Source organism: Vibrio echinoideorum (genome assembly GCF_024347455.1).
In the GTDB taxonomy this organism is placed as follows: domain Bacteria; phylum Pseudomonadota; class Gammaproteobacteria; order Enterobacterales; family Vibrionaceae; genus Vibrio; species Vibrio echinoideorum.
This window is the reverse complement of sequence record NZ_AP025483.1, coordinates 3,457,677-3,573,019: the sequence shown is the minus strand read 5'-3', so window position 1 is coordinate 3,573,019 and position 115,343 is coordinate 3,457,677. Positions and strand designations below refer to the sequence as shown.

The 115,343-nt window shown below is 44.3% G+C and carries 92 protein-coding genes, 10 tRNA genes and 3 rRNA genes (2 of these 105 cut by a window edge); 59 read left to right on the top strand and 46 right to left on the bottom strand.

The genetic code is table 11. From position 1 onward, the window contains the following. The 4 genes in view from ilvD to ilvG are tightly spaced (at most 33 nt apart) and all read right to left on the bottom strand, a layout consistent with a single transcriptional unit that may run on beyond the window. A protein-coding gene (gene ilvD, locus OCV36_RS16220; protein ID WP_017073839.1) for a dihydroxy-acid dehydratase crosses the window boundary here: on the bottom strand, nt 1–310 show its beginning. Its footprint begins 1,532 nt before the window's first position; the window shows 310 of its 1,842 coding nt (coding positions 1–310); it begins with the start codon at nt 308–310; its stop codon lies beyond the left edge, outside the window. Between the two features lie 33 nt (nt 311–343). Next, nucleotides 344–1,312 carry a branched-chain amino acid transaminase gene (locus OCV36_RS16215; RefSeq protein ID WP_102554511.1) on the bottom strand — a complete coding sequence of 323 codons (969 nt, stop codon included), beginning with the start codon at nt 1,310–1,312 and terminating at the stop codon, nt 344–346. Between the two features lie 12 nt (nt 1,313–1,324). Then, nucleotides 1,325–1,609, bottom strand: coding sequence for an acetolactate synthase 2 small subunit (gene ilvM, locus OCV36_RS16210; RefSeq protein ID WP_017073841.1), 285 nt, complete (start codon nt 1,607–1,609; stop codon nt 1,325–1,327). A gap of 1 nt (nt 1,610) precedes the next feature. After that, a complete protein-coding gene (ilvG, locus tag OCV36_RS16205; RefSeq protein WP_135458797.1) occupies nt 1,611–3,257 on the bottom strand; it encodes an acetolactate synthase 2 catalytic subunit in 1,647 nt (548 codons plus the stop codon). A 471-nt stretch (nt 3,258–3,728) separates the two neighbouring features. Here ilvG and OCV36_RS16200 point away from each other — a divergent pair, with 471 nt between their 5' ends. After that, nucleotides 3,729–5,252, top strand: a complete 1,524-nt coding sequence (locus OCV36_RS16200) for a YifB family Mg chelatase-like AAA ATPase (protein WP_135458795.1) — start codon at nt 3,729–3,731, stop codon at nt 5,250–5,252. 127 nt (nt 5,253–5,379) lie between these two features. On the opposite strand, the gene OCV36_RS16195 is transcribed toward OCV36_RS16200, so the two are convergent. The 6 genes from OCV36_RS16195 to OCV36_RS16170 all read right to left on the bottom strand — a co-directional run bounded on the left by OCV36_RS16195 (nt 5,380) and on the right by OCV36_RS16170 (nt 10,497). Next, a complete protein-coding gene (locus tag OCV36_RS16195) occupies nt 5,380–6,333 on the bottom strand; it encodes a DUF2860 domain-containing protein (RefSeq protein WP_135458794.1) in 954 nt (317 codons plus the stop codon). Between the two features lie 139 nt (nt 6,334–6,472). Further along, entirely contained in the window at nt 6,473–7,072 is a 600-nt protein-coding gene (locus OCV36_RS16190; RefSeq protein WP_004735755.1) for a thiol:disulfide interchange protein DsbA/DsbL, read from the bottom strand. Between the two features lie 55 nt (nt 7,073–7,127). Then, the gene (locus OCV36_RS16185; protein WP_135458824.1) at nt 7,128–8,114 is read right to left on the bottom strand and encodes a serine/threonine protein kinase; all 987 of its coding nucleotides are present in this window, start codon (nt 8,112–8,114) and stop codon (nt 7,128–7,130) included. Between the two features lie 74 nt (nt 8,115–8,188). Further along, entirely contained in the window at nt 8,189–9,607 is a 1,419-nt protein-coding gene (gene ccoG / locus OCV36_RS16180; protein ID WP_017073846.1) for a cytochrome c oxidase accessory protein CcoG, read from the bottom strand. A gap of 327 nt (nt 9,608–9,934) precedes the next feature. Next, on the bottom strand, nt 9,935–10,198 hold the full coding sequence (locus tag OCV36_RS16175; RefSeq protein ID WP_017073848.1) for a YihD family protein: 264 nt from the start codon (nt 10,196–10,198) through the stop codon (nt 9,935–9,937). A gap of 131 nt (nt 10,199–10,329) precedes the next feature. Further along, nucleotides 10,330–10,497: a hypothetical protein gene (locus OCV36_RS16170; protein WP_017073849.1), complete on the bottom strand. Its 168-nt coding sequence runs from the start codon at nt 10,495–10,497 to the stop codon at nt 10,330–10,332. 283 nt (nt 10,498–10,780) lie between these two features. Between OCV36_RS16170 and OCV36_RS16165 the strand changes: the two genes are divergently transcribed. Both OCV36_RS16165 and trhA read left to right on the top strand, forming a co-directional pair. Further along, nucleotides 10,781–11,572 carry a sporulation protein gene (locus tag OCV36_RS16165; protein ID WP_029224899.1) on the top strand — a complete coding sequence of 264 codons (792 nt, stop codon included), beginning with the start codon at nt 10,781–10,783 and terminating at the stop codon, nt 11,570–11,572. 143 nt (nt 11,573–11,715) lie between these two features. Beyond that, entirely contained in the window at nt 11,716–12,369 is a 654-nt protein-coding gene (trhA, locus tag OCV36_RS16160; protein WP_017073851.1) for a PAQR family membrane homeostasis protein TrhA, read from the top strand. On the opposite strand, the gene OCV36_RS16155 is transcribed toward trhA, so the two are convergent. The 6 genes from OCV36_RS16155 to def form a co-directional block, all read right to left on the bottom strand. Beyond that, nucleotides 12,366–12,944 carry a DUF3157 family protein gene (locus OCV36_RS16155; protein ID WP_135458792.1) on the bottom strand — a complete coding sequence of 193 codons (579 nt, stop codon included), beginning with the start codon at nt 12,942–12,944 and terminating at the stop codon, nt 12,366–12,368. The two genes, trhA and OCV36_RS16155, sit on opposite strands and share 4 nt — an antisense overlap. 26 nt (nt 12,945–12,970) lie before the next feature. Beyond that, the gene (locus OCV36_RS16150) at nt 12,971–14,416 is read right to left on the bottom strand and encodes a TrkH family potassium uptake protein (RefSeq protein WP_135458790.1); all 1,446 of its coding nucleotides are present in this window, start codon (nt 14,414–14,416) and stop codon (nt 12,971–12,973) included. Between the two features lie 97 nt (nt 14,417–14,513). Next, nucleotides 14,514–15,890, bottom strand: coding sequence for a Trk system potassium transporter TrkA (gene trkA / locus OCV36_RS16145; protein WP_017073854.1), 1,377 nt, complete (start codon nt 15,888–15,890; stop codon nt 14,514–14,516). A gap of 110 nt (nt 15,891–16,000) precedes the next feature. Continuing rightward, nucleotides 16,001–17,281, bottom strand: a complete 1,281-nt coding sequence (gene rsmB, locus OCV36_RS16140; protein WP_017073855.1) for a 16S rRNA (cytosine(967)-C(5))-methyltransferase RsmB — start codon at nt 17,279–17,281, stop codon at nt 16,001–16,003. A gap of 119 nt (nt 17,282–17,400) precedes the next feature. Continuing rightward, the gene (fmt, locus tag OCV36_RS16135) at nt 17,401–18,366 is read right to left on the bottom strand and encodes a methionyl-tRNA formyltransferase (protein ID WP_135458788.1); all 966 of its coding nucleotides are present in this window, start codon (nt 18,364–18,366) and stop codon (nt 17,401–17,403) included. Between the two features lie 38 nt (nt 18,367–18,404). Then, on the bottom strand, nt 18,405–18,917 hold the full coding sequence (def, locus tag OCV36_RS16130) for a peptide deformylase (RefSeq protein WP_029224900.1): 513 nt from the start codon (nt 18,915–18,917) through the stop codon (nt 18,405–18,407). A gap of 140 nt (nt 18,918–19,057) precedes the next feature. Between def and OCV36_RS16125 the strand changes: the two genes are divergently transcribed. From OCV36_RS16125 to OCV36_RS16110, 4 genes are read left to right on the top strand one after another with little or no spacing between them, the layout of a single operon-like run. Then, the gene (locus tag OCV36_RS16125) at nt 19,058–20,149 is read left to right on the top strand and encodes a LysM peptidoglycan-binding domain-containing protein (protein WP_135458786.1); all 1,092 of its coding nucleotides are present in this window, start codon (nt 19,058–19,060) and stop codon (nt 20,147–20,149) included. Then, nucleotides 20,146–21,258 carry a DNA-processing protein DprA gene (gene dprA / locus OCV36_RS16120; RefSeq protein WP_135458784.1) on the top strand — a complete coding sequence of 371 codons (1,113 nt, stop codon included), beginning with the start codon at nt 20,146–20,148 and terminating at the stop codon, nt 21,256–21,258. The genes OCV36_RS16125 and dprA overlap by 4 nt, the downstream gene beginning before the upstream one ends. Before the next feature lie 3 nt (nt 21,259–21,261). Continuing rightward, entirely contained in the window at nt 21,262–21,738 is a 477-nt protein-coding gene (locus OCV36_RS16115; RefSeq protein WP_017073860.1) for a DUF494 family protein, read from the top strand. Between the two features lie 12 nt (nt 21,739–21,750). Beyond that, nucleotides 21,751–22,320, top strand: a complete 570-nt coding sequence (locus OCV36_RS16110) for a DNA topoisomerase family protein (RefSeq protein ID WP_135458782.1) — start codon at nt 21,751–21,753, stop codon at nt 22,318–22,320. Between the two features lie 86 nt (nt 22,321–22,406). Here the strand turns inward: OCV36_RS16110 and OCV36_RS16105 are convergent, their stop codons facing one another. Together OCV36_RS16105 and purE are read right to left on the bottom strand one after the other, a co-directional pair. Beyond that, the gene (locus OCV36_RS16105; protein ID WP_135458780.1) at nt 22,407–23,537 is read right to left on the bottom strand and encodes a 5-(carboxyamino)imidazole ribonucleotide synthase; all 1,131 of its coding nucleotides are present in this window, start codon (nt 23,535–23,537) and stop codon (nt 22,407–22,409) included. Nucleotides 23,538–23,542: 5 nt separating this feature from the next. Continuing rightward, a complete protein-coding gene (gene purE, locus OCV36_RS16100; protein WP_017073863.1) occupies nt 23,543–24,028 on the bottom strand; it encodes a 5-(carboxyamino)imidazole ribonucleotide mutase in 486 nt (161 codons plus the stop codon). A 195-nt stretch (nt 24,029–24,223) separates the two neighbouring features. On the opposite strand from purE, the gene OCV36_RS16095 reads away from it, so the two are divergent. The 4 genes from OCV36_RS16095 to OCV36_RS16080 all read left to right on the top strand — a co-directional run bounded on the left by OCV36_RS16095 (nt 24,224) and on the right by OCV36_RS16080 (nt 26,910). Next, a complete protein-coding gene (locus OCV36_RS16095; RefSeq protein WP_029224901.1) occupies nt 24,224–24,781 on the top strand; it encodes an L-threonylcarbamoyladenylate synthase in 558 nt (185 codons plus the stop codon). Between the two features lie 19 nt (nt 24,782–24,800). After that, nucleotides 24,801–25,718 (top strand): oxygen-dependent coproporphyrinogen oxidase, encoded by a 918-nt coding sequence (gene hemF / locus OCV36_RS16090; protein ID WP_135458778.1) that lies wholly within the window; start codon nt 24,801–24,803, stop codon nt 25,716–25,718. Between the two features lie 74 nt (nt 25,719–25,792). Further along, nucleotides 25,793–26,623 carry a shikimate dehydrogenase gene (gene aroE / locus OCV36_RS16085; RefSeq protein WP_135458776.1) on the top strand — a complete coding sequence of 277 codons (831 nt, stop codon included), beginning with the start codon at nt 25,793–25,795 and terminating at the stop codon, nt 26,621–26,623. 17 nt (nt 26,624–26,640) lie between these two features. After that, on the top strand, nt 26,641–26,910 hold the full coding sequence (locus OCV36_RS16080; RefSeq protein WP_135458774.1) for a DUF1488 family protein: 270 nt from the start codon (nt 26,641–26,643) through the stop codon (nt 26,908–26,910). Here OCV36_RS16080 and OCV36_RS16075 read toward each other — a convergent pair. Then, entirely contained in the window at nt 26,907–27,452 is a 546-nt protein-coding gene (locus tag OCV36_RS16075; RefSeq protein ID WP_017073868.1) for a gamma carbonic anhydrase family protein, read from the bottom strand. The two genes, OCV36_RS16080 and OCV36_RS16075, sit on opposite strands and share 4 nt — an antisense overlap. Nucleotides 27,453–28,036: 584 nt before the next feature. On the opposite strand from OCV36_RS16075, the gene OCV36_RS16070 reads away from it, so the two are divergent. From OCV36_RS16070 to OCV36_RS16035, 8 genes are all read left to right on the top strand, one after another. Continuing rightward, nucleotides 28,037–29,591: ribosomal RNA gene (locus OCV36_RS16070) — 16S ribosomal RNA — on the top strand. Between the two features lie 123 nt (nt 29,592–29,714). Further along, nucleotides 29,715–29,790: transfer RNA gene (locus OCV36_RS16065), tRNA-Glu, on the top strand. A gap of 2 nt (nt 29,791–29,792) precedes the next feature. After that, nucleotides 29,793–29,868, top strand: a tRNA-Lys gene (locus OCV36_RS16060). Nucleotides 29,869–29,893: 25 nt separating this feature from the next. Continuing rightward, nucleotides 29,894–29,969: transfer RNA gene (locus OCV36_RS16055), tRNA-Ala, on the top strand. 32 nt (nt 29,970–30,001) lie between these two features. Next, a tRNA-Val gene (locus OCV36_RS16050) sits at nt 30,002–30,077 on the top strand. 328 nt (nt 30,078–30,405) lie between these two features. Beyond that, nucleotides 30,406–33,299: ribosomal RNA gene (locus OCV36_RS16045) — 23S ribosomal RNA — on the top strand. 97 nt (nt 33,300–33,396) lie between these two features. Next, nucleotides 33,397–33,512, top strand: a 5S ribosomal RNA gene (gene rrf / locus OCV36_RS16040). Together the 16S, 23S and 5S rRNA genes with 5 tRNA genes alongside form the textbook arrangement of a ribosomal RNA operon. Nucleotides 33,513–33,583: 71 nt before the next feature. Then, nucleotides 33,584–33,674, top strand: a tRNA-Ser gene (locus OCV36_RS16035). A 119-nt stretch (nt 33,675–33,793) separates the two neighbouring features. On the opposite strand, the gene ilvY is transcribed toward OCV36_RS16035, so the two are convergent. After that, nucleotides 33,794–34,684, bottom strand: coding sequence for an HTH-type transcriptional activator IlvY (ilvY, locus tag OCV36_RS16030; protein ID WP_102551027.1), 891 nt, complete (start codon nt 34,682–34,684; stop codon nt 33,794–33,796). 146 nt (nt 34,685–34,830) lie between these two features. Here ilvY and ilvC point away from each other — a divergent pair, with 146 nt between their 5' ends. Next, nucleotides 34,831–36,315: a ketol-acid reductoisomerase gene (ilvC, locus tag OCV36_RS16025; RefSeq protein ID WP_135455853.1), complete on the top strand. Its 1,485-nt coding sequence runs from the start codon at nt 34,831–34,833 to the stop codon at nt 36,313–36,315. Between the two features lie 161 nt (nt 36,316–36,476). Here the strand turns inward: ilvC and ubiK are convergent, their stop codons facing one another. The 4 genes from ubiK to OCV36_RS16005 all read right to left on the bottom strand — a co-directional run bounded on the left by ubiK (nt 36,477) and on the right by OCV36_RS16005 (nt 41,689). Continuing rightward, entirely contained in the window at nt 36,477–36,728 is a 252-nt protein-coding gene (gene ubiK, locus OCV36_RS16020; RefSeq protein ID WP_017076479.1) for a ubiquinone biosynthesis accessory factor UbiK, read from the bottom strand. Between the two features lie 120 nt (nt 36,729–36,848). Next, nucleotides 36,849–39,971, bottom strand: coding sequence for a multidrug efflux RND transporter permease subunit (locus tag OCV36_RS16015; protein WP_017076480.1), 3,123 nt, complete (start codon nt 39,969–39,971; stop codon nt 36,849–36,851). A gap of 11 nt (nt 39,972–39,982) precedes the next feature. Further along, a complete protein-coding gene (locus OCV36_RS16010; RefSeq protein WP_017076481.1) occupies nt 39,983–41,089 on the bottom strand; it encodes an efflux RND transporter periplasmic adaptor subunit in 1,107 nt (368 codons plus the stop codon). A gap of 18 nt (nt 41,090–41,107) precedes the next feature. Continuing rightward, nucleotides 41,108–41,689, bottom strand: coding sequence for a TetR/AcrR family transcriptional regulator (locus tag OCV36_RS16005; protein ID WP_135455851.1), 582 nt, complete (start codon nt 41,687–41,689; stop codon nt 41,108–41,110). Between the two features lie 180 nt (nt 41,690–41,869). Between OCV36_RS16005 and rep the strand changes: the two genes are divergently transcribed. Next, complete coding sequence (gene rep / locus OCV36_RS16000; RefSeq protein WP_017076483.1) at nt 41,870–43,888, top strand: DNA helicase Rep; 2,019 nt, start codon at nt 41,870–41,872, stop codon at nt 43,886–43,888. An 86-nt stretch (nt 43,889–43,974) separates the two neighbouring features. Here the strand turns inward: rep and OCV36_RS15995 are convergent, their stop codons facing one another. Beyond that, the gene (locus OCV36_RS15995; protein WP_029225255.1) at nt 43,975–44,388 is read right to left on the bottom strand and encodes a c-type cytochrome; all 414 of its coding nucleotides are present in this window, start codon (nt 44,386–44,388) and stop codon (nt 43,975–43,977) included. A 297-nt stretch (nt 44,389–44,685) separates the two neighbouring features. On the opposite strand from OCV36_RS15995, the gene OCV36_RS15990 reads away from it, so the two are divergent. The 11 genes from OCV36_RS15990 to OCV36_RS15940 all read left to right on the top strand — a co-directional run bounded on the left by OCV36_RS15990 (nt 44,686) and on the right by OCV36_RS15940 (nt 54,525). Beyond that, nucleotides 44,686–44,762: transfer RNA gene (locus tag OCV36_RS15990), tRNA-Arg, on the top strand. Nucleotides 44,763–44,811: 49 nt separating this feature from the next. Further along, a tRNA-His gene (locus OCV36_RS15985) sits at nt 44,812–44,887 on the top strand. A gap of 78 nt (nt 44,888–44,965) precedes the next feature. Further along, nucleotides 44,966–45,042: transfer RNA gene (locus OCV36_RS15980), tRNA-Pro, on the top strand. Between the two features lie 43 nt (nt 45,043–45,085). Continuing rightward, a tRNA-His gene (locus tag OCV36_RS15975) sits at nt 45,086–45,161 on the top strand. Between the two features lie 55 nt (nt 45,162–45,216). Next, nucleotides 45,217–45,293, top strand: a tRNA-Pro gene (locus tag OCV36_RS15970). 1,142 nt (nt 45,294–46,435) lie between these two features. Further along, on the top strand, nt 46,436–48,163 hold the full coding sequence (locus tag OCV36_RS15965; protein WP_017075523.1) for a dipeptide ABC transporter ATP-binding protein: 1,728 nt from the start codon (nt 46,436–46,438) through the stop codon (nt 48,161–48,163). Between the two features lie 93 nt (nt 48,164–48,256). After that, the gene (locus OCV36_RS15960; RefSeq protein ID WP_017075522.1) at nt 48,257–49,810 is read left to right on the top strand and encodes an ABC transporter substrate-binding protein; all 1,554 of its coding nucleotides are present in this window, start codon (nt 48,257–48,259) and stop codon (nt 49,808–49,810) included. 181 nt (nt 49,811–49,991) lie between these two features. Beyond that, entirely contained in the window at nt 49,992–50,969 is a 978-nt protein-coding gene (locus OCV36_RS15955; protein ID WP_017075521.1) for an ABC transporter permease, read from the top strand. A 2-nt stretch (nt 50,970–50,971) separates the two neighbouring features. Next, complete coding sequence (locus OCV36_RS15950; RefSeq protein ID WP_102551032.1) at nt 50,972–51,910, top strand: ABC transporter permease; 939 nt, start codon at nt 50,972–50,974, stop codon at nt 51,908–51,910. A gap of 187 nt (nt 51,911–52,097) precedes the next feature. Next, entirely contained in the window at nt 52,098–53,081 is a 984-nt protein-coding gene (locus tag OCV36_RS15945) for an SPOR domain-containing protein (RefSeq protein ID WP_135455849.1), read from the top strand. Between the two features lie 202 nt (nt 53,082–53,283). Then, nucleotides 53,284–54,525 (top strand): NADH:ubiquinone reductase (Na(+)-transporting) subunit B, encoded by a 1,242-nt coding sequence (locus OCV36_RS15940; RefSeq protein WP_135455847.1) that lies wholly within the window; start codon nt 53,284–53,286, stop codon nt 54,523–54,525. Between the two features lie 89 nt (nt 54,526–54,614). On the opposite strand, the gene OCV36_RS15935 is transcribed toward OCV36_RS15940, so the two are convergent. Then, nucleotides 54,615–54,866 (bottom strand): DUF6482 family protein, encoded by a 252-nt coding sequence (locus OCV36_RS15935; protein WP_135455845.1) that lies wholly within the window; start codon nt 54,864–54,866, stop codon nt 54,615–54,617. Between the two features lie 580 nt (nt 54,867–55,446). On the opposite strand from OCV36_RS15935, the gene OCV36_RS15930 reads away from it, so the two are divergent. Next, nucleotides 55,447–58,257, top strand: coding sequence for a TrlF family AAA-like ATPase (locus OCV36_RS15930; RefSeq protein ID WP_132982117.1), 2,811 nt, complete (start codon nt 55,447–55,449; stop codon nt 58,255–58,257). A gap of 1,276 nt (nt 58,258–59,533) precedes the next feature. Next, the gene (locus tag OCV36_RS15925) at nt 59,534–61,300 is read left to right on the top strand and encodes a retron Ec67 family RNA-directed DNA polymerase/endonuclease (protein WP_132982116.1); all 1,767 of its coding nucleotides are present in this window, start codon (nt 59,534–59,536) and stop codon (nt 61,298–61,300) included. 177 nt (nt 61,301–61,477) lie between these two features. Here the strand turns inward: OCV36_RS15925 and OCV36_RS15920 are convergent, their stop codons facing one another. The 6 genes from OCV36_RS15920 to OCV36_RS15895 form a co-directional block, all read right to left on the bottom strand. Then, complete coding sequence (locus OCV36_RS15920) at nt 61,478–61,936, bottom strand: hypothetical protein (RefSeq protein ID WP_132982115.1); 459 nt, start codon at nt 61,934–61,936, stop codon at nt 61,478–61,480. A 1-nt stretch (nt 61,937) separates the two neighbouring features. Continuing rightward, nucleotides 61,938–63,983, bottom strand: coding sequence for a hypothetical protein (locus OCV36_RS15915; protein WP_135455843.1), 2,046 nt, complete (start codon nt 63,981–63,983; stop codon nt 61,938–61,940). After that, on the bottom strand, nt 63,980–65,731 hold the full coding sequence (locus OCV36_RS15910) for a phage integrase N-terminal SAM-like domain-containing protein (protein ID WP_132982113.1): 1,752 nt from the start codon (nt 65,729–65,731) through the stop codon (nt 63,980–63,982). The genes OCV36_RS15915 and OCV36_RS15910 overlap by 4 nt, the downstream gene beginning before the upstream one ends. Further along, a complete protein-coding gene (locus tag OCV36_RS15905) occupies nt 65,724–67,043 on the bottom strand; it encodes a tyrosine-type recombinase/integrase (RefSeq protein WP_132982112.1) in 1,320 nt (439 codons plus the stop codon). Before OCV36_RS15905 ends, OCV36_RS15910 begins: the two co-directional genes overlap by 8 nt. A gap of 95 nt (nt 67,044–67,138) precedes the next feature. Further along, nucleotides 67,139–68,497, bottom strand: a complete 1,359-nt coding sequence (gorA, locus tag OCV36_RS15900; protein ID WP_135455841.1) for a glutathione-disulfide reductase — start codon at nt 68,495–68,497, stop codon at nt 67,139–67,141. A 188-nt stretch (nt 68,498–68,685) separates the two neighbouring features. Beyond that, nucleotides 68,686–69,540 (bottom strand): 23S rRNA (adenine(2030)-N(6))-methyltransferase RlmJ, encoded by an 855-nt coding sequence (locus tag OCV36_RS15895; protein ID WP_135455839.1) that lies wholly within the window; start codon nt 69,538–69,540, stop codon nt 68,686–68,688. Nucleotides 69,541–69,818: 278 nt separating this feature from the next. Between OCV36_RS15895 and prlC the strand changes: the two genes are divergently transcribed. Beyond that, on the top strand, nt 69,819–71,861 hold the full coding sequence (prlC, locus tag OCV36_RS15890; protein ID WP_135455837.1) for an oligopeptidase A: 2,043 nt from the start codon (nt 69,819–69,821) through the stop codon (nt 71,859–71,861). A gap of 141 nt (nt 71,862–72,002) precedes the next feature. Here prlC and asnC read toward each other — a convergent pair whose 3' ends face one another. Next, entirely contained in the window at nt 72,003–72,467 is a 465-nt protein-coding gene (gene asnC / locus OCV36_RS15885) for a transcriptional regulator AsnC (protein WP_004735550.1), read from the bottom strand. A 125-nt stretch (nt 72,468–72,592) separates the two neighbouring features. On the opposite strand from asnC, the gene OCV36_RS15880 reads away from it, so the two are divergent. The 3 genes from OCV36_RS15880 (at nt 72,593) to OCV36_RS15870 (ending at nt 77,359) form a co-directional block, all read left to right on the top strand. Further along, nucleotides 72,593–75,703, top strand: a complete 3,111-nt coding sequence (locus tag OCV36_RS15880) for an EAL domain-containing protein (protein ID WP_135455873.1) — start codon at nt 72,593–72,595, stop codon at nt 75,701–75,703. Between the two features lie 141 nt (nt 75,704–75,844). Further along, a complete protein-coding gene (locus OCV36_RS15875) occupies nt 75,845–76,624 on the top strand; it encodes a class I SAM-dependent methyltransferase (protein WP_102553914.1) in 780 nt (259 codons plus the stop codon). A gap of 141 nt (nt 76,625–76,765) precedes the next feature. After that, nucleotides 76,766–77,359 (top strand): hypothetical protein, encoded by a 594-nt coding sequence (locus OCV36_RS15870; RefSeq protein ID WP_135455835.1) that lies wholly within the window; start codon nt 76,766–76,768, stop codon nt 77,357–77,359. Between the two features lie 165 nt (nt 77,360–77,524). On the opposite strand, the gene OCV36_RS15865 is transcribed toward OCV36_RS15870, so the two are convergent. Both OCV36_RS15865 and uspA read right to left on the bottom strand, forming a co-directional pair. Beyond that, a complete protein-coding gene (locus tag OCV36_RS15865; protein ID WP_135455832.1) occupies nt 77,525–78,403 on the bottom strand; it encodes a carboxylate/amino acid/amine transporter in 879 nt (292 codons plus the stop codon). A gap of 52 nt (nt 78,404–78,455) precedes the next feature. Then, nucleotides 78,456–78,890 carry a universal stress protein UspA gene (gene uspA, locus OCV36_RS15860; protein ID WP_029225116.1) on the bottom strand — a complete coding sequence of 145 codons (435 nt, stop codon included), beginning with the start codon at nt 78,888–78,890 and terminating at the stop codon, nt 78,456–78,458. A 189-nt stretch (nt 78,891–79,079) separates the two neighbouring features. On the opposite strand from uspA, the gene ftnA reads away from it, so the two are divergent. The 4 genes from ftnA (at nt 79,080) to OCV36_RS15840 (ending at nt 82,997) form a co-directional block, all read left to right on the top strand. Continuing rightward, nucleotides 79,080–79,607, top strand: coding sequence for a non-heme ferritin (ftnA, locus tag OCV36_RS15855; protein ID WP_017075506.1), 528 nt, complete (start codon nt 79,080–79,082; stop codon nt 79,605–79,607). Nucleotides 79,608–79,675: 68 nt separating this feature from the next. Next, nucleotides 79,676–79,999 carry a universal stress protein UspB gene (gene uspB, locus OCV36_RS15850; RefSeq protein ID WP_017075505.1) on the top strand — a complete coding sequence of 108 codons (324 nt, stop codon included), beginning with the start codon at nt 79,676–79,678 and terminating at the stop codon, nt 79,997–79,999. A 237-nt stretch (nt 80,000–80,236) separates the two neighbouring features. After that, nucleotides 80,237–81,430: a BaiN/RdsA family NAD(P)/FAD-dependent oxidoreductase gene (locus tag OCV36_RS15845; protein ID WP_017075504.1), complete on the top strand. Its 1,194-nt coding sequence runs from the start codon at nt 80,237–80,239 to the stop codon at nt 81,428–81,430. Between the two features lie 676 nt (nt 81,431–82,106). Next, nucleotides 82,107–82,997, top strand: coding sequence for a LysR family transcriptional regulator (locus OCV36_RS15840; protein ID WP_135455830.1), 891 nt, complete (start codon nt 82,107–82,109; stop codon nt 82,995–82,997). Between the two features lie 10 nt (nt 82,998–83,007). Here the strand turns inward: OCV36_RS15840 and OCV36_RS15835 are convergent, their stop codons facing one another. From OCV36_RS15835 to OCV36_RS15825, 3 genes are all read right to left on the bottom strand, one after another. Continuing rightward, nucleotides 83,008–84,540, bottom strand: coding sequence for an AbgT family transporter (locus OCV36_RS15835; protein WP_135455828.1), 1,533 nt, complete (start codon nt 84,538–84,540; stop codon nt 83,008–83,010). A gap of 57 nt (nt 84,541–84,597) precedes the next feature. After that, nucleotides 84,598–85,770 carry an amidohydrolase gene (locus OCV36_RS15830; RefSeq protein ID WP_210114715.1) on the bottom strand — a complete coding sequence of 391 codons (1,173 nt, stop codon included), beginning with the start codon at nt 85,768–85,770 and terminating at the stop codon, nt 84,598–84,600. A 346-nt stretch (nt 85,771–86,116) separates the two neighbouring features. Further along, nucleotides 86,117–87,025, bottom strand: a complete 909-nt coding sequence (locus tag OCV36_RS15825) for a DMT family transporter (protein WP_135455827.1) — start codon at nt 87,023–87,025, stop codon at nt 86,117–86,119. A 138-nt stretch (nt 87,026–87,163) separates the two neighbouring features. On the opposite strand from OCV36_RS15825, the gene rmuC reads away from it, so the two are divergent. From rmuC to tatC, 7 genes are all read left to right on the top strand, one after another. Next, nucleotides 87,164–88,696 (top strand): DNA recombination protein RmuC, encoded by a 1,533-nt coding sequence (gene rmuC, locus OCV36_RS15820; protein ID WP_135455825.1) that lies wholly within the window; start codon nt 87,164–87,166, stop codon nt 88,694–88,696. A 65-nt stretch (nt 88,697–88,761) separates the two neighbouring features. Beyond that, nucleotides 88,762–89,541: a bifunctional demethylmenaquinone methyltransferase/2-methoxy-6-polyprenyl-1,4-benzoquinol methylase UbiE gene (ubiE, locus tag OCV36_RS15815; RefSeq protein WP_026012235.1), complete on the top strand. Its 780-nt coding sequence runs from the start codon at nt 88,762–88,764 to the stop codon at nt 89,539–89,541. A 98-nt stretch (nt 89,542–89,639) separates the two neighbouring features. After that, on the top strand, nt 89,640–90,245 hold the full coding sequence (locus OCV36_RS15810) for a ubiquinone biosynthesis accessory factor UbiJ (RefSeq protein ID WP_017075501.1): 606 nt from the start codon (nt 89,640–89,642) through the stop codon (nt 90,243–90,245). Continuing rightward, nucleotides 90,242–91,876 (top strand): ubiquinone biosynthesis regulatory protein kinase UbiB, encoded by a 1,635-nt coding sequence (gene ubiB / locus OCV36_RS15805; RefSeq protein ID WP_102553920.1) that lies wholly within the window; start codon nt 90,242–90,244, stop codon nt 91,874–91,876. Before OCV36_RS15810 ends, ubiB begins: the two co-directional genes overlap by 4 nt. Nucleotides 91,877–91,931: 55 nt before the next feature. After that, complete coding sequence (gene tatA, locus OCV36_RS15800; RefSeq protein WP_004735565.1) at nt 91,932–92,186, top strand: Sec-independent protein translocase subunit TatA; 255 nt, start codon at nt 91,932–91,934, stop codon at nt 92,184–92,186. 3 nt (nt 92,187–92,189) lie between these two features. Further along, nucleotides 92,190–92,597, top strand: coding sequence for a Sec-independent protein translocase protein TatB (gene tatB, locus OCV36_RS15795; protein ID WP_017075499.1), 408 nt, complete (start codon nt 92,190–92,192; stop codon nt 92,595–92,597). Nucleotides 92,598–92,697: 100 nt separating this feature from the next. Then, nucleotides 92,698–93,453 carry a twin-arginine translocase subunit TatC gene (tatC, locus tag OCV36_RS15790; protein ID WP_017075498.1) on the top strand — a complete coding sequence of 252 codons (756 nt, stop codon included), beginning with the start codon at nt 92,698–92,700 and terminating at the stop codon, nt 93,451–93,453. Between the two features lie 319 nt (nt 93,454–93,772). Here the strand turns inward: tatC and OCV36_RS15785 are convergent, their stop codons facing one another. Continuing rightward, nucleotides 93,773–94,534 carry a TatD family hydrolase gene (locus tag OCV36_RS15785; RefSeq protein WP_135455823.1) on the bottom strand — a complete coding sequence of 254 codons (762 nt, stop codon included), beginning with the start codon at nt 94,532–94,534 and terminating at the stop codon, nt 93,773–93,775. Nucleotides 94,535–94,741: 207 nt separating this feature from the next. On the opposite strand from OCV36_RS15785, the gene hemB reads away from it, so the two are divergent. From hemB to OCV36_RS25595, 4 genes are all read left to right on the top strand, one after another. Next, nucleotides 94,742–95,785: a porphobilinogen synthase gene (gene hemB, locus OCV36_RS15780; protein ID WP_017075496.1), complete on the top strand. Its 1,044-nt coding sequence runs from the start codon at nt 94,742–94,744 to the stop codon at nt 95,783–95,785. A gap of 79 nt (nt 95,786–95,864) precedes the next feature. Next, complete coding sequence (locus tag OCV36_RS15775; RefSeq protein ID WP_135455822.1) at nt 95,865–96,299, top strand: GNAT family N-acetyltransferase; 435 nt, start codon at nt 95,865–95,867, stop codon at nt 96,297–96,299. Between the two features lie 678 nt (nt 96,300–96,977). After that, the gene (polA, locus tag OCV36_RS15770; RefSeq protein ID WP_102553923.1) at nt 96,978–99,779 is read left to right on the top strand and encodes a DNA polymerase I; all 2,802 of its coding nucleotides are present in this window, start codon (nt 96,978–96,980) and stop codon (nt 99,777–99,779) included. Between the two features lie 193 nt (nt 99,780–99,972). Continuing rightward, nucleotides 99,973–100,020, top strand: coding sequence for a hypothetical protein (locus OCV36_RS25595; RefSeq protein ID WP_438356636.1), 48 nt, complete (start codon nt 99,973–99,975; stop codon nt 100,018–100,020). Between the two features lie 265 nt (nt 100,021–100,285). Here the strand turns inward: OCV36_RS25595 and OCV36_RS15765 are convergent, their stop codons facing one another. Together OCV36_RS15765 and yihA are read right to left on the bottom strand one after the other, a co-directional pair. Further along, a complete protein-coding gene (locus tag OCV36_RS15765) occupies nt 100,286–100,885 on the bottom strand; it encodes a hypothetical protein (protein ID WP_017081700.1) in 600 nt (199 codons plus the stop codon). A gap of 230 nt (nt 100,886–101,115) precedes the next feature. Then, the gene (yihA, locus tag OCV36_RS15760) at nt 101,116–101,775 is read right to left on the bottom strand and encodes a ribosome biogenesis GTP-binding protein YihA/YsxC (RefSeq protein WP_102454236.1); all 660 of its coding nucleotides are present in this window, start codon (nt 101,773–101,775) and stop codon (nt 101,116–101,118) included. 148 nt (nt 101,776–101,923) lie between these two features. On the opposite strand from yihA, the gene OCV36_RS15755 reads away from it, so the two are divergent. The 5 genes from OCV36_RS15755 (at nt 101,924) to hemN (ending at nt 106,527) form a co-directional block, all read left to right on the top strand. Beyond that, nucleotides 101,924–102,541: a c-type cytochrome gene (locus OCV36_RS15755; protein ID WP_004735574.1), complete on the top strand. Its 618-nt coding sequence runs from the start codon at nt 101,924–101,926 to the stop codon at nt 102,539–102,541. A 557-nt stretch (nt 102,542–103,098) separates the two neighbouring features. After that, nucleotides 103,099–103,737: a class I SAM-dependent methyltransferase gene (locus OCV36_RS15750; protein ID WP_004735576.1), complete on the top strand. Its 639-nt coding sequence runs from the start codon at nt 103,099–103,101 to the stop codon at nt 103,735–103,737. After that, a complete protein-coding gene (gene yihI / locus OCV36_RS15745; RefSeq protein WP_004735577.1) occupies nt 103,737–104,294 on the top strand; it encodes a Der GTPase-activating protein YihI in 558 nt (185 codons plus the stop codon). The genes OCV36_RS15750 and yihI overlap by 1 nt, the downstream gene beginning before the upstream one ends. A gap of 6 nt (nt 104,295–104,300) precedes the next feature. Next, on the top strand, nt 104,301–104,789 hold the full coding sequence (locus OCV36_RS15740) for a DUF2489 domain-containing protein (RefSeq protein ID WP_004735578.1): 489 nt from the start codon (nt 104,301–104,303) through the stop codon (nt 104,787–104,789). Nucleotides 104,790–105,135: 346 nt separating this feature from the next. Further along, complete coding sequence (gene hemN, locus OCV36_RS15735; protein WP_102553926.1) at nt 105,136–106,527, top strand: oxygen-independent coproporphyrinogen III oxidase; 1,392 nt, start codon at nt 105,136–105,138, stop codon at nt 106,525–106,527. A gap of 81 nt (nt 106,528–106,608) precedes the next feature. Here the strand turns inward: hemN and OCV36_RS15730 are convergent, their stop codons facing one another. From OCV36_RS15730 to glnA, 5 genes are all read right to left on the bottom strand, one after another. Continuing rightward, nucleotides 106,609–109,227, bottom strand: coding sequence for a phosphodiesterase GepA (locus OCV36_RS15730; RefSeq protein WP_135455820.1), 2,619 nt, complete (start codon nt 109,225–109,227; stop codon nt 106,609–106,611). A 108-nt stretch (nt 109,228–109,335) separates the two neighbouring features. Continuing rightward, nucleotides 109,336–110,739 (bottom strand): nitrogen regulation protein NR(I), encoded by a 1,404-nt coding sequence (gene glnG / locus OCV36_RS15725; protein WP_017075485.1) that lies wholly within the window; start codon nt 110,737–110,739, stop codon nt 109,336–109,338. A gap of 122 nt (nt 110,740–110,861) precedes the next feature. After that, nucleotides 110,862–111,938: a nitrogen regulation protein NR(II) gene (gene glnL, locus OCV36_RS15720; RefSeq protein ID WP_017075484.1), complete on the bottom strand. Its 1,077-nt coding sequence runs from the start codon at nt 111,936–111,938 to the stop codon at nt 110,862–110,864. Nucleotides 111,939–112,106: 168 nt separating this feature from the next. Next, nucleotides 112,107–112,676 carry a DUF4124 domain-containing protein gene (locus OCV36_RS15715; RefSeq protein WP_135455818.1) on the bottom strand — a complete coding sequence of 190 codons (570 nt, stop codon included), beginning with the start codon at nt 112,674–112,676 and terminating at the stop codon, nt 112,107–112,109. A gap of 382 nt (nt 112,677–113,058) precedes the next feature. Beyond that, entirely contained in the window at nt 113,059–114,468 is a 1,410-nt protein-coding gene (glnA, locus tag OCV36_RS15705) for a glutamate--ammonia ligase (RefSeq protein WP_017075482.1), read from the bottom strand. A 563-nt stretch (nt 114,469–115,031) separates the two neighbouring features. Here glnA and typA point away from each other — a divergent pair. Next, nucleotides 115,032–115,343 carry the 5' portion of a translational GTPase TypA gene (gene typA / locus OCV36_RS15700; RefSeq protein ID WP_017075481.1) on the top strand. It continues 1,521 nt past the right edge of the window, so only the first 312 of its 1,833 coding nucleotides appear in the window; the start codon lies at nt 115,032–115,034; its stop codon lies off the right edge, out of view.

The following is a 115,343-nucleotide window of genomic DNA, read 5'->3' as shown; positions in this document are numbered from 1 at the left end:
CTGAGTCTGCGATAAGCTCACGCGATGGCAGTGAGTACAGCATGCCGCCGTGACCCATTGCGATACCATCATCTACAGCGATGGTGTTGAATTCTTTAGCGATACCGCCTGCTTTCTCGATTTCACCCGCGACCAGTTGACCCATATCTTTAAGGTGAACGTGGCCTGGTACGAATTGAGTGAAAGAGTTTACAACTGCGATGATTGGCTTACCGAAGTCATCATCTTTAACGCCAGTTGCACGCCATAAAGCGCGCGCACCAGCCATGTTGCGTCCGTGAGTAGTAGTTGCTGAACGATAGATTGGCATTGCTTAAATCCTTATAAAATATTTGGCTGTTGCTTACTTATTTGTCGGTGTTTGGTTTGTTGATGTGTGGTTTTCTGGGTAAACGTAGTCTAACCAGCCCCACTTATCTTCAGTGGTTCCATTGAATAAACCAAAGTAAGCCGCTTGAACTTTTTCAGTGATAGGGCCGCGTTTGCCTTCACCTACTGTAATTTTGTCTACACTGCGAACCGGAACGATTTCTGCCGCTGTGCCCGTCATGAATACTTCGTCTGCAAGATATAGCGCTTCACGAGCAATGTTTTCTTCACGGATTTCATAACCCATGTCTTTTGCTAGCGTCATGATCGAATCACGAGTGATACCCGGCAGAATTGCACTGGTCGCTGGTGGCGTTGATAAAATACCATCACGCACTACAAAGATGTTTTCGCCTGCACCTTCGGAAAGGTAGCCATCGACGCTCAGTGCGATACCTTCGTCGTAACCATTACGGCGTGCTTCACCACCAACTAGTAATGAAGATAGGTAGTTACCACCAGCTTTTGCGGCGGTAGGAATCGTGTTTGGAGCGGCACGGTTCCAGCTTGAAATCATCGCGTCCACACCATTTTCTAGTGCTTCTTCACCAAGGTAAGATCCCCAAGGGAACGCGGCGATGATTAGTTCCATCTCGGTGTCTTCTGGAGGGCAAACACCAAGGCCAACGTTACCAACAAAGCCCAACGGGCGAATGTAGGCTGACTCTAGCTTATTTTGACGTAGCGTTTCGCGAGTCGCTTCCATAATTTCTTCCTCAGTGTAAGGAATAGGGAAGCGGTATATTTTCGCTGAATTTTTAAGTCGTTTTGCGTGTTCAGGGTGGCGGAAGATAACCGGCCCTTTCGGCGTATTATAACAACGAACGCCTTCAAACACGGAAGTGCCGTAGTGCATAGCGTGAGTGAGAACGTGAACGTTCGCCTCTGCCCAAGGAACCATCTCACCGTTAAACCAAATATAGTCTGCTGTTTTAGCTGTCATGCTTACGGTTCCTTATGCATTTATCTTTTGTTGTAGGTTGTTATTTGGTAGTTCATTGCGGCTGATAGAGATAACGTCAACGGTACGCACATCCCATAGCTTTTCGATTTGATTCACTAAGAATGAAATCGGACGATCACTGTCTACAATGATCTCAACGCTCGCGACTTTGCTTTCTTGGTTTTGAGTTCCGGCTACTTGTTTAACGATGAAACCACGGTGACGGATGACACGAAGAACACGCTCTAGTAGTACAGGCTTATCATCAGCTTTGATGTCTAATAGGTATCTTTTCATATTATGTGTTCTCCAACATTTCACTGTTTGAAGCACCAGGTGGTACTAGTGGCCATACGTTTTCTTCTTCATCGATAAGCACATGAAGTAGATAAGCAGTTTTACTCTCAAGCATCTCTTTAAGAGCGGGTCCTACTTCTTCTTTGCGAGTGATGGTTTTTCCTGGGATATCAAACGCTTTTGCTAGCATCACAAAGTCAGGGTTGTCATCCAAAATCGTCTCACTGTGGCGACCATTAAAGAACAGTGATTGCCATTGGCGAACCATACCTAAGCGAGAGTTATTAAGAAGAACCATCTTCACTGGGATTTGGCGACGTTTTAATGTGCCAAGTTCTTGCACGTTCATCATGAAAGAACCATCACCAGAGATAAGAATAGATTGGTCATCAGGACGACCAACCGATGCGCCCATCGCAGCAGGTAAACCAAATCCCATGGTGCCTAAGCCGGCAGAGGTGATGAAGTTTTGCGGATCACGAGGCTGAATGTGCTGAGCGGCCCACATCTGGTGCTGGCCAACGTCAGTTGAAACCATAGAGCTTGCAGGCATCATATCTGATAGCTGCTTCAACAATAATGGAGCAAATATAAGATCGCCTGGGTGGTCGTAGCGCCATTTGAATGAGGTGCGTAGCCCTTCAGAGTGATGAACCCAAGAAGAGATGTCTTGGCTCAATTCTAGCTGAGGCATGATCTTGTTGATGTCACCGCGAATTGGCGCATCAGCAAGACGCAATTTACTGAACTCTGCCGCATCGATATCTATATGGATAACTTTAGCGTGCGGTGCAAAGGTATCGAGTTTGCCGGTTACTCGGTCATCAAAACGAGCACCAACAACAATCAATAAGTCACTTTCTTGAACCACTAGGTTAGCGGCTTTAGTGCCGTGCATACCAAGCATGCCAAGGTAGTGTGGGTCGTCACGTTCAATAGTGCCTAAGCCTTTGAGTGTGCTTACGGCAGGCATTGGGTTAAGGCGTAAAAACTCACGAACTGCATCGGTTGCTTTCGCCAGTTGAACGCCACCACCTACGTATAAAACAGGGCGAGTCGCTTGAGATAAGAAGTACTGAGCTTGTTCAATGGCATCCGTTGTCACAACAGGAAGTGCTGGTGGTGTAAATTCAGGAAGAATTTTTACAGGGGATTCTGCTAGTTGAACATCTTTAGCGATATCGACAATAACCGGACCGGGACGTCCTGCTTTCGCAACGATAAATGCTTCAGCCAATGTTGGCGCAAGATCTTCAATGTCGGTAACGAGGTAGCTGTGTTTAGTACATGACAGAGACATACCAATTACATCCATTTCTTGGAATGCATCAGTACCGATGTGGGAGCTAGCAACTTGACCAGTGATAGCGACGAGTGGGATGGAGTCCATAAAGGCATCAGCAAGACCTGTTACTAGGTTCGTTGCGCCTGGGCCTGAGGTTGCCATACAAACAGCCACGTCTTGTGTTGCACGCGCCATACCAATGGCAGCCATTGCAGCACCTTGTTCATGGCGACAAAGGATGTGTTCAACACCGCCGTCATAAAGAGCATCGTAGATTGGCATGATGGCACCACCTGGGTAACCAAATACGGTCTCAATACCTTGTTGCTTGAGTGCGGATACGACTAGTTCTGCGCCTTTCATCGTAATCCCTCCGTATTACCTTTATTTTGGTCATTGTTTCCGTTGTCTTTGCACATCTTGTGCTCCCATTCTTCCTGTAAATCGGCAAGGCCGAAAATAATAAAATTATAAAAATCGAATCGCTAAATTAGAAAAAACCCCCGGACTTTTCAGTGCGGGGGTTTTTTCTAATTCGTGGTTACTTTTTTCCCACTCGCCCCCGCGTAGTCTCAATAATGACTACGATAATCAGGTTAATCAGTGCGTAAATGCGAGCGTTAAATATCATAAAATTCGAGTTTTCTCGTTTATTGTCTTAAGTAAATGTCTACATCTCTAGTGTTATCACACAAATCTGCTGCATGACAAGGGAAATGTCATTCTTTTTTCACATTAAAACACCATTCCACCACGCTATATAACAACCTTATTGCTTTGGTGAGCAACGAATATCCAGAGTGAATACTTTTAAATCAAAGACAAAGGAATGTTATGGGACTCGCGATAATTCATAGCCGAGCTAGTGTGGGTGTAGAAGCACCTGAAGTGACTGTAGAGGTGCATATCAGCAATGGAATGCCCGGTTTTACGTTGGTGGGTTTACCTGAAACGACGGTCAAAGAATCTAAAGATCGAGTGAGAAGTGCCATTATTAATTCTCGCTTTGAGTTTCCATCGAAAAGAATTACGGTCAACTTAGCCCCAGCTGATTTACCCAAAGAGGGAGGACGTTTCGATCTGCCAATCGCGCTTGGGATTTTGGTGGCGTCGGATCAGTTACCGACATCAAAAATAGCTCAGCATGAATTTATCGGAGAATTAGCGTTATCAGGAGAGTTACGTTCTGTTAAAGGAGTATTACCAGCGACACTCGCTGCTGATAACGTGCAGCGGTGTTTAGTAGTTCCTCATCATAACGGTGATCAAGCTGCGCTAGTGGGTAAGGGTGCGCATAAATCAGCACAAACGTTATTGGAGGTTTGCGCGGACCTGTGTGGTCAGGCTCAACTAGGGTTGTATCGAACAGAGCATCATCATGTCGATGTGTCTGATAATCGTGACTTACAAGATATTATTGGCCAACAGCAAGGCAAGCGAGCATTAGAGATAGCAGCGGCCGGTAACCATAACTTGCTTTTCCTTGGCCCTCCCGGGACTGGCAAGACGATGCTGGCCTCGCGATTGCGCGATCTATTACCTGAGATGAGCAATGAAGAAGCGATGGAAACGGCTTCGGTAGCTTCTTTAACGCAACAAGAGATCAATCAGTACAACTGGAAGCAACGACCTTTCCGTTCCCCACACCATTCGAGTTCGATGGCAGCATTGGTCGGTGGTGGCTCGATACCTCGCCCTGGTGAGATATCTTTGGCGCATAATGGATTATTGTTTCTTGATGAGATGCCAGAATTTGAGCGTAAGGTGCTCGATTCATTGCGAGAGCCGCTAGAGTCGGGCGAGATCATTATTTCACGCGTGGCAGGTAAGACGCGTTTTCCGGCGCGCTTTCAATTGGTGGGTGCGCTTAACCCAAGCCCAACAGGATATTACGAAGGCAATCAAGCCCGAGCCAACCCGCAGATCATCTTGCGTTATCTCAATCGCTTATCGGGGCCATTGCTTGATCGCTTTGATATGTCTCTGGAGATCCCTTTATTGCCTAAAGGGATGTTAGCCGAAGGCGGCGATCGTGGAGAGACGACTAAAGTGGTCAAAGAGAGGGTCAAACAAGCGCGCCAGTTGATGTTAGCTAGGAACCATAAGTCGAATGCACTGCTAGGTAGCCGAGAAATCGAAAAGTATTGTCCATTAAGACGAGAAGATGCGGAGTTTCTAGAGACGGCGCTGCATCGATTAGGCTTATCGATTCGTGCTTATCATCGAATCATCAAGGTAGCGCGAACTATTGCAGACCTAGAGGGTAATGAGCAGATTGAAAAGAAGCACTTATCGGAGGCGCTTGGCTATCGAGCGATGGATCGCTTGCTGAAACAACTCTCGGCTCAAGCTGTGTAGTCATGCCAATCGTAGTAAATAACGGGTCATTTATTTACTGTGATTGGTATACAAACAAGAAAGCCTGCTTTTTACGCAGGCTTTCGTTGTTATGAACTAATGGCTATGAGCAAGCAGTGAAGCCTAACTAGAACTTGTAGTTCAAACCGACTGAAACGATGTATTGCGATTCATCGTAGAAGGTAATGTTTGAATCACTGGTGCCGTAGCCCGCAAGAGAGACAAACGACCAGTTTTCCCAATCCATAAATCGGTCATATTCATACGCGGCGAAAAGGTTAATGTTGTCATCGCTGCGAGTTTTGTCGTAAATCGAATTGTTAGCATCGTAAGAGCGCTGGTTGTAGCCTGCGGTTAATGCGTATTGATGGCGACCCATGCCACCAAATAAACTCACTTCACCACCAAATTGGTCGTAAGACTCAGCGTTGCCGTCGGCATCTCTTGTTTGATAAATGATCGATGGGATAAGCATCATGGTGCGGCTCAATGGAACGCGGTATTGGCCTTTCAGGTAGAAAGTTTCGGCATCACGCTGTAGAGCTTCTTCAACTCGATCATCTTTCACATCTTTAGTCGCGTAGGCCATGTCTAGCGAGAATGCAGAACCTGCGATGCTACTTAATTTTAAACGAAAGGCATTGCCGGTTTCATCGGTTTTGCTTCGAGCAACGCCTTCTGCGTATGGATTCGCCCAAGTTTCACCTGACATAATGGTTGGCAGAAGTGACGCGTCGATAGTCATGCCTGACTCTAGTTGGTATTTATAACCAACCTCTAGCACTACAGTACCGGTTGCCACATCATCACGAGCAGTACCTGTGTACACCTGGTGATTTAGCTTTTCACCAAAGGTGTAAGCGACACTGCCTAAAGGTGCGACAAGAAATGAGCTTTCAGATGAGGCTTTCTGTTTATTTGACGAGAGGGTGCTATCAGCATCGGTATTAAAATTTGAGGTGGAAGAGGTTACCCCGGTATTGATAGAGATTTCACCACTGAAACCTTGTTCGTCTGCAAGTTTGGCAAAGGCTGGCGAAGCAACAACGCTTAATGCGAGAAGTGTGATTTTTATTTTCATTTAAGGGCTCCTTGCCCACCGGTTCTTAGGACGGGTTATTAATATCAGTAAAGCTCTGAGTTTTATGGCTGATTATTTATCAATGATGATTTTTGAACTAGGAAAAAAAAGGAAGCCGAAGCTTCCTTTAATCATTACCTTACTTCTTTAACAAGAAGTTAACCAGCTCGAAGTATTCATCGAGAGAGTTAATACCTTGAGCGTCAATCAGGTAGCGGTTGTTTACTACAACAGCTGGAACGCCGGACAAGCCGCTGTCTTTGAATGCTTTGTCGAAGCGACGAACCATCGAATCTACCGCAAAACCATTGTATGCCGCGTCGAATTTCTTAGCATCAACACCTTCGTCTAAGAAGATTTGACGCAGTTCTGCTTCATCTCTTGGTGGCTTGTTCATAGTGTGGATGCGGTTAAACATCACTGGCACCATTTTATCTTCAACTTTTAATGCGATCATGGTTGCGTAAGCTTTGCTCATTGGCAGGCCCATATTGCCACCCATGAATGAAACATGGTTCTTCTGTAGCTTAGCGTCTTTAGGAAGCTGCTGTTTTAACTGCTGGATGATAGGCTCAAAGCTATTACAGTGTGGGCAGTAAAAAGAGAAAAACTCTGTCACCATTGGTTTCTTTGATGCTTCTAGATCGAGGACTTTGTAGTGCTCACCTTCGTTAAATTTCGCAGCGTGAGCGGATAGGCTCAACATGATCAATGAGAAAAATGCGAATAGCTTTTTCATTTATCCAATCTCCATTATGTTTGAATTTTTATCTAGTTGTATGTTGCGATTGTTGTTACCACTGAGGCATTAACGAAAGTGGTGGTTCTTGCAGGGTAGCAATTTGCTCTTTACAAGCAAGTACTTGTTGCTCCCAATATTTAGGGTCATTAAACCATGGGAAGGCCAAAGGAAAAGCAGGATCGTGCCATCGTTTTGCTAACCATCCCATGTAATGCACCATACGTAGACCGCGCAGTGGTTCGATTAGTTTCAGTTGTGATGGATTAAAGTCACAAAACTCCTGATAACTTTCCAACAAAATATCCAACTGCATCAGCTTATCTTGGCGTTCGCCGTTAAGTAGCATCCACAGATCTTGTACCGCAGGTCCATTACGTGAATCGTCGAGATCGACGAACATCGGTCCGTCTCGCCATAAAATATTACCTGGGTGGCAGTCGCCATGTAGGCGAATATTATCAACCTCTGTCGGCCATTGGTGTTCTAACTCTTTGATCAGTAAATCGATATCGTTAAAGAAAGCATTCTCTAAATGTGTTGGAATAAATTGGGATCTTTCTAGAATTTTACGAGGCTGATAGAGGTATTCATCTAAGCTAATGGTTGGGCGGTGCTGGAATGTTTTACCTGCACTTGCTTTATGAATTCGACCAAGGAAGCGTCCTACACCTTCTAATTGGTTTAAGTTATCCACCTCGTACTGCCTGCCACCCACACTTTCAAACAGTGTAAACAGATAGCCTTTATATTCATGTAAGGTTTCACCATTGATGCGTATCGGTGGTGCGACTGGAATTTCTTGATCGATCAGCTCAAGTGTAAAGTCGTGCTCTTCTTGTATCTGTTCTGTGGTCCAACGTTGTGGACGATAAAATTTCACAACGTAGCGTTTACGGTCTTCATCTATAAATTGATATACCCGGTTTTCGTAGCTGTTGAGGGCGAGCAGGCCTGATTCCGCTCGAACTCCAATGCTCTCCAGTGCGTACCACATGAAGTCAGGTGTTAAGTTATCAAAGTTAAAGGCTTGTATCGTCATAGAATAAAAAAGGCTCATTACTGAGCCTTTTTCCATTTATTGGGTATGTATACCAACTGTTGAGGTTGTTGGTATTAGAGCTTCTTGATAAAGCGGCTTTCGACTTCCATCGTAAACTCTTCATTATCCGAGAGTATAAACTGAATTGTCGAAACTGGTGAGCTGAGTTTTTCTGGATCGACGCCCAAACTGATAGGCAGGTTCAAAACCTCGCCCGGATCGACAGTAATGGTTTGTTTACCGTACCAGATAGAATCAGGCAGCCCGCTGACATCAAGCTTGTACTCTTGTTCTTGCTGAGTTTTGTTGATCACCTTTAAGGTGTAAGTATTTTCAACAAGCCCTTGGTTATTGATTCTAAATAGCTGATTTCTGTCACGCAACACGCTTAGTCCTGCCGGATCAACACTCGCTATCTGTGCAAAGAACAAACCCAACATGACGATCAATATAGCGCCATAACCTAGCAATTTAGGGCGCATTACCTTGGTTGTGTGACCATCGAGCCTGTGTTCAGTGGTGTAATTGATCAGTCCTTTCTCATAACCCATGCGTTCCATTGTGTTATCACAGGCATCAATACAGGCACCACAGTTAATGCATTCGTATTGAAGACCATCACGGATATCGATACCCGTTGGGCACACTTGTACACATAGGTTGCAGTCAATACAGTCACCAAGGCCTAGTGCTTTATGATCGGCTTTGCGAGAGCGAGGACCACGGCTTTCACCACGCTCGGTGTCATAACCTACGATGAAAGTGTCTTTATCAAACATAGCTGACTGGAAGCGAGCGTAAGGACACATGTGCAGACAAACAATTGAACGCATCCATCCGGCATTGGCATAAGTACATCCAGCAAAGAACAATACCCAAAACACAGGCCAGAAAGTCGAGTTTAAGGTAAAGAAGCCAACAACCAATTCTTTGATTGGGATGAAGTAGCCCACAAACGTTAAGCCTGTTGCGATGGCAATCGCCCACCATGCAATGTGTTTGAGTGTTTTTCTGATCGCTAGGTTGGCGGTGAGCTTGTTTGAATCTTGTTTTCTTCGTTTATTGGCAGCACCTTCTAACTTCTCTTCGAACCAGATGTACATAAAGGTCCACACGGTCTGAGGACACAAGTAGCCACACCAAACACGGCCTAAAAAGGTAGTGATAAAAAACAGGCCGAACGCAGCAATCATAAATAGGATGGCGAGGAGCGTCAGATCTTGCGGGTACAACGTGGTGCCAAAGAAGTTGAACTGTTGGCTGCCGATATCGAGCAAGATCGCTTGTCGTTCACCAAATGGAATCCATGGGATAAGCGCAAAAAGTAAAAGTAAGAACCAACCACCATAGCGGCGCAATTGTTGGAATTTACCTTTGCTTTCTCGAACATAGATTCGGTTACTTGGGTTAAATCGATCTCCATTACCTTTATGTGTTTTCGGGTTAAAGGTTTTAGGCGTCACATCTTTGATATCGATTTTATCCTGACTCATGGACTATCCTTTTTGTGGCATGTTTGCCCTGTTAAAGAGGGCATGACGACATTACTTGAAAGTATGGTTTAGAGAACCTATTGAAATTGAGCTTGGTGCATTTGTTGTTATCGCACTCGCTCTTATTATTTTAGAAGATTCTTATGGATGGCGATTATAGCGACAATCTTGTTCTCATTTCTTTAACGCTATCAACCTTTAACAACAAAAGTCATAACAGTTGTGACGAAAAAATAGCGAACAGAAACAAAAAAGCGACCGAGTGGTCGCTTTTTAGAATTGAGCAATTTATTTATAAGGCAATTAAGCTTTAACGCATTTAAGCAGTTAAAGGATGCCACGCGCTTTTAGAATCGCGGTTTTGAAATCATCTTCTTGGTCTTTTTTAAGGCCTGGGATCATTTCATCTTTTTCACTGTTACGCATTTTGAGGTGATAGATCAGAACGTCGTCTGTCAGTTCTTCAAGTTTACCTTCGTAGCCAGCTTCTTTTGATAGCTTAATGATGAACTGTAATAAGTTAAGCTCTTGATCTTTCTGCCACTCAGGCTCCATCAGCTCAAGTAGTTCTTCAATGCGGTGACACTTCATACTTTATTCTCCACAAATTTTATAATGATTTGTGACTAAGGTATCAAATCGGATAGGGAATACCAATGTGTAAACGCATTTCAGGACGATAGAGAGCAAGAAAAAAAGCGCAGTAAAAACTGCGCTTTTTGTTAAGCGGCTTTAATTACTTTTGTTGCAGTCGGTGCTAATAAAGCAGTCTTCTCAACTAAAGTCATTGTTGGAGCCAATTTCTTTGCCATTGGAGCGGCTGCAAAGCCACTACGACGACGCATCGCACTACGGTTGGTGTGCGAGAACCTGACAGGTGTTGGGCGCATTAAGTTACCTAACGGTCAGGCATATCCATTGCCAATCTAATGGCCTGATTTACCATGAGATCCGCCTCAATTTCTTGAAGAGTCACTCGTCTGGCTTTCGCCAATCCGAATAATAAATCAGGATAATGATATGCATGCATATCAAGGCTAAGATTATCACTATCTAAGTTATCGATCGACGCCTGAGTGATAAATAGACGATATTAGAGCTAAAATAGTGTGAGCAGTATATTTGAGTTTGAACCTCTTTCAGGCTTAATATGATGTTTTAAAGGAGGTGCATATGTCGTTCTTGAAGAAAACGTTAGCAAGTTTTGGTATTGGGTCTGCCAAGGTGGATTCTGTATTGCAACAGGAAGTGCTTTACCCAGGGAAAAAGGCGAGCATTATTGTGCATGTGTATGGTGGCTCTCAGCCACAGGAGATAGATAACATCGATCTGAACCTGTGCTGTCGTTATGTAAAAGAAGTCACCATGAATTCCCAAAGACAAGAAGGTGGCCATAAACGCCGAATGCACCAGACGTACTCATTGGCAAAATGGAGTCTGCCGTATGCCTTTGTTATTCAGCCGGGAGAAACCCGCGATTTTGAATGTGAATTTGATGTACCGCTGAATACCCCAGTCACGATTGGTGATTCAAAGGTGTGGCTTGAAACAGGGCTCGACATTGCGATGGCGATTGACCCATCGGATAAGGATATTCTAACGGTTCGCCCTGATGCACTCCTCGATGGTATTTTTAACGAACTCGAAGCTCACGGGCTGCGGATTCGCCAAGTTGAATGCGAAGCGGTGGATGGTTTTGAACTGCCATTCGTACAAGAGTTCGAGTTTGTGCCGACTACTGGCCCTTATCATGGCCGTTGGCGTGAATTGGAGGTTGTCGCTCATCGTGGTGAGACAGAACTTAAGTTGTGGTTTGAGATAGACCGCAATCGCGATGGCGCAAAAGGCATGTTGGCGAGTTTGCTGGGAATTGGTCAGCTACAGCGTCAATTGAGCGTCCCGCTTGATACCTCACCAGAAGATGCCGGTAAGATGGTGGTTGAGTATTTAGAAAGCGCGTCTTAGCGGAATCGCATATATTCACCTAGTCACAACGGTTAGCTTATCGCACATCTTAGAAGCCATTTTGTCATAAAAATTTAAGCTTACACGTGTAAGCTTAATGTGCAATACTAGTCTAATCGAACATTTACTCTAGTAGGATACTCATGTCTGCATCATCAGCCAGCGAATACAGTGACATCGAAGAGCGCGCTAATGCGATAACCCATGGTTTGGGTGTCGTACTTGGCGTAGTGGGCCTGATCCTGTTATTGATTCGTGCGTTTGATTACCAAGCTGACATGCTAACCATTACCAGTATGACGGTATACGGCAGCAGCATTATCCTTCTCTTTCTTGCTTCCACGCTTTACCACTCGATCACCACAGAAAAAACCAAGCGCTTACTCAAAACGCTCGATCATTGTGCGATTTATTTACTTATTGCAGGTAGCTACACGCCTTTTTTATTAGTCGGTTTGAGAACCCCGTTAGCGATGGGCTTGATGGCGGTGATCTGGGGAATTGCGCTGGTGGGCATCATCATGAAGATTGCTTTCGTATACCGATTCAAGCGCTTATCGCTGTTCATTTACTTGGCGATGGGTTGGCTATCTTTGATTGTGGTTTATCAATTGGCGATGAACATCAATATCGGTGGTTTGGTATTGCTGGCGGTCGGTGGGGTGATTTACTCGCTGGGTGTCATTTTCTATGTGGCAAAACGCATCCCTTATAACCATGCCATCTGGCACCTGTTTGTGTTGGCGGGCTGCGCTTGCCATTTCTTCGCTATTTACTTGTACGTGACTCCGGTTTAACGAGCTAGCACCTCAACAATTTCAGCTTTGATTTGATACTCTGGATATTGATCAACAGCTAGGTTGAGCGACGTACCTTCGGCATCGGTTTTTGGTCGAAGGTAGGTATCTGCCATACGCTTTATCGATTTCCAAACCGCTACTGTTTTCTCTTCTAATAATTCACCACTTGGTGAATACACACCTAACTTCAAAGACACTAAGATCACAGCCTGCGTACCTTGATTGGTAATCGCCGTTGGGATGATCAGCTCACCATCTTCATAGTGGCTAGCACCGAGCACCACATCTACTCCAGATTGAGATAGCTGTAAGCTTGGTTTTTTACTATCAACGACAATCGTAGTGCCACGCACATTAGTCGCGACTGGGACGGCTACAACAGGCACCGTTGCGACTGGCGTTGCGGTTGTTGTTTCTATTGTTTGTTTCTCCACAACATATTGCCAAGTAAAGTCATCTTTTAGCAGTATTTGCTTCCCATCTTGCAGAGCCACGACTTGGTCGGCGAATGCAGAGCTCATACATACTGAGTTTGCGAGCAGCACGCTTGCGATAAATAGGGGTGATTTCATCTGTGTTTCCTTGATTTTTCGCGCAATTAGCGTCGCCAAAAGGCTGGGAAAAATAAAACAATGAGCGTCAATATTTCGAGTCTGCCCATCAGCATTCCCAAACTTAATAGCCATTTAGCAGCGTCTGGTAATGGAGCAAAGTTCCCTGTTGGGCCTATCACGCTCCCCATACCTGGGCCGACGTTGGCAACGGCAGTGATAGCGCCAGATATGCTGGTTACAGGATCAAGCCCCATCGCACTCAGCCCACCGGCAATTAAGATAATCGTGATAAAGAACATCAAACCAAATGCGACTAGAGAACGCACGATGTCATCACTGACTGGGCGTTGGTTGTAGCGTTGAACGAACACACCTGATGGGTGAATCAGCTTCATCATTTGTTTATGCAGCATGGTCATGGCGATTTGGAAGCGGAAGATTTTAATCCCGCCAGAGGTTGAACCTGAACATGCCCCTGCCATCATCAGAAAGGCAAATAACGTAGTTGGCAGTGCGCCCCAAGCTGTGAAATCTTCAAGGCCAAAGCCTGTTGTGGTGACCACTGACACGATGTTGAACATCGAGACTCGTAGTGCATCCATTGCGCTATAGCCATCTCTAACCACCAACCAAGTCGATATTACGGCACTGGTGACCAAGAATAGGTAAGTAAAGCCTCTTACCTGCGCATCTTTATAGAGTATTGCAAGCTTTCTGCCGCGCAGTGCGCTAACAAACAGTAAGAACGGCAGGCCACCAAGAAACATGAACACCGTTCCGACCCAGTGAGCACTATTAGAGAAGTGATTCATGGAGCCGTCTGAGGTTGAGTAACCACCAGTAGAAAGAGTGGTGAATGCGTGGTTGATTGCATCGAAGATGCTCATTCCTGCAAACAGGTAGCTAACTATGCACAAGCCCGTAAGGACTAGATAAACCGCCACGATGTTCTTCGCTACGGTTTTCGCTCTAGGGCTGCTTTTATCAGACCAATCGGATGATTCAGTTTGGAATAGGCGCATACCACCAACGTTGAGCATCGGTAGTACAGCCACCGCCATTACGATGAATCCTATACCACCAAGCCATTGCAATATTGAACGCCACAGTAGAATGCTTGGCGCCATGCTATCCAAACCACTCAATACGGTTGAACCCGTTGTAGTGATACCAGACATGGTCTCGAAGTAGGCGTCAGTAAAGCTGATGTGGTTAATGAAAACAAAAGGCAGAGCTGCAAAGGCACTGGCAATAGTCCATACCAGAGAGGTGATCAGGAACATGTCCCGCACCCCTAATCGAAATTTAGCGGAACGGCCTAAATTCAAGCAGATAAACGCCACAATGTGCGTGATCACTACAGATTTACCAAACTCGAGAAAACCACCAGTGCCTGTAACGAAGGCAACTAATGTTGGTATGTACATGAAAAGGGCGAGTTTTGATAACACCAACCCAATCACTAATAATATCGGACGAAAATTGACCATAGCTTAATAGACCATAGCTTTAATAGATCACCGTTTTAATAGACCACAGCTTTGTGCCGAGCGCGGTTCTCATGAGAAAAATCTCACAAGAAGAGGGCTACAAGAAGAAGGGGCTCGGTTGGAAAAGAGACTCGACATCGGGCACGTATTTTTTATCCACTAGGAACATAACTACATGGTCATCTTGTTCGATTACGGTTCTATCGTGTGCGATAAGCACCTCTTCTCCGCGAACAATTGCACCGATGGTAGTACCTGGTGGTAGTTTGATGTCGCCAATCGCTCTGCCGACAACCTTGGATGTGGTTTCGTCACCGTGAGCAATGGCTTCAATCGCTTCTGCGGCACCGCGACGCAGTGATGATACGTTTACAATATCAGCACGACGAACGTGAGTGAGCAGCGCAGAAATTGTTGCTTGCTGCGGAGAGATCGCAATATCGATCACACCACCCTGAACCAGGTCGACATAAGCACCACGCTGAATCAGTACCATTACCTTCTTGGCACCCATTCGCTTAGCGAGCATGGCTGACATGATGTTGGTTTCATCTTCGTTAGTTAAGGCGATGAATACATCAACTTGATCGATGTTCTCTTCGGTGAGTAGCTCTTGGTCTGCGGCATCACCACAGAATACGATGGTGTTTTCTAGCTCTTCAGACAGCTTCTCAGCTCGGGTGTAACTGCGCTCGATTAGCTTGATACTGTAGCTTTGTTCAAGACGCCTTGCCAAGCTTGCACCGATGTTACCGCCACCAACAATCATGATACGGCGGTAAGGCTTTTCTAAGCGTTGTAGTTCACTCATTACCGAGCGGATATGGTTACTCGCTGCCACGAAGAACACTTCATCATCGGCTTCAATGATGGTGGTACCTTGTGGGCGAATTGGTCGACCTTGACGGAAGATAGCCGCAACACGAGTATCAATGTGAGGCATGTGCTCACGTAGTGCGGAAAGTGCGTTACCTACCAATGGACCGCCGTAGTAAGCTTTTACCGCGACTAAGCTAACCTTTTGTTCAGCAAAGCTAACTACTTGCAGTGCGCCTGGATATTGGATAAGGCGCTCGATGTAGCTAGTAACGAGCTCTTCGGGTGCAATTAGGTGATCGACCGGTATCGCCCCCGACTTAAAGAGTGCTTCTTTCTCTTCTAGGTATTGAGGAGAACGAATGCGGGCAATTCGGTTTGGCGTATTGAAAAGAGAGAAGGCAACCTGACATGCAGCCATGTTGGTTTCATCCATATTGGTTACCGCAACCAACATATCGGCATCTTGTGCACCTGCTTCACGTAACGTGTTTGGGTGGCTGGCATAACCGTTGATAACCCTCAGGTCATATTTATCCTGAAGTTCACGCAGTCGGTCAGCGTTACGATCGACAATAGTGATATCGTTGTTTTCACCAACTAGGTTTTCAGCAAGGGTACCGCCAACTTGTCCAGCACCTAGGATAATGATCTTCATAGCCTGTCTCTTTTCTTTACCGTAGTAATCCTAGTGATCTGATTTTTCTTTGATGACTCACTAGAAAGAAACAACGGCTAAGAAATTAAATTCTTAGCCGTTGTTAGTTGTTATGCCTGTTTTACTAGAACTGCGTAGTAGAAGCCATCCATATCTTCTTCTCCAGGCAGTATTTGACGACCCGGATTTTCGATATCAGACCCAACAAGTGTTGCGTTCTCTGTACGCTCTAGGAACGCCTTCACTTGCAGCACATTTTCTTGCGGCGTGATAGAACATGTCGCATAGACCATGGTGCCGCCTTCTTTCAGCTGATTCCACATTGCATCCATGATCTCACTTTGCAGTTCTGCTAGTGCGTCAATATCAGATGCGCGGCGTAGCCACTTGATGTCAGGGTGGCGACGGATTACACCCGTTGCTGAACATGGAGCATCAAGCAGGATGCGGTCAAACTTATCACCCATCCACCACTCTTCAGGGTAGCGAGCATCGCCACAGATTACGTCGGCGCGCAGTTGTAGGCGTTCTAGGTTATCGTAAACACGGTCTAGACGTTTGATATCACAGTCAATCGCAACCACTTCTGTGTCTTTAGTATGCTCAAGAATGTGCGCGGTTTTACCACCTGGCGCTGCACAACAATCTAGGATTAGCTCACCATCTTTTGGTGTTAGGTAATCAACGGAAAGCTGAGCGGCTGCGTCTTGTACTGATACCCAACCTCTGTCGAAGCCAGGAAGCAAAGTAACATCACAAGGCGCTGCTAATTTTATGGCATCTGCAGCTTCAGGGTGCAGTGTGTATTCAATGTTTTCGTTTTTCAGTAGTTCGGCGTACTCGTCACGAGTGTGGTGCTGACGGTTTACGCGCAACCACATTGGTGCCTTGCTGTTGTTTGCTTCAATTAATTGCTCCCACTGATCTGGGTAGCTTTCTTGAAGCATTTTTAGAATCCAGCTTGGGTGAGTGTATTTACCCGCATTGTGGCTAACCGCTTTTTCATCCAACTCTTCTTGGTCACGCAGGTAGCTACGTAACACAGCGTTGATCAAACCGCTTAGGCTTGGACCACGCAATGTTTTGGTTGCCTCAACAGTTTCAGCAACTGCAGCATGCGAAGGAATACGCATAAAGCTCAGTTGGTAAATACCCACTAAAATTAGGTGGTGGAATACACGCTTTTTGCCTTTAAGTGAGTTGTCCATTAATTCGTTAGCGATTGACTCTAAGCGAGGCAAGTAACGAAGTGCACCGTAGCAAATCTCTTGCAGTAGAGCATGGTCTCGCGGACGAATCGTTTTTTGAGCCGCAGGGAGAGCGTGTGAAAGAGAGTGGCCTTTGTCGACAACTTGGAATAGGACATTTGCAGCAGCAGCGCGAACATTCATGAGGGATACCGAATATTTATTTGAATACATGAGGGCATCTCTGCCCTCGTAAAGGTTTTCTAAGCTATTTTATCTAAAGCTACACGTTTCTAAGTGCATATAAAGTAGCTTTAAAGTGGTTAAGAAAGTTGAGTACCAACTTCAAACCAGCTTGCACGTGAGTTCAAGATATCCTGAACTGACATGGCTTTCTTACCTGGAACTTGTAGCTGTTCCAATACAAGTACTTTATCGCCAGTAGCAACATAGATACCCGTTTTATCAGCTTTGATAATTGTGCCAGCTGGCGCAGATGTTGATTCTTCATCAACACGTGTTTGCCAAACCTTAATGCTTATATCTGCATCAGAGCTGCTATCAACAATCGCAAAGTGACTCATTGGCCATGGATTGAAAGCGCGTACACAACGTTCGATGTGTTCTGCACTGTCATTCCAATCAATTTTAGCTTCTTCTTTGCTTAGCTTCTTCGCGTAGTTAGCAAGTTCGTCGTCTTGCTTTTCTGCGACGGCTTTACCTGAAGCGATGTTTGCTAAACAATCAACAAGAGCATCAGGGCCAAGGCCAGCCAACTTCTCGTACATTGAAGCGCTCGTATCTGTAGCTTCGATTGGTAGCGTTGCGATGCTTAGCATATCACCGGTATCTAGGCCGATATCCATCTGCATGATCGTTACGCCTGTCTTTTTATCACCAGCCCAGATAGAGCGTTGGATAGGAGCAGCACCACGCCAGCGCGGTAAGATAGAACCGTGCACGTTGATACAACCCAAGCGAGGTGTATCTAATACAGCTTGTGGAAGAAGCAAGCCGTAAGCTACGACAACCATGATGTCAGCATTCAAATCGGCTAGTTCTTGCTTAGCTTCATCTGACTTGAAGTTTTCGGGTTGGTAAACCGGAATATTATTTTCAAGTGCGATGTTTTTTACTGGACTCGCAGTCAGTTTTTTACCGCGGCCTGCTGGACGATCTGGCTGTGTGTAAACAGCAATAACTTCATGCTCCGAAGACAACAACGCCGCCAAGTGACGGGCGGCGAAATCCGGAGTACCTGCGAAGACAATTCTTAAAGATTGACTCAAGGTAGACTTCCTTCTTAATTTAGTAATAGCAGCGGTTATTAACCTTGTTTCTCGTTGAAACGTTTAATCTTCGCTAGCTTATCTTGAATACGTTTGCGTTTTAGTGGCGATAGGTAATCAACAAACAACTTGCCTTCTAGGTGGTCAAGTTCGTGCTGAACACAGATAGCCAATAGATCATCGGCGTCGAATGTGAATTCGTTGCCATCGCGATCTAGTGCTTTAACCGTTACTTCTGCAGCGCGAGGTACTAGAGCTCGAGCGCCTGGTACAGATAGGCAGCCTTCTTCGATACCATCTTCGCCACGCTTATCGGTAATTTCAGGGTTGATCAGAACAATCGGTTCATCACGTGTTTCTGAAATATCGATAACAACGATGCGTTGGTGGAAATCTACTTGCGTTGCCGCAAGGCCGATACCTTCTTCGTCGTACATGGTTTCAATCATGTCATCGACTAACTTTTGAATCTCTGGGGTAACTTCTTTTACCGGTTTCGCCACGGTACGTAGACGATCATCTGGTAATGTTAATACTTGTAATACAGACATATACACTCGAAATATTGAACTGTGCCGAAACAGCTTAAACCTTGTTGGCTCAATTCTAGACATTTTAGAGGTCAAATGACAGCATCCTGAAGTTAATTCTCTAATCAGATGTCATATATTCAGACCAAGGAACCTAGGTCATGCGTCATTTTTCTCCCACTTTTTCTCTTATTTGTGCCTCGCTTTCGTTCGCCGTTATGGCTGGAAATAGTGAGCAACCTTTAACCATTAAACAAGGCGCACCCGAGGCGTATGTGGTGGTTAAGGGTGATACCTTATGGGATATATCTACGATGTACCTCGATAGCCCATGGTTGTGGCCAAGGTTATGGCAGGTAAACCCTGAAATAGAAAACCCTCACCTTATTTACCCTGGAGATAAATTATCTTTGGTTTGGATTAATGGCGAGCCTGTATTGAGCCTCAAACCCGTTATCAAGCTTAGCCCTAAGATTCGCATCTCTGAGAAGAAAGCAGTACCTACCGTGAATGAGGGCCTGGTTCTGCCGTATTTACAATCTGACCGCTTGGTTGAGCAACAAGATATTCAATCGGCTCAACGAGTGCTAGGGACGAGTGATGGAAAGAGATTTTTATCGGGTGAAGACCGGTTGTTTATCTCGGGCAACCAACAGCATCAAAATTGGGGTATCTACCGCGCCGTTGAAACCTACCACCGACAGCAACCTCAAGCGAGTATGACCTCGTTACGTTTGGTCGCCACGGCACGCTTAAAAGAGGTGGATGCTGAGTTCAGTAGTTTACAGATAGAGACTCAGCTGCAAGAGGTGTTACTTAATGACTTCGTGTTACCAGAGCTTGGCGTTGATCTGGTGAAGCTCTCAACCACGTTTTACCCTGCGCCTAGTGCTGCGGGTCAGTTTGCCAATATCTTGGGTTCATTAGATGGCAGCCAATACAGCGCAAAGAATCAGGTGGTGGTTATCAATAAAGGCTCACAGGACAATCTTCGCCAAGGCTCTATGTTTACCCTCAGCGAAAGCGGCGCTGTGGTGTTTGGTAAGCAAGGTGAATATAGCTACAAAGAGTCTGCGGCGAGCGATAAGGTGCAATTGCCAAGTACCTCACTCGGTAGTTTGATGGTCATCCGCCCTTATGAGTATTTTAGCTTAGCTTTGATTACTCAGAGCTCTAAGCCCGTGAGTAATGATATTTTGGCAGTATCGCCTGTGGATCTTGTTTTGACGGAACAAGTTAAGGGCTCAGAGTGAATGAGCAACAACTTAGCGCTTGGCTCACGCTGAGTTTTGTTCCGCAATTGGGTGGCAAGCGACTTTCTCGCCTGCTGAGTATCGATTCCCCTTCTAATATTGTTGGTTACTCAAGCCCGCAACTGCAAGCGATTGGCTTGTCAGCTAAGCAAATCTCCTATTTAAGAGAGCAAGCCCCAAGAGAAGTGGAGGCTTGCCTAGCATGGCAAGCAAGACAACCCAACCATCACATCATTACCCCGAATTGCTCGCATTATCCCAAACTGCTGAATGAGGCCGCCTCTGCGCCAAGCGTGCTTTTCGTTAAAGGTCACGTTGAAAAACTGATTGAGCCTCAAATCGCTATGGTCGGCAGTCGCAATGCCAGTCTCGAAGGGTTGCAAACCGCGAAGTCCTTCGCCAAAGAGTTCGTCCAAAACGGTTTGATTGTAACCAGTGGGTTAGCGCTAGGCATCGATGGTTATGCTCATGATGGCGCTTTGGATAAAGGAGGAGAAACCTTTGCCGTATTAGGCTCAGGTCTTGATTCTATCTACCCAGCACGACACAGAAATTTAGCCGATAGAATTTGTGATAATGGTGCGTTGATTTCAGAGTTCCGTCCAGACGCCAAACCCAGACCTGAACATTTTCCTCGTCGTAACCGTATTATTAGTGGCTTATCTTTGGGAACATTAGTTATTGAGGCGGCTGAAAAAAGTGGTTCTTTAATTACGGCTCGTTATGCCTTAGAACAAGGTAGGGAAGTGTTTGCGCTCCCAGGCTCGATCCATAGCCCAACCAGTCGTGGAGGCAATAGCTTAATTAAAGCTGGCGCATGTTTGGTACAGAGTGCTCAAGATGTATTGGTTGAAATAAAGAGTCTGTTAAACTGGTCTATAGATCAACAGCCAAGCTTGTTCGAACCCTCACAAAGTATGGGTGAGAATGAACAATTGCCATTTCCACAGCTGTTCGCTAACGTAGGGCTAGAGGCGACACCCGTTGATATTTTGGCACAGAGAACCCATATACCTGTGCATGAGGTCATGATGCAGCTTTTAGAGCTTGAGCTCTCAGGGCATGTTGTTGCAGTTTCCGGTGGCTATATTCGAAAGGGGAGAGGCTAAGCTATGATGATGGACATACTGATGTACTTGTTTGAAACCTACATCCATAGCGATTCTGAATTGCAGGTGGATCAAGACGAACTTGAAGATGAGCTTCTTCGAGCAGGGTTTCACCAAGATGATATTTATAAGGCCCTCCATTGGTTGGAAGATCTTGCAGCATTGCAAGATACGGACAATCAAGCGGCGATTACTATGTGTTCCAATACCTCGATGCGTATTTATACCAGTCGAGAGATTTCACGTATTAATATGGAGTGCCGAGGTTTCTTATTGTTCCTTGAACAGATCAATGTACTCACGACAGAGATTCGTGAAATGGTGATTGATCGTGTGATGGGGCTTGAAACCAGCGAATTTGAATTGGATGATCTGAAATGGATTATCTTAATGGTGCTATTTAATGTGCCGGGTAATGAAAGTGCTTACACGCAAATGGAAGAGCTGTTGTACACCAAAGAGCAAGGTATCTTGCATTAATACAGGCTTGTCATGAGTAGTAAGATTGATAATCAGCTTTTTTCAGCACATGAACATGCATTAGAGCATGAACCATGTCCACAGTGTGGTGGAGAGCTTCAGCTTCGCCATGGTAAGCACGGCCCATTTTTAGGCTGTAAGCAGTATCCGAGCTGTGATTACATCAAGCCTCTACATCAAAACGATGGTCACGTAGTGAAAGAGCTGGGTGTGCCGTGTCCTAAATGCCAAAACGAATTGGTATTAAGGCAAGGTCGCTTTGGGATGTTCATTGGTTGTAGTAGCTACCCAACGTGTAATCACATCGAATCTTTGGATCAACCAAAAGAACAACCTGAAGAGCAGCCACTTGTTGCTTGCCCTGAGTGTGGCAGAGGTCATTTGGTTGAGCGTAAATCTCGCTATGGCAAGACCTTCTATGCGTGTGATAACTACCCTAAGTGTAAGTTTTCCGTTAATCAGCCACCTGTTATAGGTCGTTGTGAACAGTGCCAGTTCCCGTTGTTACTTGAGAAGAAAACAGCCAGTGGCACTAAGAAGCAATGTGCTGATCGCAAGTGTCATCACATTCAATCTCAGTAAGTGAATGATCAGAAATAAAAAACGGCGCTCAATGAGCGCCGTTTCTATATCCAATGAACTTTTTATATCAATAAGCCAATGTAGGCTTATTTCATCTGCTCAGCAAACTCATGCACAGCAGGGTAGGCTTGCTTATCAAGAATGTCTGCCAGTGAGTACAACGCTCTTTGCAGCTCTGCGTTGTAGTCAGCGCTCACGTTAATGTGGCCCATCTTTCGACCCGCACGCTTCTCTTTGCCATACCAATGAACATGACAGCCATCTTGAGCCAGAATAGCTTCAGGTAGGGTATCTTCACCAAGAATGTTGATCATTGCGGTTGGGCGAATCAGCTTAGTGCTGCCTAATGGCATCCCACATACGGCACGTAGATGGTTCTCAAACTGACAAGTTTCAGCGCCTTGTTGTGTCCAGTGGCCCGAGTTATGAACACGTGGTGCAATCTCATTCACTAGCAGTGAACCTTGAACATCAAAGAACTCTAGCGCGAGTACGCCAACGTAATCCAAACGCTCTGCAACGGCGGTGAACATGGTTTTCGCTTGCTCTTGCAGCTCAATGTCATCAATGGCTGTCGATAAGCTCAATACGCCGTCGACGTGAACATTTTCGGCTAGTGGGTATACTTGAATATCTCCATTGATACCACGAGCACCGACAAGTGATACTTCGCGGTCAAACGGAACAAACTCTTCAGCCACAATGGCTTGGTTGTCTGTTGCGGCGATGCACTCAGCCATTTCTGTCCAAGTTGACTCAACATTATCTAATGTCTTTAAGCGCCACTGGCCTTTGCCATCGTAGCCGCCAAGTGTGCTCTTCAAGACCATTGGCAAGCCTACGTGAGCAATCGCAGCGTCAAAGTCTTCGCGAGAGTTAATCACGTAGTACTTAGCATTTTTTACATTTGCTTCGTCTAACAGGGCTTTTTCAAGACGACGGTCACCGCCAGCTTTGATTGCTTCTGTTGTCGGTAAGAACTTACCGCTGCGCTCACACACCTCAAGTACATCGTGAGGGATATGTTCGAATTCAGCAGTAATGACGTCCGCACGCTCAATCGCATTTTCTAGGCCGTTGCCTAGAATCGCTTGCGTTAATGGATGAACAATATTTTTGCTGCCAACATCAAAAGCAGAAATTTCAATATTCAGCGGTGCCCCAGCTAGGGACATCATGCGAGCAAGTTGGCCCGCGCCTAACACAAGAACATGCATGGAAATTAGTCCTCTGCAGGGTTTGGATTAGCAAGAACCGTTTCTGTTTGCTCAGAGCGGAACGCTTCGACTTTTGCCATCACGTCTTCATTGTGTGTACCAATGATTTGAGCCGCTAGGATGCCAGCATTGGCAGCGCCAGCTTCACCGATAGCCAGAGTGCCTACCGCGATGCCTTTTGGCATTTGTACGATAGAAAGCAGAGAGTCCATGCCTTTTAGTGCTTTAGACTGAACAGGAACACCCAAAACAGGTACGCTTGTGAAAGCAGCAGCCATACCTGGAAGGTGGGCAGCGCCGCCCGCTCCTGCAATAATTACTTTAATACCGCGCTCTTTCGCACTGGTTGCGTAGTCTGCAAGCAACTGAGGTGTGCGGTGAGCAGAAACCACTTTTGTTTCGTACGCCACGCCAAATTGATCCAACATTTCTGCAGCTAGCTTCATTGTTGGCCAATCAGATTTAGAACCCATGATAATACCGACAGTCATCTCAAACTCCTTCAGGTACGATTTAATTAGTGATTAGATATTTTGCGCGCATTATACGGGTAAAATTGCTCAAGGAAAACGTTTGCGTCAGTCTAAGTTGTTAATTGATACATTTTATGAACAAATAGCTTTAGTCACAGTGAATGATAATTTGTACACTTAGCGAGTTCGATAACAGAATTAATGAGGCAACTCTTGGATAACTTTCAACATACTTTGCAGGCATTACAACAAGGTGAAGTCATTGCTTACCCGACCGAAGGCGTTTTTGGGGTTGGTTGTGATCCTGATAATCCACAAGCCATCAAGAAATTGCTCGACTTAAAACAGCGACCGATGGAGAAAGGGTTGATCCTAATTGCTGCGAGTTACGAGCAGTTGTTGCCTTATATTGACGAAAGCCAGCTGACGGAAGTGCAGTTAGCGACCGTAAAAGCAACATGGCCAGGCCCGGTGACTTGGATCATGCCAACCAGTAGCAAAGTGACAGACTGGGTCAGCGGCCAATTTGATTCCATTGCAGTACGAGTGACTGATCACCCTTTGGTTCAAAGGATGTGTAATGAATTCGGTAAGCCGTTAACCTCTACCAGTGCTAACCTGACTGGAGAACCGCCTTGCATGACGACTGAAGAAGTTCAGCAGCAACTTGGCCAATACCTAGTCGCTATTTTAGAAGGTCAAACGGGTGGTCGTGAGAAACCAAGCGAAATTAGAGATGCAAAAACGTCGAAAATATTAAGACAGGGTTAAACCCTGCAAAGGAAGTAAGATGTCAGCAATTGATAAAGAAGCAGTAAAGCAGTTTTTACTGAGCCTACAAGATTCGATTTGCCAACAGCTTGAACAAGCTGATGGTGCAGCACTGTTTGAAGAAGATGCATGGCAACGTGAACCTGGCGAGCGCCTTGGTGGCGGTGGTCGAACTCGCGTGATGACCAATGGTGCGGTATTTGAACAAGGTGGGGTTAACTTCTCTCACGTAGCGGGTAAGGCTATGCCTGCCTCTGCAACCGCTCACCGTCCTGAATTAGCCGGACGCAAGTTTGAAGCTATGGGTGTCTCATTAGTTATTCACCCTAAAAACCCATATATCCCAACCTCACACGCGAACGTTCGATTCTTCATAGCAGAAAAAGAAGGTGAAGACCCGATTTGGTGGTTTGGTGGTGGTTTTGACTTAACGCCATTTTATCCTTTCGATGAAGACTGCCAATCTTGGCATCAAACCGCTAAAGATCTTTGCGTGCCGTTTGGTGATGATGTTTATCAAGAACATAAAGAGTGGTGTGATAAATACTTCTATCTGCCTCACCGAGACGAAACACGCGGTGTAGGTGGTCTGTTCTTTGATGATCTTAACGAGTGGGGCTTTGAAAAGAGCTTTGCTTATATGCAGGCGGTGGGTGAAGGTTTTGCAGCCGCATACTTACCAATAGTAGAACGACGCAAAGAGACACCCTATGGTGAGCGCGAGCGTGATTTCCAACTTTATCGTCGTGGTCGCTATGTTGAATTTAACCTAGTCTATGACCGTGGCACCTTATTTGGCCTGCAAAGCGGTGGTCGCACAGAGTCTATATTGATGTCGATGCCGCCGTTGGCGCGTTGGGAATATCGCTATGAACCACAAGCGGGCTCACCAGAAGCTCTTCTTTATAGCGACTACCTAAAGCCTCGAGTTTGGTAGTTCTTCCTTCCTTATAGGGATAGTGATAGGGTCATCTATATAGATGACCTTTTTTATTTCTGTTAGGTAAGGATATGACACAGCAAGTAGATCGTTATGCCGTTTTCGGTAACCCTATTGGGCAAAGCAAATCGCCATTCATTCACACATTATTTGCTCGCCAAACCAGCCAACAACTTACCTATACAGCATTACAGCCAGAACATCGTGAATTTATCACTGCTGCGAAAGCCTTTTTCAGCGAAGGTGGTAGAGGATGTAATGTCACAGCACCTTTTAAAGAAGATGCGTATCAGTTTGCCAATCGCCTAACGGAGAGGGCTGAACTAGCCGGTGCTGTAAACACACTTAAGAAGCTCGATGACGGAGAAATCATTGGTGATAACACCGATGGTGAGGGTTTAGTTCAAGACCTGCTTCAACATCAAGTTGCGTTAAAAGGAGCTCGCGTTCTTCTTCTTGGCGCTGGTGGTGCTGCGAGAGGAGTGATTCAACCTCTTCTCGACCAAAAGCCAAAACAGTTGGTGGTCGCAAACAGAACCAGTTCAAAGGCTGAACTTCTGGCTGAGATGTTTTCTTCGCATGGCAACATCAAGGGGATGGGGTTAAGTGATGTTAATGAAGGCTTTGATGTCATTATTAACTCTACTTCATCAGGTCTAAGCGGGCAGCTTCCTGAAGTGTCCGATGCTATTTTCAATTCTAATAGCGCCGTTTATGACATGGTTTACGGATCTGGAACGACGGTATTCAATCAGTGGGCATTAGATAATGGTGTTCATGCTGCTTATGATGGTTTGGGTATGCTAGTGGGGCAGGCAGCAGAGAGCTTTATGCTTTGGCGTGGCCTTCGCCCGGGAACAAAACAGATTTTAAGAGAACTACGTAAAAACCTAGAGATGTAATGAGGTATTTATAAAAAATGAATCAATCAATTCTATTTCCAGATATCCAAGATTGGGATGAAGATAATCAATCAATCACCTTCCCAGCACAGCAGTCGGGCGCGCTGATTGAGTGTGTTATGTCTATTGAAGAATTATCAAGATTAGCCGGTAAAGAGATAAAAGAAGGCGACCAAGCTTTAACTCTCTTCACTGAGTTGCGTTTTGATATTGAAGAGTTGGCTGAAGAGCTAATAGAAGAAGAGGAGTATGACTCCTCTAATCGAATTCAGATTAAAGCGCTTTAGGCTGGAAGCACAGAGTCTAGATAGTCGTTTTTGTTCTGAACATAGTTGTCAGCTGACTTCTGTAAAAAGGCACGTTCTTTATCGTTTAATGGGCGTGCTTGCTTTACTGGGCTTCCTACATATAGATAACCACTTTCAAGGACCTTGTTCGGTGGCACTAAGCTACCAGCACCAATCATCACTTCTTGTTTGATGATGACGCCATCAAGCACGATTGCTCCCATACCAACCAGTACGCGATCTTCAATGGTGCAGCCATGCAACATTACTTTATGCCCGATAGTGACATCATTACCTATTAATAGAGGGTAACCCTCAGGGTTTTCAGCGTTCTTATGGGTAACATGTAAAACACTACCGTCTTGGATATTCGTTCTATCTCCGATATGAATGTGGTTCACATCCCCTCGAGCGGCAACCAAAGGCCACACGCTAGAGTCGTTACCGATTTTGATATCACCAACCAGTACCGAACTTGTATCTATATAGACACCTTGTCCAATCTGAGGGGATATTCCTTTATAACTGCGTATTGAACTCATAAGTCCTCCTTTATATAGGCACCTTAAGCCCTTAATTACGGCGAATACTAGTGTAAATGGGGTGTTTTGAGCAAAAAACGTTCGAACAATCAAAAAAGTAAGAAAAACTTCAAAAAGGGCTTGCCAGTGTGATCGAAATCTCTATAATGCGACCTCGTTGAAACGGGAAGGTTTCTTAGGAAACCAGAACGAATCAGCAAGCCAAATTAGCCAAGCTAAACGCTTGAAAGAAGTTTTGAAAATAGTGGTTGACACTAAAACTTAAATCGCTAAAATGGCCGTCCGATTTGAGCGAAGCTCAAAAAGGAAAAGCTCTTTAACAATTTAAACCTATCAATCTGTGTGGGCACTCGTTGATGAATATCAAAACGTTATTACTTAGGTAATGACAGTTACTTCGGTAACAAACTTGATTTCAATGAACTGAGTGACCAATACGAATAACTTCGGTTATTTGGCACAGTCAATTCATTACCATTCTGTTGGAATGGTAATAGCTTTAGAATTACATGTTCTTTGTTTATTTTCGAATAGGCGAATGAATATTAGTTTTGAAGTCAGTATTCGTTGAGTCACAAAATCTTAAATTGAAGAGTTTGATCATGGCTCAGATTGAACGCTGGCGGCAGGCCTAACACATGCAAGTCGAGCGGAAACGACACTAACAATCCTTCGGGTGCGTTAATGGGCGTCGAGCGGCGGACGGGTGAGTAATGCCTAGGAAATTGCCTTGATGTGGGGGATAACCATTGGAAACGATGGCTAATACCGCATAATGCCTACGGGCCAAAGAGGGGGATCTTCGGACCTCTCGCGTCAAGATATGCCTAGGTGGGATTAGCTAGTTGGTGAGGTAATGGCTCACCAAGGCGACGATCCCTAGCTGGTCTGAGAGGATGATCAGCCACACTGGAACTGAGACACGGTCCAGACTCCTACGGGAGGCAGCAGTGGGGAATATTGCACAATGGGCGAAAGCCTGATGCAGCCATGCCGCGTGTATGAAGAAGGCCTTCGGGTTGTAAAGTACTTTCAGTTGTGAGGAAGGGTGTGTAGTTAATAGCTGCGCATCTTGACGTTAGCAACAGAAGAAGCACCGGCTAACTCCGTGCCAGCAGCCGCGGTAATACGGAGGGTGCGAGCGTTAATCGGAATTACTGGGCGTAAAGCGCATGCAGGTGGTTCATTAAGTCAGATGTGAAAGCCCGGGGCTCAACCTCGGAACTGCATTTGAAACTGGTGAACTAGAGTGCTGTAGAGGGGGGTAGAATTTCAGGTGTAGCGGTGAAATGCGTAGAGATCTGAAGGAATACCAGTGGCGAAGGCGGCCCCCTGGACAGACACTGACACTCAGATGCGAAAGCGTGGGGAGCAAACAGGATTAGATACCCTGGTAGTCCACGCCGTAAACGATGTCTACTTGGAGGTTGTGGCCTTGAGCCGTGGCTTTCGGAGCTAACGCGTTAAGTAGACCGCCTGGGGAGTACGGTCGCAAGATTAAAACTCAAATGAATTGACGGGGGCCCGCACAAGCGGTGGAGCATGTGGTTTAATTCGATGCAACGCGAAGAACCTTACCTACTCTTGACATCCAGAGAAGCCAGCGGAGACGCAGGTGTGCCTTCGGGAGCTCTGAGACAGGTGCTGCATGGCTGTCGTCAGCTCGTGTTGTGAAATGTTGGGTTAAGTCCCGCAACGAGCGCAACCCTTATCCTTGTTTGCCAGCGAGTAATGTCGGGAACTCCAGGGAGACTGCCGGTGATAAACCGGAGGAAGGTGGGGACGACGTCAAGTCATCATGGCCCTTACGAGTAGGGCTACACACGTGCTACAATGGCGCATACAGAGGGCAGCAAGCTAGCGATAGTGAGCGAATCCCAAAAAGTGCGTCGTAGTCCGGATTGGAGTCTGCAACTCGACTCCATGAAGTCGGAATCGCTAGTAATCGTGAATCAGAATGTCACGGTGAATACGTTCCCGGGCCTTGTACACACCGCCCGTCACACCATGGGAGTGGGCTGCAAAAGAAGTGGGTAGTTTAACCTTTCGGGGAGGACGCTCACCACTTTGTGGTTCATGACTGGGGTGAAGTCGTAACAAGGTAGCCCTAGGGGAACCTGGGGCTGGATCACCTCCTTATACGAAGATAGTCACGATGAGTGTCCACACAGATTGATTAGGTTTAGAAAAGCAAAGAGAAGAAGAACTCCCAAGGTTCTTCGAAGTTTGTTTTTACTTTTAAAGTAGAGATAAACTAGCAGTGTCCCGTTCGTCTAGAGGCCTAGGACACCGCCCTTTCACGGCGGTAACAGGGGTTCGACTCCCCTACGGGATACCATTGGGTCGTTAGCTCAGTTGGTAGAGCAGTTGACTTTTAATCAATTGGTCGCAGGTTCGAATCCTGCACGACCCACCATTTCCTCCCAAGGAAATAAAAATTTGGGGCTATAGCTCAGCTGGGAGAGCGCCTGCCTTGCACGCAGGAGGTCTGCGGTTCGATCCCGCATAGCTCCACCATTCTTTCTCCATGAAGGAATTAAAACTATCATGGGCGATTAGCTCAGTTGGGAGAGCACCTGCCTTACAAGCAGGGGGTCACTGGTTCGAGCCCGGTATCGCCCACCATCTTTAAACGTTCTTTGATGACAAAAGTCTGATGAGAGTCTTTAAAAATGGTTTTAATAGTTTAACGCTTTAAAACTCTTGCTCTTTAACAATTTGGAAAGCTGACTGATTGATTTACTTACGAGTAATTCAATCAAATTTAAAAGTTCTCAATGTTTATCTTTCATTAGATAAACACAACAAACACATTCAAGTGTCTTGTATTCGAATCAATGTTTACATTGATTCACAATTGAGTCCGGCAAACAGTCATTGAGAATTAACCCTTCTTAATGACAACCAAAAACCTTGGTTAGTTGCCATACACTAAGACCCTTTCGGGTTGTATGGTTAAGTGACTAAGCGTACACGGTGGATGCCTTGGCAGTCAGAGGCGATGAAGGACGTAATAACTTGCGATAAGCCCAGATTAGGTAGTAATAACCTTTTGAGTCTGGGATTTCCGAATGGGGAAACCCACGTGCATAAGCACGTATCCTGTTGTGAATACATAGCAACAGGAGGCAAACCGGGGGAACTGAAACATCTAAGTACCCCGAGGAAGAGAAATCAACCGAGATTCCGAAAGTAGCGGCGAGCGAAATTGGATTAGCCCTTAAGCTTTTAATGATGCAGGTGAAGAGTCTGGAAAGTCTCGCAATAAAGGGTGATAGCCCCGTAACCGACACATCATAATCAGTGAAAACGAGTAGGGCGGGACACGTGATATCCTGTCTGAATATGGGGGGACCATCCTCCAAGGCTAAATACTACTGACTGACCGATAGTGAACCAGTACCGTGAGGGAAAGGCGAAAAGAACCCCTGTGAGGGGAGTGAAATAGAACCTGAAACCGTGTACGTACAAGCAGTAGGAGCACCTTCGTGGTGTGACTGCGTACCTTTTGTATAATGGGTCAGCGACTTAATTTTAGTAGCAAGGTTAACCGTTTAGGGGAGCCGTAGGGAAACCGAGTCTTAACTGGGCGTACAGTTGCTAGGATTAGACCCGAAACCAGGTGATCTAGCCATGGGCAGGTTGAAGGTTGAGTAACATCAACTGGAGGACCGAACCGACTAATGTTGAAAAATTAGCGGATGACTTGTGGCTAGGGGTGAAAGGCCAATCAAACCTGGAGATAGCTGGTTCTCCCCGAAAGCTATTTAGGTAGCGCCTCGGACGAATACTACTGGGGGTAGAGCACTGTTAAGGCTAGGGGGTCATCCCGACTTACCAACCCTTTGCAAACTCCGAATACCAGTAAGTACTATCCGGGAGACACACGGCGGGTGCTAACGTCCGTCGTGGAGAGGGAAACAACCCAGACCGCCAGCTAAGGTCCCAAAGTATAGCTAAGTGGGAAACGATGTGGGAAGGCTCAGACAGCCAGGATGTTGGCTTAGAAGCAGCCATCATTTAAAGAAAGCGTAATAGCTCACTGGTCGAGTCGGCCTGCGCGGAAGATGTAACGGGGCTAAGCTATACACCGAAGCTGCGGCTACGTACCTTAGGGTATGTGGGGTAGGGGAGCGTTCTGTAAGCCGTTGAAGGTGGTCTGTAAGGGCTGCTGGAGGTATCAGAAGTGCGAATGCTGACATGAGTAACGATAAAGGGAGTGAAAAACTCCCTCGCCGGAAGACCAAGGGTTCCTGTCCAACGTTAATCGGGGCAGGGTAAGTCGACTCCTAAGGCGAGGCCGAAAGGCGTAGTCGATGGGAAACGGGTTAATATTCCCGTACTTCTTACAATTGCGATGGGGGGACGGAGAAGGCTAGGTGGGCCTGGCGACGGTTGTCCAGGTTCAAGTATGTAGGCGGGTGGTTTAGGTAAATCCGGACCACTACTAACGCTGAGATACGATGTCGAGCTACTACGGTAGTGAAGTCATTGATGCCATGCTTCCAGGAAAAGCCTCTAAGCTTCAGATTGTAAGGAATCGTACCCCAAACCGACACAGGTGGTCGGGTAGAGAATACCAAGGCGCTTGAGAGAACTCGGGTGAAGGAACTAGGCAAAATGGTACCGTAACTTCGGGAGAAGGTACGCTCTTATCAGTGAAGTCCCTTGCGGATGGAGCAGACGAGAGTCGCAGATACCAGGTGGCTGCAACTGTTTATTAAAAACACAGCACTGTGCAAAATCGTAAGATGACGTATACGGTGTGACGCCTGCCCGGTGCCGGAAGGTTAATTGATGGGGTTAGTCTTCGGACGAAGCTCTTGATCGAAGCCCCGGTAAACGGCGGCCGTAACTATAACGGTCCTAAGGTAGCGAAATTCCTTGTCGGGTAAGTTCCGACCTGCACGAATGGCGTAATGATGGCCACGCTGTCTCCACCCGAGACTCAGTGAAATTGAAATCGCTGTGAAGATGCAGTGTACCCGCGGCTAGACGGAAAGACCCCGTGAACCTTTACTACAGCTTGGCACTGAACATTGAACCTACATGTGTAGGATAGGTGGGAGACTATGAAATTGCGTCGCTAGATGTGATGGAGTCGTCCTTGAAATACCACCCTTGTAGTTTTGATGTTCTAACGTTGGTCCCTGAATCGGGATTACGGACAGTGCCTGGTGGGTAGTTTGACTGGGGCGGTCTCCTCCCAAAGAGTAACGGAGGAGCACGAAGGTGGGCTAAACACGGTTGGACATCGTGTGGTTAGTGCAATGGCATAAGCCCGCTTGACTGCGAGAATGACAATTCGAGCAGGTGCGAAAGCAGGTCATAGTGATCCGGTGGTTCTGAATGGAAGGGCCATCGCTCAACGGATAAAAGGTACTCCGGGGATAACAGGCTGATACCGCCCAAGAGTTCATATCGACGGCGGTGTTTGGCACCTCGATGTCGGCTCATCACATCCTGGGGCTGAAGTCGGTCCCAAGGGTATGGCTGTTCGCCATTTAAAGTGGTACGCGAGCTGGGTTTAGAACGTCGTGAGACAGTTCGGTCCCTATCTGCCGTGGGCGTTGGAAAATTGAAAGGGGCTGCTCCTAGTACGAGAGGACCGGAGTGGACGAACCTCTGGTGTTCGGGTTGTCATGCCAATGGCATTGCCCGGTAGCTAAGTTCGGAATCGATAACCGCTGAAAGCATCTAAGCGGGAAGCGAGCCTTGAGATGAGTTTTCCCTGGCACTATAAGTGTCCTAAAGGGTTGTCGTAGACTACGACGTTGATAGGCAGGGTGTGTAAGTGCTGCGAGGCATTGAGCTAACCTGTACTAATTGCCCGTGAGGCTTAACCATACAACACCCAAGGGGTTTTGTGGACTCAGATGTACCAGACCTTGAATGAGTTTGAAGAGAAATACTTTTAGATTAGCTTTCCGAATTTTAAAATTTGCTTGGCGACCATAGCATTGTGGACCCACCTGATTCCATGCCGAACTCAGAAGTGAAACACAATAGCGCCGATGGTAGTGTGGGGTTTCCCCATGTGAGAGTAGGACATCGCCAGGCTTTAAATATCGTTACCTGTATATACATGTAACAACATCTACAGTGTACTAATCTGTTGATGACAATTTGTTGGAGGGATGGCTGAGTGGTCGAAAGCACCGGTCTTGAAAACCGGCAACCGTTAATAGCGGTTCTAGGGTTCAAATCCCTATCCCTCCACCACCATTGAAAAGCCCGCTGAGAAATCAGCGGGCTTTTTTCTTATCTGCAATATGAAGAAATTAAAAAGAGAAGAGCACTGACGTGCTCTTCTCTTTTTGCTTACTGGAATCCCCTTCCGATTAGTCCGTCATATGTTTACCTTCTGCCACTCGCCAGAAAGCTCTTATAAGAGGGTTATCAAGCTGCGATCGCTTACAGCACACACCTAACTCAAATGGTTTGATCGGCTCTATCTTTAAGCGGTCGACTTTATCCCTTACTGGACTATTGTTAATCACTACATCAGGAGCAATACCAACTCCACAACCTAGTGCCACCATACTTACGATTGCTTCATGACCTGATACTTGAGCATAGATGCTAGGTTTTATCTTCATCTTTTTGAACCATGCATTGGCACGTTCACGCGCTGTACCTGCTTCTGGAATAATAAAAGGTATTTCATTCCAATTTGGTTTCTCGGATTGCAGTTGCTGGCTAAAGCTACTAACACCTGATGGGATTATTACGGAAAGAGGTATATCGCTGATGGTTTCAAATTCTAACCTTGAAGGGAGAATATCCGGTTTAGCTGAAATGGCGATATCAGCTTCATCGTTTAAAATCTTGTCGATGGATTGAGCGGGGTCACCAGTAGATAGCTTAAACTCGATATAAGGATGAATAGCTCTGAATTCGGTAATGAGCTCTGGTAGGTGACTATAGCTTGCGGTTACAGAACAGAAGATGCGGATCTCTCCTTTTAGTTCTTGTTCGCCACCCTTCAAATGAAGATTGTATTGCTGCCACTCCCCAACGATGTTTAATGCGACTGGAAGTAGATGTTTCCCTGAAGGAGTAAGGTCAACGCTTCGGTTATCTCTGATAAGCAGCTCTTGCCCTGTTTCTTCTTCAAGCTTTTGTATCTGACGGCTAAGTGCTGAAGGACTGACGTGCATAGCCGCAGCGGTTTTGCTGAAACTTTTGCTATCACATAAATGTATAAATAATTGAAGAGATTTTATGTTCATGTTTTGTGATCGTTTCCATGTTGCATTTATTGCAATAACTAATTGTGAATATATCACTTTCAGCAATGGAGTGTCTGTTTTAGTATGAAGTCATTCGATAGAGAGATATCGACCTTACGGACTTATTTTTAAAGGAGTGCCCTAGAATGGCTAACTATTTCAATACATTAAACCTTCGTGAACAACTAGACCAATTAGGTCGTTGCCGCTTTATGGATCGTGAAGAATTCGCGACGGAAGCTGAATATCTTGAAGGTAAGAAGATCGTAATTGTTGGTTGTGGTGCTCAAGGCCTAAACCAAGGTCTAAACATGCGTGATTCTGGCTTAGACGTATCTTATGCATTACGCCAAGCTGCAATTGATGAGAAGCGTCAATCATTCAAAAATGCTGACGAGAATGGCTTCGTAGTAGGTAGCTACGAAACGCTAATCCCACAAGCTGATCTTGTGATTAACCTTACTCCTGATAAGCAGCACACCAATGTAGTTGAGACGATAATGCCTCTAATGAAGCAAGGTGCTGCTCTTGGTTACTCTCATGGTTTCAACGTTGTTGAAGAAGGCATGCAATTACGTGACGATCTTACGGTTGTTATGGTTGCTCCTAAGTGTCCAGGTTCTGAAGTACGTGAAGAGTACAAGCGTGGCTTCGGTGTTCCAACACTGATCGCTGTTCACCCAGAAAACGACCCTAAGGGCGAAGGCTGGGATATCGCTAAAGCTTGGGCTGCTGGTACTGGTGGTCACCGTGCTGGTTGTCTAGAGTCTTCTTTCGTCGCTGAAGTTAAATCTGACCTTATGGGTGAGCAAACTATTCTTTGTGGCATGCTACAAGCTGGTTCTATCGTATCTTACGAGAAGATGATTGCTGACGGTATTGAACCAGGTTACGCAGGTAAACTTCTACAATATGGTTGGGAAACGATCACTGAAGCACTTAAGTTTGGTGGCGTGACTCACATGATGGATCGTCTATCTAACCCAGCTAAAGTTAAAGCGTTTGAGCTTTCTGAAGAACTAAAAGACCTAATGCGTCCGCTTTACAACAAGCATATGGATGACATCATCTCTGGTCACTTCTCTAGCACGATGATGGCTGACTGGGCTAACGATGACGTGAACCTACTAGGCTGGCGTGAAGAGACAGGCGAAACTGCATTCGAAAATTACCCAACTTCTGACGTAGAAATATCAGAGCAAGAGTATTTCGATAACGGTATCCTAATGGTTGCTATGGTTCGTGCCGGTGTTGAGCTAGCATTCGAAGCCATGACTGCATCTGGTATCGTTGATGAGTCTGCTTATTACGAGTCTTTACATGAGCTTCCACTAATCGCAAACACTGTTGCTCGTAAGCGTCTTTACGAAATGAACGTAGTAATCTCTGATACAGCTGAGTACGGTAACTACCTATTCGCTAACGTAGCGACACCGCTACTACGTGAGAAGTTCATGCCTTCAGTAGCAACTGACGTAATCGGCCGCGGTCTAGGTGAAACATCTAACCAAGTTGATAACGCTACGCTAATCGAAGTAAATGAAGCTATCCGTAATCACCCTGTAGAGTACATTGGTGAAGAGCTACGTAGCTACATGAGTGACATGAAGCGTATCGCTGTAGGCGGTTAATCTTCAGCTCATAACTGAATGAAAAAAGCCCTGAACATTTGTTCGGGGCTTTTTTATGTCTGCCGCATAACCTTAAGAAGGTTATTTGGTTAAGGGATAAAAAATAAAGGCTTACCTGAAGGTAAGCCTTTATTCGAACTTGAACTGATCAAAGCTAATTATTACTTATCTGAAAGCTTTGCTTCTAAGTCAGTTAGCTTTTGTTCCATTTCAGTTAGTTTCTGGCGTGTGCGCAGCAATACTTGAGTTTGAACATCAAACTCTTCACGGCTTACAACATCTAACTTATTCAGTTGGCCTTGGATAACTTGGCGAACTTTTTGATCTACGTCTGAACCAAGCTCTTTTACTGGTTGAGGCATAGAATCGTGAATCTGTTTAGCAATTTGCTCTAGCTTTTTTGGATCAAACATATCAATTAAAACTCCTGACTATTTACCACTATTCTATTTAATCACACTTGAGATGTCGCCTATAGCGTATAAAAAAAGGCCACCGAAGTAGCCTTTTTAATTATTAATACGATTTAGCGATTACTTGTTGTCAGCTAATTCTCTGTGTGCTGCTTTTGCTTCATCGACGCGAGCTAGTTTTTCTAGGTCTTTGTCTTCAACAAATACAGGTAGAGGCTTGTGTTTCTCAGCCAAGTAACTGTATATCACAGGCAGTACAAATAGCGTGAAGATAGTACCAATCGCCAGACCAGCTACGATTACGATACCGATACTAAAGCGTTGAGCAGCACCTGCACCACTTGCGTACATCAATGGAACTAGGCCCGCGATCATCGCAGCAGTTGTCATCAGGATTGGACGAAGACGAACCTTCGCAGCTTCCATTACTGCCTCAATACGAGTCTTGTGATTGTGTAGCTGTTCTTCTTTTGCTACCTCACAGATCAAGATACCGTGCTTGGTAATCAGACCCACCAAGGTGATCAACCCAACTTGCGAGTAGATGTTCATCGTTGCCGCACCCCATGCCAGAGCAATGAGGGCACCACAGATCGCAAGTGGTACAGATACCATGATAACTAAAGGATCTTTAAGAGATTCGAACTGAATCGCCAATACCAAGAAGATGATAGCCAGTGCCAAACCAAAGGTCGCATACAGTGCGCTACCTTCTGTTACATATTGGCGCGCTTCACCCATGTAATCGTGGTTGTAGCCACTTGGAAGCTTATTCGCTGCCGTGTCTTCAAACCAAGCAATTGCATCACCCATCGCAGCGCCTGGAGCGGGTACAGCACCAATAGTTGCTGAGTTCAATTGGTTGAAGTGAGGAAGAGAACGAGGCTCTGCCACAACATCAATCGTAATCAAACTACCTAGAGGAACAGCGTTACCGTCTGCAGCACGTACGTAGTAGTTGTTCATCGACTCTGGATTCAAACGGAACTTACGTTCAACTTGAGGGATAACCTCATAAGATCGGCCATTCAAGTCGATACGGTTTACGTAGCCATCAGACATCATAGTACCAAGCGTGATACCGATATCTTGCATGGTCACGCCGTATGCGCCTGCTTTATCTTTGTCGATGTGTACTTTCATCGTTGCTGAATCGTAATTCAGATCCAAATCTGAATAAACGAACAGCGGATTTGAAGCTACATCCGCCAAGATGTCAGTCGTGATTTGGAACAAGCTTTCAAAACTGTTTGGTGTGGTAATTACAAACTGAATTGGAAGACCTGAGCCTGCACCTGGTAGTTCTGGCATTTGGAATGCAGTGACGGCCATTCCTGGAACATCTTTCACCAAAGTACCAACGCGGTTAGCTACGTCTGACTGGCTTGCTTCTCGCTCACTCCAAGGAACCATAGATGCGATACCAAATGCTTGGTTTGCATTAGGCACCCCAGTAAATACCTGTGCGTAAGCAACTTCTGGCTGATCAGACAGAATTTTGTTTACGTCATTCATGGTATTTTGCATGAAGTCTAAGTTCGCATTCGATGGTGCTGTACCCATCAGCATGATTACACCTTTATCTTCTGAAGGTGCTAATTCGCTAGGGATGAACTTGAACAACAACGGCAAGCTTGCAAATACGATAACAGCAAAGCCAATGAATACTGGACGATGTTGCATTACCGCGCCAAGCATACGCTCATAACGGTTAGTCATACCATCCAGTACACTATGTACTTTCTTTTCAAACTTGCTCGGCTCAGCGTGAGCTTTCAGCATTTTTGAACACATCATTGGTGATAACGTCAATGCCACAATGCCCGAGACAAAAACAGCACCGGCCAGAGTTAACGCAAACTCTTTAAATAGTGAGCCTGTGATACCACCCATCATTGCGATCGGTGCGTAAACCGCGCCTAGCGTTAGCGTCATTGCGATAACAGGTACCGCGATTTCACGAGTACCTATGATGGCAGCTCGGAACGGTGACTCCCCGAGCTTGATATGCCGGTCGACGTTTTCGAGTACAACGATCGCATCATCTACCACCAAACCGATGGCCAGTACCATTGCCAGGAGCGTCATCAGGTTCCAAGAGAAGCCCATCGCCTGCATTACCATAGCCACACCAATTAAAGACAGTGGGATGGTAACGATAGGTATCAGTACTGCTCGGAATGAACCTAAGAACAGCGTAATTACAATCAATACGATCAAAGCCGCTTCAAGAATTGTTTTTATAACCTCTTGAATTGACTCGTTAATTGCAATCGTAGAATCGTACATTACGTTCATTGAGATGTTGCTCGGAAGGTTCTTCTCTAATTGAGGAAGAAGTTCCAGAACATCGGCTGCAATATTGATAGGGTTGGCACTTGGTGCCGCATTAATCGCGGCAACAACCGCTTCTTGGCCATTGGCACTTGCGCGGTAGATATCGTGACTTTTCTCTAGAGAAACCTTAGCAATGTCAGACAGGCGAATAATCTCACCCTCACCACTTTTAACGACTAAGTTCTCTAGCTCTTCAGTGTTCGAAACTTGCGTGTCGGCACTGCCGTTATAAAGAACAAATTCACCCGTTGCTTGACCTGTTGCTGATTGGTAGTTGTTAGAGTTTAGTACCGTCATTACATCAGATGCAGTCAGGTTAACAGCGGCCATTTTTGATGGGTCAAGCCACACGCGTAGAGCGTATTTCATACCACCGTATAGGTCGACTTTAGATACACCATTGACCGTAAATAGCTGCGGGTTGATTACGCGCTCTAGATAATCGGTAATTTGGCTCGATACCAACTCATCACTGGTAAAACCAATGTAGAGTACAGCCGTCGTTGAACCTGTAGACATAGTTACTGTTGGATCTTCGGCTTCTTTAGGGAGCTGAGAACGTACAGAGTTTGTCTTGGCCAGTATGTCAGACAGTGCTGCATTCGGGTCGGTGTTCAACTTCATGTTGACGGTAATCGTTGAACTACCTAACACAGAAGAAGAAGTCATATAGTCGATATTATCCGCTTGAGCCACAGCCTGTTCGAGGGGCTGGGTAATAAAGCCTTGGATAAGATCGGCACTTGCACCGTAGTAACTCGTGGTCACGGTTACTACGGTATTCGTCATTTCAGGGTATTCACGCACCTGCATTTTGAAGATTGCTTGTAAGCCAAGCAGAGCAATCAAAAAGCTGATGGATACCGCTAGAACTGGACGTTTAATAAAAACATCAGTAAAGCGCATTGTGCCTCCAGTTACAGCTTAGGTGTTTCAGATGGTGGAGTGATTGCATCACTTTCAACAATCTTAACTTTGGCGCCGTTACTTAGACGTACTTGGCCAGAAGTTACAACCGTATCGCCGGCTTTAACACCTTCAAGGATATGTGCGATATCCGCTGTTCTCTCACCAACTTTCACAACATGTTGAGCAACACGTTGAACGCCGTCTTCTTCCGTTAGGATGTAAACATTGTCACCATATAGAGTGAAAGTAATCGCTGTTTGAGGCAACGTTACTTGGTTCTCTAGCTTAGGCAGAATGATGTTAGCGCGAGCGAACATGCCGCTACGAAGTTGGCCATCATTGTTTGGAATATCCGCTTGAACTTGAATAAGACCACTTTGGATACTTACCGCTGGTTCAATGGCACTAATAGAGCCTTCAAACGGTTTCTCCGGGTAAGCATCAACAAAGATGTCGATAGCCTGACCAACATTGATACGAGAGATATCTGTTTGAGATACAGTAAAGCGTAGGCGCATCACACTGGTATCTTCTAAACGAACGATATCTGTACCTGATTGCAGGTATTGACCTAGGTACACGTTACGAATACCCACTTTGCCATCGAAAGGAGCGCGAATTTCACGACGTTCGATAGATGCTTTTAGGCTTTCAATATCAGCCGATAGAGAGTAGAAGTTTGCTTCTGCTTCATCGTATGCTTCTTTTGAAATAGAGCCTTTCTTAAACAGACCTTGGTAGCGTTTGTATTTTGCTTTTGCTGCAGGCAGGCGAGCTTCAGAACTCTTTAGGTTTGCCTTTTCTACGCCAGAATCAAGACGAACAAGAAGTTGGTCATTTTTAACATCAGTTCCTGAACCAAAAGAGATTTGGTCAATAACACCGCTGGTTTCATTCGCTAGCGTGACACCTTGATTTGGTTCAATGAAGCCGATTGCTTCAATCACAGGAACCCAGTCGATCGGCTGAACCTCAGTAACCGTTACTGGAAACTCTGGCTCAGGGCGGTTGGCCATAAACTCAGCAATTTTTTGTTGTTTGAACATGTTGAACCCAATAACGCTGCCGAAAAGCAGTACAGCGATGAATAACATGAAGAAAGTCCACTTTTTCATTATGGTCAGAACTCCGATCTAGTGTTTAATTATTGCGTCCCAACTGGCTTCTATTGCAGATTCTAATTCTGCCTCGTCGAGTTGGTAAAATCCTAAAGAATGCTTGCGTGCTAGAGATACGCTAGCCGCTAAGCTCAAGCCACCTAATACTTCGTTATTAAGTGGTTTAAACAGTCCTTGCTCTTTACCTTCATTAAATAACAGCTCAACTTGGGCAAACATTTCACGTTCTAGTTCCCTGAAGTTTAGGCTATTTTTGATGGGTAGAGAGTCATATTGAACCCGGTTTTTTATCGCGGCTAAGTTCGTTCCTGCTAAGTTCCATATGTTTAACCACATCGTACGATAGCGTTGTTTAATTGGATCCGAATCATTAACCCCTTCTTGAACAGCATCTGCTACCCGTTGAGTCACGAGCACTCGAACATCATCGATCAAGTGATTTTTATCGTCGAAGTAGCGGTAGATAGTGCCTGCAGCCACTCCTGCTTCTTTTGCTAATTTTTGCATTGAAAGGCCTTGAAAACCGACCTCTGCAATTAGCTTTTCAGCGGCAGAAAGTATTTGTTGGCGTTTATCCTGAGGTGCATGAGTTGTCATCTTTCAATCACCAATGAATGAACGTTCATTCATTATAGCCCAAGAACCATACACATGTGCAACAAAGTTTTACACAAACACCGTAAAAATCTTGTATAAGAGAACGTAGCATTCGTGCTATTGCAGCATTATTATAGGCGCGCAATTTAATTCGCCCCTCTAGACCAAATTGAGAATCAAATGAGACTGAACCCAAGACAAGATGAAGCCGTGAAGTATGTTTCTGGTCCCTGCTTAGTATTAGCGGGCGCTGGATCGGGTAAAACACGTGTTATCACCAACAAGATTGCTTACTTGGTTCAAGAGTGTGGCTACAAGGCTCGTAATATTGCAGCGGTAACCTTTACCAATAAAGCGGCACGTGAGATGAAAGAGCGTGTAGGGCAGAGCTTAGGGAAAAATGAATCGAAAGGGTTGATCGTTTCTACCTTTCATACCATGGGGCTAACTATCATTCGCCGCGAGTACAAAGCTCTGGGCCTTAAAGCGGGCTTCTCGCTGTTTGATGACCAAGATCAGTTAGCTCTACTTAAAGAACTAACCGAAACACAGATCGATGGTGATAAGGATCTGCTACGTTCTTTGATGAGTACAATCTCAAATTGGAAAAATGACATGCTGACGCCAGATCAAGCGAAAGCAAGAGCTCAAGGCGAACAAGAACAGCTTTTTGCATTCTGTTTTGAGATGTATCAGAAACAGATGAAGGCATACAACGCGCTCGATTTTGATGATCTGATTGCGATGCCTGTATTGTTACTGAAAACCAATCAAGAAGTGCGTGAGCGCTGGCAGTCTCGCATTCGCTATTTACTGGTCGATGAGTACCAAGATACCAATACCAGCCAATATGAGTTGGTTCGTTTATTGGTGGGAGAACGTGGTCGTTTGACGGTAGTAGGTGATGATGACCAATCTATTTACTCATGGCGTGGCGCAAAGCCGCAAAACTTGGTTTTGCTAGGTGAGGATTACCCGAACCTTCGTTTAATCAAACTAGAGCAAAACTATCGTTCAACCAGTCGCATCTTGCGTGCGGCGAATATCTTGATCGCTAATAACCCTCACGTCTATGAGAAGTCATTGTTCTCTGAAATTCCGGACGGTGAAAAACTCAAGGTATTGAATGCTAAGAATGAAGAGCATGAAGCTGAGCGTATTACCGGCGAGATCATCGCCCACAAGTTTTTGAATCGCACAGAATACAAAGATTACGCAGTGCTTTACCGAGGTAATCATCAGTCGCGCTTGATTGAAAAAGCCCTGATGCAGAACCGTGTACCTTACAAGATCTCTGGCGGTACATCTTTCTTCGCTAGAGCTGAGATTAAAGACATCATGGCTTACCTACGAGTGTTGGTGAACCCTGATGATGACAACGCCTTCCTGCGTATTGTAAACACGCCACGTCGTGAGATTGGCCCGGTGACTTTAGAGAAGCTAGGCAGTTACGCCAACATGCGTGGTAAGAGCCTGTATGAAGCAAGCTTTGAGATGGGATTGGAACAAACATTGACTGGGCGAGGTTTAGAAAACCTGCGTCGCTTCGGCGATTGGATTGTTCGAATTTCAGATAATGCTGAACGTGGTAATACAGTTGAGGCGGTTCGATCTTTGGTTCGTGACATCAATTACGAAGATTGGCTCTACGAAACCTCTCCAAGCCCGAAGGCCGCAGAGATGCGAATGAAGAACGTGTCTGATCTCTATAGCTGGATTGTGGCCGACCTCGAAGGTGATAACTATGATAAAGAAGAGAAGACGCTACGCGAGGTTGTTCAACGTTTAACTTTACGCGACATGATGGAGCGCGGAGAAGATAATGATGATGCAGACCAAGTTCAACTAATGACATTGCACGCTTCGAAAGGTCTAGAGTTTCCGTATGTATTCTTAATGGGGGCTGAAGAGGGTATTTTGCCTCACCAAACCAGTGTCGATGAAGGTAACGTAGAAGAAGAACGTCGCTTAATGTATGTAGGCATAACCCGCGCACAGAAAGAACTCACCTTTACCAAATGTCGTGAACGCCGTCAGTACGGTGAATTGATTAAGCCAACACAAAGCCGTTTTCTTGATGAGCTGCCTCATGATGACGTTGAATGGGAGAGCGTGAAGAAGCCACAATCAGCAGAAGAAAGAATGGAAAAAGGGCAGGCGCATATTGCAAATATTCGCGCGATGTTCAATAAGAAGTGATGTTTGGCTCTAAATCGAGACCAATAAAAAGGTGACCATGAGGTCACCTTTTTTGAATTTGGCATTTTTAATTACAGATCGGTAAATTACAGACCAGCAATCATGTGCTCGATAGCATCTTTGATTTCGTCGTCTGAACAGTCCATACATGAACCTTTCGCTGGCATTGCATTAAAGCCGTTGATTGCGTGGTTAGCTAGAATGTCGCGGCCTTGAGCAATACGAGGACCCCAGTCACCAGCATCACCAGTTTTAGGTGCGCCACTTACGCCAGATGCGTGACAAGCGATACAAAAGGTACCGTAAACTGCTGCGCCATCACGAGGGCCTGTAGGTTCAGCGACTACTGGCTCACTGCCGATTAGGTATACTTGACCAACTGGTTTGATGCGCTCAGCAATTGCATCTTGCTCTGCTTCGCTTAGGCCTGAAGCCATTGCGCCAGTTGAAAAGGTTAAAACTGCGATGACAACGCTTAAAATTCGACGAGACATATCCATTAAACTCACTTTACATTCCCAAGGTAAGTGCATGCTTACCAATTTATAGTGTTGGAAGGGTGTTTTGGTTTGAGCAGCAAAGAGCAACTGTTAAACCAATGTAAATAATGGGTGATTATATCCCGATAAGTTGTTGCAATAAACAACAACTTATAAGCTGTGGCGGGTTGTAGTACTCAAATAAGGGGTTTATCACATATTAACTGTCGAAAAAGAGACCAAACAGAAAAAAAAGTTAAAAAAGTACTAGACGGCATTAGGTGATATACGTATTATTCCACTCCGCCGACAGGGCATGCGCCTGTAGCTCAGCTGGATAGAGCGTTGGCCTCCGGAGCCAAAGGCCGAAGGTTCGAATCCTTTCAGGCGCGCCATCCGGTCTCTTACTTCGGTAAGTGAGAATTGGCAAAAAAAGAAACAATGGTGGCTATAGCTCAGTTGGTAGAGCCCTGGATTGTGATTCCGGTGGTCGCGAGTTCGAATCTCGTTAGCCACCCCATTCTTTCTTTACAGAATAAAACGGTAGCTTAGGCTTCCAGTGTTGACTCATTATACCCAAGAGTCGAGACAAAAAAGTCGGTGAATAGCGCAGCTTGGTAGCGCATCTGGTTTGGGACCAGAGGGTCGGGGGTTCGAATCCCTCTTCACCGACCACTATTTCAATAATCGCTTTTAGCGGTTATATAAAAAATTAGTGGTGGCTATAGCTCAGTTGGTAGAGCCCTGGATTGTGATTCCGGTGGTCGCGAGTTCGAATCTCGTTAGCCACCCCATTAATTTTGGTAACTTCTTTGAAGTTCCCAGTTTGAGAAATCAAACGAAACGTCTCGGTGAATAGCGCAGCTTGGTAGCGCATCTGGTTTGGGACCAGAGGGTCGGGGGTTCGAATCCCTCTTCACCGACCACCTTTAAGAAAGCTCATCAGAAATGATGAGCTTTTTTTCATCTGTAGATCACTAGATTGGAACCCAAGTGGGGTTCGCCTGATGTCCAAAGAATGTCTCTTCACCGATCACTTAAGAAGCCCCGTCAGAAATGACGGGGCTTTTTTAGGCCTGGAATTTAGATAATTTGAGACCAGAGGGCCGTGGGCTGGATCGCCAGTCCGCAGGGAGCCCTGCCGCGCCGAATCTCTCTTCACCGACCACATTAAGAAGCCACAGTCGAAAGACTGGGGCTTTTTTCCATTTGGAATTTAGATAGTTTGGGACCAGAAGGTCGGTGGGCTGGATTGCCAGTCCGATCGAGTCATTCTCCAACGATTGATTTAAGTGTTGAAAACCTATCTATTTCGGCAGATTACCTACTAACACATTAATCAAATTCCCCTTTCATACAAGCCTGAATTGCTAGCCTTTCTAAGGTTGTTGGATCTGTATACAGGGTTTTCCTTTATTAAATCAGCAGATCTATATCGAATTTTATATAAAATAACCGCTCAATAATTCGACAAACTGATTGGTTTGGTCTAAAGATTCTTACGAAAAGCGAAATCTAACCCTAAATCTGCTCGCTAAGGCCTGTATTTAACAGCTTTCTTCGCATCAAATAGCTCTAAATCTTCTCTGATTTAGTAAACCTCTCATTTTACTATTTTGTATTTACAGGGTTTATTTTAATAGTGATAAGTATTGGTTATTAATTCGTATCTGGTTGTTTTGTTTGTTTAAATTTAATAAAACAGCGTTTGTTTCTATAATGTTAATTGTTTTTTTGGAATAATTATTTGTTTTTTGTGACTGACAGTGAGATCTGCTCTGAACGATTGATTTAACTCTACAAGCAAGTTGTAGTAAGGGGTTTGTGAGTGTTTATCACCATGAGTAGAATGTTGATTTTTATTACTATATGCTCTTTGGGTGAATAGTTATGTGGTGCTTTTGCTTGCTAAGCGTTCAATGTCGACTTTTTATCCTATTTTTGTTGCTTTTCTGTGAATTATTTGCCAAATTGTCAACCGTATAAAATATCAGAACAATATTCTGGTAAGAATGGATTCAATTTTGCAGACAGGGCAGAAAGCTGCCAAAGCAGTAGAGGTCTGGTAATGTCACTTTTAGAAGTAAAAAATCTTCGTATCGAATACCCATCTCGCCATGGAGTACACGCAGCAGTAAAATCTCTTTCGTTCAATATTGAACGTGGTGAGATTGTTGGCGTTGTCGGTGAGTCTGGTGCAGGTAAATCAACAGTAGGTAATGCTGTGATCGATTTGCTGAGCCCCCCTGGCCGCATTGCTAGCGGCGAGGTATTTCTTGATGGCGAGAAAATCTCAGGTTTGTCTCCAGAGCAGATGCGTTCAGTTCGCGGTTCAAAAATTGGATTTATCTTCCAAGACCCAATGACTTCTCTTAACCCTCTATTCACAGTAGAACAGCAGTTAAAAGAAACGATTCATGCCAACATGAAGGTGTCGGATCAAGAAGCCTACCAACGCTCTTTAGACTTGATGAACCAAGTCGGTATCCCGCAACCAGAAAATCGCTTAAAGCAGTATCCACACCAATTCTCTGGCGGCATGCGTCAGCGTGTTGTTATCGCGATCGCATTGGCAGGTGAACCTGACCTTATTATTGCGGATGAACCAACAACGGCACTGGATGTTTCTATCCAAGATCAGATTTTGGGTTTGATTCGCGATCTATGTATTAAGAAAAACGTAGGCTGTATGTTGGTTACGCACGACATGGGCGTAGTATCCAACGTAACGGACCGTGTAGCAGTAATGTATCGCGGTGATTTGGTTGAGTTTGGCCCAACGGCGAAAGTACTTGGCACTCCTGAACACCCATACACACACAGCCTGATCTCTGCGGTTCCTCGTTCAGATCGTAAGCTCGATCGTTTCCCTCTTGTTAGCTACATAGAAGACGCGCAAGAAATGGAACCATTGGATGTGAAAAACCACTGGTTAGGTCAAAGCCAAGATCATCGTGATTACACTGGCCCTTTGTTGAATGTTGAAAACGTGAATCTACGCTTTACGACGAAAGATTCATTTTTTGAGAGTCGTCGTGAGTATGTTCAAGCGTCAAACAACGTAAGCTTTGAAGTTCATGAAGGTGAGACTTTTGGTCTTGTTGGTGAATCTGGCTCAGGTAAATCAACAATTGCTCGAGTGATTGCTGGTTTGTACGCGCCAAACTCAGGAAAAGTAACGTTTGAAGGCGTTGACCTTACTGGACTTAAATCTGAAAAAGAACGTCGTCCAATGCGTCGTCAAATGCAGATGGTTTTCCAAAACCCTTATACATCAATGAACCCTCGAATGAAGATATTCGATATCATTGCTGAGCCTATCCGATTCCATAAGTTAACTCGCAACGAAAATGAAACTCGTCAGATCGTTAACGACCTGCTAGAGCACGTTGGTTTAGGTTTAATGGCTGGGGTTAAATACCCACACGAATTCTCAGGTGGCCAACGTCAGCGTATTTCTATTGCTCGCGCTTTGGCAACTCGTCCACGTCTTCTAATTTGTGATGAGCCAACATCGGCACTGGATGTGTCGGTTCAGGCGCAAATTCTTAATCTATTGAAAGATTTACAAGATGAGCTGAATCTAACGATGCTGTTTATCAGTCACGATTTACCGGTTATTCGCCAAATGTGTGACCGAGTAGGCGTGATGCAAATGGGGACACTGCTGGAGGTTGCTCCAACTGAGCAATTGTTCCAATCGCCTCAACACGAATACAGCAAACACCTAATTTCTTTGATGCCTGAATTTACGGGATTAAGAGAAGAAAAAGCAGTGGCACAAGCCGCGGTATAAAAATAAGTGGGTTGGAGTTTAGCCTGCTAAAAATAATTACAGACGCAAATACAACAACTAGGGATCTGGATTCCCGCATGAAGGAGTTATGCAATGAAAACCATGAAAAGCAAATTAGTAGTAGCTTTAATGGCAGCTGGCCTAAGTTTTAGTGCAGCAGCAGCAGATATTACCGTTGGCTACGCAGCTGACCCAGTATCACTTGATCCGCACGAGCAGCTGTCAGGTGGCACACTACAAATGTCTCACATGGTGTTTGACCCTCTAGTACGTTTCACACAAGAGATGGATTTTGAAGGCCGCCTAGCATCAAGCTGGGAGCGTGTTGACGATACGACTTTCCGTTTCAACCTACGTAAAGGTGTAAAGTTCCACTCTGGTAACGAACTGACAGCTGATGATGTTGTGTGGACTTTTGAACGTCTACAAGCTTCTCCAGACTTTAAGTCTATCTTCACGCCATACGAAAAAATGGTAAAAGTGGATGACTATACTGTTGAACTAGTATCAAAAGCGGCTTACCCACTAGTACTACAAACAGCAACTTACATCTTCCCAATGGACAGCAAGTTTTACTCTGGCCAAACAGCCGAAGGTAATGACAAGTCTGAGCTAGTTAAGCACGGTAACTCGTTTGCTTCGACTAACGTTTCAGGTACTGGTCCGTTCATCGTTACTCAACGTGAACAAGGCGTTAAAGTAACGTTCGAGCGTTTTAATGACTACTGGGATACAGAATCTAAAGGTAACGTAGACAAGCTAACACTTGTGCCAATCAAAGAAGATGCAACGCGTGTAGCTGCCCTTCTTTCTGGCGATGTAGATATGATTCACCCTGTAGCGCCAAATGATCACAAGCGTGTTAAAAACGCTAAGAATATCGATCTAGTAACGCTGCCTGGTACTCGTATCATTACGTTCCAAATGAACCAAAACAGCAACGAAGCTCTGAAAGATGTGCGCGTTCGTCAAGCAATCGTTCATGCTATTAACAATGAAGGCATTGTTAAGAAAATCATGAAAGGTTTCGCAACAGCGGCTGGTCAGCAAAGCCCAACAGGCTACGCGGGTCACGATGATGCGCTAGTACCTCGTTACGACCTGAAAAAAGCGAAAGAGCTTATGAAGGAAGCGGGTTACGAAGATGGCTTTACGCTAACTATGATGGCACCAAACAACCGTTACGTGAACGATGCGAAAGTAGCGCAAGCGTCTGCGGCAATGCTGTCTAAGATTGGTATCAAAGTTGATCTTAAGACTATGCCTAAAGCACAGTACTGGCCTGAGTTTGATTTATGTTCAGCAGACATGATGATGATCGGCTGGCACTCAGATACAGAAGATTCAGCTAACTTCAGCGAGTTCTTAACTATGACTCGTAACGAAGAAACTGGCCGTGGTCAATACAACTGTTCTGGCTACTCAAACCCAGAAATGGATGCGATTGTAGAAGCTTCTAACACTGAAACTGACCCAGTTAAGCGTTCTGAAATGCTGAAAGGCGTTGAAGCAACACTTTACAACGACGCAGCGTTTGTACCTCTTCATTGGCAAAGTGAAGCGTGGGGCGCGAAGTCTAACGTAGGTGCAGCAGACATAGTAAACCCAATGGTTATGCCTTACTTCGGCGACCTAGTTGTAAAATAATCTAGCTTGCTAGAATCGAGAGCCTGAAGCTTTCAGGCTCTCAATATTATTAAGATATAGATTTAAGTTTCGGTATTTAGTCTTCCTTTCAGTCTGGCTAAATACCTTTTTTAAGACTGAATTTTTTGTTGTCTAGTCGCGGATTTCGACTAGATAGTCATGGATAGATAAGGGGCAAGGAATGGTTACGTTTCTGGTCAAGCGCCTGTTTCAGGCACTGATAGTGATGTTTGTGATCAGTTTGGTGGCGTTTGCCATTCAGGATAACCTGGGCGACCCGTTACGTGAGTTAGTCGGTCAATCTGTTTCAGAATCGGAGCGTCAAGCGCTGCGTGATGATCTCGGCTTAAATGATCCCTTCATTACAAAATACACTCGCTTTATAGGCGCAGCCCTACAAGGTGATCTTGGTACTTCATATTTCTTTAAACGCCCAGCAGTGGACGTGATTCTGGATAAATTGGTCGCGACGCTTGAACTTGTGTTCGGTGCATCTCTGATTATTGTTTGTCTGTCGATCCCATTAGGCGTTTATTCTGCAATACACCCAAAAAGTTTCTTCACCAAGCTGATTATGGCGGGCAGTAGTGTCGGTATTTCGGTTCCGGTGTTCTTAACCGCAATCATGCTGATGTATGTGTTCTCTATCGAACTGGGTTGGTTACCATCTTTCGGTCGTGGTGACACTGCGAACTGGTTTGGTTGGGAGTCTGGCTTCTTAACGCTTGATGGCCTTGCACACTTAGTTCTGCCTAGTATTGCTCTGGCATCTATCATGTTGCCGTTGTTTATTCGTCTTGTTCGCTCTGAGATGTTAGAGGTTCTGAGCTCTGAATACATTAAGTTCGGTAAAGCAAAAGGCTTAGCGCTGAATAAGATCTACTACCAACACGCTTTGAAAAATACCATGCTACCTGTACTAACGGTAGGCGGCGTTCAAATTGGTACTATGGTGGCGTACACCATCCTGACCGAGACTGTATTCCAGTGGCCGGGTACCGGCTTCTTATTCCTTGAAGCGATAAACCGTGTGGATACTCCACTGATTACTGCATACGTTATCTTTGTTGGCCTGATCTTCGTAGTAACGAACACTATTGTTGACCTGTTATACGGCATCATTAACCCAACTGTGAACATTACAGGGAAAGGAGCATAATCATGGAACACACAACAACAGCTCCGTCTCGTTGGGAGCGATTTAAGCAGTCAGACATTCTGTATTATTTCTTACGCGATAAAGTCGCAATGTTTAGCTTTGCAATCTTTTCCGTTTTCCTAATTATGGCGTTGGCAGCACCGATTTTAGCGCCAATGGATCCATATGACGTGACGTCTATCGACATCATGGATTCAGAGCTACCACCATCTTGGATGGAAGATGGAGAAGAACGTTTCCTATTGGGGACTGATGAGCAAGGTCGTGACATCCTATCGACTATGCTTTACGGCTCACGTCTTTCATTGACGATTGGCTTTCTTGCGGTCGGCCTTCAACTAACACTTGGTATCGTTATTGGTCTATCTGCGGGTTACTTTGGTGGTCGTATTGATAGCTTCCTGATGCGTTTTGCTGATGTCCAGCTTTCGTTCTCGACCATGATGGTCGCGATCATCGTCTCGGCTATATTCAAGGCAAGTTTTGGTAGTGACTTCTATGCACAGTATGCTGTTTTGATGCTCGTGGTTATTATCGGTATTGCCGAATGGCCGCAGTATGCGCGTACTATTCGTGCATCAGTATTGGCAGAGAAGAAGAAAGAGTATGTAGAAGCAGCGCGTGTGATGGGCTTTAGAGCACCTCGCATTATGTTCCGTCATATCCTACCGAACTGTTTATCACCAATTTTGGTTATCTCTACAGTACAGGTGGCAAATGCCATCATGTCAGAAGCGGCACTTTCTTTCCTAGGTTTAGGTCTTCCGGTAGACCAACCGTCACTAGGTGCTCTTATTAGTACAGGCTTTAACTACATTTTCTCAGGAGCATGGTGGATCACAGCGTTCCCAGGTGTGCTTTTGATAACATTAGTTCTAGTTATCAACCTACTAGGCGACTGGTTACGTGACGTGTTTAACCCTAAAATTTATAAAGGGTGATAGCTCGGTTTGATTTTTAGCAAAAAAAATCACTAAACTAAGAGCCGTAAGCAATTACGGCTCTTTTTTTGCTTAATGAATCTGGAACTATAGATTATTGATATGGTCAATAATACTTAAAATGGAATTCATGTTTTATCGACATAGAATCGGTAACAATTAGCCCGAAAGGGTTTAAGTGGTGGTTATGAAATTGACAATGAATGCTGTATGTCGTGCTGTGATTAGAAGTTATCGTATGGGGCTGATCGCTGTATCCCTCTTGGTATCGAGCCAAGTTAATGCAGAATCGGTTCTATGTGATGCTACTCAGGCAAGCACTAATCAATTACCACAGCTAGAACAATCCTGTCCGATCGGTAAGGGTGTGTGGGGCAGTAAAGCGCCTAAACGTCATTCAGATAACGAGCTGTTTTGGGTTCAATGTGGCTTGCTGAATAAGCCGTTGTCATTGAGTCGAGCAAAGCCTTTGTATGAAAAAATCTCGACCAACGTTTGGATGAAGCCTGAAGGCGGAGACTATCGTTGCTTAATCGGGCCTTATTCTACATTCTCTGATGCGAGAAAAGACTTAGCTCAGGTGCGTAAGGTGTCTGGCTATAACGAAGCTTTTATTCGAATGGTCGACAAGTCTAAAACCTCGTCGCAACCTATCGTGGCAAAATCGGCTGAACCAAAAGCAGTTAAGCCTAAAGCTACGACAAAACCAAAAGTAGAAGCTAAGCCTGCACCGAATAAAACGACAGCGAAGCCTGTGGTAGCGACTCAAACGGCAGCGGTAACCAGTGCTGCTGCCATTCAGGCTCTCCCAAGCGGTAACGCGAGTTCAGATAACGATCTGGAAATCGAAATCCGTGTGACAGCCAATGTTGCGGGTAGCCAGTATGCAATCCCTTACCTTCTCGACCATCAACAACAGTTTTACATGGAGCAAGGTAAGCCATGGAGTCGTCTAGATTACGGTAGCGCTGAGCTAGTCTGTAATAAGGTCAACATGAAGCTGATGACTGAAAAGCAGTGGCAAAGCATCTTAGGCTCAAAGGTTATGGAAAAACAGAACTGGCCAATGCATCTACCTTATTGGGGTGCAGGAAAGAAGGGTCTGTTTACCAATGGCAACGTAAACCAATTGAAAGGGTCTTCATTGCTTAATGTCATGTGCATTAAGTAAGTAGACCTGAAGTAACACTAAACAAGCCTCAGCGATTGCTGGGGCTTTGTTGTTTATGAATCCTAACGTTCTCAACGTCGATTTTGCTTTTGAACTCTGATCTGTTTCTCAATACAAACTTGATTAAAAATCGCAAAAGTTGTTCAAATTGAGCGGTTGATGCGTAGAAAACCATAACTCAAGCAATAAGGTGATTGAGATTATGAGTTTAAAAAAACGTTTAGAAGATGTGGCTCCGCGCTTCGAGGCTGGAGGTAAGTACGAAAAGCTCTACCCAGTGTACGAGGCGTTCGCGACGATATTTTACACGCCTGGCACCGTAAACCGAGGCCTGACCCACGTTAGAGATAGCATCGATCTCAAGCGCATCATGATTCTAGTGTGGTTAGCGACCTTCCCAGCCATGTTCTGGGGAATGTACAACGTCGGGCATCAGAGTGTTTCGGCGCTAACATCCAGTTATCAATTGAATGAACTCGCCTCTCTGATTGAGAGTAGTTGGCGCTTGTCGTGGGCATTTGGGGATGCACAATCATTGATGGCAAGCGGTTGGGGTAGCCAGATACTGCTCGGTGCTCTTTATTTTTTACCCGTTTACGCCACGGTTTTTGTCGTCGGTGGTTTCTGGGAAGTGTTGTTCGCTGTCGTTCGCAAGCACGAGGTCAACGAAGGCTTTTTTGTTAGCTCGGTGCTGTTTGCCTTAATCCTTCCGCCGACCATTCCGTTGTGGCAAGCCGCTCTAGGGATAACCTTTGGTATTGTTGTCGCCAAAGAGTTGTTCGGTGGAACCGGTCGCAATTTCCTCAACCCCGCACTCGCAGGTCGTGCGTTTCTCTACTTTGCCTATCCGGCCAACATGTCGGGAGGCTTAGTATGGGTGGCCGCTGACGGCTATTCAGGTGCAACTCCTTTGAGTCAATGGTATGAAGGTGGCAGTACTTCGCTAATCAACAATATGACTGGCGAGGCGATAACTTGGATGGATGCGTTTATCGGTAATATTCCGGGGTCGATGGGTGAGGTTTCTTCACTGTTGATCATGCTGACGGGTTTGATTCTGATTTTTATGAATATAGCCTCTTGGCGTATTGTTGCTGGAGTCATTATTGGCCTTGTGGTGACTTCTAGTTTGATGAACTGGATCGGATCCGAAACCAATTCTATGTTTTCGATGCCCTTCTATTGGCATTTTGTTTTGGGAGGTGTCGCCTTTGGTACGTTCTTTATGGCGACTGACCCTGTATCAGCAGCCTTCACCAATAACAGTAAATGGGCTTACGGGATTCTTATCGGTGTTATGACGGTAGGTATTCGAGTGCTTAATCCTGCTTATCCAGAGGGCATCATGCTAGCCATCTTGTTTGCCAACCTGTTCGCTCCACTGTTCGACTTTATTGTCAAAGAGCAAAACATTAAACGTAGGCAACAACGAACATCGCGTTGATTTGAGTGTAGAGAGAAGTTACTCCCAATAAGAAAGGCTTGCATCGATGCAAGCCTTTCAATTTTTATCACGATTGATTTGAAGTTGATTTAACTCCACTTCAAATCAATCTCGAACGGTTGTGTGTTGCCACAATGCTCGCCGCACATTTCATCATAAGCGCTGTTGTGGATAAGCGTCGCCGATGCTACATCATGGTCACTAAAGTGGTCACGCGCCTGATTGACGCTCAAAAACTTCATTGGGTGCTGGTGGTTGTCTTTGATCAATTGCTTGTGCTCGCCAACGATTTGGTAAGCCAGGTAGATCCCGCCTTCAAATGATTCAATTAGTAGATTCATTATAAACTCCATTACTGTTCTAGATAGGTCAGTATCTGTGTTACGTGGAGTTGAGGGGTAAGGTTCAAGAGTGGACATAAAAAAAGCAGGCACAAGGCCTGCTTTTTAAGAGATATCAACAAATAGCGTTGATTAACGCATCGTTGGCGGTTACCAACACAGGTGGTTTCTGAAATAAATCTGGAAAGGTAGAAAGGAGAAGGTATTAGAGCCTTTTCCAGAAAAATCGACATTTGAATCGATTTTTCCTAAAAATGTTAGATTTACTATATCACTTTCCAGACAATTCACTATAGGCAACAAGTCTAATTTTACCTGTATTTAAATCATTACAACCATAAGGTGAGCAGCTTCATTTATTCGACTAACACGTTTTGCCCCACTTCTAAATACGTAACAGATAGTCAACTAGTATTGATATACAAAAAGTAATGCGTGGCAAAACGCAAGACCGACTTCATCGCCTTTTTCATAGCCAGTCAGGTTAGTAGTCTCTCAATCAACATGTGACTGAAATCAAGCTAAACATTGTATGTTATGTGATAAATTTCATAAAATTTATTAGTTTAGTGGGAATTGAATGCGCTTGTACGAACAAGGTTCAGAATGGAGGCGATGGGATCTTCATGTACACACTCCTGATTCTGTATTAGAGACACAATTTAAAGGTGATTGGAATGGTTACATTACAGCCATCGAGAAATCTGACTCTGGTGTTGCTGTAATTGGCATCACAGATTATTGCTCTATATCTGGTTATGAAAAGGTCGTGGAGTATCGACAACATGGGCGGATGAAAAATATTGAAACAGTTATCCCCAATATTGAATTTAGGATTACTCCCAATACTGAAAAACATAAAGGGATAAACATCCACATACTCGTTAATCCTGATTCCACACATCATATAACTGAAATCAAGAACGCTCTCAGTCGTTTGTTCATCGACCATCATGGCCAAAACTATGCCTGCTCTGAAGATCAGTTAATGAGCTATGGTCGAGCGTTGTATCCAAAGACAGCCCACTGCAATAGAACTTCATTAAGGGAAGGTATTAATAACTTCAAACCGTCTTACGATGTACTCAAGAAATGGTACAGCGGAGAGAAGTGGTTAAAAGAAAACTCCATAGTTGTTGCGGCTAATGGTTCTAATGATGGTGTGTCCGGCATTAGAGATGGTGGGTTTACTGGCTTAAAGAAAGACATCTACCAGTTTATTGACATGGTATTTTCAGCCACACCAAGTGACATCAACTACTTTACTGGTCAAGGAACTAAGAGTAGGTCAGATATTATAGCCGAGCTTGGTCGTCTAGTTCCTTGTGTTCATGGTTCAGATGCGCATAGTATCGACAAGTTATTTGAACCAGACAAAAAGAGATATTGCTGGATTAAAGCAGACCCTACATTCAATGGTCTAAAGCAGGTTGTTTTTGAGCCTGACCGTGCATTTATTGGTGAACTTTCTCCCGAAACTAAGGCTGAATATCAGACCATTAAGCAGGTTCGATACATTGATAACTCAGGTGTGAATAAGTTTTCGAAGAAGTGGATACCGCTTAACAAAGACCTGAACACAATCATTGGTGGTAAGTCTTCCGGTAAATCTATGCTTCTGTACCACATTGCGAAGACGATCAACCCTAGCGAAGTATCAACCAGAGTAGAGTTATCAAAGTCATCAACCTACAGCGACATTCCTAACTTAGATTTCGAGGTTGAATGGTCGAATAATGAAGTCTCTAGGTTGTCTGATGCTGACGACAAAGCAAGGGCTATCACCTATATACCTCAACTTTATATCAACCAATTGGCTGATCAAGATGGACGAGAAGATTTAAACGAGTTGGTATCTAAAACTCTTCTTCAAGATGAGCAATACAAAGACTTCGTTAATGCCCTTGAGAATAGAGTGCGCACAGTCAACTCATCTATTAATGATAAAATTGATACTCGATTCTTACTGATTAGTGAGTACCAAAAGCTACTCAGTGAACTCAATGAAATTGGTAACGATAAGTCTGTTAAAAATGAAATTGCAGCACTTGAAGTGAGAGCAAAGGAGATTCGAGACAAATCTAAATGGACAGAAGAGCAAGAGAAGTATTACGCCTCCCTAGTTCATAAAAGACAGTGCGTTATCAGGGCAAAAGACAGGCTCACGTATATTCAGTCTGGTTTACGAAAATTCATAGAGAGTATTGATAATCGACAAGAACAATGGATTGACACGATTCGAGATCAGCTACAACAAGATTCAGGGCTAATTGCACAATCAACGGTTCTCAAAAGCTTACTAGATTCAATGCAACAAAACTTAGCATCAGGCTTTACTTCAACCAAGGACAAGGCGAATCTAAAGCTAGACTCGATCCCCGATAGATTGACTGCATTAAACGACAAGCTTGAGGGGGTAGAGCGTGAGCTGAAACCACTTGAAGAAAACGTGAAAGACAAAGCTGCCCTTGAACAACTAAATAAGCAACTCAAGGTTGAGCGAGAGAAGCTTGCAAGAATCAATGTCAAACTAAAAGAGCTTGAGGCAATTACCAAGAAAGGTGAAGAGTGTATCAAGGAACTAAATGAGCAGTTCAGTTCGTTGATAGATCAATACAAATCTCACTGTACCAAAGTCAGTGAGCATCAAATGGATGACGATATAAAGATTGAGGCAAAGGTTGTTGTCGATGCTAGCAAGTTTGATTCGTTTGTTAGTTGCTACCACAAGTCAGGGGCAATTCGCACGGTAGTCGATGATGTTCAGGATGAAAATGGTGACTACCATTTTGACATTGATACTCACGCTGCATTTGTAGAGAATACCGCCAATACTATCAGGGGCAGTCAATCCCCTACCTTGCGCAAGAACCAGAGCCTTAAAGATGCTTACAAGCTCCTTTACGCTGATTACTTCGGTATCGACTTCCTTGTTACCTATAAGAACGACAGCATTGTACATATGTCACCGGGTAAACGTGGCTTGGTCTTACTCAGTTTGATGCTTGAGCTTAGTAACTCAACGCACCCAATATTGATTGACCAGCCAGAGGATAACTTGGATAACAGAACGATTTATTCAGAACTTAAAGACTTCGTTCGTAAGTGTAAGAGTAAGCGACAAATTATCATGGTGACACACAACGCAAACCTAGTGGTTGCAGCAGATGCAGAGTGTATTGTTGTTGCAGACCAACGAGGGCAGTCAGGCACAGCAGGCACACACCAATTTGAATATCTTGGCGGTAGCATAGAGCATAGCTTGAAGTCTGATAACAGCCATGACTATCAATCACTTGATGAGCTAGGCATTCGACAGCATGTTTGTCATATCCTTGAAGGTGGCATCAGTGCCTTCAAAGAACGGGAGCAGAAATATAACCTACTTTGATTCTAAGACTTTAACTTGTCTAGAATATGGAAGAAGTGAACGTCACTGTTTGGGCAAAGGCTTCTATATTTAGGCTTTGCCAAATTCAGCTCATGTAACGATGATAACAATCATACGGTAAAAACGATTTTTTATGATGACAAGGTCGGTTCGAGTCAGCAGACCCACCGTTTGGGGTTACTCCCGAACAACTATCAGAATCTTAACCAAGCAAAGATAACCAGTATGAAAGCTTGAGACGGGAATTTAGAAAAAGCGGATGTCCAAGATCTTGGACATCCGCCTTTTTCTGGAAAATATGGAAATTCCCCACAATTTTTAAAGATCTTAATGAATATATTAGTGCTAATACGCCTTATTTATTAGAGTGCATGGTTGAATCATACCTCTATATTTAACGCCAACCTGAAATGTTTTCAGGTTTGTGAGTGTCTATTCTTAACCTTCAAATCAGCCACTATAATGTTCGAAAGAGCATTGATTGACTGCTATCCAGCATCAATGCATCCTCTCGAAATTATTCATATCATCATAATTGAACTCATTTCTAGCATGAAACCAGTCGGTTTAAAATTAAAAGTGTATTTAAATTAATGCACTAACCTAAGTTAAAGTATTGTAATTCAATAACTTACAAACAATGTGCTGGCTGGGTTTTCGTTAACATGCTATAAGTATTGTACTAATACAACATGTATAGATGTGCGTAATCAGTGGAATGAATATGGAACTAATACTGACAGAAGAGCAAGTGAAAACCCTCATGCATCTAGTGAAAGTGGAGATGAGCGGGTTCTGTGGAGATGTTGGATATGCAGAATTATCCCAGATAAAAAGTATCTTAGAGGATCAGTTGAAAGTAGAGGTCTCGAAGACGTCAAATAACTGAAGACAATGAATGTAGTTTTTACTGCCTTAGATTTAGTATGAGGGCTTCGATAGGTAAATATTGATCTTTTCCAGCGATACTGGATACGCGATGAAGCGAATATTGTCATACACCAGTTAGTTCATTCTGATTATTTAGCAAAAATGCCATTGGAATCAATAACGATTTAATTTATTGATTTTAATCACTTTAATTAATTATGAATGATTGTACTATATCCATAGCTTACGGGCAGATTTTGGGTGGCGTATCGCCATCAGTGAAAACAACGTCTGATAGACTTGCCTTTATAATGTAATGTTCAGTTTCTCTATGATCCTCGACATGGCATAGGAGTGCCCGTAAGCGACCCCTCCCTCTAGTTGTTTATTGCCTTGGTAACCTGAAATGAACTCTATAGAAAAACTGAAGAAATGCTCATCTAGAAACGATTTATCTATCCTTCTTGACGTCAAACCATCAATTCTAAGTTATGTCTTATTTGTAGAGTCCGATGCTAGTAAGTATCAAGAGTTTACGATCTCCAAAAAAACTGGTGGTGAGCGCTTAATTAAAGCTCCCAACGATAGACTAAAAGAAATTCAAAAATCATTATCCGATCTGCTACTCGGCTGCATAGATGATATCAACAAAGAAAAAAACATCTCCAATACTCTATCGCATGGCTTTGTTAAAGAAAAATCAATAATAACTAACGCTGAAATGCATAAAAAGTCAAAAAATATCCTTAATATTGATTTGGGGAATTTTTTTGACTCGTTTAATTTTGGGAGAGTTAGAGGTTTTTTCATTAAGAACAATAATTTTTTATTGGATCCCAATGTTGCAACAGCAGTTGCGCAAATTGCTTGTCATAATAATTCTTTGCCCCAAGGGAGTCCTTGCTCTCCCGTTATAACCAATCTAATTACACATTCTCTAGATATCTCGTTAGCAAAGTTAGCAAAGAAAAATTCATGTAGATACACTCGCTACGCTGACGATATAACTTTCTCAACAAGAAAAAATAGTTTCCCAGTTGAAATAATGGCAGAACTTGATGGAGTCTACAAAGCAAGCAAAAGACTTGACAAAGAGATCTCTAGAGCTGGATTTGTTATCAATGAAAAGAAAACTAGAATTCAATATAAAGATTCTCGTCAAGACGTAACGGGCTTGGTAGTAAACGAAAAGGTTGGGATAAAAAAAGAGTACCGACGCACAGTCAAAGCAATGTGCAACTCGTTATTCCACACAGGCAGCTACACGAGATTAATCAATGACGAACATGTTGAAGGCTCTATTCTTGAATTGGAAGGGCGGTTGAATTTCATTGATTCAGTCGACCGCCACAATCGAGTGCATTACCCAGAAAAACTGAGTACACATTACCAACACCGACATCATGGAATTCGAAGCCGTGAAGTTTGGAGCAGTAGAGAGAAGACTTTGAGTAAGTTTCTTTTTTATAAGTGGTTCTATGCAAACAGCAAGACCACAATACTGTGTGAAGGAAAAACTGATAATGTGTACTTGTCATCAGCGATTTACAAGCTTAAAGGTAAATACCCTTCATTAATTGATGCTAAAGCCAAATCTGGAGAGCCTAAATCACTAGTTAAATTTATGGACTATTCGAGAAGAACTAAGTTTATTCTTGAATTAGCAGGAGGAACTTCCTACCTAGCCAACTTCATAGATGCTTATAAAGAAAGGTATGAATTCTATAAGTCTGAGAAGCCAGAATACCCAGTTTTAATCATTTTGGATAATGATGATGGTTTAAATGATAACGGTGGAATCATTGCAAAACTTCAGAAAATATCGACTATGTCTATGCACCCTACGCCTCCTAAAAAAGGAAATATGAAGTCTAAGATTAAAAACTCAGAATTCATTCATGTAATGCATAATTTGTACGTAGTAATTACCCCCTTAAATAGCGGTAACGATACAATGATTGAAAACCTGTTCGAGCAAAAATTATGGAGCACGCCACTAAATAAGAGAACCTTTGATCCAACTGAAAAGAAAGAGCCTAAAAGTAGCTATTACGGGAAAAATGATTTTGCTACTAGAGTCGTAAAGAAAAAACAAGATAGTATCAATTTTAATGGATTTATTCCGCTTCTGGATAGAATGCAACGAGCTATCGAGCACTATAAAACTGTTTAACTCTTCCGTTCTCAAAAGGGAGCTGAACTAGCTGGATAACAAGAAGCTATCCCAAGTGTTGAGCAAGTCCAAGCGCCCTTATATAAGCAAATAACCCAAGCGATTTCTGTCCAAAAATGAGTTTTGGGAGACGTTGTATGTGTGGGGAGTAGCCTATCTAAATGGGTTGTATCGGAATTATTTGATTGGTACGATTTTGCTTCTTTTTAGCTTGGCAAGTTCCTCTCGTAGCTCTGCGTTCTCATACTCAAGACTATCAATACGAGCTAATGCCTGAACTAACTTATCGTTCAGGTGGTGTTGAGAGGCTGCAAATAGCTTCAATCTCTCTTTCTCAGCCAAATACTTAGTCTTAAAATTCTCCTTGAGACGCTTCTGCTCATTCAGCTTTGTGTGAACTCTTTGGACTTCTGGCTGAACTATTTCACCTTTGCTTGCTGCAATCTCGGCTTTAGTTTGTTTCACTTTTTCAACAAACTCAGGATAGTAATAGCCACTACCGTTACCCAAATTAGCCTCTTCTTCAGCAGCTCTCACACTGAGCTTGCGATGAGGTGGGATACGTTTGGGTTTACTTTGGGATATTCGGTCTAAAGCAGCTTCTAGTGCAATTAGTGTATTTTCACTTTTTCCCATCTTAAATCTCCTTCACCGCTAACTCTGCTTCAAAAGCTGTATACTCCATACCAAAATCTCGCATCACGTTTTCCGCAGCCCTAATTTGAGTAATATAGTGGCTTTTGTCTGTGACCGATATGTCTCCGTCGAAAGCTATGTAAGCCGTTAAGCTGTGATGCTTTTTCTGCCACCATTTAGCCTGTTGTTCGTCGATAATGCTGCTGCCAGAGCTGCAATCTACGCAAAATTGAGGGGAGATGACACCATCCATATCGCAATCGTAACCGCTTTTGCAGTAACTGTGCAGTGAACCGTGGAGCGTGAGCTTACCATCCTTAACGGCCTTGTATATTACATCCCAAGAACTATAGATTAGCGGTACATCACCACGCATTTTCATAATCGCTTTACCATGAGCGCCTGATAGAAGCTCGTCTGAGTGCCACTGTTTGAAGATTTTATTGGCGGTGGTTTCTGCATTAATCTCTTCAAGCGCTTGCTGTATTTTTGTATCTACTTTTAAGTCTCGTAGGCTCGCCAGTTTTCCTCCGTTGGTATACCACTCGGTCATCGATAGGTAGAGGTGTTTAAATTGCTGCTTAAGCGCTATTAGTGTCCCTAGGCGATTATTTACGCAGTAAAAAGCTAAGGTGCGTCTAAATTGGTGCGTGGACATAGGCCAAGGCTCACAGATAACAACCGACTCTTCTATTTTGCCTAATGAGTGAGGATTAGAGGTTAAGCACTCTTGGTAATCTGCTTCAGTGATAATGAAATTGAACTGTGTACAAAAACGTTTTAGTCGATCATTCCAATCCGTGATTAATTTCGGCGGTTTTGAACGAGCGCCTTGGTTCACCCATAATGAATCTGCGAACCTATCATCGGGATAAGTCGCTTCGCTTCGCCAGCGCTTCGTGAGCACAGCCATCAAGTCGATGGCTGTTTTGGCCGAGGATGCTGTCACCCACGTTTCGCGTTTTTCCCCTAGTTTAAAGGTTTGAGATTGCAGCATGTGATGGATTCGACCGCTCAAGGTGTCTTTGTAATAACTGTTTGGAGTTAGTTTGTCTAATTCTGAGTCTCGCATTCCACTGAACCCACCGCACACAATATAACTTGCATTAATGAGTTGCCCTAGGTAACGCCTGAATTCATTGCCATTATTAAGTGGAATGTCAGGAAGTTTCTCTGCCAGAGGTTGAATAAGAGAGCGAGGGTCGTGAGGCTGGTTTTTATTAATGGCTGTTGGATATTTTTGGTTATCAATGCTCCCGTCACTGTTCATAAAAGTATAAATGTGACCTTGTTGAACCTTTCTATTCAAAATTCTCAGGCCTTCAATATAGTTGTCTTGCAGCGCATTTTCGGTGTCGGCTAGTAGTTTAGCGTGAGGTAGTGCCTCTTCAATGAGCGCGATTGCCTTGCCATAGATTGCATGACATAGCCGCTCAGGAATGACTAAGGTTTGCTGACTATCTTTATCACTCAGTCTTTTTGCTTCTTTTTTTGACTTGATAGGTACGATGCCCAACGGTATGTAGTGCCAACCCGAATCACCGATTACTCCATTGATGGCAACAAATGTTTTCTCAAGTGTTGATTGGGAATAACCTTGTTCTTGAAGGTAGTTATCAAGCTTTATCCTAAATGGCGCAGAGGAAAGCGCAACTAAAGATGCTTGGCTCTCCCGCATTAAGAATGCGTAAATTATTTTTATTCCTTCTAGTTGAGAACTAACGCCTGAAAAGCGCCGTGCTTTTTTCCCTTTTGGGTTGGCGTTAAAAAGCCAACCAAAGGCGAATACCTTTAATTCACGTTGCAATTCAGTAGCGGCGTTAAAGTTTGAGAAGTTGAGGTTGTTACTATCTTTCTTGCGTGAAAAAGGCAAGCAATCCCAATTACTTTGCCCAAACGTAGCCGTCACGTTACCGTCTTTATCTTTGCAAATAACAACAGCATCCAACTCTTCAAATCGCCCTTCGTGATATAGCGATATAATGTCCACGACTTGCACCTTGTGCGCTTCGGGGAAGTCCTCAGTGTATAAGTGGCTGGTTTTCATGATGATAACACCTGAGATAGCGCAGGGATTAAACCAAGAACGGAATCAGTATCGTCCCAATTAGGGTGATAGCCTTCATCATCAAGCTTGGCTTGTGCTTGTTTGAGTAGTTTTCTGGCAATATGGGGTAAGATTTTTTCTTCTATGAACACTATGATATTTTCAAAGTTCTGGCGGTAGTGGCTGGCGTCGAGGTGTTGGTAGAGTGATTCCTCAATGCACGCCTTAAAACTAAGTAGGCACCAGATATCTGAGAGCGATTGAACGATGACTTGACTCGGACAGCCGAAACAACCGAGCAAATCAGCACAAGCCAATTTTTCCCCTTCACTTAGCAGCCCTTGTTTGAATGCTTTCCTTGTGTATTTTTCTGACTTGTCGCCAAATGGAGTCGCGCAACTCGCACCGTTGGGCGTGCGACTTAAATCAGGCAGATTGATTTTGTTTTCTTCTTCTATGACCAAAACATCAATACCTAAATTGGTCTGCGCCTTTTTCGGGTTAACGCCACTTTTAATCTGCTCCTCTCGTATCGACATCGTATCTTGCATCATGGCATTGTTGGTTATTCGGTTTCCTTCGCTATAGCTTCTCTTTCTCGTGTTAGGCGTATTCCCTAGCATGATGTCATTCATCATTTCGCCTTGGTGATAAGTGGTAATCTGTGCTCCCGTTTCGCGAAAGCGACTAATCGTCGGGCGCAGTCTGCGTCCAGTTTGGTCGGTGAAGATAAAGTGCCTTTCAACCCATTTTCTAAGGAAATCTTGAAGAGTGGCGTTTTTCATTGGTGTCGCTTGCTGTGCCACTACGGTTTGAAGCAGCGTTGCGTTTTCATCGTTTGAAATTAAACGTGACGCATTGAGTAATTGGTCGAAAAAACGCATGGCGTATTTCGGTATATCCAGTTCATGCTCGCCTATCTCAACCTGAATGGTCTTGAAGGCTCTACGTTTAAACACAGGCATGGTGTACCAAGTTTCGTCAGTCGAAGTAAAGGCATTGTGTGGTTGTGCTAGCTGAAATAAATCACTGGTATTTGCGTAGGTGTAATAAGACAACAAGTATGCGCCAGCACACATCATTTTTGTTATACCACCATGTAGATTATAGGTTTGTCCTTTCCATTGAAATGTCATGCTAGCCACGCTCTTATACACGTTAGTATGTGTCTTAGGCGACTCAATAAATTGACGGTAGGTTTGCTTGAACAGGCTGCGCAGGAAAGGAAGTAACTGATTTAAATCACTACGGGTATAGGCTTCAAACGACTCTGTATCACTGTCATCCATTACCGTTACCGCGTTGAAATAGCTTGAGGGTAAATCTAAATAATCCCGAAACAACACCATCATGGAAGCATGTTTCTGTTGATAGGTGGAGTTTTTCAGTGTCCCTAGCATAACCCTTGTATGCAGGTGAGACATAAAGCCTTCCAGTGACTCTTGCGTAAAGGCGATCGCATTATTTTTGTCACACCAACGCAGGTATTGAGAAAGTTTGGAGTAATGCGTATACAGAGTGCTATGACTATATCCTTCTTCCATTTTTTCAGTAAAGCGGGCTTTGATTTGATGCACAAAACCATCACGTTTGGCATCTTCAAATCGACCTCCTTGCTGAAGATGTTTGGTAGTAGGAAAGTGTTTAACCAGAAAGCGATTAAAGTCGGCAAGGTGGTTATTATCAGTGTCCAATTGAAAACAAAGATTCGCGTTCCAGCCGTGGAGATAGGCAACATTATCACTCACTCTCACCTCCTAGCGCTTCGTGCATGATGCTATCTAGAATGCCAAACTTCACTTTGAACGCTTCTTTGCGTTGTAAATAACGCAGATATTTCCAAGTCGTAGATTCGTTTCTATGCCCCATCCAGCCCATCAACAGCTCCATGCATTCCACTGGAGATAGATCAGCCTCAAGCAAATCATTTAATCGGTATGTACCGTAGGTTGCACGCAGATCGTGGAAGCGATGAGTAAAGGAAGGGCAAACTTTCTTGATAGAAGCTCTAAATTCCGTCCATCGTGATCCAATCGATTTAGAGGTCACAGGATTGCCTTGCTCACTCACGAAAAGAGGTTCATGACGCTCACACAACTTAAACATCTCGATGGTATCTTGTTTAAGGGAGGGCGCATTTTCGGGCAATAATACTAATTTGGTATTGAGTTTGTTTACCCGTTTGATTCTACGCTCGGAGGTTCGGTATTCGTTCAGTGTGGCTAATAGCTCTGATGAGATTTCAACGCGTCTTTGCTTTAAATATTTAGTCTGAACGCCTGTCGATTGAGGCGATAAAACTATCTCGTAACGATGTTCACTTTCAGCCAGAGGTGTCGCTGTATCAAGAGCATTCAGGGAGAGCGTTGCCACCTCTTTTATTCGCATTCCCGTATCAATAGAAATTAACACCTGCAAGCGCAATTCTTCGGATGCGTTAGGAAGGTGCTGTGTCAGAATTCTCAGTGATTCTTGAGCGAGTGGAGACAAAGGCCGAATGCTCTTACTGCTGGCATCCTTTGGTACTTTTATTCGCAAGTCGCTCGTTTCAACGGTAAACGTTGGCGATATGTGCGCTAGCATCCCGCTGCTTTGAACAGAGACAAACTCGATTTTAAATGGCGCTTCTTTCTCGTTCTTGATTTTTAAGTAACCATCATGCATTAACCACTTGTAGTAGTTAACAATCTGATTCATTCGCACGCTTGCTGTACTGTGAGCTAACTCACCGCTTGTGATTTGCTTTAACAGGTGAGAGCGGAAAAGATAAGTTGGCTTGAGTCTTTTGATGGGAGGGAATGAGTCCCATGCCAACCCTTTATCTTCAAGGAACTGGTAGTAAGCCTGTAATGCTTGAGCACAGGGTGAAAGGTCTTTAGCTTTTTTGATGGCTTTCTGATAGAAGAGGTAACTGTTCGCTTCGTGGTTGAACGAACCATCTTGGTTGAACAGTGTCGGCAGTGAGCCAATATTTTCCTTTAGGGGAGAGCATTCACAGATGTCATTACTGACTGATAATTCTGTCTGTGTATAGACATTGCTTGATTGTATGAGATACATAAATTCACCTAGAAAATCACTGACTATACATACAGCATAGTCAGCGAATGATTATTTTCCAGATTTATTTATGTGTGTAAGATGCTTTTCCTACACTAACCTGTCATGGTAACAAATTCTTCGCTGCCTGTTGGGTGGATAGCCACAACAGAGTCGAAGTCTGCTTTGGTTGCGCCCATCTTCATTGCAACGCCGAAGCCTTGAAGCATCTCATCAACAGTGAAGCCGATGCCGTGCAGGCCGACTACTGTCTCTTCTTCACCAGCACATACAAGCTTCATCTTACAAGGTTGACGGTGCTTGGTTACTGCTGTGTACATTGCAGTGAAGCCAGACGTGTAAACCTTGATGTTGTCTTTGCCGTACTTCTCTTCAGCTTCTTGAGTCGTTAGACCGATCGTGCCGATAGGTGGGTGGCTGAATACAACAGTAGGCACTAGCTCGTAGTCCATCTTAGCGTTCGTTTGACCGTTGAATAGGCGTTCAGAAAGTTGACGACCTGCTTTAACAGCAACAGGTGTTAGCTCGATGCCGCCTTCCATGATGTCGCCAACACAGTAGATGCCAGGAACATTTGTCGTTTGGAACTCATCTACCTTGATGTAGCCGCGGTCGTTGGTTGCAACACCCGTTGATGTTAGGTTGATAGCGTCAGTCGCTGGGTGGCGACCGATAGCCCAAATTAGGTGGTCAACGTTTTGAGTGTTGCCGTTCTCTAGGTGCAGAGTCAGAGTACCGTCCGCTTCTTTCACAACTTCTTTAGGTACAGAATGCGTGTGAAGTGTTGGGCCTTCCGCTTCCATTACTTCAACCAATGTTTCGATGATCATTGGGTCAAAGCTACGAAGTGGTGACTCTTTACGACAGAACAGGTGTGTTTCTGTGCCAAGTGCACTTAATACGCCTGCGATTTCTACCGCGATGTAGCCTGCGCCGATAACCGCAACACGCTTTGGTTGCTCCATCAGGTCGAAGAAGCCGTTTGAGTCGATACCGTGCTCTGCGCCAGGGATGTTTGGAATAGTTGGACGACCACCCACTGCGATCAGAATGTGATCAGCGGTGTAGTGCTCACCGTTAACTTCAACAGTCTTCTCATCGACAAACTTCGCAAAGCCTTTGATTACGTTTATTTTGTTGTTACCCAAAACGCGATCGTAAGATTCGTGGATACGTCCAATGTACGCTTGGCGGTTTTCAACCAGCTTGCCCCAGTTGAAGCCTTTTACTTCAACGTCGAAGCCGTAGTCTTCTGAATATAGGTTGATCGCTTCAGCAACCTGAGCGCCGTGCCACATCACTTTTTTAGGAACACAACCAACGTTTACACAAGTACCACCAAGGTCTTGAGCTTCGATAAGTGCAACTTTTGCACCGTGCATTGCTGCGCGGTTAGCTGATGCGATGCCGCCTGAACCGCCACCGATACAGATGTAATCAAAATGAGTCGCCATTACTTTCTCCATTTATTGAAGGCTGTAGTCACAGTGAGAACACTGGATACCTACGTCCTATAGATTCTTAAATTGTCTAATTATTATATTGAGGGCAGATTGGTTGAACTCAATCTCCCTGTTTAAAATTTATTCGTGTATGTCACAGTCTATTGAAGATTCTTCAACCTATGCCATCGAGTTTGAGATTACTCGGGTACGATCCACTCTACTTTGAAGTGACCGGTCGCCGGCGCAATTGCTTCCTTCAAGAATGGAAGAATTTCATTCATTTGGCTTTCTAGCTTCCAAGGCGGGTTGATAACAATCATGCCTGATGCTGTCATGCCACGCTCGTTGGTGTCTGGTGATACGCCAAGTTCGATTTGTAGAATCTTGTTGATGCCTAAGCCTTCAAGGCCTTCGATCATGTCTTCGATATCACAACGGTTTACCACCGGGTACCAAATTGCGTAGATACCGGTTGCCCAGCGCTTATGGCTTTGAGCAATCGCAGTCACAACATCACGATACTCTTTTGCCAGCTCGTAAGGTGGGTCGATAAGAACCAAACCACGACGTTCTTTAGGTGGCAGGCTGCCTTTTAGGCGTTGGAAGCCATCTTCTTTGTAGATAGATACTTGACGATCGCGGTGGAACTCTTGCTCAAGCAGAGGGTGATCGGCTGGGTGAAGCTCAGTTAATACCATGCGGTCTTGGTCACGCAGATGCGCGCGAGCAACACGTGGTGAACCTGGGTAGAAACGCAGTTTCTCGCCATTATTGAGTGCTGAGATAGACTCAAGGTAGCTTTGAATGTCTTCAGGAAGATCTTGTTGGCCCACTTCACTTGCCGACCATAGGCGTGCAATACCTTGTTTGTATTCACCGGTTTTTTCAGACCATTCATGCGTTAAGTCGTAACGACCTACACCAGAGTGAGTGTCATGATAAACAAAAGGCTTATCCTTCTGTTTCAAAGAATTAAGAATAAGGCTCTGTACGATATGCTTTACTACGTCGGCATGGTTGCCCGCGTGGAAGCTGTGGCGATAACTTAACAAATTAAACTCTCGTAACACTCTCGTTTTAGAGTGTGGTTAGTGTAGGTAGGGTTAATCTGACCATTATAACCCTCAATGAGCTATAAATTCTCGAACAATTCAGAAGCAGTCGCTAGCTATATGCAGTTAGTTATTGGTTCTACTATTGAAATTTGCCTTCATGGGCACTATTTAATAACTATTCGCAGGTGATTTTTTAGGGCGCTCCTTAGCCTGATGACTGTAAGACGACCTCATTATAAAAAGACGAAAGTCTCCAAAGCCAAAGGAATGTTTATATGTCTAATCCGCTATTAACCTTCACGGACTTACCTCCGTTTTCACAAATCAAGCCTGAGCACGTTAAGCCAGCGGTTGAGCAAGTGATTGAAGAGTGTCGCAACAAGATAGAACAAGTACTTGAAGGTAATACTTCACCAAGCTGGGACAACCTCGTTGCTCCGATTGATGAAGTGGATGATCGTCTAGGCCGCATTTGGTCACCAGTGAGCCATATCAATTCTGTGATGAACAGCGATGAGCTGCGTGACGCTTATGAGAGCTGCCTGCCGGTACTTTCTGAATACGGTACTTGGGTTGGCCAACACAAAGGTTTGTTCGAAGCGTACAAAGCGATCAAGGCGAGTGAGGCATTCTCGGCACTCGACCAAGCTCAACAAAAAACCATTACCGACGCGCTGCGTGATTTTGAATTATCAGGCATTGGCTTACCAGCCGACGAGCAGCATCGCTATGGCGAAATCAGCAAGCGCCAGTCTGAGTTAGGCTCTCAATTCTCAAACAACGTGCTTGATGCAACCATGGGTTGGAGCAAGCAGATCACCGATGTGGCTGAACTGGCCGGTATGCCTGAATCAGCACTGGCGGCAGCACAAGCCGCAGCTGAATCTAAAGAGCAAGAAGGTTACCTACTGACTCTAGATATCCCATCATATCTACCTGTGATGACCTACTGTGATAACCAAGATTTGCGTAAAGAGCTTTACGAAGCCTATGTAACGCGTGCTTCAGATCGTGGTCCAAATGCAGGCAAGTGGGACAACACTGAGATCATCACAGAACAACTTAAGCTGCGTCATGAGATTGCTCGCATGCTTGGTTTTAGCACCTACAGCGAAAAATCACTGTCGACTAAAATGGCGGAAACGCCGGATCAAGTGCTTGGCTTCCTTAACGACCTAGCAGTGAAAGCGAAACCACAAGGTGAGCGCGAAGTTGAAGAACTGCGCCAGTTTGCTGAGAAAGAGTTTGGCGTCTCTGAGCTAAACCTGTGGGACATCGCTTATTACAGCGAAAAGCAAAAACAGGACCTGTTCGATATCTCTGACGAAGAGCTTCGTCCATATTTCCCTGAATCAAATGTAGTTTCAGGTTTGTTTGAGGTGTTGAATCGCGTATTTGGTATGTCTGTGACAGAGCGTGAAGGCGTGGACACTTGGCATGAGTCAGTTCGCTTTTTTGACATCTTTGATGCGACTGGAACACTGCGTGGGAGCTTCTACTTAGATTTATACGCCCGTGAACACAAACGTGGTGGTGCTTGGATGGATGACTGTCGTGGTCGTCGCATGACTGAATCTGGCGAACTACAAACGCCGGTGGCTTATCTAACGTGTAACTTCAATAAGCCAGTCGGTGATAAGCCTGCGCTATTTACTCACGATGAAGTGGTGACGTTATTCCACGAATTCGGTCACGGTATCCACCACATGCTGACGCAAGTTGAAGCGGGTGCGGTTTCTGGTATCAATGGTGTGCCTTGGGACGCGGTTGAATTGCCAAGTCAGTTCTTAGAGAACTGGTGTTGGGAAGAAGAAGCGCTGTCGTTTATCTCTGGTCACTTCGAAACAGGTGAAGCGTTACCAAAAGAGATGCTAGAGAAAATGCTAGCAGCGAAGAACTTCCAGTCTGCAATGTTTATCCTGCGCCAGCTTGAGCTTGGCTTGTTCGATTTCACTCTACACACTGAATATGACCCAGAAGTCGGTGCTCGTGTTCTTGAGACACTAGCGGATGTGAAGTCTAAGGTGTCAGTACTGCCAAGCCTAGATTGGAACCGTTTTTCACACAGCTTTGGTCATATCTTTGCTGGTGGCTACAGTGCAGGTTACTACAGCTACCTATGGGCAGAAGTGCTATCGGCAGATGCGTTCTCAGCATTTGAAGAAGAAGGTATCTTCAACACTGAAACGGGCAATCGCTTCCTGAACAACATCCTTGAGATGGGTGGCAGTGAAGAACCGATGGAGCTGTTTAAACGCTTCCGCGGTCGTGAGCCACAAATCGACGCGATGCTGCGTCATGCGGGAATCAACGCGTAATTGCTATCATTTCCGTAACTGCGGTAGTTGCTTAGCTTTATTGCGAGTTAATTAGCTTTATTGCGAGTTAATAGCGAAAAGAGCCTCTAGTTAGAGGCTCTTTTTTTGTCTGTATATCATCTTAAATAAGACCAATAGGCGTTATGGATTGACGTTACGATTGATCGGGTTCTGCAATGAAATCAAGGTCTCTGTTGATTGCACTTCATCGATCGCTTGCAGCTTATCAATCAATACAAATTGCAGCTCTTCTATCGATTTACACATCAACTTGACGAAAATATTGTAGGCGCCGGTGGTGTAGTAGGCCTCAACCACCTCATCTAAAGCATTGAGTTTGGCAATCGCTGAATGGTAATCGCGGGCCGCATTGAGGTTGATGCCAATAAAGCAACAAACGTCGTAACCTAACTTCTTAGTGTTTACCACCACTTCTGTACGCTCAATAATGTCAGCCGATCTCATTTTTTCTATTCGAACGTGAATTGTCGCAGGGCTAACATCGAACTGCTTGGCCATTTCAGCATAAGGCGTGCGCGCGTCTTCCATTAAAGTTTTTAGAATGGCACGGTCTAGGTCATCCAGGCGAGCGGTGGTAGTGGACATGCAGAATCCTTAGATTGAATGAAATCAGACTAGCTAGAGTACACATCATAGCCAAGGGTGATAATATTAGCAGCAACTATAGTGTTAGGGTGAATTCAGTGCGATTTTCGTTGTTATTAATTTTGATGTGTTGGAGTTTTTTCGCTTCAGCACAAACAAAAGATGTGTTGGTTATTCACTCTTACCATCAAGGATTTTTTTGGACAGACAGTTTCCAAAAAGGGTTGGCAGAAGAGCTGGATCGAACCCGCTTGTCTTATCGAGTCGTATATCTCGATAGTAAACGCACACAAAATGCTGAATATTTGGAGCGCGTGTATCAACTCTATAGAACTAAATTGATGCACGAAGACTTTGCAGCCGTTGTCGTGAGTGACAACAACGCTTTAAATCTAATGAAGCGATTGGCTCCGCAATTAAAGGGTACGCCAGTGATTTTTGGGGGAATTAACAACTTTTCACCAAACATGATTGAAGGATTGAATGCGACAGGCGTAACCGAAGACACCGATATGGCGAGCAACATCGAACTGATTAAGCGCCTTCAAACGTCGGTAAAAAGAATTCATGTGGTAACCGATCACTCGGTCACTGGCGAGGCTGTTCGTAACCAGATTGATATCTTTCTTGAAAACAACCCTGAGATGTCAGGTGTTGTGAAGCATTACACGCCAGACACTTACCAAGAATTGATAGCATTTACTCAAAAGGCAAAGCCGGGTAATGGCTTGTTGTTCTGGGTTTATTTTAGAGACATCAACGGTCGTGTGACTAGCAATGAAGATTGGCGTGAATTAAATAAAAAAAGCCAAATACCTATCTATATGGTTAACGATTTAGGCTTGGGGCATGGCGCTATTGGCGGTGTGATTCAAGGAGGAAAGATTCAAGGTCGAGAGGCTGGAAGCATACTTTTAGAAGTACTTGATAACCCATCAGCTCCATTGCGCGCCGTGGTTCCCGGCGCTGCTGAAATTAAACTCGACTATCAACAAATCTCTCGCTGGAACCTAGGCGCAGAGAATGAAGCATCGGTGACTTTCTTAAACAAACCCAAGCCATTTTGGGTTCGTTATCACGATGAAATTCGTACGATCGGCCTACTTTTCTTAAGCATGTTATGTGTGATCGTCACCTTGATGTACTACCTTAATCGCCTTCAAAAAAGTGAACGTACAAGCCGTCAGAGCCAACTACTTCTTGAGTCGATATTCGATCAAAGTCTGCAATTTATGGGAATTATCGATAAGGGCGGAGTGTTACTGTCGAGCAACAGCAAGTTGCATGAACTTTTGTATAACCAAGGCTATAAATTGGGAACACCTCTTCAACATCACCAACACTGGGAAGACTCGGCTAGGCAGGTGTTGAAGGAGTATTTCATCTCTCGAGAGGAACATCAGGTTTTACGATTTGAAGCGGAAGTGTGGTGTCGTGATCGCGGGGCAATGGTGTTGGATGTTTCATTAAAGCCAATGCCGGGCAGTGAAGGGGATGATAATCAATTCTTGTTTGAAGCGCGTGATGTCACCTCACGTAAACTCGCGGAAAACAAACTGTTCCAACGTGAAGCCAATCTAAAGCTGTATTACGACAAACAACCAGTAATGATGATAACGCTCGATGGCAATAACCGTATTCAACAAGTGAACCAGTTCGCTGAAGAACTACTGGGGTACCCACTTGATCAGCTATTGGGACATCGACCACGAGAGTTTTATGTCGATGAAAACGCGATGATCCCACGTCATATCTTACTGCAACCACAGCATAAAATTCGAGGCGTGTGGCGTCGTGATATCGAATATCGTCATGCCGATGGCAGCACCATCTGGATTCGTGAAAATATCCGTCCGCTGGTGGAATCGGATCAACTGTTGATTGTTGGTGAGGACATCACCGAAACCCACGAGCTTTCTGAAAAGTTAGAGTATCAAGCGCGTTACGATTTATTGACTGATACCTTCAACCGCAACCACTTTGAACAAGAGCTGCAAAAGGCGCTGAAAGAAGTTGAAAGCCACATGCGAACTCATGCGATGTTGTTCTTAGATTTAGACCAACTGAAGGTGTTGAACGATACTGCGGGGCATGAAGCGGGAGATGCTGCAATCATGTTTAGTGCCAAGCTGCTGGAAGAGGTATTGCCATACAATGCCGTGTTAGCGCGTATGGGGGGCGATGAGTTTGCAGTATTAATGAAAGATTGCACTGAGCGAGATGCGGTGAATGTGTGTCGCAGTATTATTTCGACGATGAGCGAGAACCCATTCTTGTGGGGTGATATTCGCCTTAATCTTACCAGCTCTATTGGTATCCGATTGATTGACCATACTGCGGCCTCACCACAGATGGTACACGCTCAGGCCGATGCTGCTTGTCATGCTGCTAAAGAGGAAGGGCGTAATCGCTATAACCTTTATCATCTAGATGACGAAGATCTCCGTCGCCGTCATTTGGAAATGGAGTGCGTTAGCCTTGTACATGAAGCCTTGGCTAATGATCGCTTAGAACTGTTTGCACAACGTATCCTTGGTTTAGATAAAGACAGCGAGAAAATGCACTTCGAAATCTTGGTGCGGATCAAAAACATCAAGGGTGAATATATTTCTCCGGGGATCTTCATGCCAGCCTCGGAGCGCTACAACATAGCACACCTGATTGATCGCCAAGTCGTGAGCCAAACATTGAGTTGGCTGGAACAACGCCCATTAGTGATTGATGAACTTGGCATGTGTTCAATTAACCTCTCTGGTCATTCGATGGGTAATCGAGAATTTGTCGAATTCTTGATTGAGAGCTTGAGAGACTCGTCGATACCGTGCCATAAAATCTGTTTAGAGATCACCGAAACGGCCGCCATGAGCAACATGAAACAAGCGATCAAGTTCTTCACGCGACTTAAAGAGTTGGGCTGTATGATCGCCTTAGATGATTTCGGCTCAGGGTTATCGTCGTTTGGTTACTTAAAGAAACTGCCGGTCGACATCGTGAAGATCGATGGCTTGTTTGTGCGTGATATTGCGGTCAACGAGATGGATCATGTGATGGTTCGCTCTATCAATGATTTAGCTAAGCAGATGGGTAAACACACGGTGGCCGAATTTGTTGAAAATACGCAGATCATCGACAAGCTGATCGATCTTGGCGTGAACTATGCGCAAGGCTACATCATTGGCCGACCTAAGCCACTTGAGGAATTAGTCGAAGAGTTACAACAAGAGCGAATTCTATAAGCTCTTTGGTTGCCTATAATCTCTTTGGTTGAGCTCAGGCTTTATCGTGAATACTTTTCTCGGTTAATATGTATTGTTGAGGCGATCAGGTAAACTGATTGCCTCTTTTGTTTTGAATACTACTGTCTGTTGGAGACGACCTTGCAACTACAACTGATTTGCGAAGATGCTACCCAAATCGATCATTTAAATGACTTAGCGACCCGTTGGAATTTATCCCATGATGAAAACAGCGATTTTGCGTTGGTTCTGACCAGTGAGCGACTTGAGTTACGCAAAGTGGACGAACCGAAACTTGGCGCTATCTTTGTTGATTTAGTCGGTGGCGCAGTCGGTCACAGACGTAAGTTTGGTGGTGGTAAAGGTCAGGCGATCGCTAAAGCGGCAGGTTTAAACAAAGGCGCAACGCCAACCATTCTTGATGGTACGGCAGGCTTAGGGCGTGATGCGTTTGTGTTGGCTTCTTTAGGTTGTAAGGTGCAAATGGTCGAGCGTCATCCTGTTGTGGCAGCCTTACTTGATGATGGCTTACAACGTGCGCAGCAAGATCCAGATATTGGCGGTTGGGTAACTGAACGTATGAAGTTGATTCACGCTTCGAGTCATGACGCTTTAGATAAGCTAAGCGATGATCCTAATTTCGCACAGCCAGATGTGGTCTACCTCGACCCTATGTACCCGCACCCCGAGAACAAAAAGAAATCGGCTTTGGTTAAAAAAGAGATGCGAGTATTCCAATCTTTGGTTGGCGCAGACATGGATGCAGATGCGCTATTGCAACCCGCCCTTAAGCTCGCATCAAAACGAGTCGTGGTGAAAAGACCGGATTACGCAGCTTGGTTAGGTGAGCAAAAACCGAGCATGGCGATAGAAACCAAAAAGAACCGTTTTGATGTGTATGTGAAAGCATCAATGACTTAGTGAAAGCATCAATAACTTAGCAACACGTTAAGAAAGTTTCCCGTCATAAATACGATAAATTACTATTTAACACTTGCGATAGCCGCGTTACGGATGTATATCTAACTAAGAATCATTATTATTCTTAGCTGGAGTTGTAGCATGGCTAAACGCTTTTGTAAGTTAAACCGTCGAGATATTACCGAACACCTAGGAGAGATCCACAGCTTGGTTACCCAACCTAAGTTTGTGTGTCGTTCTTGTGCACGTTCATCGGCGGACGAAGCAAACCTATGCAAACCAACCGCAATTCCCCCTCTTGGTTGCCAGAATAAGCCTGACGAAGAAAAAGTCGCGTGTGGACTGTTGGCTGAAACATTGCCAGCGCCAGAGTTATCGCTTGCGGAAATCAACGAGACCCTTGAACCTACTGTGAAAATGTTCGATCCAGCCGTTGTTGAGATTGAAGATAAAGCATCTATTACGGATAAAGCATCACAGAAAAAAGCCAAGCTGAAAAAGCTGATGGCCAAGGCGAGTGGTGATGATAAATCGGAGCTTAAACAAGCGAAGAAAGCGGCGAAGAAACAAGAGAAGTACAACAAAAAGCTCGCGAAGATGATTAAGAAGCAGCAAAAGCTGTTTAAGAAAAGCCAAAAACTGGAAAGTGACCTTGAACGCATCAACCTACAACTTGATGACGTTGCCTTCACTGAAAGCAAGACTCAGGTAGTGAGCCACAATCACATCCACTGAAGTTAATTCGAAGAGCTTATTGCTAAACAGATGATTTAAAAAGAGCGACCTACAGTCGCTCTTTTGCTTTTTTGGTCTTAGTTTAAATAAACATCTTGCGAGTCAAACAAATCTTGTTAGCTAAATACAGCTTGTTAGTTAACTAAAGATTGTTAGCTTAACGCGCTAGGCATTACTAGCATCTCTCGCAACACGCTTCTTTACCCAAGTCTCATTCACAAGCAGAGACAGTAAGACAACGCCTCCACCAATGGCAAGGCGAACCAAATCGACATCTCTGTTCCAAATCAGGATATTCACCACAAGGCCAGCTGGAACCAATGCATTGTTCATCACGGCCAGTGCACCAGTATTAACCATGCATGCGCCTTTATTCCACATAAAGTAACCCAGCCCCGAGGCAATTAAGCCAAGGTAGATCAGGATTCCCCATTGAAGTGTGGTTGTTGGCAGTTTCTCAGGGTTGCCCAGTAGCAGGAAAGCAACCGAAGCCACACATAACGCGCCTAAGTAGAAATAGCCAAATACAGTGCGCTGAGGTAGTTCAGCGGACTCCTTCTCCATTACCACCTTATAACCCACCTGACCGATAGCAAAGCACAGGTTCGCGCCTTGAACGACAAGGAAGCCGACTAAAAAGTTGTCGTTGATACCGGCAAACTTAATGAACACCGCGCCTAATACTGCAATAGCGGCTGTCACTAGATACCAAGGTGAGAATTGCCCTTTGAGAAAGTCATAAATAAGAGTGACATAAATTGGGGTAAATACAGTAAACAGAAGGACTTCAGGTACGGAGAGTAGCAAAAAAGATTGATAGTAGAAGCAGTACATCAGCCCAAGCTGAATACCACCAATGGCCATCAATTTTCCGATCAGCTTACGCGAGACACCGCGAAACTTAAGGAAGGGAAGAAACACGATACCAGCAAGGGCAACACGCATCAGAACAGAGAACCAAGAATCAACCTGACCAGCAAGGTAAACGCCGATCAGGCTAAAGGAGAACGCCCATAGGAGGGTAACACCAGCTAAATAGCTCATAGTAAAACTTCGTTAATAAGATATGAGCTGTATGTTACCTAACCTTAAATCATTAGTCTTCTGAATCTCTTAGAGGCACGACCAGCATATCAACGGGTGAAGAGTTGATCAGTTGTCGTGTTGAAGAAAGCAGCTTGCTCCAAAAATCTTGATGGTGACCACAAACCACCAAATCGACATTGAACTCATTGATGGTGTCACATAGCTCATGGCTCAAGTCGCCACTGCCCACCAAAGTGTGAGTTATTGGGTATTGAGCGTAGTCAGCAAAATTTTGCAGCTGAATACGAGAGGCTTCCATCGCATTGTGTTGGGTTTCGGCCATGTTGATATCAATCAGGCCGGTATAAAGCTCTGCGTAGTTAATATCGATATGGATAAAAGAGACTTTGGCTTCCAATGGCTTAGCCAATGCTACCGCTTTATCCACAAGTAATTTGCTGTCATCTGATAAATCGACTGCGACCAAAATATGTTTGTAACTCATATTGCTACCTCTTTTATTCATTGTCTGATTAAAGATTAGCACTATGTGATGCCTTTTTTTGCTGAAGTGATCTCATATCCACCGTCTTGCGTAGTGATAGTCCGAAATATCGGTTAACTAATGGTCAGCGAGATATTCATTAAATAGTGATATAGTAAAGAAAATTGAGGGTGTAATTAGGAGTCTTAAATGCTGTCAAAAACTATGGTTGAGCAACTGAATGATCAAATTAATCTAGAATTTTTCTCATCCAACCTATACTTACAAATGAGTGCTTGGTGTGAAGACAAAGGATTTGAAGGTGCAGCAGAGTTTCTGCGTGTTCATGCAGTAGAAGAAATGGAACATATGCAGCGTCTTTTCACTTACGTTAGTGAAACAGGTGCAATGCCAATTCTTGGTGCGATTGAAGCGCCAAAACATGAATTTGAAAGCCTTGGCGCAGTGTTTCGTGAAACCTATGAACATGAGCAAATGATCACTGAAAAGATCAACAAACTGGCTCACGTTGCTTTCACATCACAAGACTACTCAACCTTCAACTTCCTGCAATGGTACGTTGCAGAGCAACACGAAGAAGAGAAGTTGTTTAAAGGTGTATTGGATAAGCTAGAGCTCGTTGGTGAAGACGGTAAGGCACTGTTCTTTATTGATAAAGACCTAGCGCAATTGGCAAAAGATGGTTCATCTTCAATTATGGAAGCTCCTGCAGTTTAGGCTGTAAGAAAAAGACACTGATTATCTTTTTCTCTTGAGTATTCCCTTGAAGATGTAGGGAGGAAAGGATGATCAGCGGCGACACTATTCTATTTGCACTAATGGTTGTGACATGTTTGAACTGGGCGCGATATCTTACTGCGCTGAGAACACTTATTTATATCATGCGAGAAGCTCACCCTCTGCTTTATCAACAAGTGGATGGCGGTGGTTTTTTCACAACCCATGGCAATATGACCAAACAAGTTCGCTTGTTTAGTTACATAAAAAGTAAAGAGTATCACCATCATCATGATGCCGTGTTTACGACAAAATGTGATCGAGTGAGACAGTTGTTTATATTGTCTGTCTCTCTACTTGGTGTAACGCTACTGTCTTCATTCATCGTTTAAATTTTAAGGTGATTTGAGTGATTAATTCGAACTCGATTCGCTGAATCAGTCGCCCGCTTTATGTTGTGGATGCTGACAGAAATTTGCACGAATGAACATCAATTGCAAAGTTGAAAATTGCCGTTAGAATAGCGAGCAATTAGTAAGGATGTGCTGTTATGCACATCCTTTTTTATTGGTGGCGTTATGAGCACAAGGTGTGCTTCGTGATGCAAAAGTGAAGAAAGCAGAACCACAATGAGTGAAAAATTTGACGTAATCGTAATTGGCGCAGGTGCAGCTGGCTTGATGTGTGCAGCAGAAGCAGGCAAACGCGGCCGACGAGTACTCGTCGTAGATCATGCAAAAAAACCGGGAAGAAAAATCCTTATTGCTGGTGGCGGTCGCTGTAACTTTACTAATTATGATGTCAGTGCTAATCACTTCCTGTGTAATAACAGCCACTTTGTGAAATCGGCACTTTCTCAATACACCAATTGGGATTTTATCTCGATGGTAAGTAAGCACGGTATTGAATTTGAAGAACGCGATCACGGACAACTGTTCTGTGTGAATGATCATAACTCAAAAGATATCGTCACCATGCTGCTAGCAGAATGTAAGCAAGCAAAGGTTGAAGAACGTTACCGTTGTGATGTTCATTCGATTGAGAAAACAGACGCTGGTTTCAAGATGCACCTCAATACCGATGAAGTTGAGTGTGATTCATTGGTTATCGCAACCGGTGGCCTTTCAATGCCAAAACTGGGTGCGACCCCATTTGGCTATAAAGTAGCTGAGCAGTTTGGTTTGTCGGTTGTTCCAACAACCGCTGGTTTGGTGCCGTTTACTCTGCATAAAGAAGACAAAGAAGCCTTTGCTGAGCTTTCCGGAATCGCGATTCCTGCCGAGATCACTGCGCAAGACGGCACTTTATTCAAAGAAGCGCTATTGTTTACTCACCGCGGCCTGTCTGGCCCTTCGGTACTGCAAATCTCTTCATTCTGGAAAGCAGGTCAATCTGTTTCTATCAATTTAGTTCCTGAAGTGGACGTTGCTGAGCTACTTGAAAACTCTCGCGAGAAACACCCAAATCAGAGCTTGAAAAATACCTTAGCGAAAGCATTACCAAAGCGTTTCGTTGAGGTGTTGATAGACCGTAAAGAGCTCGAAGACAAACCGCTCAAGCAGTTCAACGAAAAGCAGTTGAATGACATTGTAGAGCATCTAGAGAACTGGAAAATCGCACCCAACGGCACCGAAGGCTACCGAACGGCTGAAGTGACTTTAGGCGGTGTAGACACTAATCACCTATCCTCAAAAACGATGGAGTGTAAGACGGTCTCTGGCCTTTACTTCATCGGTGAAGTAATGGATGTAACCGGTTGGTTAGGCGGCTATAACTTCCAATGGTGCTGGAGCTCAGGCTTTGCAGCAGGCCAGTGGGTTTAAGAGCTGTGTGGAGATAAGAAAATTTGTCTCTTAGCTGTGATTGTCACTATCCATACTTCGAAAGTAATTATTTTTCATTCTGACATTTAGTTTCTTTTGTGACTAAATTTTAAGTCTCAAGCAAAAATGCAATTTGTAACCGTCTTTATCAGGCTTTGAGTTGTCAGAGCCTAGTTTGGGAAAGATATGTTATCCAAGGTTAATTTAACTGTGGAATCTAAATTCGCAATAGCTTCAAATCTAACTCTTAATTATTAATGTGTCTCACTCCTCCTGAGGCACTGATCGCATGGTTCAATCATCAGTATCAGTATCAGTATCAGTAAAGTCCAAATCCTTAATCACTTATTACTCTAGGTTGGAACAGAGCGGTTTTGACGATTCCGGTTTGAGACGATTCTTCTAAAACAATGTCTACAGGGTGTATTGATAACCTGACCTTATGACATCCCTCATTTCAGTCAGACTGCGTAATAGCAAAATATCCTAGTTGCATCGAAGTGTTGATACGGTGTTTTGTTTTGCAATTTTTATGAGAGGCCACACACATTGTCGCATCCCATGACGTTGAACTGACTCTATCGCTTTGTATGAATTTTATATTGTGAGCCTTCTGATTGATATTTCGTAATCGATAACGTTGTACAAAGAAAATACTTAAGGTGGTGCCAGTCTTATGGATGTGAGTTATCGACAACTTAAAGCGTTTATTACTCTTGCTGAGGCTAAAAGCTTTACTGTTGCGGCTGAACAAATACACATTACGCAATCTGCATTGAGCCAAATGATGCAAAAGCTTGCGGTACAAACTGCCTCAGAACTTATTGAGAAAAGAGGCCGAAAAATATTACTAACTGAAACTGGTCGTACGTTCTATCAAGAAGCTTTGTTCATTGTTAACCGTTTAGATAAGTGGGAGTTGGATAGTAAAGCTCGTCAACAAGGCTACCATCGAACGCTAGTTATTTCGTCTTTGTACTCGATGTGTTCTTCTCTGGTCCCGAAGACCATCAGTGAGCTGAAAAAAAATCATCCATCTTTTTCATTTCGGTTGATAGAGGAGCGGGTTAATGACATTCATAACTCAGTACTAGAAGGACGTGCTGATATAGGTATTGGTACTCCCCCTAATAACTCAGAACTGAATTTTGAATTACTATTCCGTGATCACTTGTGCTTTACCTGTAATACGGCCCATCATTTGAGTGCGGAGAGTGAAGTTAACTGGAAGCAGGCTCATCAGTACGCATCTATTGGTATCAGTCCAGGGAACAGTTTAAGGACACTTGCTGATCAAGCATTTATGCGAGCAGGTCTTACCTATGATCCTGAAATTAGTGCGTCACACACTTCAACATTGCTTGGTATGATCGATAGTGGTTTAGGTTCTGCCATTTTATCTTCAACCATCGCCTCATTACATGCTCATGAGAACTTAAGATTTATCCCAATAGTAAAACCAATTCAATATCGCTCAATTGGGTTAATTACGAGAAAAGAAACTCACCGACAGATCATCGATGAGTTTAATTTAATGCTCAGAAAGCAAGTTAGTCTCAAACTGTAGTTTACGAAATCTACATAGGTCCAACAGGTAGGCCTAACATGGTGTAGGTCAAGAATACAGCTCCCCAGATTGTAAATAGAAAGAATGCATACGGGACCATCATTGCTAGGAATGTACCGAATTTTACGTTGGGGTTATATTTGGCTATCAGTGCTAATACCATCGGCACGTAAGGATTTGTCGGAGATATAATATTGGTTGTTGAGTCTGCGATTCTGTAAGCCATCTGAGTATATTCAGGTGATATATCCAGCAGCATGAATAGTGGAATAAATACAGGAGCCATGATTGCCCATTGAGCCGAACCACTGAAAACAATCAGGTTCATGAACCCTGCAAGCACCATAAACATGGCTAACATTAATAGTTTTGGTACTTCAACTTGAGCAAGCATTTCAGCGCCATTTACAGCGAAAAATATAGCTAAGTTAGACCAATTAAACCAAGCAATAAATTGGGCAATAACAAAAACTAAGACGATGTAACCACCAATACCATGCAATGACTTCGCCATCAGATCGGGCACATCACTCGCTTTCTTTATCTCTCCTGCTTTTACACCGTAAACCACGGCATTCATAATGAAAAACGCCATAATTATTGGGATTATTCCAGTAAGGAAGGGGGACGGAACTAAGCCGCCATCGGCGTTTTTCAATGGTGAGTCACTTGGAAGAAGCAATGCTATCATTCCAAGAATAAAAATAATTGATGCGTACCCAGACCATTTTAAAGCTTTTTTCTGAATGTCGGTGACAAAATACGTTTCTGTATTTTTAGCGCTAAGTGGAGATTCTTCGGCAGAACGTTTCGTTTGTTTATCAAATCGCGGTTCTATGTATTTGTCGGTAATGAGTGTTCCAAGTATGACCAAGAGAGGTACTGAAAGGATCATGAAGTACCAGTTAGCAGCGGGGCTAACCTCTACTGGTTCAACAATGCGGGCAGCTTCTGTTGAAATACCTGAGAGTAAAACATCTGTTCCTGCGATAAATACGTTGGCAGTAAAGCCTGCGGCCACAGCTACAAAACCTGCAGCAATTCCTACTACAGGGTTTCGATTAGTTGCAGAGAAAATGATGCCAGCTAAAGGAGGCACTAAGATAAACGCCGCATCAGATGCTAAGTTACCGATGATCCCGGTTAGAAATATTGAGGCAGTTACGAAGTTTTTGGGTGCGTTTAAAAGCGATTGCTTAATAGCTGAATCGGCTAACCCTACTTCTTGAACAAGCCCTACTGCGAGCATCATACAAAGTACCAAACCCAGAGGTTTAAACGCGATAAAATTTGATACAGCTGAATTCAGAATGTAAACAAACCCTTCACCACTGAGTAGGTTCTTTACTTTGATTTCATCTCCGCTCAAAGGGTGAGTTATATTCCCTCCAAAAGTAGACACTATCCAAGACAAGAATATGACCGCTAAGCATAAAGTAATAAACATATAGAATGGATGAGGAATTCGGTCCCCAAACTTCTCAATACGATCAATTATGCTGACGTTCTGAGGGAGTTGTTTTTGCTCTAGTAAACCTGACATGTCACACTCCTGTGATTATTTAGGGTCATCGTGACCCCTGTGCTAATTTTTTATGAGCTAGTTTTGTTGAAGTAGCGAGATGAAGTATGCGGCTCCGGTCGGCAACACTCGATCATTGAAATCGTAGTTCTTGTGGTGCAATCCTATCGTTTCTCCATTGATGGTTAATCCGTTGCCGATGAATCCATAGCATCCCGGTACTTGTTCTAGAAAAAAAGAAAAGTCTTCACTGGCTAATAGAGCCTCACATGTTGCGTTAACCTGATCATTACCAACGACTGAAGAGGCGGCTTTCACTGCTGTCTCGACTTCGGGGAAGCTGTTGACGGTAGGTGGGTGAGATATTGGACCTAAGGAGAATTGTGCAGTCATGTCGAAAGCCATGGCAGTGTGAGACACCAGAGTATTAAGTTGAGTAACCAAGCGGTCTCGCACACTTTGGGAGAGAGTTCTGAAGGTGCCACTCATTTGAGCGGTATCAGCGATGGCGTTAGTTGTCTCACCGCAATGTAGCTGTGTGACTGAAACAACAAGCGGTTCAAAGGGGCTATAAGTTCGACTGACTAAGCCTTGTATACCTTGATAGATATGGGTCGCAACTAATAATGGATCTTGGGTATTTTGTGGTAGGCCCGCATGCCCACTTTTGCCATTAATCTGAATAAAGAGCCGATCGGAACTTGCCATTATCGGTCCTTCTTTGAATGCAAAATGCCCTTCTGGTATGCCTGGCATGTTATGAAGAGCGTAACATGCATCTAATGGATAGCACTCAAGTAAGCCATCCTGAAGCATTTTTTGTGCGCCACCGACACCTTCTTCAGCGGGTTGAAAAATGAGTACGGCTTTACCATTAAATTGGCGATTTTTTGCGAGGTATTTTGCTGCGTATAGCAGCATCGTGGTATGTCCATCATGCCCACATGCGTGCATTTTTCCGGCCTGACAAGAACGGTGAGAAAAGTTGTTTTCTTCGTGGATCGGTAATGCGTCCAGATCGGCTCTTAAGCCTAAAGTTTTTCCGTCACCGAGCTCCCCTTGGATAACCGCAACAACGCCTGTTCCTCCAAAACGAGAGTCTATTTGTTCAACGCCATATTCCTTGAGCTTGGCTATTACCATACTTTGTGTGTTGTACTCTTCAAAACCAAGCTCTGGGTGTTGATGAATATTTCGTCTAATTTCTACCATTTCTGGTAGCCACTTTTCTAGCTCTTGTAATAGGGACACGACATTTCCTTAAGTAACATTTTCATAACATCTAATCATGAAGGTGTCGTATTACCTAGTTGGATGCGTAATAGTCTTATTAGTAAAACTTATAACAATCCATATCGAACGTTCTAATTTGGTGTTTTTTAATTACTGGAGAAGTAGGTTCTATTCGCTTAACATGACGAAAGCGACTTCAGTAAAATATTGAGGTAACTAACATGGATTTAGAAGTAGATGCTTCATAATTAGTACAAAAATGGCGAGTCATAGGACTCGCCATTTTTGTTTCTAAAGTTTGCTATCGCTACTCACTCTGGAGGGTGTGTAGTGCGAGAATTTTAGTTTCGCTGGCTATCAGCTATCAGCTTTCAGGGTTGAGGTTGTTTTTCTTCTTTCCCCATTTGATCTGTTGAATAACCAAACCCGCAATGATCAGCATTAAACCAAATAGTGTCGCAGGGTGGATTTCTTCGCCAATAATGGTCGAAAGTAGCATCAATGAGATAAATGGTGAGGCAAAAATTAGATTGCTGATACGCGCTGTATTGTTGGTCAGTTTTAGCGCTGAGAGCCACAGCACAAAGGTAATACCCATCTCGAATAGGCCTACGTAAGTCACGGCCATCCAACCTTTCGCTGTGATTTGGCCAAAGCTTTCGCCTTCGTAAAGGGTTAAACCAATCGCGAATGGTAGTGCCACTAAGAAACCAAGCAATACACCCACCACAGGGTCAGCTTTATTTTTGGTATTGAGAATCCAGTATCCCGCCCAAAGCAGCGTTGAAAGCAGGGCCAGTGCCACACCCAGTGGACTATCGAATTGCATTCCCAGTACATCACCTTTGGTGGCAATGACCACCACGCCCGCATAGCTGAAGGTACAAGCAACCCAATCTTGTTTGCGAATTTTTTGCCCCAGAAAAACCGCCGCCATTAAGGTTAGGGTGATTGCCCAACTGTAGTTAATGGCTTGAGCCTGAGAAGCGGGCAGTAAATCGTATGCTTTGAAGAGAATCAGGTAGTAAGCCAATGGGTTGACTAAACCAAGCAATAAGTAATACCAAGGGTTTGAAAGAAACGTAGTACTCAACTGAGAAAGCTTGCCTTGAAAGGCACAGATGGTAATCAATGCGACAGAAGACACAATGCTAGCGACGGTCAGCATTTGGATCGGTGAAAACTCAGCAAGGGTCAGCTTAAAAGCAGTAGCAACTGTTGACCACAGTAATACTGCGGAAAGGCCAAAGCCCAAGGCACGACGTTCGTTCATAGCAACTCATTCTAATGTGATGGGGCAGAATACGGAGCGCCTAGTCTATCTGTCGAATTTTAATACGGCAAACTGGACATTTATCCAGTATCAAAATACCATTTAATGAGTTATTTCCAATTAGGCTAAATCATTATCATGCAATGGATTATCGAACACCAAGCAACGCTTATTGCTGCAATTTCTGGCGCGCTCGTCAGCGGTGGCGTTGTGGGTTGGTGGGTTAAACAGAAGCTCTCTTTTCAGCAGCGATTGCTGGAGCAGCAACTTAAGTCCGATCGTTTGTTGCATGAGTCTCAACAGGCGCAGCTCAAGTCATCGCTCGCAGAGGCGCAACAAGAACTGGATGAGCTTGACGATGATCGAGACAAAGCGGCATTCGAGCTCAAGCAGGCGCACGGCAAGGTGATGGCCGCAATGGAAAAGCTGCGCTATTTTGAAGCCGTGAAACAAGAGCGCCAGCAGTACGCCGATGATATCAATGTTCTTAAGGAGCATAAGTCTGAGTTAGAGGCTGAACTTCGAGAACAAGAAGCAAGACATGATCAAGAAAACCTCGCCAACAATGAAAAGCTGCAATTGTTAGAACAAGCGGAATTTCGATTGAAGCAACAGTTTGAACTGTTAGCAAATCAACTGTTTGAGAGTAAAACTGCCAAGGTTGACCAGCAGAACAAACAGAGCTTGGAAGGTTTGTTGTCTCCGCTGAAAGAGCAATTAGAGGGCTTCAAGAAGCAAGTAAATGACAGCTTTAGCCAAGAAGCCAAAGAGCGTCATACCTTGGTGCATGAGCTTAAAAACCTGCAGCGTCTTAATGAGAGCATGACTCGTGAAGCTGTGAATCTGACCCAAGCTCTAAAGGGTGATAACAAGCAGCAAGGTAATTGGGGTGAGGTGGTACTTGCGCGAGTGCTCGCTGAATCAGGGCTGCGAGAAGGCCATGAATACCAAACTCAAGTGAACCTGCAAAACGATGCAGGCAAGCGTTACCAACCGGATGTGATTGTGCATTTGCCACAAGACAAGCAAGTGGTGGTGGATTCAAAAATGGCCTTGGTGGCGTTTGAGCGTTACTTTAATGCTGAAACTGATCAACAACGTGATGTTGCATTACGTGATCATTTGGCTTCATTGCGAGCGCACATTAAAGGCTTGAGCCAGAAGGATTATCATCAGCTCAAAGGCATTCAGAGCCTTGATTATGTGTTGATGTTTATTCCGGTAGAACCTGCGTTTCAGGTGGCGATTCAAGCCGATCCTAGCTTAGTCAAAGATGCGATGGAGCAAAACATTATCTTGGTCAGCCCTACGACCCTGCTGGTGGCACTGCGCACCATTGATAACCTGTGGCGTAATGACCGACAGAACCAGAACGCGCAAGTTATCGCTGAACGCGCGAGCAAGCTTTACGACAAATTACGCCTGTTCGTTGATGATATGGAAGGTCTCGGAAGCTCATTAGATAGAGCCAACCAAAGCTACCAAGGAGCAATGAATAAGCTAGTTACTGGGCGTGGCAATGTGATTCGTCAAGCTGAAAGCTTCAAACACCTTGGTGTTGAAGTGAAAAAGTCGATCTCGATTGGGATAGCTGAAATGGCTCAAAATGAGGCTTTTTCAGAAAATGCCTCCTTAGTAGAAAGACAACCCGCTGAGGATAAAGTAAACTAATCGGCCGCAGCGCCTTTAAATACAGAGTGCGCTGTCGACGAGAACTTACCATGGTAGATAACAGCATTATGGACACAAGCGTGCAGACAAATTCAGCAGTAGAGTCAGAAACCACACACTTTGGTTTCGAAACAGTCGCAAAAGACGAAAAAGTCGCGAAAGTAGCAGAGGTATTTCACTCTGTAGCCGCTAAATACGACATCATGAATGATCTAATGTCGGGTGGTGTTCACCGCTTGTGGAAGCGATTCACGATTGATTGCAGTGGCGTTCGCCCTGGTCAACGTATCCTAGACCTTGGTGGTGGTACTGGCGACCTTACTGCGAAATTCTCGCGTATCGTTGGCGAAAAAGGCCACGTGGTTCTTGCAGATATTAACAACTCAATGCTGAATGTTGGCCGCGATAAGCTGCGTGATAGCGGTATTGTTGGCAATGTACATTACGTACAAGCGAATGCTGAAGAGTTGCCTTTCCCTGACAACTACTTCGATTGCATTACGATCAGCTTTTGTCTGCGTAACGTAACCGATAAAGACCAAGCACTGCGTTCAATGTATCGCGTACTTAAGCCGGGTGGTCGTCTGTTGGTTCTTGAGTTTTCTAAGCCAGTACTTGAACCACTATCAAAGGTTTACGACGCATACTCTTTCCACCTGTTACCAAAAATGGGTGAGCTGATTGCTAACGATGCAGACAGCTACCGTTACCTTGCAGAATCTATCCGCATGCACCCGAACCAAGAAACTTTGGAAGGCATGATGCAAGAAGCGGGTTTTGAAAATACAAAATACTTCAACCTAACGGGCGGCATTGTTGCGCTGCACCGAGGTTACAAGTTCTAATCGAACTTGGTAGCAGGCTCGTTGAGTGTGCTAGAAAATAAGAATAAAGATAGAACGGATAGGTTAAGGCTTATCCGTTTTCAAAGGTAAGGACAGTCATGCCATTTGATCCATTGGTAACCGCGGTTATTGAAACCTCTTTAAATACTTTAGTGAACGATGATCCAACGTTGGTTCGTCGTTTATCTCGTTTAAAAGGGCAGATCATTCAAGTTAATTTGAAAGAGTTGAATAAAACACTCACCTTCGTTTTCAGCCAGCAGATTGATGTGTTGTCGGAATATGAAGGGCAACCGGATTGTTACCTATCTTTGAACCTATCGGTGCTGCCTGAATTGCGTGAGCAATCGAACATCACTAAGTTGATCAAGCAAGATAAGTTGATTTTAGAAGGTGATATTCAGCTGGCGCAGAAGTTTGCTCAACTAATGACAGACTGCAAGCCTGATTTGGAAGAGTGGTTGTCACGTGTGACTGGCGATGTGGTTGCTCACACCTTGGTACAAGGCGTTAAAAACGTCGGTAGCCTTGTGGCGAAGCAAGCAACTAAGCATCAAAACCATGTTGCTCAGGTTTTGACTGAAGAGTGGAAGATTGCACCGGCTCCGCTAGAAGTGGTGCATTTTTGCGATCAGGTTGATGACATAAAAAGCTCAGTTGCCCGCCTTGAAGCTAAATTGAACGCTCTGTTGGAGAAAGCATGACCCCAACAGAACTGAAACGTCTTTATCATATTATCAAGGTACAGTTAGAGTACGGCCTTGATGAATTGATGCCTGAGCACCATTTGACTAAAGCCCCATTGTTGGCGAGAAAGTCTCTGTTTTGGCTCAAGAACAAGCATCAAGATAAAGAATTGGGTCAGCGCTTGCGTCTCGCTTTGCAAGAGTTAGGGCCTGTGTGGATCAAGTTTGGTCAAATGATGTCAACGCGTCGTGACCTATTTCCTCCTCATATCGCTGATCAATTGGCTTTATTGCAAGACCAAGTGGCGCCATTTGATGGTCAACTGGCCAAGCAAGACATGGAAAAGGCACTGGGTGGCAGTCTAGATAACTGGTTTACCGACTTTGATATCGAGCCATTGGCTTCTGCTTCTATTGCTCAGGTGCATACTGCAAAGCTAAAGGAGAGCGGCCGCGAGATTGTTCTGAAGGTAATTCGGCCTGATATTCGCCCGGTGATTGATGCAGATCTAAAACTGATGCACCGGATGGCGCGTATAGTCGCTAAGTCTCTTCCTGAAGCACGTCGTTTGAAACCTGTTGAAGTCGTTCATGAGTACGAAAAAACGCTAATCGATGAACTAGACCTGCGCCGTGAGGCGGCAAATGCCATTCAGCTACGACGTAATTTTGAAGGCAGCGAAGAGCTATACGTTCCAGAGGTTATTTCTGATTTAAGCAGTGAAAGCTTGATGGTGTCAGAGCGAATCTACGGTATTCAAGTATCGGATATCGCGACATTGGAAGCTAACGGAACCAACATGAAATTGCTGGCTGAACGTGGCGTGACGGTATTCTTTACCCAAGTATTCCGAGACAGCTTTTTCCATGCGGACATGCACCCAGGCAACGTATTCGTTAACCCTGAAAATCCAGAAAACCCTCAGTGGATTGGCTTAGATTGTGGCATTGTCGGCACGCTAAACAGTGAAGATAAGCGCTACCTAGCAGAGAATTTACTGGCTTTCTTTAATCGAGATTATCGTAAAGTTGCAGAGCTACATGTCGATTCAGGATGGGTGCCACACGACACCAACGTCAATGATTTCGAATTCGCGATTCGCATGGTGTGTGAGCCAATTTTTGCAAAACCACTTGGCGAGATCTCATTTGGCCATGTGTTGCTAAACTTATTTAATACAGCAAGACGTTTCAACATGGAGGTTCAACCTCAGTTGGTACTTCTGCAGAAGACCTTGTTGTATGTCGAAGGCCTAGGCCGTCAGCTGTATCCGCAACTTGATTTGTGGGCAACGGCGAAGCCTTTCCTTGAAACCTGGATGATGAATCAGGTGGGGCCGCAAGCTGTGATCAATGCAGTAAAAGAGCGTGCGCCATTCTGGGCAGAGAAACTGCCAGAGCTGCCAGAGTTACTTTATGACAGCCTTCGCCAGGGTAAAGCGATGAACCAGAGAATGGATCAGCTTTACCAAGGCTACCGAGATACTAAACGCCAACAAGCGACAGGAAAGTTTTTGTTTGGTGTTGGAGCCACTTTAGTCGTATGCTCCGCAATATTAGTTTCAAGCCCTTATGAGCAGCTATCCATGGGCTGTGGCATCGCAGGTGTCACATTTTGGTTGCTTAGTTGGCGAGCTTACCGTCGTTAGACAGTAGACTCTCTTAATATTTTTTTATGTGTAGACAGACCCGAGGACAATGACAATGGGTGGTATCAGTATTTGGCAACTTCTAATCATTGCTGTAATTGTAATTTTGCTATTCGGAACAAAGAAACTGCGCGGCATGGGTGGTGACTTAGGTTCAGCGGTTAAAGGCTTCAAAAAAGCGATGAGCGATGAAGACAAGCCTGCAGATAAGAAAGACGCAGACTTTGAACCAAAGAATATTGAACAGCAGAAGAAAGAAGCTAGCGCTGAAACAACTGCTGAAACAAAGAAAGACAAAGAGCAGGCGTAAATCGTGTTTGATATCGGTTTTTGGGAACTGGTATTAATATCTGTCGTTGGGTTAGTGGTTTTAGGACCTGAGCGTTTGCCCGTTGCGATTCGTAGTGTCTCCAAGTTTGTTGGACAAGCGAAAAGCATGGCAAATAGTGTGAAAGATGAACTTTCTCATGAGCTAAAGGTACAAGAACTTCAAGAAAACCTACGTAAGGCGGAAAAAATGGGTATGGAAGATTTATCTCCAGACCTAAAAGCATCAGTTGATGAACTTAAGCAGGCCGCTGCTCAAGTTCAACGTCCGTATGCCAAGCCTGAGTCTGATAAGCCAAGTGATACTGAACCTAGTGTCACGGAAACTGTTGAATCTGAAACCATTCAGGTCAATAGTGAAGCTTCAGCACCGTCAGATAAGAAAGCCGAATAGTCTCGCTAGGAGGAGTCGCCAGATACTTAAGTAGCTAAATGTTTAAGTACATAGGTATGCACGCGACTCCTTTTCGATCTTCCTGTTTAAGAGGTTTGACATGTCTTCGACTGAGCAGACACAGCCTTTAATTAGCCACCTTCTAGAACTCCGTAATCGCTTACTACGTGCGATTGTTGCGGTTCTGGTTGTGTTTGTTGGGCTAATTTATTTTGCTAATGATATTTATGAATTCGTATCAGCACCTTTGGTAGATCGTCTACCGGAAGGGGCTACGATGATCGCAACGGATGTTGCATCGCCATTTTTCACACCGTTGAAGTTAACTTTAATCGCGTCTATTTTTGTCGCGGTACCGTTTATTTTGTATCAGGTGTGGGCTTTTGTTGCGCCGGGTTTATATAAGCATGAGAAGCGCTTGATCATGCCATTGTTGGCATCAAGCTCACTGCTTTTTTACTGTGGTGTGGCGTTTGCCTACTTCATTGTATTCCCGTTAGTCTTTGGCTTTTTTACTGCCATATCATTGGGTGGAGTAGAATTCGCAACAGACATATCGAGTTACCTTGATTTTGTACTCGCGCTATTCTTTGCTTTTGGTATCGCTTTTGAAGTGCCTGTCGCGATTATCTTACTATGTTGGACTGGCGCGACGACACCGAAACAACTGTCTGAAAAACGTCCATACATCGTTGTTGTCGCTTTCATCATTGGTATGATGCTGACGCCACCCGATATGATCTCGCAAACACTGTTGGCTATTCCAATGTGTATTCTGTTTGAGATTGGTCTGTTCTTTGCGCGTTTCTATGTGCGAAAACCAGATGCTGATGAAGAGGAAGAAGCTGAATCTTAACTCGCGCAGTGCTGCAATAGCATGATCGTTAGAGTGCTTGTGCTTCAGAAAAAATCACATAATAAAAAAGCGGCCTAGGGCCGCTTTTTTATTATGTCTGTTTATCGAATCTTTAACTGATAGCCACAGTTTTGGCATATATAGAGCTCTTTGATACCCAAGATCTTATGCCATAGAGTTCGATGTTGACGTTGTAAGTGTTGTGAGTGATCACACATATCAACTACTCCCATATGCAGGTGGTTGATAGTATACATATCACTTTGTTTTAACAAATAAATTTACCCTAAACCATTAAATTTATTTATTGATAAAATTGTTACAGGCCAAATAGGGCTTTGGCATTTGCTGTGGTTATAGTATCGACTTCATCTATTGTAATATTGCGTAATTCAGCAATTCGCTTCGCAACTAACTCAGTGTAAGCAGGTTCATTGCGTTTTCCTCGATTCGGTGCGGGTGCCAAATACGGGCAATCTGTCTCTAGAATGACGTAATTCATATCAAGATGAGGGATTACTTTGTCCATTCCTGAGTTTTTGAACGTAGATACGCCACCTAAACCCAAGTGAAAACCTAGCGCATTGATTGCTTGAGCTTCCTCTAAGCTGCTGCCAAAGCAGTGGAATACGCCGCGTAAGCTTCCATCTTGTTCTTTGCGAAGTAGGGTGAGTGTTTCTTCGATGGAATCTCGCGTGTGGATCACCACTGGTAGATCAAGCTCTTTTGCCCACTGCAGCTGAGTCACAAACGCCATCTCTTGTTCTGCTTTAAAGGTTTTATCCCAGTACAGGTCGATACCTATCTCACCCACGGCGATAAAGTCATGCTTATCGAACCAAGCTCGAATGGTTTTCAGGGTCTGTTCGATATTTGCATCCACATAACAAGGGTGTAAGCCCATCATTGAACGACATACCTCCGGAAATTGAGCTTCCGTCGCGAGCATTGGCTCGATAGATTCTAAATCGATGTTAGGCAGTAGAATCGTATCAATACCTTGAGTAAGTGCGCGTTGCACGACTTGTTCGCGGTCTTCATCGAATTCGCTCGCGTAAATATGGGCGTGGGTGTCGATCATCGTTGTGTCCTGAAAGCAGTCTTTTCTGAGTTGTCATGAGTATACGGCAGTGTGAGGAGAAGGTCATTTTTTGCCATTTATCCCTGTTTTTGAGTGGGTTTTATATTTTACTGTTAGCGTCCTGAGCCATCAGTGATATGCTTTTGCCTGTATTTAGCACTTTCATATCTGAGCATTTTGGTGCTTAGACTAGGCAAGGAGAATCTAGTGTCTGTTTCAATTCAAGGTCAATTTCCAGGTCGTCGTATGCGCCGTATGCGTAAGCACGACTTTAGCCGTCGCCTAATGGCAGAAAATCAATTGTCTGTGGATGATCTCATCTACCCAATGTTTATTCTTATGGGTAAAGAGCGTCGTGAACCTGTAGAGTCAATGCCAGGTGTTGAACGTCTGTCTATCGATCTCATGCTTGAGGAAGCGGATTACCTGTCAAAATTGGGTGTTCCTGCGATTGCTCTGTTTCCGGTAGTGAACCAAGATGCTAAAAGTTTATGCGCGGCTGAAGCTCATAACTCTGAAGGTTTGGTACAACGAGCAGTACGCTTACTCAAGGAACACGTGCCAAATATGGGTGTGATTACTGACGTAGCACTGGACCCGTTCACTACACACGGCCAAGACGGAATCATCGATGAAGATGGTTACGTGATGAATGACGAGACGACTGAAGTCTTGATCAAGCAAGCATTATCACACGCTGAAGCGGGCGCTGATGTCGTTGCACCATCAGATATGATGGATGGTCGTATTGGTAAGATCCGTGAAGCATTAGAAGAAGCTGGCTATATTCATACTCAAATCATGGCGTACTCTGCGAAATACGCATCGTGTTACTACGGCCCATTCCGTGATGCTGTTGGCAGTGCTTCGAACCTAAAAGGTGGTAACAAGAAGAACTACCAGATGGATCCTGCGAACAGTGATGAAGCGATTCACGAAGTAGCAATGGATTTGAATGAAGGTGCAGACATGGTAATGGTGAAACCAGGCATGCCTTACCTTGATATTGTTCGTCGTGTTAAGCACGAGCTGCAAGCTCCAACGTTTGCTTACCAAGTATCTGGCGAGTACGCGATGCACAAAGCAGCGATCCAGAATGGCTGGCTGAAAGAGCGCGAAACCGTAATGGAATCATTATTGTGTTTTAAGCGTGCAGGTGCCGATGGCATTCTTACTTACTTTGCTAAAGATGTTGCTGAGTGGCTTGCAGAAGACAACGCACAAACAGCAGAACACTTAAAAGAAAAGTAATGATTTAGAGTTCAATTCGATGAATCAGTAAAAGGGTTGGCCATTGTGTCAGCCCTTTTGTTTATGAGGAAGAACAAGTATGTCTGTAATCGTGCGTGAAGGCTCATTAGAAGAGGCAGTTTCTGTTGTTGAACAGATTACCGAGTTTGCCAAAAAAGAGAGTGTAGCGTCTTTATCGGAGCGATTAGCAGGTAAAACAAGCCTGATCCTCGTTGCTGAAGAAGCGGGCGTGTTACTTGGTTTTAAGATTGGTTATGAATTGGATGAAAACACATTTTATAGTTGGTTTGGTGGTGTTTCATCATTGGCGAGAAACAAGGGTGTGGCGCAAGCGCAACTTGATGTTCAAGAACTGTGGGTGAAGCAACAGGGCTACCAACAACTGAAAGTGAAATCTCGCAATCAGTTTCCAGCGATGCTGCGTTTGTTATTGAGAAATGGTTACCTAATCGAAAAATTAGAAGAAAAAGAAGAAATTAATGACCATAGAATTCACTTTTTGAAGAAAATTTGAACACGGTAATTATCGAATTAGAAATTAAATGAGATTTATTATCATTTAAGTGTTGACTATTAAATGAGAATCATTATTATTAACTTCGTCTTAGGGAATGAGGAAATGTTCACAAGGATGTTAAGTACTCAAGTATCAACTTGGTTACCCAACAGAATTCTCGCGAACTTGTACTAAGTTCTTTTTGACACGACATTGCTCACATTGCTTCCAGTGTAATTTATAGCTTTTAGGTAAAGCTGTGGTATTCAATTTGAATGGCTTTACCGGTTTTTGCTAGGCGACATCTTCGGGTGTCGCTTTTTTTATATCTCAATTTCAACAAGATGCATATTTAGTGGCACGTTTTTTAGTGAATAAAACGCCATCAGTATTCTTTTCCACAATGCAAGATCTTAAAAAGATCGTTGATCATATGTTCGATCTGTAATTTTTTTCTTTATTTACAATGGTTTATTTATGTTTTTTGCTAGGTTTAACTTAGTTCTCAACAGGGTGGGTAAATAATATAAACAGAGTTATCCACAGATGGAGCGTGCCTCAGAACACAAAATAACTATAAATTGATTATTACGAACACAATCGAGTGAACGGATACAGATCGACAACGTAGAATCCAACCAACAGACGTGGCATCCTTAACAGATTATTTCTGTACTTACTGGATACACAAACATTATGGCTCGTATTCCTGATAATCCATTGATTCTGATCGATGGCTCTTCTTACCTATATCGCGCGTTCCATGCCTACCCGGGCACCATGAGCAATGGTGATATCCCTACTAACGCTGTTTACGGTGTGGTTAACATGTTACGCAGCATGATGCGTCAATTTGCTTCTGATCGTATTGCGGTTATTTTTGATGCGAAAGGAAAGACGTTCCGTGATGACATGTACCCAGAGTACAAAGCAAACCGCCCACCAATGCCTGACGATCTTCGTTGTCAGATAGAGCCACTGCACAATGTTATTCGTGCGATGGGTTTGCCACTTATCTCTATTCCTGGCGTTGAAGCGGATGACGTGATTGGTACGTTGGCTTCTCAAGCTTCTGCGATGGGTATGCCTGTGCTTATCAGTACTGGTGATAAAGACATGGCACAGTTGGTTGATGACAACGTTACCTTGATCAACACAATGACCAATGTAGTGATGGATCGTGAAGGTGTTATCGAGAAGTTTGGTATCCCACCAGAGTTGATCATCGATTATCTCGCGCTGATGGGCGATAAAGTGGATAACATTCCGGGCATTCCAGGTGTTGGTGATAAGACCGCAACAGCATTGTTGCAAGGTATCGGTAGTATCGAAAAGTTGTATCAAAATCTTGATGATATTGCGGCGCTTGGTTTCCGTGGTTCGAAAACCATGGCTAAGAAGCTGGCTGATAATAAAGACAATGCTGATATGTCTTACCAGCTTGCGACAATTAAGCTCGATGTCGAGCTTGAAGACACGCCAGAGTCTCTCGTGAAAGCACAACCAAATATCGATGAGCTGATTAAGCTATATGGTCAGTTGGTGTTTAAATCTTGGCTGAACGAGCTACTTGAAGGTGGCAGTGGCGTAGTTGAAGCTGATGAAAGATCGGCTGGTGCGGTACGCAGTAGCACTTCAACAACGACTTCTACCGTAGAAATGAATACCTCTGCTGTGACGATAGACCGTAGTCACTACGAGACGATCTTGGATGAAGCATCATTCAATGTATGGCTAGAGAAGCTCAAAGCAGCCGAAGTGTTTGCCTTTGATACTGAAACTGACAGCCTAGATTACATGGTCGCTAACCTTGTCGGCCTGTCATTCGCAACCGAAGAAGGCGTTGCCGCTTACGTACCTGTTGCCCATGACTACTTAGACGCACCACAACAGTTGGATCGTGATTGGGTACTTGAACAGCTTAAACCTATTCTAGAAGATGACGCACAAGCAAAAGTGGGTCAAAACCTGAAGTACGATATGAGTGTGCTCGCGCGCTACGGTATCGATATGAAGGGCATCAAACACGATACTATGCTGGCTTCTTACGTTTTCAATAGCGTTGGTGGTAAACATGATATGGATAGCTTGGCACTGCGTTTCCTACAACACAGCTGCATCTCATTCGAACAAATTGCCGGTAAAGGTAAGAAACAGCTTACTTTCAACCAAATTGAACTGGGTGAAGCCTCTCCGTATGCCGCGGAAGATGCGGATGTGACATTACGTCTTCATAACCGCTTAATGGAAAATCTTGATCAAGATGAAAAGCTAAAAGCGATCTATGAAGAAATTGAAGTCCCACTGATCCCTGTGATGTCTCGTATTGAGCGCACGGGTGTATTCATTGATGACATGCTGTTAGGCGCACAATCGCAAGAGATTGCAGTTCGCCTTGATGAACTAGAGCAGAAAGCCTACGAAATTGCAGAGCAAGAGTTCAACATGAACTCTCCTAAGCAGCTGCAAGCTATCTTGTTTGAAAAAATGGGCTTACCGGTTATCAAGAAAACACCATCAGGAGCAGCTTCAACCAACGAAGAAGTGTTGCAAGAGTTGGCTCTTGATTACCCTCTACCTAAGTTGATCATTGAGTATCGTGGCCTAGCAAAACTGAAGTCTACTTATACAGATAAGCTGCCTAAGATGATCAATGCAGAAACGGGTCGTGTTCATACGTCTTACCATCAAGCAGTGACCGCGACGGGCCGTTTGTCTTCGACCGATCCAAACCTACAAAACATCCCAATTCGTAATGAAGAAGGTCGTCGTATCCGCCAAGCATTCGTTGCACAACACGGTTGGAAGATTCTCGCAGTCGATTACTCGCAAATTGAATTGCGTATCATGGCGCACCTATCGGGTGACAAAGCGTTACTGGAAGCGTTCCAACAAGGTAAAGATATTCACGCAGCAACTGCTGCTGAGATTATCGGTGTTGATATTGATCAGGTAACTACTGAACAACGTCGTCGTGCGAAAGCGGTTAACTTTGGTCTTATCTATGGCATGAGTGCGTTCGGCTTGGCTAAGCAGCTTGGTATTCCTCGTGGTGAAGCACAACATTATATGGACACTTACTTTGAACGCTACCCTGGCGTGATGCAGTATATGGAAGACACACGTAGCACAGCTTCAGAGCAAGGCTTTGTTGAAACCATTTACGGTCGTCGTCTACATTTACCAGAGATTCAATCTCGTAATGGCATGCGTCGTAAAGCAGCTGAACGTGCGGCGATCAATGCGCCAATGCAAGGTACAGCGGCTGACATTATCAAGAAAGCGATGTTGTTGGTTGATGAGTGGATTCGAGCTGAAGGTGATGGTCGTGTGAAGTTATTGATGCAAGTACACGATGAATTGGTATTTGAAGTCCAAGAGTCATCTTTAGCCGAAATTGAAAGTAAAGTACAACAATTGATGGAGTCAGCGGCTGATCTAGCTGTACCGTTAGTCGCGGAAGCTGGCCACGGTGACAACTGGGATCAAGCCCACTAATCAGTTTTTGACCTTATTGAGTAAATTAGTATGAGCCAGTGCACAAACACTGGCTTTTTTTTGTCTAAAATAAAGTTGAGTCGGAAAATTTATTTGCGTGTTTTAATAAAACATTCATGAAAAAAAATTACAAAAATGGTTTTCATTTCTGAGCAATTGTTGTACATTAAATCTTGTAGGGTACAGAGGTAAGATGTTCTATCTTTCAGACCTTTTGTTTCACGTTATTGGATTAGGCTGATTCAGCCGCCCCAGTCAGTATTTGACTGGGGCGTTTTTTCTTGTGCGAAAGAAAAATATTTCCAACCTATAATTCTCCTATTGTTCCGCTTGTTTTTAGAGCCTTTTCTTACATCGTTCAAAATCCCCCTCAATTACGTAATTTTTCCTAAATCTGGAATTCAATCAGCATTTGGTAATTTAAATCCGTCTCTAATTTGATTGTTTTATCATTTAAAATAACTTTTATTTTACAAGTTGCCGATAAAGGATTGATCGTTCACACCTTATTTATCAGTGTATTGAGTGGGTGAATGCTCAATGTAATCCATGATTTCTTGTTGTTTCTCAGTACTGTATTTCAGCGCTTCGGCGGTGATTTGGATGGATTGTGCCATAGAAGAGATATTGTTGGTCGCTTTCACCAAGGTTTGCTGCATGGGTTTTAGGATGAGTAGGTAGATAGCAGTCAAAGCGATAACAATGACAGCGATAACGGCTGCTAACGCAATGATGATCTTGGTCTGAATATCATCCAACAGCATTTGACTGGTCTTTTTAAAGGCGAGTCGAGATTGATCTAAGGCTTGTGGGAGTTGATTGAGTGATGTCTTGGTCGAGCTCGCAAGCTTGTTGATGCTTTCAACGGTTTGGTTCAGAGCTTGTTGTTGGTCTTCACTAAGGTTGGGGTTGTTGACGATCGCCTGCAAAGATTGCGATATCACCTCAAGAGACTCACTCGCATCTTGAGCGTATTTTTCCATACCATCCAAGTCCAAGGTCATATCAACATTGATCAGTGGGGCTTGTTCTTGTTCTGCTTCAGAGGCGAACCCTGTCAATGAGACCAGCATGAGTGCAATGATGGCCAACGGTGTTTTCCACATGAGTATTCCTTTCTCATTGTTCTGTTTATTTAGATGTGCCTTTTAGTATGGTTCACTTCTCTCGTTTCTAACTGATTAATCTTGTCTTTAATTCTCAAGACTTAGGTTTAACTCACTAATTTTTGGGCAAAAAAATACCCCACCTATATAAGGAAGGGTATTAATAAGGCTAAATCACTTGCTGTAAGTGCTTTAACTTCTAATTATAGATAAAGCTATAGATAGAAGAACTACTCTGAGTCGTTGTGCTCTTCGTTCGCTAATTCATCAATGATTTGATCAGCAAACACTGGGGCAAACCACTCATCCATCTTGGCACGCAGTTGATCAACGCCGATACCCTTCATTGAAGAGAATACATCAACCGCAACATCACCACCGAAAGATTTCGCATCATTACGGATTTTCAGTAGCTGTGCTTTACGCGCACCACTTTTCAGTTTGTCTGCTTTTGTTAACAAAACTTGTACTGGGATGCGGCTATCGATAGCCCAGTAGATCATTTGTTGGTCAAGGTCTTTCATTGGGTGACGGATATCCATCAATACCACTAAACCTTTCAGGCTTTCACGTCGTTGTAGGTATTCGCCTAGCGACTTCTGCCATTTTTTCTTCATCTCAAGCGGAACTTGAGCAAAGCCATATCCTGGTAAATCGACGATATGACAACCGTCCGTTACCTTAAATAGGTTAATTAGCTGAGTTCGACCGGGTGTTTTACTGGTTTTCGCCAAGCCTTTTTGGTTTGTAACGCGATTTAGCGCGCTAGATTTACCAGCATTGGAGCGTCCTGCAAACGCAATTTCGATCCCTTCGTCTTCTGGTAAATGACGAATATCAGGTGCACTGGTAATGAAATGCGTGTTTTGATAATGAATTTTTACGCTCACTGTTAACTCCATCTCGACTTTGTGTAGTCGATTGATTACTTTTTTGTGAATTTGTGTAAAATAACCGTGCTCGGCATAAGGTCGCCTATTGTACCATGAGTGGCAACATAGAGTGGTACTGGAAGCTTGATAATTATAATGGAATGTCATGAAGAAATTAGCGCTAATTTTGAGTCTTTTAGCCAGCTGCTCAGTATGGGCTCAAGGTAGTATTGAAGCTGGTAAAGCCAAATCACAAACATGTGTTGCCTGCCACGGTGCTGACGGCAACAGTCTGATCACTCAGTACCCTAAGCTGGCTGGTCAACATGAGAAGTACCTAGAGAAGCAGTTAAAAGAGCTTAAGCTCGGTATGACTAGTGGTGGTAAGCAAGGTCGTAATGAACCTGTAATGGGTGCAATGGCGATGTCTTTATCTGAAGAAGATATGGCTGACCTAGCGGCGTACTACGCATCGCTACCTATCTCTAGTAACTCTACTCCTGAGAACGTAGTAGATGAAGGTAAGGTTCTTTACACCGCGGGTAACGCAGAACGCGGCGTAACGGCGTGTATTGCTTGTCACGGTCCACGTGGTAACGGTACCGAACTTTCTGGTTTCCCTAAGATTTCAGGCCAGCACGCAGATTACATCAAGGCTCAACTTGAGAAATTCCGCGATGGTAGCCGTAATAACGACATGAATGCGATGATGCGTGATGTAGCTAAAAAGTTAACAGACGCAGATATTGATACCTTATCGAAGTACGTTGGTGGTTTACACTAATATGTCGGTTTCTTGCTCTTAGCCAGAGTAAAGAAATGTACGCTCGAGCGAGATTGAAGAGACGCCCCGATCAGTAATGGTCGGGGCGTTTTCTTTTGTATTGGTTTTATTAATATGTTTTGTGCTGATGTCTGATTTATCAATGTGTGATCGATTTGTGTACAAAAGTGTGAACTTGAACTCTTGTAGTCTTTTTGTAACACGGTAAAGTAACGGCCATCAGCTAGGAGCTGACTTAGATACGGATGGTCATCTAGTCTAACGGTATAGACAGAAACGGATCAGGCTAGGACAGCCCAGCAACAAGGTGTTAGAAAAGGATAGCCAAAACTCATCAGGACGATGAACAACAAACAAATTTGGCATGGAAAGCACCAATAACAAATGGAGATTTGTGTACCAAGTTGAGTATGCAAATTTTGGCCGATATAGGCAGATTTAGAGAGCGATAGGTTTTCCTATCGCTTTTTTTATTGATTTGATGAAAAAACACCCAATACCTCTCCACTATAAACTCAGTTTCTGGTATGTTTCGCATCCCTGTTTAAGGATGTGCTATGTATACTTGTCCCTTATGCCATCACCAAGGCGTGAATCACTATTTTGAAGACAAACGCAGAGCCTATCTGCAATGTCAGCAATGTGAACTGGTATTTGTTAAACCTGAACAAAGGTTAGAAGCAAAAGAAGAGAAAGCACACTATGATCTCCATGAGAACGATCCTAGTGATGCAGGCTATCGCCGTTTTCTATCTCGCATCGCGGATCCACTAACAGACAAAATTTCATCTAACTCACACGGGTTGGATTTTGGTTGTGGCCCAGGCCCTACGCTATCTATTATGTTAGAAGAAGCCGGACACACCATGGAGTTGTACGATATCTATTACCACCCAGAAGCTTCTGTGTTGGAAAAAACGTATGACTTTATGACTGCCACGGAGGTGATAGAGCATCTTTATCACCCAGACAAAGTGTGGCAGCAATGGTTGAATTTAGTTAAACCCAAGGGCTGGATTGGTCTTATGACTAAACTAGTAATAGACGTAGACGCGTTTGCTGGTTGGCACTACAAGAATGACCCGACACATGTCGTCTTCTTTAGTCGTCAAACATTCCAGTTTTTGGCAGAGCGGGATAAGCTCGAACTAGAATTTTTTGGAAATGATGTAATTTTACTGAGGAAAGTGCAGTAATGGGTCGTAGTAAGAAATCAAGAAAACCGGGAGCACTTGGCGCTCCGGAACCTATGGTTACTCGTAACCGTAGTGAATCTGATGTTGAAGGTCGTGAACGTAAGCGTGTTAAAAAGCGTAAAGGCCTTAAGTCGGGCAGCCGTCACTCAGATGGTAGCGAAGCAAAACAGCGTAAAGCTGCACTAGCTCGCGACCCTCGTTTAGGCAGCAAGAAAAAAATCCCGCTGATTGTTGAACCAGCGAAGAAGTCGACGAAACAAGAGCGCAAGCTATCTAACGAACAAGAGTTAGAGATGCTTGAGAATGATGCTCAACTGAACACATTGCTAGATCGTATCGAAAATGGTGAAAACCTAGGTGCTGGTCTGCAGAAGTTTGTTGATGAGAAACTTGATCGTATCGAACACCTAATGGGCCGCTTAGGTCTGCTAGAACCAGAAGACGATGAAGAAGAGATCTTCGAAGAAGCACCGGTTGCATCTAAGAAGAAAGCAAGCTCTGACGAAGACTTGCTATCTCAATTCGAAGATTTCGACTTAGACAGCTTTAAAGGTTAATAGCCAATGAACGTAACCTTATTAGCAATTGCTGGTGGAATTATCATTCTCGGCTTGGGCTCTTACGCAGGTTACCTTCTACTTCAAGTGAAGAAGCAGACGGAGTTGCAAAAGCAGCATCAAGCACTTGCCATTGAAAAACGTAACGCGACGATTTACGACAACGTAAATACTTTGTGCTTAGCGGGTATTCAAGGCCAGTGTGACTTACCTGAGATCAGTATCCGAGTGTGTATCATTATGGATAACGTTCAGGGTGATGAGCGTGTCGATTTTGATTCTGAGTATCCTGCTCTTTCTGAGCTGTACCATATCGTAAAAGATATGGCTCGCGGAGACGGAAGGCAGGAACTGACGAAGAAAGAGCGCATGCAGCAGAATCTCACACGCCATAAGGCGGAGACTCGCTTGAATGATGCGGTCATTGAAGATTTGAAAAGGTTGCAGGAGAAGGTTAAGCCTCTCAATAACCAAATCAACATTCAGATGATCTAGTCACTAAGACTTTTAAATATAGAGGCTTGTTTAACATTCCGTTTTTAGACGCGCTGCTTTTAATACCTATGCATTTAAGACTTTTCATCTTAAATGCATCTTGTTTTTAAGTCGCCTTATCTTTTAATAGACAATGTTAAATGAGCCTTCTTACCTTTTGCGTCTCGTTAATCCCGACGCTTTGTTAGTGATCAAGCTAGCAGTTCTGAGTTTTTGTCTGAAAAATTGATTTTGTCTTGGAACGACCTTACTGGTCGTGTGGCAAAATAACCCGTCTATATTTTAATGTATGTAAAATGATTTGAGAGACCTTAGGTTCTCGCGGATCTAAATTGGAATTACCGCTATGTCGAGCAAGCCAGTAACAACGAATCAGCAAATCGTTTGGGATCAAGAGATCTTAAACAAGTACAACTATTCGGGACCTCGTTACACTTCATATCCAACAGCGTTGGAGTTTCATGAAGCGTTTACCGTCGCTGATTACGACATGGCGTGTACGCAATATCCAGAGCGTCCACTCTCTCTTTATGTGCATATCCCGTTCTGTCACAAGCTTTGTTACTACTGTGGTTGTAACAAGGTAATTACTCGTCACTCGCACAAAGCGGATGAGTACCTTGATGTGATTGAACATGAAATTCGTCAACGCGCTTCTTTGTTGAATGGTCGTGAGGTAACTCAACTGCACTTCGGTGGCGGTACCCCGACATTCCTAACGAAAGTACAAATCACTCGTTTGATGATGATTCTGCGTGATGAATTTAACTTCACAGCGGATGCTGAAATCAGTATCGAGGTTGACCCTCGCGAGATCGAACTCGATGTATTAGACCACTTACGTAGCGAAGGTTTTAACCGCTTAAGTATCGGTGTTCAAGATTTCAATAAAGAAGTACAGAAGCTAGTTAACCGTGAGCAAGATGAAGAATTCATTATTGCGATGGTTCAACGTGCAAAAGACCTGGGTTTCCGTTCAACCAACCTAGATTTGATTTACGGATTACCAAAACAAACTCAAGTATTGTTTGCTGAAACACTGAAGCAAGTACTTGAGATGAAGCCAGGTCGTCTCTCTGTCTTTAACTATGCACACATGCCGCAACTGTTCGCAGCTCAGCGCAAGATTAAAGATGAAGACTTGCCAGAAGCAAAAGAAAAAATGGCTATCTTACAAGATACCATTGAGACCTTAACGGGCGCGGGCTACCAGTTCATTGGTATGGACCACTTTGCTCTACCAGAAGACGAGCTAGCAGTAGCTCAGCGTGAAGGTATCCTGCATCGTAACTTCCAAGGCTACACGACCCAAGGTGAAGCTGACCTGATTGGCTTTGGCGTTTCGGCTATCTCTATGGTGGGTGATGCTTACGCTCAGAACCAAAAAGAGCTGAAAAAATACTACGCTCAGGTTAATGACCTACGCCACGCACTTTGGAAAGGCGTCGCACTTGATAGCGATGATCTACTGCGTCGTGAAGTGATTAAGCAGCTTATCTGTAACTTTAAGTTGGATAAGACGATGATCGAATCTGAGTTTTCAGTCGATTTTAATCGTTACTTCAAAGAAGACCTAGGATTGCTGCAAACCTTCATCAACGATGAGTTGGTTGAGGTCGATGACAAAGAAATCCGTGTGACTCTGCGTGGCCGCCTGTTGATTCGTAACATCTGTATGTGTTTTGATAAATACCTACGTGCTAAGGCTCGCCAACAACAATTCTCCCGCGTGATTTAATCATTCGGTCGAGAAAAAACATAAAAAATGCCAGCATGATGCTGGCATTTTTGTATCTGACTCATTCGATTTCTGTTTGATTTAGCTGAGGCTTTCTTTGGTGTTTTGTTTGGCCTTGGTGCTTTGTTTGGCTTCGTTATTCGGTTTAACCTTGGCATTCTGTTGGGCATTGCTGAGATCGATAGGCCATTGGTCAAACGGAACCGGGCGACCGTATAAGAACCCCTGAGCAAGTGGGCATTTTAGTTGCTTGAGGAGTTCTGCCTGTTGCTGTGTTTCAACGCCTTCTGCCACTAAGCTCACTTTGAAACCCTTGGTGATGTTAACGATGGCCGCGACGATCGAGCTGTCTAGGTTCTCTTTTTCCAGCTTGCTAACGAAGCTGCGATCGATCTTTAAGCAATCAAATGGCAGTTTGTGTAAATAAGCCAGTGACGAATAGCCGGTACCAAAGTCATCAATTGCAATCGAGATGCCTAATGCTTTTAGCGTCAGCATGTTATCGATGATGGCAGGGTCATTGTCGACGATGCGTGACTCTGTGATCTCTAGTGTCAGGTTGCTTGCTGGTAGCTTGGTGTCACGTAGCGTGCCTTTAACTTGTTCAACAAAGCCACTTTCACTCAGTTGATCGACCGAAAGGTTAACGTGAATAGAGAAGTCCTTGCTCCATTTTCCTGACTCAATCGCGATTGCAGTATCTCGACACGACTTATGTAGAATTTGCTTGCCGATATCGTAAATAAGCCCGCTCTCTTCAGCGAGAGGAATGAATTCAAGTGGTGAGACTATTCCTTCATCGGCTATCCAGCGTGCTAAAGCTTCAGCCCCAATGGTCGATCCGGATTCTAGATCAATAATAGGTTGATAGAAGGGTTCGAACTGTTGAAGTTCAATCGCTCGGTTCATCCGCGCTAGCATCTTAGTGCGATGTCTTGATGCTTTACCCATCTCAGGGCTGTAAATGCTGACACTGGCTTTGTCTTGTTTTGCGTTGCTCAAAGCAATGCTACTACTACGCAGCAATAGCGCAATGTCGTGGACGTTAGATACGCCGACGACTCCCATCGATACCTTAATGACGACACTTTCTGATTCCATTGAAAATGGGGAAGCAAAGGTTTGAAGCAAGCGATTAGTCAGTAGTTGAGCTTCCTCGCTTTGGATGACGTTCGGGGCGTAAATGGCGAACTCATCACCGCCAGTGCGAGCTAATAGGTACTCGGATGGCAATGTACCTCTTAAACGAGCGGCCGCAATGATAAGCAATTGGTCACCATTGTAATGACCAAGGCTGTCATTGATGTCTCGGAAGCGATCAATACCCACTAAATAAAGTGTGCCTTTTTCGTTTGCAGGGTTTTTCTTGGCAGCGTCGATAAAGCCTTCTCGGCTATATAATTTGGTTAATGAGTCATAGGTAAGCTGAGACTGTAATGCTTGAAAGGAAGCCTTTAAGTTGTTGGTCATTTCATTGAATGACTCCACCAACATGCTGGTTTCATAGATATGCCCTGTCTTTGGCATGCTCGTGTTCCAATCGCCCTTAGCAAGACGCTTTGCCGCATCCGCTGTTGAGGTGATGGGTTGGGTGACGCGATTGAAGGCAATTAATCCTGCAATGACACCAATGCAACTCAGCGCTAGCCCGAGCAACCAGCTGTTTCTTTGGTTTTCAGGTAATTCACCGAGTAGGTTGCTTTCAGGGATCGACATACCAATAAACCAAGTGATGCCGTGCTCATCTTCATAAGGGGTGATCTGGTTGAAGTATCGTTCGTTGTCTAGGCGAAAGCTAAAGCGCTGCACGCCCAAATTCTCGATTAGGTGAAATTGGTCTACGTAGCTAGCACTTTCACGTATTACCGGGTTAGCGCTCTCTGATGCTAGTAATCGTTGGCCTTTATTGGTTTTCCCTGTTCCCCAAGAGACCACGCTGCCGTCACTCGAGTGAGCGACCAAGCGTTGCTGTTTATCAATGATATAAACAGAGGCATCCGTTTTATCTTTAAGTTCTTTGAGAAACGCATTGAAGGTATTGATCTTAATATCGCTGACGACGACGGCTTTGAATTCGTTGTTATCATAAATAGGCGCAAGGGCTGATAAGGTGATCTCTTGTCGTTCATCTGCATTGGCATAAATTGGCGACCATACAGCCTTTTTTTGCGTAGCAACGGGTGTGTACCAAGGGCGGACTCTCGGGTCGTAACCTGAAATCACCGATCGAATGTCTTCGCTAATTGTGCTGCCGCGGTAAATGACCAGCTGATCGTTAGTACGGTCGTCTTGTACCATCAAGGTATAGCCGTTGTTAGCTTCTTTACGAAAACCGACATAGTTACCATCTTCAGAACCAAAGCCGATCACATCGAGTTGAGGTATAGCAGTGAAATGGTCTGAAAACGTATAAAAAATGTAGTCTTGGACCTTGCTAAGGTTTCCCGCTTGATAAAGGTGGTGATAGCCTATGTTATGGCTCAGCGAGAGGTTCGCGTGAAATGGCTTTTCTAAAAAGTTGGACAGGCTTTGATGAACGTGATCAGTGAGTGATGTTAGTTGGCGTACACTAATATCACTCACCATCTCTTTGTAGCTTTGTTTTTGAGTGAAAACCATTACGCTCATAGTGAACAGAAAAATCATCACGAATGGCAGAACCACAGCAGTTCTCAAGGTAATCGGTGTTTTCAAAGACATCTTTAGCTACAACTTTGGTGAATAGTGCACTGTAATTGTACCGACACTATTTAAACCAAGCGACATTTTTTTGGTTAAAAAAGTAGCTGCATCGAGAGTCATATCAGGTCAGTACAGTTCTTTGAGTTTACGAGTTAGGGTGTTTCTCCCCCATCCCAAAACCTTGGCTGCATCTTGTTTGTGACCATTAGTATGGTTGAGTGCAGCTTCTAGCAATATACGTTCAAACTCTGGCAGAGCATAAGTCAGCAGCTCCTTTTCGCCGGAATCGAGCGCAGACTTTGCCCAATTAGCGAGCAGCTGCTGCCAATTATCTCCAGAGCCTGAAGTCGTCACGACTTTTTCTTCTAGCAACTCCGGTGGCAGATCGGAAGGGAGTATCTCACTGCCGCTGGCCATTACGGTTAACCAACGACAAATGTTCTCAAGCTGACGTACGTTACCTGGCCAATTCAGTTGATTGAGTTTCAAGATTGTTTCTGAATGCAGTGTCTTTACTTCAACCCCTAATTCTTCTGCAGCTGATGCTAAAAAGTGGTGAGTCAGCTTTTCAATATCTTGTTTACGTTCACGTAGTGCAGGGATATGAATGCGGATTACATTCAGTCTGTGGAAAAGGTCTTCACGGAAGCCGCCTTCATGTACCAAGCGTTCAAGGTCTTGGTGGGTCGCGGCTACGATACGAACATCAACCTTAACTGCAGAGTGACCACCTACGCGATAAAATTGACCATCAGAAAGTACACGCAATAGGCGAGTTTGAATGTCGAGTGGCATGTCACCAATTTCATCCAAAAACAGTGTGCCACCGTTAGCTTGTTCAAAACGCCCTTGACGGACACTGTTGGCACCCGTAAAGGCACCTTTTTCGTGGCCAAATAACTCCGATTCAATCAAATCTTTAGGAATGGCAGCCATATTAAGAGCGATGAAGGGTTTTTTAGCTCTCGGGCTGTGTCGGTGCAAGGCATGTGCGACAAGTTCTTTACCTGTGCCCGATTCCCCGTTAATAAGAACCGAGATAGAAGAGCGAGACAAACGGCCAATCGCTCGGAAAACTTCCTGCATCGCGGGCGCTTCACCAATAATTTCCGGAGCGTTGGTTTCTTCGGTTACTTCGCTGGCTTGTTCACGTTTCTGCTCATGGCTATGCGCAATCGCTCGCTCTACTAGAGTTAATGTTTCATCAATATCAAACGGCTTAGGCAGATATTCAAACGCCCCTTTTTGATAGGCATTTACCGCAGCATCGAGGTCCGAGTGTGCCGTCATGATAATCACTGGCAGGTCGGGAGAGCGCTGATGAACCTGATGTAAGAGCTCAATCCCGTCAATGCCGGGCATTCGAATATCAGATACCAAAACATCGGGTGTTTCGCGCTCAAGAGCAAGTAATACGCTCTCTGCGTCTGCAAATGTTTCGCACTTTATATCTGCCGATGACAGTGTTTTTTCTACTACCCAGCGGATAGAGCTGTCGTCATCGACGACCCAAACGTATCCCTTACTCATAATTCAATTCCTTTGCAGCCAAATCTATTGTGATAATCATTGTTGTTTTTATGATGTCTTTAGTCTTTGTGTTACCGAGTTAAGCCTTTCATCTCGCTGTCCAATCGCGAGGTTCTGTTGACCTAAATTGGTAGATAAATCGTGAATGTGGTGTTACCCGGCCAGCTCTCAACATCAATTTTTCCATTGTGTTGATCGATCAAATTTTGAGATATCGACAATCCTAATCCAGTGCCACCTTCTCGTCCGCTGACCATTGGGTAAAACAGCGTGTCTTTTAATTCATCAGGGATGCCGGGGCCGTTATCGCTGATCTCTATACGAGCAGCGAGCTTGTGTCGTTGGCCATGAATGTTGGCTTGATGCACCGTTCTGGTGCGAATGGTGATTTTCCCTGATTCTTGGGTCTTTAAAATCTGTGCAGCATTGCTCACGATATTGAGCATGGCTTGTTCAACTTGGGCGGAATCCATCAAAATTGCGGGTAAGCTCGGGTCGTAATCTCTTTCGATAGCGAGTGTTGAACCCGATTCGAGCTCGACTAGTTGTCTTACTTTTTCGAGTATTTGGTGGAGATTTTCTTCCGACTTTGTTCCTGGCTTTTGTGGACCAAGAAGGCGATCAACTAAGGCTCTCAAGCGGTCAGCTTGCTCAATAATGATCTGGGTATATTCATTGAGCGACTGATCGGGCAGCATTTTTCCAAGCAACTGCGCCGCACCTCTTAAACCTCCCAACGGGTTTTTAATTTCATGCGCCAACCCACGTACCAGCAGCTTAGCCGCTTGTTGTTGGGCGTGTTGGTTTAGCTCTTGGCTGAGCCGTCTTTGTTGGTCTATCTTGCGCATCTCAACCAATAGCAAGGTCTCTCGCTGCCAAGAGATTGGACTAACCGTAACCTCAAGCATTAATGGGCGGTTATCGACCACAAAGGTAACGTCACTATCAGTAATGCTCTGGCCACTTTGTAGAGGTTGAGTTAAGAGTGCTAAGTCGAGAGACGCATGTTGGATGAGCTGACTCAATGGGTGATCAACGATACGTCTCGCGCTTTGTGAAAAGAGTTGTTCAGCCGCAGGGTTGGCGTATCGCACATTCAGTTGCTCATCGAGCATCAATGTCGAAGTCACCATATTGTCGAGAATGGCGCTGGAAAGGTGATGTGTATCTATGCTGTCGCTTTTCGCTGATCGATTCACTATTTCGTCCTTGAACTGGTGTTTTTCTCACTGCACCAAATTGGTGCGTAGCTAAGTTCAAGTATGGCGCATATCAATCAGAAGCTAAAGATAATTCATTAAAGGTGCTAAAAGCGGCTGAGATTAGGTGAAAAATCGAAGTAATTCAGTCTCTTTTAACACATTGGCCTACTTGATCGTCGCTCGGTGTAAATACACAGTGACTGGACTAGTAGATGCAATAAGCTTGCCGCTTCTATGTGCTTGAATTGCAATGGTGTGAGTACCTCGATCTATGCCTTTTAGTTCCCAATTAGGCTGGGTTTGCGGAGCACCATAACGACGACCATCGAGCATGAGTTGTAACTGCTCGCCAATGCCTAGCTTTCGGTTGAGTTCGATTTGAATGGGGATTAAGCCGCGGTTGTTGCGGATGGTTTGATCATGAATGGGAGTCAGCATAATAAGTGTTAGCTGAGCTGGTGCCTCGCGTTCCGTGGTTTTTGTTTTTTCTTGCTCCTGAGCGGGCGTTGCCGTTTTAGTTGTAGATAAAGCTGCAGCGTCAACAGGCGTTGAGGCCTCAAATTTAGGCGCTGGCGCTGATGCTTGTACGTCAGGCAGGCGAAGAGACTTGGCACCTTGGTCGGTAGGGGTATCACTAAAGTGGAGAACACCATCTTCATCTACCCAGGTATATACCGTTTGAGCAGAGCACGAGAATGCGACTGTTAACCCGATTAGGAACAGTATGTTTTTCATATCGTTAGCCTCTTTCCACCGTTAGGTGTTTTCACGTTTGGCGTTGGTTTTGATTTTATTGTATTTATAGCAGCAGCCTCTGAGGGCTTTTGTTAAATACCAATCACAGTAAGTTAATGCTCAGAAATAGCGCAGGAAAAAGGCTTGAGAACGAGGCAGGTTTTTTCGATAAGTAGTTATTCTACAATCAAAAAACCTAACGATGTTATCGAGTGTTTTAACAAGCTAGGCTGAGTAGTTATTTACTACGATTGGTATCTGTATGGTACGAGGAAGCAGAGGGAGGGAGTATATAAAAAAGGCCCGCCTGCGAGGCGAGCCTAATATTTAGTCAGCGATTCTTACAAGGTTGCAGTAAGAAATGGCTTATCTCTACAGGAGATTAAACTGAGTAGTACAGTTCAAATTCAAGTGGGTGTGTAGCCATGTTCACGCGTTGTACGTCGTCAGATTTCAGTTTGATGTAAGAATCGATGAAATCATCTGAGAATACGCCACCTGCAGTTAGGAACTCACGATCGTCGTCTAGAGCTTTAAGTGCAACTTCTAGAGACTCAGCAACTGTTGGGATTTCAGCCGCTTCTTCTGCTGGAAGGTCGTATAGATCTTTATCCATAGCTTCGCCTGGGTGGATCTTGTTCTTGATACCGTCAAGGCCAGCCATCAGCATTGCTGAGTAGCATAGGTATGGGTTAGCTGCTGGGTCACCAAAACGTAGCTCGATACGACGTGCTTTCGGGCTTGGTACTACTGGGATACGGATAGAAGCAGAACGGTTACGTGCTGAGTAAGCAAGCATTACCGGAGCTTCAAAACCAGGTACAAGACGCTTGTACGAGTTCGTTGATGGGTTAGCAAATGCGTTGATTGCACGAGCGTGTTTGATTACACCACCGATGTAGTAAAGCGCCATTTCAGATAGGCCGCCGTACTTATCACCAGCAAACAGGTTAACGCCGTCTTTTGCTAGAGATTGGTGAACGTGCATACCAGAACCGTTGTCACCAACTAGTGGCTTAGGCATGAATGTCGCTGTTTTACCAAATGCGTGAGCAACGTTGTGTACAACGTACTTGTAGATTTGAGTCTCATCAGCTTTTGTTGTTAGCGTATTGAAGCGAGTTGCGATTTCGTTTTGACCCGCAGTTGCTACTTCGTGGTGGTGAGCTTCAACAACTAGACCCATCTCTTCCATTACTAGACACATTGCAGAACGGATGTCTTGAGAAGAATCTACAGGAGCTACTGGGAAGTAACCGCCTTTAACGCCAGGACGGTGACCTTTGTTACCGCCTTCGATGTCAGAACCTGTGTTCCAAGCTGCTTCTACGTCATCAATCTTGAAGAAAGAACCAGACATGTCGTTTGAGAACTTAACGTCATCAAATAGGAAGAATTCTGGCTCTGGACCAACTAGAACTGTGTCTGCGATACCTGTAGAACGTAGGTATTCTTCAGAACGTTTAGCGATAGAGCGAGGGTCACGATCGTAGCCTTGCATTGTTGCAGGCTCAAGGATGTCACAACGGATGTTCAGTGTTGCGTCTTCTGTGAACGGGTCCAGTACAGCAGACGCTGCGTCTGGCATCATTACCATGTCAGATTCGTTAATGCCTTTCCAACCAGCTACTGAAGAGCCGTCAAACATTTTACCTTCTTCGAAGAAGTCAGCATCAACTTGGTGAGAAGGAATAGAGATGTGCTGCTCTTTACCTTTTGTATCAGTAAAACGTAAGTCGATAAATTTAACTTCGTTCTCTTGGATCAGGGATAGTACATTTTCTACTGACATCTTGGATAACCTCCAGTGTTATTAATTCGGTATTAGCTCGATTCGGTTGAAACCAGCATTGATTAATGTCTATAAGTGCATTAATCGATGCTGATTTATGTATAGCCAAAAACGTGCCAAAAAAATTATTCCATTAATTTCAATGATTTACTTGTTTTTCTGTTTTGTTATTTTTGGTTTTTGCACCAAAATGATCTCTGCGTGCACTTAATTGGTGCAATCGTTTGTCTGTGCACCAAGATGAGTCATGATCGGATACCATTCAGCAATGAATTGCCTAAGTTGTCAATCCACTTTTGTCGTTTTGAGAGAGATTCGATTTGAAGCTTGTTTGTGACAATCCTTTAGAATCGTATGAATTGGGCGTTTCTATACTGTGCTGAATCAAAGTTAAGCGGATATGAATCGCTAAAAGAGAAAAAAGCCCCGGTTCAGATCACATATTTCTGGGTTTTTGTCTAAAATCTGGTATATTATTGACCGTTTTTTAAATCAAGCTAGCGGTTATTATCCAAACTTTTGAGATAATTGACGGCTACCTTTTATGAGTGAATCGAGAATCCATGTCTACTCCACAGATTGATAAGTTAAGAAATATCGCGATCATCGCGCACGTTGACCACGGTAAAACGACTTTGGTTGATAAACTACTACAACAGTCAGGCACTCTTGAGTCTCGTGGTGAAGCTGAAGAGCGTGTCATGGATTCGAATGACATCGAAAAAGAGCGTGGCATTACAATCCTTGCTAAGAACACAGCAATTGACTGGAATGATTACCGTATCAACATCGTAGATACCCCAGGACACGCGGACTTCGGTGGTGAAGTTGAACGTATCATGTCTATGGTTGATTCAGTTCTTCTGATCGTTGAT

Coding starts and splice junctions, on each gene's coding strand:
- OCV36_RS16215 (WP_102554511.1), bottom strand. CDS start 1,312: ATGACAGCTAAAACAGCAGACTATATTTGGTTTAACGGTGAGATGGTT.
- ilvM (WP_017073841.1), bottom strand. CDS start 1,609: ATGAAAAGATACCTATTAGACATCAAAGCTGATGATAAGCCTGTACTA.
- ilvG (WP_135458797.1), bottom strand. CDS start 3,257: ATGAAAGGCGCAGAACTAGTCGTATCCGCACTCAAGCAACAAGGTATT.
- OCV36_RS16200 (WP_135458795.1), top strand. CDS start 3,729: ATGGGACTCGCGATAATTCATAGCCGAGCTAGTGTGGGTGTAGAAGCA.
- OCV36_RS16195 (WP_135458794.1), bottom strand. CDS start 6,333: ATGAAAATAAAAATCACACTTCTCGCATTAAGCGTTGTTGCTTCGCCA.
- OCV36_RS16190 (WP_004735755.1), bottom strand. CDS start 7,072: ATGAAAAAGCTATTCGCATTTTTCTCATTGATCATGTTGAGCCTATCC.
- OCV36_RS16185 (WP_135458824.1), bottom strand. CDS start 8,114: ATGACGATACAAGCCTTTAACTTTGATAACTTAACACCTGACTTCATG.
- ccoG (WP_017073846.1), bottom strand. CDS start 9,607: ATGAGTCAGGATAAAATCGATATCAAAGATGTGACGCCTAAAACCTTT.
- OCV36_RS16175 (WP_017073848.1), bottom strand. CDS start 10,198: ATGAAGTGTCACCGCATTGAAGAACTACTTGAGCTGATGGAGCCTGAG.
- OCV36_RS16170 (WP_017073849.1), bottom strand. CDS start 10,497: ATGCGCCCAACACCTGTCAGGTTCTCGCACACCAACCGTAGTGCGATG.
- OCV36_RS16165 (WP_029224899.1), top strand. CDS start 10,781: ATGTCGTTCTTGAAGAAAACGTTAGCAAGTTTTGGTATTGGGTCTGCC.
- trhA (WP_017073851.1), top strand. CDS start 11,716: ATGTCTGCATCATCAGCCAGCGAATACAGTGACATCGAAGAGCGCGCT.
- OCV36_RS16155 (WP_135458792.1), bottom strand. CDS start 12,944: ATGAAATCACCCCTATTTATCGCAAGCGTGCTGCTCGCAAACTCAGTA.
- OCV36_RS16150 (WP_135458790.1), bottom strand. CDS start 14,416: ATGGTCAATTTTCGTCCGATATTATTAGTGATTGGGTTGGTGTTATCA.
- trkA (WP_017073854.1), bottom strand. CDS start 15,890: ATGAAGATCATTATCCTAGGTGCTGGACAAGTTGGCGGTACCCTTGCT.
- rsmB (WP_017073855.1), bottom strand. CDS start 17,281: ATGAATGTTCGCGCTGCTGCTGCAAATGTCCTATTCCAAGTTGTCGAC.
- def (WP_029224900.1), bottom strand. CDS start 18,917: ATGTCTGTATTACAAGTATTAACATTACCAGATGATCGTCTACGTACC.
- OCV36_RS16125 (WP_135458786.1), top strand. CDS start 19,058: ATGCGTCATTTTTCTCCCACTTTTTCTCTTATTTGTGCCTCGCTTTCG.
- OCV36_RS16115 (WP_017073860.1), top strand. CDS start 21,262: ATGATGATGGACATACTGATGTACTTGTTTGAAACCTACATCCATAGC.
- OCV36_RS16110 (WP_135458782.1), top strand. CDS start 21,751: ATGAGTAGTAAGATTGATAATCAGCTTTTTTCAGCACATGAACATGCA.
- OCV36_RS16105 (WP_135458780.1), bottom strand. CDS start 23,537: ATGCATGTTCTTGTGTTAGGCGCGGGCCAACTTGCTCGCATGATGTCC.
- purE (WP_017073863.1), bottom strand. CDS start 24,028: ATGACTGTCGGTATTATCATGGGTTCTAAATCTGATTGGCCAACAATG.
- hemF (WP_135458778.1), top strand. CDS start 24,801: ATGTCAGCAATTGATAAAGAAGCAGTAAAGCAGTTTTTACTGAGCCTA.
- aroE (WP_135458776.1), top strand. CDS start 25,793: ATGACACAGCAAGTAGATCGTTATGCCGTTTTCGGTAACCCTATTGGG.
- OCV36_RS16080 (WP_135458774.1), top strand. CDS start 26,641: ATGAATCAATCAATTCTATTTCCAGATATCCAAGATTGGGATGAAGAT.
- OCV36_RS16075 (WP_017073868.1), bottom strand. CDS start 27,452: ATGAGTTCAATACGCAGTTATAAAGGAATATCCCCTCAGATTGGACAA.
- ilvY (WP_102551027.1), bottom strand. CDS start 34,684: ATGAACATAAAATCTCTTCAATTATTTATACATTTATGTGATAGCAAA.
- ilvC (WP_135455853.1), top strand. CDS start 34,831: ATGGCTAACTATTTCAATACATTAAACCTTCGTGAACAACTAGACCAA.
- ubiK (WP_017076479.1), bottom strand. CDS start 36,728: ATGTTTGATCCAAAAAAGCTAGAGCAAATTGCTAAACAGATTCACGAT.
- OCV36_RS16015 (WP_017076480.1), bottom strand. CDS start 39,971: ATGCGCTTTACTGATGTTTTTATTAAACGTCCAGTTCTAGCGGTATCC.
- OCV36_RS16010 (WP_017076481.1), bottom strand. CDS start 41,089: ATGAAAAAGTGGACTTTCTTCATGTTATTCATCGCTGTACTGCTTTTC.
- OCV36_RS16005 (WP_135455851.1), bottom strand. CDS start 41,689: ATGACAACTCATGCACCTCAGGATAAACGCCAACAAATACTTTCTGCC.
- rep (WP_017076483.1), top strand. CDS start 41,870: ATGAGACTGAACCCAAGACAAGATGAAGCCGTGAAGTATGTTTCTGGT.
- OCV36_RS15995 (WP_029225255.1), bottom strand. CDS start 44,388: ATGGATATGTCTCGTCGAATTTTAAGCGTTGTCATCGCAGTTTTAACC.
- OCV36_RS15965 (WP_017075523.1), top strand. CDS start 46,436: ATGTCACTTTTAGAAGTAAAAAATCTTCGTATCGAATACCCATCTCGC.
- OCV36_RS15960 (WP_017075522.1), top strand. CDS start 48,257: ATGAAAACCATGAAAAGCAAATTAGTAGTAGCTTTAATGGCAGCTGGC.
- OCV36_RS15955 (WP_017075521.1), top strand. CDS start 49,992: ATGGTTACGTTTCTGGTCAAGCGCCTGTTTCAGGCACTGATAGTGATG.
- OCV36_RS15950 (WP_102551032.1), top strand. CDS start 50,972: ATGGAACACACAACAACAGCTCCGTCTCGTTGGGAGCGATTTAAGCAG.
- OCV36_RS15945 (WP_135455849.1), top strand. CDS start 52,098: ATGAAATTGACAATGAATGCTGTATGTCGTGCTGTGATTAGAAGTTAT.
- OCV36_RS15940 (WP_135455847.1), top strand. CDS start 53,284: ATGAGTTTAAAAAAACGTTTAGAAGATGTGGCTCCGCGCTTCGAGGCT.
- OCV36_RS15935 (WP_135455845.1), bottom strand. CDS start 54,866: ATGAATCTACTAATTGAATCATTTGAAGGCGGGATCTACCTGGCTTAC.
- OCV36_RS15930 (WP_132982117.1), top strand. CDS start 55,447: ATGCGCTTGTACGAACAAGGTTCAGAATGGAGGCGATGGGATCTTCAT.
- OCV36_RS15925 (WP_132982116.1), top strand. CDS start 59,534: ATGAACTCTATAGAAAAACTGAAGAAATGCTCATCTAGAAACGATTTA.
- OCV36_RS15920 (WP_132982115.1), bottom strand. CDS start 61,936: ATGGGAAAAAGTGAAAATACACTAATTGCACTAGAAGCTGCTTTAGAC.
- OCV36_RS15915 (WP_135455843.1), bottom strand. CDS start 63,983: ATGAAAACCAGCCACTTATACACTGAGGACTTCCCCGAAGCGCACAAG.
- OCV36_RS15905 (WP_132982112.1), bottom strand. CDS start 67,043: ATGTATCTCATACAATCAAGCAATGTCTATACACAGACAGAATTATCA.
- gorA (WP_135455841.1), bottom strand. CDS start 68,497: ATGGCGACTCATTTTGATTACATCTGTATCGGTGGCGGTTCAGGCGGC.
- prlC (WP_135455837.1), top strand. CDS start 69,819: ATGTCTAATCCGCTATTAACCTTCACGGACTTACCTCCGTTTTCACAA.
- asnC (WP_004735550.1), bottom strand. CDS start 72,467: ATGTCCACTACCACCGCTCGCCTGGATGACCTAGACCGTGCCATTCTA.
- OCV36_RS15880 (WP_135455873.1), top strand. CDS start 72,593: ATGTGTTGGAGTTTTTTCGCTTCAGCACAAACAAAAGATGTGTTGGTT.
- OCV36_RS15870 (WP_135455835.1), top strand. CDS start 76,766: ATGGCTAAACGCTTTTGTAAGTTAAACCGTCGAGATATTACCGAACAC.
- OCV36_RS15865 (WP_135455832.1), bottom strand. CDS start 78,403: ATGAGCTATTTAGCTGGTGTTACCCTCCTATGGGCGTTCTCCTTTAGC.
- uspA (WP_029225116.1), bottom strand. CDS start 78,890: ATGAGTTACAAACATATTTTGGTCGCAGTCGATTTATCAGATGACAGC.
- ftnA (WP_017075506.1), top strand. CDS start 79,080: ATGCTGTCAAAAACTATGGTTGAGCAACTGAATGATCAAATTAATCTA.
- uspB (WP_017075505.1), top strand. CDS start 79,676: ATGATCAGCGGCGACACTATTCTATTTGCACTAATGGTTGTGACATGT.
- OCV36_RS15845 (WP_017075504.1), top strand. CDS start 80,237: ATGAGTGAAAAATTTGACGTAATCGTAATTGGCGCAGGTGCAGCTGGC.
- OCV36_RS15840 (WP_135455830.1), top strand. CDS start 82,107: ATGGATGTGAGTTATCGACAACTTAAAGCGTTTATTACTCTTGCTGAG.
- OCV36_RS15835 (WP_135455828.1), bottom strand. CDS start 84,540: ATGTCAGGTTTACTAGAGCAAAAACAACTCCCTCAGAACGTCAGCATA.
- OCV36_RS15825 (WP_135455827.1), bottom strand. CDS start 87,025: ATGAACGAACGTCGTGCCTTGGGCTTTGGCCTTTCCGCAGTATTACTG.
- rmuC (WP_135455825.1), top strand. CDS start 87,164: ATGCAATGGATTATCGAACACCAAGCAACGCTTATTGCTGCAATTTCT.
- OCV36_RS15810 (WP_017075501.1), top strand. CDS start 89,640: ATGCCATTTGATCCATTGGTAACCGCGGTTATTGAAACCTCTTTAAAT.
- ubiB (WP_102553920.1), top strand. CDS start 90,242: ATGACCCCAACAGAACTGAAACGTCTTTATCATATTATCAAGGTACAG.
- tatA (WP_004735565.1), top strand. CDS start 91,932: ATGGGTGGTATCAGTATTTGGCAACTTCTAATCATTGCTGTAATTGTA.
- tatC (WP_017075498.1), top strand. CDS start 92,698: ATGTCTTCGACTGAGCAGACACAGCCTTTAATTAGCCACCTTCTAGAA.
- OCV36_RS15785 (WP_135455823.1), bottom strand. CDS start 94,534: ATGATCGACACCCACGCCCATATTTACGCGAGCGAATTCGATGAAGAC.
- OCV36_RS15775 (WP_135455822.1), top strand. CDS start 95,865: ATGTCTGTAATCGTGCGTGAAGGCTCATTAGAAGAGGCAGTTTCTGTT.
- polA (WP_102553923.1), top strand. CDS start 96,978: ATGGCTCGTATTCCTGATAATCCATTGATTCTGATCGATGGCTCTTCT.
- OCV36_RS15765 (WP_017081700.1), bottom strand. CDS start 100,885: ATGTGGAAAACACCGTTGGCCATCATTGCACTCATGCTGGTCTCATTG.
- OCV36_RS15755 (WP_004735574.1), top strand. CDS start 101,924: ATGAAGAAATTAGCGCTAATTTTGAGTCTTTTAGCCAGCTGCTCAGTA.
- OCV36_RS15750 (WP_004735576.1), top strand. CDS start 103,099: ATGTATACTTGTCCCTTATGCCATCACCAAGGCGTGAATCACTATTTT.
- yihI (WP_004735577.1), top strand. CDS start 103,737: ATGGGTCGTAGTAAGAAATCAAGAAAACCGGGAGCACTTGGCGCTCCG.
- OCV36_RS15740 (WP_004735578.1), top strand. CDS start 104,301: ATGAACGTAACCTTATTAGCAATTGCTGGTGGAATTATCATTCTCGGC.
- hemN (WP_102553926.1), top strand. CDS start 105,136: ATGTCGAGCAAGCCAGTAACAACGAATCAGCAAATCGTTTGGGATCAA.
- OCV36_RS15730 (WP_135455820.1), bottom strand. CDS start 109,227: ATGTCTTTGAAAACACCGATTACCTTGAGAACTGCTGTGGTTCTGCCA.
- glnG (WP_017075485.1), bottom strand. CDS start 110,739: ATGAGTAAGGGATACGTTTGGGTCGTCGATGACGACAGCTCTATCCGC.
- OCV36_RS15715 (WP_135455818.1), bottom strand. CDS start 112,676: ATGAAAAACATACTGTTCCTAATCGGGTTAACAGTCGCATTCTCGTGC.
- glnA (WP_017075482.1), bottom strand. CDS start 114,468: ATGTCAGTAGAAAATGTACTATCCCTGATCCAAGAGAACGAAGTTAAA.